The organism is Rahnella sp. BIGb0236 (genome assembly GCF_004364755.1).
Lineage (GTDB): Bacteria > Pseudomonadota > Gammaproteobacteria > Enterobacterales > Enterobacteriaceae > Rahnella > Rahnella victoriana.
Genome location: NZ_SOAO01000001.1, coordinates 457,807 through 573,149, shown reverse-complemented (window position 1 = coordinate 573,149; position 115,343 = coordinate 457,807). Strand labels below are relative to the sequence as shown.

Genomic DNA, 115,343 nt, shown 5'->3' with positions numbered 1-115,343 from the left:
CGCCCGGCCATGTCGTAGTCAAAGGCTAACGTCAGGCCACGGAACGCCCGCGACAGCGGCCGGTCGCTGCGCGTGTCCCGCTGATGCGTCACCGCCTCGCCGTTCAGCCGCTCACACACCAGATGACCCGCGTCGTCAAACTCAAACTCCACCCGCGCGTCATCGTTCTGCGCCCGTATCATCCGCCCCTGACGGTCATACCCGTAATGCGTGACGGCAAGCAGCGCCGGCTGCGTCCCGCCGCCCTGCCACACTTCCTGACGTATCAGCTCGTCACGCAGGGAATAATGCCAGCGGACAATCCGGTCGTCCGCATGCCGCGCCCCCGTGCGCCGCCCCGCGGCATCGTACTCATACTGCACGCTGCGGCCGGTAAAATCCGTCTCGCGGATAACCTGCCCCGCGGCGTCCCGCTCAAGGCTATAGGTTTCACCGCCCGCACGGGTGACCTGTTTCAGCCGCGTGAGGGAGTCGTACTGAAAGCCCAGCGTCTGACCGTCCGGACGGGTCAGCCCCAGCTGCAGGTCACACGCCCCGTACACATAACGGGTGGTTTTGCCCCCGCCGTCCGTCGTCGTCGCCCGCCGCTTTTCGCCGTCGTAGCTGACTTCCTGCCTCACGCCGTCCGGCAGCTCGATGGCCGTCACGCTGCCCGCCGCACTGGCGTGCGCCTCAGAATGGGTGTACCGCGTCAGATGGCCCAGCGGGTCGGTGACGCTCTGCACGCGGCCAAACGGGTCCTGCTCCAGCCGCGTCGTGGCCCCGTCAGGGGAGATAAGCGTGGTCAGCTGATGCCGGGCGTTGTAACCATAGCGCCACGTTGCGCCGTCAGGCTGGTGCTCACTCACGCACTGCCCGCTGGCGTCATATTCACTGCGGTGCACCCGCCCCTGCGGGTCGGTCCGGCTCAGCAGCCGGCCCTGTTCATTCCATGCAAACTGCCAGCGTCTGCCGCCGGGCTGCGTGAGGGCGATAACCTGACCGGCGTCGTTGTAGTCATAGCGCACCGTATCCCCCGCCGCCCCCGTGACCTCCGTCACCTGGCCAAAACCGTTGTAGCGGTAACGGGTTTCACGTCCGAGCGGGTCGGTCTCGCGCACCCTGTTGCCGTGGTCCCACAGGGTCTGCGTCACGCGCCCCAGCGCGTCGGTCGCCCGGGTGACGCGCCCCGCCGTATTGTATTCAAACACGGCGCGTCCGCCCCCGCCGTCGAGGTAGGTGGTGGTGCGACCTCGAGGCAAACCGCCATAAACCAACCAGCCTAAACTATTCCACTTAACTTAAACTCATCTTGCTGTTATTGAATGAGTGAAGGACAATCTCCAACGCTCGCTTAGTAACGGCCCATTGATAAAAGTACTGTGTTGAAGGAGGAGATATAGATTCAAAATAAAACCAAAGCTCACCAATATTTCCGACATATATCTTTATTTGACTAGTAAGTAGACTATCACTATCAAAAATATCAACTTCTGCCTCCGATAGACTTTCTAGTTCTGCATTAAATATTTTTTCCACTGGCTTAATAACAGGAGATTTTAAAGATATTCCTTTCCGCAAACGATTAAATAACGCATTCATTACAAACTGTGGAGTAACATCATCATCCAATATCATAAAGTAGAAATTCATGGCATTTAATAAATCACCATTGAAGTTAGTGGACATAACATAACGAGAAAGATTACCCGTAGGGTCGTTTGCACGCCGAACAGTCCAAGAGGACGGATAGTAGAAATAGATTTTTGAAGGGTTTTCAATATTAATACTTTTAAGCGTCTCTGTAATTTTCCAATGATAGGCATCTTCAATAGACAACCAAGAAATACTCTGCAACATATCTTCATTTAGTTCTGTATAATTATTTTCATGGCAAGTTGCTTTAATCAGCAAGTAAACCCCTCTTTTTTCTTCTACATCATAATTTTTTTGAACCCTAAAACGCGAGATCATTATTTCATTGTTATATATTTTTTTCGTCAAAACATCACTATAACCACCTGACTCATCAACCCACTCCCTTTTATCGATAACCTCCTCACCCATTAAATCTAATTTGTAATAAAGCCAGTCACTGCAATTAATCTCATTACTTAAATTTTCATATGCCACAACCACTTCCAGATAAGGTTTTTCTTCGGTTGTTCTGTATAAACCAATCATGGTTAGCCCCAAACCCTGAATTGCAGTTGGTTTAAGCAAAACGGGTTTTACGTACAAAGGAAGTACTATTTTATAATGTTGCGCCTTGGAAATAGAAGAAGTGTAACTACAGCGCCAAAAGTGGTCTCTTTGATATTCTAACGAGTAAGAAACGCTCTTCGGATAAGGGTATATATGTTGCTGGCTCAAAATACTATTATTTTCCACAAAACCTCTCCACTTGCAAACTTAGTTACACCATATCAACAAAATACCGATGGAAATACTTATGATAAACGACCACTTAAAATAAAGATAAATCACTTTTCTATACTTGAATGCAAATTTAATGGGGTTTTTATCTAAATTATCTGAATTGTGTTCCTCATGAAAAGAATAGACCCTATCTGTCATTTGGTTGACTAACGACAACATAATAAGATTCAAAAATAAAATAGCCCCAATAGTTAAAAATATCTTCCCTAAAACATCATGCCCATCAGAAGTAAATACACTAGATATTTTCAGCGCTAAAATAGTTAATGGGAAACCCATTACAAACCTAAAAATCAAATTATTTAACAATGGCTTAAACGCCAATATGCAATTTCTAATCTTAGACATATTAATCACCCTCCAATTATAACACTAGGCAAGCCTGATAATATTGTACCGGCTAAGGATGCCGTAGCAACATCAACCTTATTTCTTAAAGGCCCAATCTTAATTTCCGCATCACCTTTAAGACCTAATAGGAAGGCAATTTCTCCTGAAGCTCTTCCTTCAAAAGTCAAATCATCAATATCAAGTATTATACTACTACCTCCCCCCGCCCCTAAACTACCTGCCGACCCACCAAGAGTTCCTTTCGCAGCAAAATATTTTGTTTCTACTCCCCCCTCGATTTCACCATGTGCGACGGAAGCCTCTGCACTGGCCTCAAAACTGTACCCATACTTTTGGTGAGCAGGGTCAGTAATAATTTGGCCACTTGCTTTCGCATCAGCGTATCCTACCGAACCCTCAACTTTTACATTGCTATAATCTCCAGATCCTTCTTTACCACTACTTATCCCTGCATTTCCTGATATACCTGTGGCTCTTCCTTTAGCCGATACACTATATACTTCGTCCTCATCAATGTAATTTGTAGTCCCTTCTGCTTTTGCTACAGATGTTCCCCACGTTGTATCGATTCCATCTTTAGTAATACCCCAATGATTTTTTATCTGAAACTCCATGAGAACAAGCCCCGCGCGGATTTGATCAAAGGAACCATCAGAATCTTCGTCGGATTGTGTTGAATATGCGCTCAGTATTCGCAAGGACAGGTTATCGGGTAAACTGTTTTTAATACTGCCGTCTTTATTAGCTTTTTTAGCTGGAGTCAGATAATGGTATTGAGGTGGTTTTCGACCTTTTGTCGGTGGTAGTGCTTTTATATTACAGCTTGTTTTATCCCCCATTCGAGCCGCAGGCACACCATTAATTGTTACACTTTGAGAACCTTTAGTGATAATTCCAGGCCCATGAAGATGACAAATAAAAGTATCCCCTTCTCTGGCAGCAGGGAATCCCCCAATAGTTACGTCGTGACTTCCTGTTTTTAGCGGCCCGGTATGTGCCGCCATATCTATAGTTTGTCTAGCCGCGGGTTTACCCATTAAAATAAATATCCTTTTATAAAAAAATTCCAATTCCCAATCCATAAAATACTTTTTATGGATTGATTTTTACTATTGCACCTGTCAAAACATGTTCGATGCTACCATCGGAAGTGAGAGTTTTCGTCTCTACTGCGTAATCTGTATCAGCAATATTTTTTATAGAGATACCTTTCAATACAATGTTGCCATCCTTGGTAAGGGTGATACTTGCTTTGCCGCAAATGAGCTCAATTTTTTCTCCTGCGGTTTCAATAATATTTTTACAGGCATTGACAGTCATGCTTTCCTCAAGCACTTCGATATTCATTTCTTTTTTTACGGTAACATGCTGATCCCCTCCCACTGTTTCCACATGGTTGACCTTGACTGTCGTACTCCGGTTGTTCAGCACCTCGGTACGCATATCCTTCTGCGCGTGCATGTACAGTTCTTCTGCGCCGGTCGCGTCTTCGAACCGCAGTTCGTTAAATCCCTGACTTTTATAGGACTTCGATTTGATCGACATCTGGGTTTTCTTACCCGGCAGGCCATTGGGCACGATGTTACTGGCGTGATAGGTACGACCGGTCACTATCGGCTGATCGGGGTCGCCACCCAGAAAATCCACAATGACTTCCTGACCGATGCGGGGAATGGCGATGGCCCCCCATCCGTGCCCAGCCCAGGCCTGGGAGACACGTACCCAGCACGAGCTGGTGTCATCCCCTTTGGCCTCGCGGTCCCACGGAAACTGCAAACGCACGCGTCCGTGGTTATCGGTATAGATTTCTTCCCCGGCAGGGCCGACGACTTTGGCTATCTGCGGGCCGTCCATGACCGGTTTATTGCGCGGCGACGGCCGCCAGGTCTGTTTTCCCGGCACAAAATTGAACTGACAGGTGAGCGTGGTGCCCTGTCCCCCTGAAGAAGTCAGCCGGGCCTGCGGCTGCGAACCGGTATGAACAGTACTTACCGGCTGCCAGCGGGTGTTCAAATCAGGGCGCGGATGTGCCATCAGCGTAAAGCGAACGCCGGGCTGAAGCGCAAATGCGTTGCTCTGCCCCTGCCCCTGCTGGGCATCATTGCGCAGCCCCTCGAGACGGTACTGAGTAAAGTTTTTACCGCTGTTATCCTTGTAACGCCCCGGGTAGTCATAGTGTTCATACGTTTCCTGCTGGTTCTGCAGGTCTTTACCCATCTGGTTAAATCTGGCGTCCCATGCGGGCGTTTTGAAGGTGTAATCCTTGAGTGTCACCGACGCCGTGCGGACGCGACTGCCGCAGCGGAATGAACTGATGCAGATGACCGGAGAGGTGGAGGCGTCCGTTGCGTTGTACGGCAATACCGGCCCCGCTCCCAGAGCGGCCACGTCGTCAGCGAATACCAGCGTATGACCGCCTTCATCAAATTCGAAGAAGTAAAAAATCCCTTCTTCCGCCGTGAGTCTCTGAATGAAATTCAAATCCGATTCGGCGAACTGAACACAAAACTCACGCTGCGGATGGGGATTTTTAAAGGCATAGGCGACTTTGCTGATGCCATTCTCTTTCATCAGTATGCTGAGGATGGTCTGAATATCCTGGAGTTGAAAAATCCGCGAATTATGTCGCAACGTGGCCCGCCACAGCGCGGGGCGTATCACCATATCGTACCGGGTCTGACCTTTACCGGTATCGCCCTGCTCAAATGAAGACACAACGCCGCTGATACAACGTTGCAAAATGCCGGTATCCATCACGGTGAGCTTTGCAGTGGTGTCCAGGACTGCAGCGAAATCCACCGCCGGATCGGTGCTCACCACGCTGACCTGCAGACTAAAAGGCGTAGAAAATGATTCCGTCAGCGTAAAATTCGCGACAGCGAAGGTAGCGGGCGGTAAACCGCCTGCAGTCAGGGAGAAATTAAGTCCGGTTAATGAAGAGAGCATATATTACCTTCCTGGCCCGATGGGCATTCCATATATTTAGGTGGGTTTCTATAAAAATATGATAATAATTTGTTAAAGAGGTAGCGGTTCACGTTATAATTTTTGCAAATTCAGCATTATTTTCTTTATGTGTCTTCAGGCTAAATAAGGAGTGGCATTCTTGATGCTTATAATGCATATAATACCTCCTCAAAATAGACACAAGGACGCATACTAAAATGGCTAATATGATTTATTTAACTGTAAACGGAAAGAAGCAAGGCCTCATATCAGGTGGGTGCGGATCAATTGATTCCATTGGAAATAAAGGCCAGACTGGACATCTTGATCAAATATTCGTTTACAGTTTATCCCACTCAATGACACGAGAGCAGAATGTCAATCACCATCCAATCATGATAAAGAAACCTATAGACAAGGCTTCTCCTTTACTGGCTGTATCTGTTTCAGAAAACGAGATGTTAGAACTTCTCTTTTCATGTTACAGAACTAATCAATCAGGTGCTGAAGAGTTATACTTCACTGTAAAAGTCACTGGCGCAACAATATCTGATCTGGCATCCATGCACCCACACAGTATTACGCATACAGGTTCACAACCAGAGGAAACGATCTCTTTCAAATATCAGAGCATCACCTGGGAACATAAAATTGCCGGGACCAGTGGTTACAGCATCTGGGATGAACGCGTTTACTGATAAATCAACATCCATCGGCGGATATTCGGCTGATGGATGTTAAATTAAATGCCAGCCTGTTAAATAAAGAGTATTCCTTCTGCGCTGCTGCCAGCGAGGTGTCATACAATAAAGAATGTAATGCGTTGCAACCTCAATTTTATCGTACACGCCTGCTATCTTTTTTGTAGTACTTAACATAAGCACGACCGAATGAAAATACGTATAAAAACCAGAAGGCCAGAGGAAATATGGCATAGATGGCTGATTCACCGAGCACAATCACATTTGAGAAAGGGAAGATTCCACTTCTGCCAATATCTATTTGTAACTTTGAACCGCCTGTTAAAAGCAAAAAAGCCACAAGATTCAGAAATACCTTATCTGAATACAGAAAATGACAAAAGACATAGTAAAGCAAAAATACTGTAGATATTGAAAAAACACAGTAAAATAATAACGGAGTTATATCTTCCATAGCACAGCCTCTTTTATTAAATTTAGAGTTCACCGCCTCCGGCATCACAATCACTCAGGTAGTGAATCATCATTATGAAATGAAAAATGTCAATTTTTCTTCCTGAAATATTTACCATAAGCCCTGCCGAAGGTAAACACAGATAAAAACCAAAATGCAAGGGGAAACACTGCATACGTTATGGAGTGACAGTCATGGATAAGATAATCAGTGAAAGGTAAAACCCCGCTCCTTCCGATGTCAATATGCATTTTAGAGGCACCAATCAAAAGAAGATAAGAGAAAACATTTAACAACAGATTTTGTGAGTAAAGTAAATGGCTAAATATTGAGTACAATACAGGAACTGAAAGCAGTGAGACAATGCAATAGAGTACAAAAGACGTCGTGAATATCATATTTAATAAGCCCTGTATTGGCCATAAGCAGTGTTTGCATCTCCCAGTAGTTCTGCAGTCTTTTCATATATCGTTATAGAATTAATCGTAGTAAACGTAAAAATTATTAAATAACCCCTGAATCTTATTACTGTCAGATTCTCCATACAGACAGTGGCGATTTTCATCAAAAGGGTCGTAAGAGTTTCCAGGCATAGCGATAAGTCCTTTTTATGTTCTTAATATGCAGACCCTGCCTGCATCGTTAACTGATAATACTGGTTCAAAAATGAATTTAGTTGTTCATCGATCTGTCTGAGCAGTACCGGTGAAGGTTGTTGATTTTGCCCAACCACAACATTGAGTTGGCGCAACAACTCTTCTAACGGCGTCTGGCGGGTCAACTCTGTCTGCATATCGTATATGGCTGTTTTTAGATATGAAATAGAAACACCACCCCGTATTTTTTCCTGCTGAAGCAGTTTATCGGAGAGTGCCTGTAGCTGCCCCTGCAACATGAAGTAACTGTGGGTAGTACTACCTGTTGCCTGCGTCTGTAATGACTTTTCCCAGCGAGAACTTTCAGCAATCTGGCGAGGGTCAGCAGGCCAAAGTTGGCGAGCCATCAAAACTGAAAGATGTGCATTACGCAGATTTTCCAAAGGAGGAAGAGCCGCCAGTTGTTTCATCTGTTCGTCATAAGTCGTAATGTCGGGTCGGGCTAACCATAATAAAACACTTCCTGCGGGTTTATCTTGCAAGGCAATCAGTTGCTGTTGTATTGGTCTGAAATAGAAAAAATATGCAGCGGCCATAATCAGCAGACACAGACTGATACCACTTATAAATCCCCGGATTGCTGATGACTGTTTTACCGGCAACGCTGTTGGTGCGAACCTTACTTCAATTTTTGGCTCAGAGGATTCATCTTCCTGATAAGTGTGGGAAGAGTTCGTTATGTGAGGCTCTGTCTCCGGTTCAGGAATTGATAAATACACCATCGGGGGCATTTTTACATTGGCAGGTGAGGGAGATTTGGCTGTCTTGCCAGAAGAATCCAGCCTTTTCACGGTGTTCTGCATCAGATACAACAAATTTTCAATTCGCGGAACCCGCTTCAATTCCACCTGTTGTAGTTTGTCAGCAAGTAATTGCAATGCGCGCTCTGCGCGGTACACCATACGCAAATCATCATTGCCCAATTCATACTGCCGCAACAGGCCTCCTACTCGCGCGTTATACCATTCAAGAATTTCACAACGGGCCTGAGGTGTTTCAGGCCATAGATGCTCCCATTGGCTCACCACAATGCCAGCCAGGAGTTCAGTTCCTTCCGTGAAACCGGTTAATCCGTTGAGTTGCGTACGGGCAAAGGTGTAATAAACCGCCGTTTGAAGATCCACACCGTTATTACGGAATAAGGTAAGCGCCAGTGATTCGATCAGTCGCCAGTTTATCTCCGGGCGCGACGGACGATTGACCTTATTAATTTCATCCCGGATGGCATTAAACTCAGGCAGGGCGCGTGGGTCGCCCCCTGTTTTGATAAAGGTATTTTGGGAAATATCACTCATAACATCTCATCCATAAGACAACCCTGACCGAATGGCCAGGGTTGTGAAACCACAATCAATATAACGTTTCAGGCAGGCTAAATTCGCTGAATAAACCACCTGCAAATGGATTATCAGATTCATCAACGGAAATACGATAAGTCATTTCGCCACCATCAACTTTGAAACGAACATCGAAAGAACCGGCGCCTACGTTAGTCAGCTCCCCTGAGTTGATCAGGCGAAGTTGTCCCCACGGGCCACTGAAACTAAGGGTACGCGGTGATTTTCCGGTCTGGTCAGGTACCAGCGTGACTGAACTTTCTATCCCAGATCTCATAGAGTTTGGCCACACGAGATGTACCGTGTTGTTGCGCCCATGCGAGTAATCGAGCAACTGGCCATCCAGATTCAGTACACTGCGGCGTTTGTTGCCACTCAGTTGCACAGGCTCAACGGCAAATTGCGTGCCCAGCCCTGTTTGTGCGGAGAAGAAGGTATCGCGGATTTTCTGCGCCTGTTCAAGTTGTTCTAAAACATCAGGGCGTATCAATAACTGTCCGTCGCTGCCACTTGTTAAACTGTTCTCAATAAAGGGTTTAAGGTTTTCCTGATAGAAAGTATCAAGGGTTCCTTTAGGGCCAAAGAAGCGTTCAAATTCACTTAATGGAACATCTTCTTTTGATTGCGGATCAAAAGGATAACGTCCTTCCAGATAGGTTTGATACTGCTTAACCACTGTCTCTCCCCATTCGACTTCAAGTGACTTTATCGCTTCCATCATCACAACACGCCATGCCTGTTCTGCCAAAGCCCCCACCCAACGATTCAGAGGTTCGGGCAAATTTTTGGCCTGCTGCTGAACTTCAAAAATAGGGTCACTGCTATTTTTCTCCAGTCGCATCTGCACTGCTTTCAGCGCCGCTTTACCCGGCGAGGGTGAGTTGTGGATCACCAGCAGGTAGCGATGCAGTTCAGTGAGCTTTTGATAAACACTCTGCAGCTCGCTGCCTTTATCACCATGTTCGACCAACACCGATGTCTCTGGTGCGAATTCACGATTGATACGCGCCAATAACAGGTAGTCAGGTTTTTGCAGCAAATTCTGACGTTCCTTACCGACAATCGCATCCTGAATGGCAGGTAAGCGGGTGTTATCGTTCAGGGTTTGTAACGCCCGGCGGAAAGGCTGATCACCACTGATGACCTGCTCTATGGCCTTGATTGCCTGCGACATATCCTCAAATTCAGTAACAGACAAATTGCTTAACGCCGCATGCCACGTGGCATTGTAATCACCAAAATACTGTTCGGTGACCTGTCGCTGGATCTCTTTGCGGTCAGCTTCACTGTATTCCACATTCTTACTGAGATTAAGCACCCAGCTATCCATGACAGTCAGATCGATTAGCTGATCATTTTGTTTAACAAAATAATTTTGTAATCCGTTACGTGTGAGGACCTGCGGGATCTCCAGTAAATTATCATTCGCGGAAACAAATACATCGTCGAAACTGGTTCCGATTTGGTCGCGAAGGTTAAGTGAAGAAGGCAATGTGTCTCTGGCCTTGACCAGCAAATTTTGATAAACACGCTGATAAATGGAGAGTTTGCTCAGCTCTTGTTGTGCAGAACTGATCGGCTTCAGATAAGGGGCGAAACTTCTGATTGCATACTGGTCGTTCTTTTCCCGCGCAGCATGCCAGTCAGTATGCCTGAGGGCATAATCAAGATGGTTCATCAGTTGCTGTTGTAGTTCGCGCTGACCATTAAACTGCCGGCTCCAGATTTTCGCCATATACTGCTCAACCAAAGGAATATTGCGGCCACTGCCATCGTCCAGCATGCGCATTACCCGTAAGATTTCGAGTTTCTGTTCACTTTCCTTCGGTGCGGCATTCATCTGTTGAAGTAAGCCGCTCATTAAAGAGGGAATAAATCGTCGCTGCAGCAGTTGCAGATAGGTACTTTCGACGTAGGGACCAATATCATCCCCCTGATATAACCCCATATCAGCGTAGAAAGTCTTCTTCTCGTGATAATCTCCATAAGCCAGAGTGGCATCACGGATCGGGTTGAGAAGTGGCAACTCAAGATTACCGTAAATGTCATTCCCTTCCGGTGCCGGAATTGAAAGGAATTTTTTTGCCTGCGCCAGGACTTCCTCTCCGGCACGATAATTAACCTTATGATAATAATGCCAATAGCCCCACAACGTTGCTGCAATGGCAGCACCGGCGAAGGAGCAAATAATCATCCGCTTTCTGGTACTTCTCAGCCAAATGCTGTTTTCACCAGCCAGATTAGGCTCTGCGAGCAGCACCCCACCAAAAAGTTCTTTTGTAAAATAAGGCATGGTGTCAGTGACAGGCCAGGTTGGAAATGCCTGAGGGGACAGATGATATTGCACAGCGGCTGACTGGGTGAAAACATCATCCATCTGACCGCGTTGTTGCGCTGAAGTAAGGTATACGCCGCGGAGTGTGGGCTGTATTTGATCTCCGCTATGCAGAATTCCTTCCAGCATCTGCCCGATATATTCCTGCAGCCCCTGAATTTGGCGGGTAAAACTAAATAACCGGCTTCGCTGTCCTGCATCGACGCTATTCAGCATCATTTCAGGCATGGCACCATTAAGTTGAATCATCCATTGCTGCCAGAATTTTTGTAATTCCTGCCGCCATGCATCGGGTTCAGAGGTCAATGTGAAAGTGACACCGAGAACCGCCTCGCGGGCCACTTTATCCAACGTCTGATACATTGCTTCAAACCCGTAGAGCAGGTCCATTTTCGTTAACACGACATAGAGAGGCAGTTGGCAATTCAAACTCAGACGTACGTCCTGCATACGTTGCTGCATAGTTGAAATATAGTTTTCACGTTGCGATTTATTTGCTGTCAGTAACTGATGAAGATCGACAACGAGTATCAGCCCGTTGACGGGCTGGCGCTTACGCTGCTCGACCAGCCAGGACAATAAGCTTTCCCATAACCGGGGATTGAGAGATGACTTGCCCGCGACAGACACAGGAGGCTGTTCAATGAGTTCACCCGCCGGATCGATAATGACGGCCTGCTCTCCCAGCCAGCAGTGAACGCGTAATGCCTCCGCATCTTCTATATGACTGCTCTCAAGCCCTGCTATCTCCATCAATTTGTATCCCTCTTTTATAAGGGTCGTTTTTCCACTCTTTTGCGCTCCAATCACCATGTACCAGGGCAGACGATACACATAATTTGATACCCCGAAGTGGTTCTGCAAACGCTGTTTCCATGTGTTCAGATAAAGATTCTGTTGCTCAATATCGGCGAAAACAGGGTCATCACTTTGCTTTCTGACCTGCAACTGAAGCTTTTCTAAGTGTTGCAGGCGATTGAACACCTTTATAGCCAGCCAGCAAACACCCATGAGAACCAGAATTGCCGTTACCAGCCAGCGGCTCAATAAGGGTTCAAACGGGTGGCTATCTTTCAGCTTCCACTGAGGTCCATAAACCCAGAGCCAGATAAGCACAATACAAGCCATCAGCACCAAAACGACGGGTACTGACGCTTTAAAACGAGGAATCGCAGGTTTTACGATTCGAATAAAGGACGGCAATTTCATGCGTGTTGACTCCTGTTCCTTTCCCTGGTGATTACGAGTTGAATTGCCGCTGTTTTTCGGACAAAAGATCCATCAGGGCGGGTTCCCATTCCCGGAGCTGTAATTGCAATCCCATCTGCAATAAGCTGTGATATTGCTGCTGAGCGAGTGCCGTTAATCCTGCTTTTTCCAATAATTGCGCACTCAGCAACTGATGGTAGAAACGTCCCCTTGGTTCGGCTTGCTGCGATTGTTTGTCCATCATCAATAACGCCGCCTCCAGTCCTTGTTGTTGATAGCATTGCCAGATTCCTTCCTGTTCAAGAGCGGCATCCCTTTCCTGTTGTGATCCTGAGGCCTGAAGCAACCACTGGGCGGACTCTGGTGACAGAAAAGGAGTTTTATCGGTAAATAAGAGTGTCTTTAACGCCGGGAGCCGCGTCAGGAAAGCATTAAGTTCATCACGTATTGCGCAGGTGACGTTCTCATAACCCAGACGGGTTGCAATCTGGGCGGAAATCACATGCCCCTCAAACCAGTAAGGTGCAAGCGTCAGGCTTTGTTCCACCTGTTTCCACAAAACCGGATCGGCATTCGCTATCTTTCCCTGATAATCGGCGACCATGTCTGCAGAGACAGCTGCCAATGGGGTTTTGCCGTCACTTTGCGCCACTGGTGCCACCGTTAAGGTATGCCAGATGGCATGTCGGCGAAGACGAAAACCTATATCAAGTTCCGGATGGTTCTCACAAAGCAAATCCGCCATTTTCAGCAATGTTTGCCGCCAGGCTTTATCACTTGAATCATCAATCGACAGAGCGGGTGATGCCGCCCCCGTCGCCACAGCTGGAGTCGTTACCACCGGTGATGCCGGCAGTTCGCCGGCAACGGCATGTTCGGTGATACGGGAAGGCTGACGTGCGTAGCAAATTCGTAAGCTGTCCACGTCTTTCGCCAGAACGGCTTCATCGCTATGCCAGACTTGCGCCAGATGTGCCAGCAGGCCCTGAACGTTCTCACGTTGTGCCTCGGTTGCTTTTTGACAAAAACTTCCGCTGGCAACATCAAATCGTTTAAGGATCTGCTGTGCAAAGCGGCGTTTATGCAGCGCATTTTGAGGCCATGCGATATTCCAGAAATGCTGCACATAATCTGTCAGCAATGTAATCGCCAGCATCAGTTCATCCGGTTGTCCCGCATGTTGCAACGTCCGCAACAAATGCACCAGTAAGCGAAAATCTTTGCTTTTCTGTGCCAGAAGCGACAGTGCGACTTGTTGCAATGCCGGGATATCTAACGTGTTATGCGTCAGCGAGCCGAGCCTGACCATCTGTCCATCAATCCGTTCCCACTCAGGATCATTATCAGCCAGTCGTTGCTCTGTTTGTTCCGTCGTCAGCGGTGTGAGCAACAATGCCTGCCAGGGGTGTTGTGAAATGGAGGTGTCCATAAGTGTTACCAATGACAAGCATTACGCAGGGGTTTAATCACCTGTGTAAGCTGTGAAATATTGAAAGTGAAATGCGGTTCAGCGTTATTCCTACCCTCAATGGTGAGAGTATCTGCAGGCATCAGGCGTTTGATTTCATCAATACCTGCAAGCCCCCTACTGGACTCCAGCAAGTAGCCGTTTTCCCGCAGAAACCATTGCACATCAAACCGCATCTGATCGACGTTAAGTGTGATATTGCCGTCTTTCACACGGTTAACTGACGCAATTTGAAGCCGTGTAATATTGTCGATGCAACTCAGCATCAAAACCGGTCTCGGAGGAGGGACGCCAATTGCGGGGGTGGTAATAATCACGGAAGGATTATCTCCCGTTCCCACATTCACCAAAAAGGTTGTCGCATGGTCGGGACGCGCTTTTTCCTGCTCCATCGCGCGATGCCATGCAGGCCCCGTGTTGTCCTGGCGATGGGTTTCACCTCCCTGAATGTTTAACGCGTTGTCATAACAATCCAGTCGCACTAAGGGTGAAGCTTCATTTCTGCAACGTTTCATCGATACCAGCGCACGGGCCTCCTCTCCTTCATCATACTGGCGGGTGGGTAAGGTGAGAAAATCAGCAGTGGAGTGGCTGGCGGACAACAGCAATGCACTGATTAACAGAAACACGCTCATGGCTGACACCCGTATTTCGACATTTTATATGACAGCGTCCGTGGCGCGATCCGCAGACTTTTCGCAATACGTTGTTTATCGCAATCCAATAATCGCAGGCGCTGAGTGATCACTGCACATTCAAACTTTTCCACAGCTTCATTCAAATCATCAATTTTGCTGTAGTCCTGCGCCATGCCTGGAAGGGTATGCGTATCGGCATTACTCATTGTTGCCAACAAATCATCCATTTGTTTTTCGCGTTGTTTGAACACGGTGCGGATTTGTCGTAGTTGCGTTCTCAGGGTGTCCATTTCCTGTAATTTATTGAATCGGTGCTGAAAAACCTGACAATAGATACCAAACATGCCAAGCGGATCGGCAAAGCGGCCAATCCCCGCAGCAAATACGGCAATGACACCACAAACCTGACCGTGAACATCGAAAAGGGGTAAAGCATAGAGCCCACAACTCACCGGCAGTTCCTGCACAAAACGACGAAAAACCTTATTTTCTATCCGCACGCCCTGATGTAACGAATCCCATATTCCGGGGGTTCCGTTACGCAGAACCTGCACTAAGGGATGGTTGGTGTCTTCAATATCCACATCCATTTTCAGTTCAACATTTTGGTTAAGCGCAGGCATACAACTGCAATCGAGACGCCCTTCTCCCGCGTTAAATTTGGCAATAATCAGAGAGTTATAACGCTGTCGGTGATGATGCACTGTCAAAAAACGGTGAATCAATTGTTCAACAGAGTCGGATTCCAGAAGTGCTAATAAGCTCTTCAGACGCTGTCTCATACAGCCTCCTCAACTTGCGCACTAAATACATTCTCCTCTGCTGCAATTCTGATTTTGCTGATCGCCCGGCCCGTTGCCATTTTTTGCAGCAGCAGCAATGAGACAGGCGGTAAAAGGGCACCATCGATGATGGACTCAAGCATACGGGCACCATTTTCAGCGCGGGTAGCCCGGAGCAGGATTTCATCCACGACCTCAGGTTCAATGACAACATCCGCATTAAAACGCTGACGTAGTAAATTATCGAGACGCGTTAATTTGCTATGAATAATTGTGCTGAGGGTATCTTTATCCAGAGGCAGGTAAGGCACGACTTCCATTCGGGCTAAAAGGGCAGGCTTAAAGAATCCGGCGAGTTCAGGATACAGCAACTCATTGAGCAACCCCGGTTGAGCCGTATTATCGACGATCGTCTGATAGCCAAGGTTCGAGGTCAGGAAGAAAACGACATTTTTACAGTCAATTACGCGACCTTCACCATCTGCCATTTCCCCTTTGTCAAACACCTGATAGAACAAATTCAGAACATCAGGGTGTGCCTTTTCAACTTCGTCCAATAACACAACAGAATAAGGCTTCTGACGAATGGCTTCCGTTAGCACACCACCTTCGCCATAACCTACATAGCCGGGAGGTGAGCCAATCAGGCGGGAAACCGTATGCTTCTCCTGAAATTCTGACATGTTGATTGTCGTCAGATACTGGCGTCCGCCATAAAGGAGTTCGGCAATCTGAAGAACAGTTTCTGTTTTGCCGACCCCGCTTGGCCCGACAAGCAAAAACGCCCCCATCGGCCGGCCCGGGCGACGTAAATCAGCACGCGCAGTCAGTAAATGTTGATGCAGGCAATAAATTGCGGCTTCCTGACCTTTGATCTCTTTACTCAGGTAAACGGGTAATTCTGTCACGACAGACAGCTCACTTTGTGAAAGGCGGTTTAATGGCACTCCCGTCCATTCAGCGATAACTGCGGCGATCTGTTTCTTATCTACATGCGGAGAAACTAAAGACTGATGGCTTTGAAGTTCTTCCAGTTCGATACCCAGAACCTTAAGTGCTTCTGAATCTTCACAGGAACTGTCATCTTCTTTTGCCAGCAACGCCGTACGCAGATCGATTATTTGGCGTACAAGATGCTGTTGTTTTTCCCACCCGCTCGTTAAATCTGTCAGTTGTGATTGAATTTCTTCACGTTTATTTTTTAGCGCGAGCAGACGCTTATCCGGATCGCTCAGGCTGAGACGCTGTTCACGTTCAAGCATCTCAATTTCCATCGCTTGCTGATGTAACTGCGTTTTCAGCGCAGATACCCGCCGCGGGGCCGATGTTAAGTTAATAGCCACCCGCGCAGCAGCCGTGTCCAGCACATCGATGGCTTTGTCCGGCAATTGTCGGCCTGAAATATAGCGATCGCTCATGATCGCTGCAGCCTGTAATGCCTCATCATCTATGAGAACACCATGTGCTTGCTCATAGACAGTACGCAGACCACGCATAATCACAGTGGCTTCCTCTGCACTCGGTTCAGAGACTTTGACCAGTTGGAAACGGCGCGACAACGCCGCGTCTTTTTCAAAGTATTTCTTGTATTCGCTCCATGTGGTAGCCGCTATTGTTTTGAGCTCGCCACGAGCCAACGCAGGTTTAAGCAGATTGGAAATATCCAATCCCCCCTGCTGGTTGCCGGCACCAATCAACGTGTGGGCTTCATCAATGAACAGAATCACTGGCGTCGCTGACTGGGCAATTTCAGTCATAATGCCTTTGAAACGTTTTTCAAATTCCCCTTTCACTGCGGCCCCGGCCTGAAGTGCTCCGAGATCAAGCGTCATCAGATCGCAGTTACGCAATTTTTCTGGTACCTGATTATCAATGATGCGTAAGGCCAAACCTTCTATCAGCGCACTTTTCCCCACACCAGCCTCTCCCACGACAATGGGATTATTTTTACGGCGGCGGCAGAGAATATCGATCATCAGGTCAATCTCTTCATCGCGACATAGCACAGGATCGAGTGCGCCGTTACGTGCCTGTTCGGTCATATTGGAGGCATAACGGGCGAGTAAGCTTTCTGAATGGGTCGGGAAAGTGTGCCCTGTGTTTTTCTCCACCACCGGCGTTTCAGATGAATCGGCCGTCCAGTCGGCAAAATTTTGGCGAAGTAATTCACGGTTCACTGGCAACAACAATTGGCTGGCGGCCGGGTGCAAATAACGCGACGTGCTGAGCAATAGCGTCATTAACATCACTCCGCTGCGCAGCTGGTTATGCTCCATCTCTGTTGATGCCAGTAACCAACTGTCCTGTAGCCATTCAACCAGAAGGGGGGAAAAACTAGGGTACGTCGGATTCAGTGATTGATAATTCGTAACAGGGTGAGCGAGCGATTCCCGCAACTGCTCGCTCTCAACACCCGCACGATTCAGGATAATCCGGACATCGCTGAGTGGCGTCGAGATCATCTGGCATAACACCTGGGAAACGGTAATCTCAGCATCACCCTGACTGACACAATGTGCGGCCGCAGCTTCCAGAGCATGACGGGCAATAGGGTTAAGGCGTTTTACCAAAGTGGGCAAGTCAACGTAAATCATTTGTGCCTTCCTGGCTCAATAGGTTGTTTAGCTGCTGCAAAATATCCTGGGTTTGGCTGTGCAAATTAATAGCGTAAAACAGATATATCGCCATCAGCAGGACCAAACCACCCCATAAAATATGTTTAATTGTCAAACGCTTAGTCAATAAGTAGTGACCCCTGAAGCCCGTTTTATTGTGATGCAATACGGTCGGTAATATTTCGCCACGTAACTGAGTAAGCTGCTGATGTAATCGCCGGAATAGTCGCTCAAAATCATCCCCATGCTGGGTGGTGACTTTGTATCGCCCCCGATATCCCAGGCAAAAGCAGAGGTAGATGAATTCCAGAAGATCCTGATAACGTTTTGGTTCCCCCATCAGCCGCTCCAAAAGGACATAGACTTTTTCACCTCCCCAGGTTTCATTATGGAAATGCACTAACAAAGACTGTTGTAGCCAATCGTTTTGCGTATTCCAGCCATGACCTAATGCGGTTTCATCAATAAAAGTGCATAACATGTAGCGGAACGAGACAATGGCGCCGGGCTCATATCCTTTCGTCTGCAACAGCTGCTCAATAGCCCGAACATCTGCCACAACCTGCTGATATAGCTGCGTGGGCAAAGGCTGGTTTTCCATGTCTTTCAGTCGCAGAACCATTCCGAGTAAGGGCGTCGCCGCATCGACCATAGGGTTCAGACTTTCCCCACGTAGCGAGAGCTGATATTGCCGATAGGCGGAGGCAGCTTCAGGAGTTGTGAAGAGCGCGCTATCCGTAACGATATCGTTTTTCATTAGTTACTCCTGATGGCCCAGAACTGCATATCCAACTCAGGGAACTCGCCGGCAACGTGGAAAGCGATGGCATTGCTTTGCTGGATTTCCTTCCATGCCGCACTTTGTTGATCCAGCATGAAGTAGGTATAACCAGAGTGGTATGGCAACTGACGGGGCGCAGCAGACAGGGCCAGCAAAGGCACCCCGGGCAGTTGCACACTGACAAGATCGCGAATTTTTTCCAGGGACGTTATTTTGGTTTGCTGAACGAACTGACGCCGCAATTGCTCTTGAGGGATCTGGGCGTGAACCGCCAATATGAAATCTGCGTTTCGTAACAAATCACGTTCATTAATAGTGGCAACGCGGATCCCATGCGCCTGCATCTGCAGCTGAATAGAAATGGCACGTGGTGTCAGCACTGTACACAGGGCCTCGCGCATGGCAGAAAATAGCGGTTGAAAACTGCTGGTCAGGTCGTGATGGTTATAGACGGGAAACACCCCAGCCAGTCGGGATTCATCCGTAAACGTGCGCAATTCACCGCAGCTTTGTACCAGCAAGGTATAGAAAGCCTGCGGATGCATGACTGACTGATTAGACAGGTGGGTAAAAACAGGCTGTATCCGGTTAAAAACTTGCAGCATCATGAATTCAGCCACATCGGCGATGCCCTGCTGCCCCGGAGAACCAATACGTTTCGCCAACAACCTCGCCCTTTCCACCAGCATCCCTTCAATCTCATTCATGAAACTTTTCAACGGATTGGCAACGTTGAGATTGGTACAGGTCGTGATGAATTCGTCATCCAGAATTAATGAACCGTCCTGCCGCTTTTCTTTAATTCGGCACAGGGGTAATACAGACCAGGCGCTGAGATCCTCGGAGCCCTGCATCAGTCGCGGAGATAACTGGGCCAGTAATAGCTGGCTGACATCTCCGCCGTCCGTATGCAGATCCCGAATGTCATCGATTTTTTCACAATACCGCACCGCACCGGGCATCTGGCTTTGTTCACTGGTGATTTCGTTCAGCGTGTCATTTTGCATCGGCAACGCCAGATAAATATCACGACTGGCGGCGTCGTTGCAGCTCAAAACATCCAGTGGTTTTGGCACGTTATCCTGATAGGGAATATCAAAAACTGTGCCGTCGGCCATATTCCCGCTGGCAGTGCTCAGCCCAATGCGTCCCAGTTTTAACAGCTCCTGATTAATCGCCAGTGTGCTGAATCCGAAACTATAAGCCTGCACATTTGTGATGCGATGCTGCAGTTGATAATCATTATGTCTTTGCTGTTGTTGAAAGTGCTGCGGCTTGATAAATAGGCCTTCGCGCCAAATCACTCGATTTTTACTTGGCATGGCTATTCTTCCTCTTCCTTTAAGTCAACCTCGTTCGATCGCAAATGGATCAGAACGTGATAGTTATGCCCTATCCCTTTGATCTTGATTATTTTTTTCCACTCACTCCGATTGTCATCGGAGTAATAGGCCACCACACCGATATAGCTGTTTTTTTCCTCCAGTTTGATGACGGGTAATGGCTTAAACTGATCCGGTAACAACGTATAGTCCTGATGGTCGATATAATTCTTGCCTAAGGTTTTATCTAACAGGTCGCCGGCTAGCTGGTCGTAATCTGCCGCCAGCATTTTGGAATCTTCACTGAGATACACCACGGAAATAGCAACAGGTGCCGCCTCGCCCTGTATGTTCGGATTGGTATCAGGGTCTGCCAGCAAGATCATTTGAATTGTTGAAGGCTGATCGTTGGCTTCTCCGACAGGGGTGTCAGGATCCAGGATGACCTTGCCGATTTTTTTGGTGGTCTGGCATCCAGATAAAATCCACATCAGACCCAGTATCAAAAACAGATACCTTCCTCTGCTGAATTTCATTGTTCACTGTCCTTCATCCCCTGACGGAGCGCATGGTCATAGGCCTGTTCATAAACTTCACCAAACAACTTTTCGAAGCCTTGCTGTCGGCTGGAAGACAATTCCTGATAGTAGTTTTTATACATTTCCCATGCCCAGGCGGAGTCTTTTTCCTGACGTTCATTACTGCGCTGATACTGTGTAAAACGCATCCACAAACGTTCCGGTGAGAATGCTTCCAGCATCGTATTCAGCGCTTGCGTGATAGCCTGTTGGTTAGCCTGATGGTGAAGGCGTAAATTATGCAGGCTCTCAGCTACCGCTGCGGGCGCAGAAAGATGCACCGGGCTTTTTTGATCGGCAAACATCAGGCTTAGTGTGGTGTTGTAATCCATCCCCAGACGCAAAGGGTTATCTTCAATCGGCCGTAAATGTTTATCGCGCAGTCCGTGTTGGCTGCGTTGTAACGCCAGCAAACCATCAATGGTAGCCTTAAGGGTTTTACCCGCTTCTTCAAGAAAATCATTCGCCTCCTGACTATTATGGATAGGCAGCTGTGCCTCGAAACCACGCATTAAAGGAGTAATCGCAACATGTTGGAGTTCCATGTTGTGTTTGTTCTTGTCGTCCGAAACGTCAGTATGAAAAGCGGTTATTTTTGGCAAATCGAGAAAGTCCCGGTCCATGGAATTGCCCCGGTCTGTATCTGAAAGTGGGGAAGTGAAAAGAGGATCACGATAGCGATCTTGTTGAAGAGAATGTTCGGCCGCCGACTCATGAGTCAGCAAATCATGGGTTGTCAGGCTTTCTGTTTCTAAAACACGTAAAGGGTCATGGCTGAATCTGTTGGCAACAGTTGTGGCCAGGTGACTTTCCTGCGAGTAGCCCCCGGCCCCCTGCGATGACATCCCCTCTAACATCGCATCCATAGGATTGCTGTGGCTCGAGACCAACGACTCAGGTGATACCATTAACGGGTCTGCCACCTCGGATGCAGAAAGGGCGATTCGCACTTTTATCAGCAAATTTCCGACATTGAGTTCATCAGCCTGCTGGAGGCGAACAAAGCCCGAACTGGCTGTCAGCACAGACTGATTTATGGTGACGGAGTCATTCAGCACACGCAGGCAGAAAGCGCCATCACGCCATTCAATGGCAAACTGTGAACCTTTAATGTTGCCATGTTGATCCTGAACGGACCAATGATGACTGGTGTCACTCCCCACATTCCCACCCGGCAGCGTAAACGTACAATTAGCCTGTTTACCACTTTCAAGCTTGTCGCTATTCACGACCCGGAGTAAAAGCGTTGGTTGTTGTTTATCCATCTTTTTTATCCCTAAATATTGGTTGTTATTCCATAACGCTGATGGTTACGTGGGGTTTTTCTTCCGGCTGCCCGAGAAAACTTGTCCAGCCCAGTAGGTTATTTTGCTCCGTTCCCAGGATCATGCCGTCAACCTGGTGCTCAGCCAGTCCCAATCTTAAATCCCAGGCAAACTGGTCGCGCATTACGAAAGCAACAAACATAACGAGTGGTGAATAATTAGGGCCGTTTGGTAAGAAAGATAAGAACTGTTCACGTGTGAGCTGGTTAATACTGAGCAAAAACTTACCGCTTCGATCAGCGACCTTCGCACCGAGAGAAAAGTTAACGCCGAGAACAGATTTTTCGGGATACTTCTTGCCACGTTCTTTGGTTCGTTCACCTAAGCGGTTTTGCTGGTTAACGGGGATAGCAACCTTTCTCAATTGCCAGCTATTTAGCGTGACATCGGCCAGATTAAAACAATGTGATACGAGGCTGCATATCACTTCTGAAGCCCGTCCCGGGCTCGCTAATAACCCGGCATAAGCCAGCATTTTTCCATGATTAATTTGCAGCTTTTCACGTATGACGTCGCTTCCTAGCCCCACCAGCGCATACATCCGTTGTGAAAATGGATCCATACCTCCATTATCGAAAGACACGTAATAGCGGTACTTTCTCCAGATTTGATGCAAAAGGGTGAGCAGTCTGTGATTGAAAACATTGAGAAAATCAGTCAACCGGTTTTCATTCTGCGCATCTTCCCAGGCCAAAGAATCGAGGTAATAACCCGGCAGCGGCGACTGGCTGCCATGTAAACCCAGAAAAGAGACTTCAAGTTCAAATTTGCACTCTCCGATACGCTTCAGGCCAACCACGTCCCTTGTAGGGAAAGCCAGACTGGCTGTAGATTTGAAACGTATGATTTCACTGGCGAGTTCATTGCCTTGTTTCGGCTTTTGCCACGCTACCGCCCATTGATTGATCAACTCAACCAATTGGAAAAAGTTATAACGTGTAACATCCGGCACCGGCACTTCCAGTGATCCTGCAATAGTCTTTACATCAACGCGTGTTGACCCATTTGTACCGGCCATTCGTAACATTCCTGGTTATCAAGATTGATGACTCTCAACAGATGAAACGCATTAACGCTGGCATACAGTGAAAAGAAATTTGCGAGTACGGTACTGAAGAGATACAACTCACCTTCCGAGCTGAAAGCACTTTGTTCCAGCCACAGCGTGCTCTGGAGCCCTCTTACAGGTAATCCACGGAATAATCTGTCGACAGGTTGTGTTTCGATACGCTGAATGGCATCGAGTTTCTTTTGGGATGAACGGGCTGCCTGACGGTCGTGCAGGCTTGGAAAATCATAGGTGTGTAGAATTTGTTTCAGCGCATCTTTATCGAGTAAAGATAAATAATTCAGAGACATATTGGAGAGCAGTGACCAATGCAGGCTGCCATCTAATACCGGGTATAAGGGAACCGAAGGCCGGGTAATATTGCGGAAAGAAGCAAACGACGGACTTCCTTTTGTTGGCTGGTTGATATCACCAACCCGCAATGTGAGCGGGAGCTCGCGGTTAGTGCAGGTAAGCCCGACAGCCACCGTTTCTTCCGACAGAATCACCTCTGACTCATCGCTTCGCACAAAAGAAATATAATGCTCAAAGCCTTTTCTGAAGAAAGACTCCCTTACGCGCAGACGGTAATAAAGCGTGTCATGCTCTTGCGCATTTTCAATCTGATGATGAAAACTCTCGAAAGAATCATATTGACGACCATGACCGCGCGAACGGCCTGAAACAGCGTGCTTCTCATTAAGCCAGCTTTCGACGTGGTCTACGGAAAAAATGTCATAGCGTTCGGGATGATGATAACTGGCGCATAAAGGATATTCTGCCTGAGTGCCATCAAGCTCGATGGCTTCACTTTCGTGCGGAAACAAATTCACCGCCGGGGTGCAATTAAGACGTAAACTTGTCGATCTGATCTTCGCGTCAGGTGGCAATGCATGAGAAAAATGGAAATTCAGCGTGAACTCACTGGCGTGCAGTTGAGGCGGGAAATCAATAAAACCGGATACATCGAAAAAGAGAAAACCTTCAGAAAAACAAAAGTATTCCTGCAAGATCCGGTATCCCATGTACGCATTTTTTGGATAAGGCAAGAGCGCGTCTTCACGCTCAAATCCAACAGGATGAAAATCAAAATCAGGCATAGGGATTGTCATCCCATTAACGACCAGCTCTGCCCGTTCAAAATAATGGCTTATCCAGAAATAGAGCTGTGTACTGGTGTAATTGTCCTCGCCCAGATAAAAACGTAGTTTACCCAGTTGCATTTCCCGCATATTAAGTTCGTTTTTTGCAGCGAAATGAACGCTAAGTATTCCCTTTTCATTACTGTTATTAACCGAAATGTCTTGTATTGGCATAGGGAAAAGCCAGATATCCCGACATAAGGTGAAAACACATTGAGGCCCGACTGAAGGTTCATCACTGCTATAAGTAGGAGGTTCAGATTTTTGTGCTACCGGCACGCTGAGCACCTGGCTACCTCTTTTGATAAGAGTTGCCTGTGTGACACTTACCTCATCCGGCTTATATTCAATAATTGTCATGCTGGGTATAGGCCGCAAGTAATTTGGCCACAGCATATTCAGCAAACCATGCGTGAGCTCTGGGAATTGATCGTCAATTTTTTCACGCAGATTACCGGTAAGAAAAGCAAAGCCTTCAAGCAAACGCTCTACGTCAGGATCCGAGCCCTGTTCGGACAAAAACGAGGCCAGATGCGGTCGCTCAATTGCAGCATCCCGCCCCAATTGCCGCAGGTAGTCGAGCTCATCCCTGAAATATTTCTCAAATGACATTATGCTTCCCTGTTCAGACAGTAACGACGGTTACTGTCTAACTGAATGTTGAACTCGATGGCATCGCCGATATTGTCAAAATTAACCCGGGCACTGATATGGAAGCTCAATAGCAGCGGATCGCCCTGATCAAGCAGAGACTGAACAACCACATCTGAAATTCGTGGTTCATAACGTTCAATGCAATTTTTGATTGCCAACTCAATGCTCTTTCTGAAATCAGAAGTGGTTGCCGTGGCATCATTGAGGTCTATCACCCCTAATTCCACTGCGCTCTGACAACCTCCCGGACGAGAATTAAGCACGGCATTTAAATGCTTTTTGATCGACCCCAAAAGTTCGCGGACACGACTTTGTGAAGAAGGGCCGGGGCCCTCCTTCTGGATACGCTCAAACAAGCTGGCCGAACTTCCACGCTCCCAATTGAGAAGTGCTGCCATGCCCTGCTACTCCTTATCCAAACGGCCAACCAATGACAATTCGAAACTGGCACCCATATATTTGAAGTGGGGACGCACTTGCATCGCAACCTGATACCAACCCGGATCCCCTTCGACATCCAGTACCTGAATTTGAGCCGAGCGAAGCGGACGACGGCTGCGTACATCTGTCGGCGGGTTTTCCTGATCGGCAATATATTGCTTCAGCCACATATTCAGTTCACGTTCAAGGTCCTGACGTTCTTTCCAGGAGCCAATTTGTTCACGCTGTAATACTTTGATGTAGTGGGCTAAGCGGTTGATGATGAACATGTAAGGAAGCTGAGTACCCAACTTGTAGTTGGTTTCTGCCATCTTGCCTTCACGGGTATTAGGGAAGACCTTTGGTTTCTGAACTGAATTCGCGGAGAAGAAAGCAGCATTGTCACTGCCTTTGCGCATTGTGAGGGTGATGAAGCCTTCTTCCGCAAGCTCAAATTCCCGACGGTCTGTAATAAGAACCTCTGTAGGGATTTTTGCCTGGATTTGCCCCATTGCTTCATAAAGATGAACCGGAAGGTCATGAACCGCGCCACCGCTTTGCGGGCCGATAATGTTCGGGCACCAGCGGTATTTAGCGAAGCTGTCTGTCAGACATGACGCCAGCAGATAGGCGGTATTACCCCATAAGAAATGCTCATGATTTTTGCTGACATCCTCGTAATAGTTGAAATTCTTTATAGGGTTCTCAACCGTCGAATACGGTAAACGCAGCAGGAAACGCGGGGTCGTCAAACCAAGATAACGGGAGTCTTCAGATTCACGTAAGGCCCGCCATTTAGTATGTGCAGGACCTTCAAACACAGATTTCAAATCTTTTATCGCGGGCAACTCAGTAAAGCTGCTGATGCCGAAGAAATCGGGCGCCACGCTGGAAAGGAAAGGAGAATGAGCCATCGCACCCACAGCACTGACGTACTGCAGCAACTTCATGTCTGGCGTGTTGTTACTGAATGCGTAATTGCCAATGATAGCGGCAGTTGGCTCACCACCAAACTGGCCATAACCGGCTGAGTAAACATGCTTGTAGAAGCCGGACTGGATTATCTCTGGAGAGAACTCGAAGTCCTCAAGCAACTCGGCTTTTGTTGCATGGATAATATTGATTTTAATATTTTCGCGAAAATCAGTACGGTCAACCAGCAGCTTCAGGGAACGCCATGATGATTCAATTTCACGAAATTTCTCAGCGTGGAGAATTTCATCCATCTGAACGCTGAGTTTTTTGTCCAGTTCAATGATCATTTTGTCGACTAACAATTTGTTAATCGGCTCTTCATTGGTACCCGTATCCAAAATGCTGCTAATGAAAGCCGCTACGCCTTGCTTTGCAACATCGTAGCCATCATTGCCGGGCAACATGCGTGTTTGCGACATAATTTCATCGAGTAAAAAAGTCGCACCGCCAACCACAGTGGCTGCAGCTGCATTTTCTTCATATAAAGCCATTCTTAAAATTCCCTCTTTTCAGCTCAATTACTTCTGATTAAGAACATCCAATTCTTTGAGCAGTTGCTCACGCATTTCTTCGTTACTCAGCAACTCCTGTAAGCGAGATCGGAAGGCGGGGATATTTCCTAATGGCCCCTTTAATGCCACCAGGGCTTCGCGCAATTCGAGAAGTTTTTTGAGTTCAGGGACTTTTCTGGCGACATTGTCAGGCGAAAAATCATCCAGCGAATTGATACCTATTGTGACCGCCATATCCTCTTTCCCCTCTCCTTCCAGGCGATTGGGAACGCTAAATGTCAGGTCAATGCTGGCTTCACTCATCACTGCGTTGAAGTTATTTTTATTGATTGAAACAATCTGCCGCTCTTCAATCGGAGTCTCTTCGCGAACCCCTTTCAGATCCCCAACGACCAACAAATTGAGTGGCAATTCGATTTCAGCAACCTGGTCCCCTGTGTTGGGAACGTACTTGATGTTTATTCTTTCCTTGGGTGCCACGCTGCTTTGATTACTTTTACTCATAACATGTCCTTTTAGTTACTGAGATAGAGCCGCTAAATACTGTATTTTCCTGCGTCAGAAATAAGTGGGATATTGAAAACAAGACGTTCGCTTAAACCTGAGGAATCCCTACATCCATAAATCACAGGAATGGTTTATTCCAAAACATATGGCTCAGGTATAACAGGCTTTGCCGGAAACGATAGTAGCTCAATATCATATATTATTTTTAACCGCATGCACCACTTTAAACAAAATATAAAAAACCTCACCTGATTTTTAAGGAAACGACTTACTTATATTTCTAAAAACAGTTTAAAAATATTATTTGCGATCATGTGAAAAATCATTAAAAAATAAAATACTGTTATAAAACAAATGATTAATTCATACAACATATGAATACTTCTTTGCTTTGTTATCCATCACCTCTGGCCATAGAATTTACCCAGCATTTAATGCTGATTTTGCAAAAATTATAACCGTACCTGCTAACCAAATTTGAATGCTTTCTGCCTCGCCTTGGTTATGGGTCATTTCCGATTTATAGTGCATCCGGAAATTGATGTGTCGATTTTCGCTGTATTAAGGCTCGCGTAAAGCGATCCCCTTAATATTCTAATATCACTAATCATGTGTTTTTAACTATCAAGGAAACTAAAGATGCCAACTCCAGCTTATATTGCTATCAAGGGGAAAACACAGGGCAATATTACCGCAGGTGCTTTCACCGCCGAGTCAGTCGGGAATATTTATGTTCAGGGTCACGAAGACCAGATGCTGGTTCAGGAGTTTGAACACATCGTCACTGTACCCACTGACCCGCAGTCAGGTCAGCCTTCCGGCCAGCGTGCACATAAACCATTCCGTTTTACCGTAGCCTATAACAAAGCCGTCCCGTTACTTTATAACGCACTGGCTTCGGGCGAAATGTTGCCGGAAGTAGAGTTGAAGTGGTACCGCACTTCTGTCGAGGGGAAACAAGAGCACTTCTTCACGACGAAACTTGAAGACGCCACAATTATCGACATCGACTGCAAAATGCCACACTGCCAGGATTTGACGAAAGCAGAATTTACTCAACTTGTGCGTGTATCTCTGGCTTACCGCAAAATCAACTGGGAACACACAACAGCGGGTACTTCTGGTGCCGATGACTGGCGTGCACCAATCGAAGCCTAAATTTGCGTCAAAGCAGCAGCCGAAGTATAGGCTGCTGCCCCCCTCTCTGGCCCGTGTTCGCGGGCCATTGATGAGTAATGCTTAACTGTTTCAATAATATCCGGTCGGGTTTAATACTTTCCGCCAGATGGATATTAAACATCGTGCGCAGGTGGCCGTCGTAATATTGCGTTAAAAATCCTCCGGACGGTAATGCATCATTCTTAATCGTTCAGGTATGTACGCCCCTTTTACAGGACGCCGCTTTAATCCCGCGGGTATCGCGCAGCCTCCTAAAACAAACACCCGCGAGTGATTGTAATTTACGCAGGGGAATATCAGGGTTGTACAGACGTTCCGGTAAACGAAGTGATGTTGATCTTACTTGTAGAGACTCAAATTCACATTAAGAGACATTATTGAATGGGCGGAAAGGACAAAGAGGAGAGAAGGCGATCTTTAACGTCAATGAATAACAGGGAAAAGAATAGTGTTAACAAATAGCTTATCTGCCCTGTAATAAACAGAGCAGACAAGATCCAAACACATCAGCGGTTCGGTTAACGCGCGATCAGGAAGCTTTCCAGTGTCGCGCCGCCATCCAGAGCGGCTTTAATAGCAGAAGGAGTACGACCCTGGCCGGTCCAGGTTTTCTTCTCACCATCGGTGTCGGTGTAGGCATAAATCGCCGGGCGCGGTTTACGTTTTGCTTTGGTGCTTTCTTTCACTGGCTGGTGGCCCAGCAGGTCATCAATGGCGATGCCATCGTTAGCCAGCATTTCACGGTATTTCAGTAATTTTTCGTCACGTTCTTGTTGCTGTGCGCTGAGTGCTTTTGCATTATCGCGCGATTCTTCAACAACTGCGGTCAGCTTCTCAAGAATTTCTTCGAGAGTACTCAGTGGCATTTCACGAGCCTGAGCCCGAAGTGTACGGATATTATTCAAAACGTTTAACGCGTTGTCCATGATGTGCTCACTTTAGAGGGGTATCATTAAATTAGTGACCCTGATTCTACACAAACAAATAATGATATCAATTGCGCAAGGATAATATTACACGCTATTACACAATTCCTGTGGCAGCGTTTTACTTGTTGCCGGGCAGCATTCGTGTTTTTTTATAAGGACTTGTTGTGTCTGAATAAATTAAATTTTAACGAACAAACGACTTCGCAGACTTCAAAATAAGCAAAAAAATATTATTAACGCAAATTTGCGCGCCTTTATAATAGTCTCGCTGCGTGAATAAATCATGTTGCTATTATGTACAAAACGTACACATTCTTTATCTTCCGGTGCGATTTTTTGATGTTCAATTACACATCCCGATAAAAATAATCCTAAAATGCCGCGCAAAAGGCATTAACGGCACAAAATTTTAGAAGCGATTTAACAGTGATGGCTTTAAACTGTGATTCGAATCACAGTAAATATCAGGGTAAACCATGTTCAAAACCATTTTTGTCGTCTGTGCCGCCTGTGTGATGTTAAAGCTTGCGCTGGACTGGCAGATTATTTTGCAGGTTGCGGAAGGCTGACCGTCACTTCTGAAGCCATCCTGGTAAACTCTGACAAGTTTCGTGTTAACACTCCCCGCCGCCACATCAGCCAGGTAGTCAGATAACGGTAGTTATCCGCCAGCGGCCAGAGACTTACCGTGCCGCTCCCTGGCATACTTTCCAGCATACTGCGCGGCATCAGCGCCAGTCCGCCTCCGGCAATCACGCACGCCAGCATGCCATGGTAGGATTCCATTTCGTAGATTTTTCCGGGCGCGGCCCCGTCATCCGCAAACCAGCTTTCGAAATGCCGCCGGTATGAACAATTTGAGCGGAACGCATACACAATTTCGCCATTGACGTCCTGCCCGCGTGTCACCGGCGCGTGATGCCGCGGTGCAACGATAACCATCTCTTCCTGAAATACCGGCATGCCATCCAGCACCGGATGCAGCACCGGCCCGTCAACAAAGGTCGCTTCCAGTTCGCCTTCCAGCAATTTATCCAGCAGTTCGCCGGACGGGCCGGTGCTCAGCGCCAGTTCAACTTTGCTGAACTGCTGATGATAACGCGCCAGCAGCGCCGGAATGCGCACCGCCGCCGCGCTTTCCAGCGCACCCAGCGTGAATACGCCCTGCGGTTCCGTTCCCGCCACCGAGACTCTTGCCTCTTCGACCAGATCCAGAATGCGGTTGTTGTAGTTGAGAAAGTTACGTCCGGCCGGAGAAAGGCGCAGCCGCTGGTTCTCGCGGATAAACAGTTCCACGCCCAGCTCTGCTTCCAGCTGCTTAATCCTTGTGGTCAGGTTTGACGGCACACGATGAACACGTTGCGCGGCGGCGCTGATACTGCCGGTTTCGGCAACGGCACGGAACATCTCCAGTTGTGACAGATTCATAGTCTTTCTCAAAAAGTGAACGGTTTACTTATTTTTATTCATTTTTATTCATCCCTGCAAGCCTCTATTCTTCACAGACCGGATTAATGAGGAATAAAAAATGACCACTGCCAGCACACAAACACACGCCATTTCACTGAACCCGTTCAACGGCGAACGCCTCGGTGAATACCCTTACGATACGCCGCTGGCACTTGAAGCGACTGTTGCGCAGGGCAGCAACGCATTTAAACACTGGCGCAAAACTGATGTCGCGCAACGGGCCGCACTTCTGGTGCATCTGGCCGCTGAACTGCGTGAAGCCAGCGAAGATATTGCCCGCATGATCAGCCGTGAAATGGGTAAACCCGTGAAACAGGCGCGTGCGGAAGTCGAAAAATCAGCCAACCTGTGTGAATGGTATGCCCAGAATGGCCCGGCCATGCTGGCACCGGAACCGACTCAGATCGATAACGGTGAAGCGCACATCCATTATCGCCCTTCCGGCATGATCCTGGCGGTGATGCCGTGGAACTTCCCGGTCTGGCAAATTCTGCGCGGTGCGGTGCCTGCATTACTGGCGGGAAATACATTCCTTCTCAAGCCCGCCCCGAACGTCATGGGCACCACTTATCTGGTGAAACAGGCGGCACTGAAAGCCGGTTTCCCGGCGGGTGCGTTTGGTGTGATTAACGTCGGGAATGCGGCCGTAGCCGATCTGATTGCTGATCCGCGCGTGGTCGCTGTGACGGTCACCGGCAGCGTGCGCGCCGGTGCTGCGATTGCTGAACTGGCCGGTAAAGCCGTGAAGAAATGCGTGCTGGAACTGGGCGGTTCTGATCCGTTTATCGTGCTCAATGATGCCGATATAGATGCCGCCGTGAAAGCCGCCGTTGCCGGTCGCTACCAGAACACCGGGCAGGTTTGCGCTGCGGCAAAGCGTCTGATCATTGAAGAAGGCGTGCTGGAAACCTTTACTGAGAAATTTGTTGCCGCCACTCAGGCGCTGGTGACGGGCGATCCGCTGGATGACGCGACCTATATCGGCCCGATGGCACGTTTCGATCTGCGTGATGAGCTGGATAAGCAGGTTCAGGACAGCCTGCGTGGAGGCGCAACCCTGTTACTGGGCGGCGAAAAAATGGCCGGTAATGGTAACTTCTACGCACCGACCATCCTGAGCAACGTCACGCCGGAAATGACCGCGTTCCGTCAGGAGCTGTTCGGGCCGGTGGCGGCGATCAGTGTCGCGCGTAACGCTGAACATGCCGTTGAACTGGCGAATGACAGCGATTTTGGTCTGACTGCGACCATTTTCACTGCTGACCTTGATCTGGCAGAACAGATGACCGGCGAGCTGGAAACCGGCGGTGTCTTTATCAACGGTTACAGTGCGTCCGATCCGCGCGTGGCATTTGGGGGTGTGAAGAAAAGTGGCTATGGCCGCGAATTGTCGCACTTCGGTTTACGCGAATTCTGTAACGTGCAGACCGTGTGGAGCAACCGCCAGTAGTCAGGATCCACAATGACAATCACAGGATTCCATAATCCTGTGATTGTCTTCTTATCCCGCTCATTCCCTCATTTCCCCCAGCTGTCAGCCCTGTCTTTTCATAAAAAAGATAAAAACTTCTCCCTTGCCCTGTCCAGAATTGTGCTTTGCGCAAATCAAAAGGCACAATTTAATGATTGATAATTCATCAGGTTATCATCTTTACAAAATCACACCGTGACAGACGCTTATTCCCTGCATTCCTTTTATTGCCTGTTCTTTCCGAAGGTAATGAGACATTTCAGAGCTTTACTATACTCAATTTGACTTAATCCCAGCCCTCAATGAACGGAGTGACCAATATGGTTAACAAAGTATCTTTCAGGCGGACGATGGTTGCCAGCATGCTCGCCCTGATGTCTGGCACCGCAGCAGCGGCAGATCCCACGCCCGCTGCGGGTTCACCTGAAAATGCCCCCAAGCAGGACACGTCAAAACCTAACATCGTGGTTATTTTTGGCGATGATATCGGTTACTGGAATTTAAGTACTTATAACCAGGGAATGATGGGATATAAAACGCCCAACATTGACAGTATTGCCAGTGAAGGTGCGAAATTTACTTCCTATTATGCTGAGCAGAGTTCCACCGCGGGGCGATCTTCCTTTATTACCGGACAAATGCCGTTCCGTACCGGGATGAGTAAAGTCGGTATGCCGGGTGCACCGCAAGGCCTGCAAAAAGAAGACCCGACCATCGCCAATATTCTCAAACAACTGGGTTACGCCACCGGTCAGTTTGGTAAAAACCATCTCGGTGACCGCGATGAGTTTCTGCCCACTGCGCACGGGTTTGATGAGTTCCTCGGTAACCTTTATCACCTGAATGCCGAAGAAGAACCTGAAAATCCGGATTACCCGAAAGATCCGGAATTCCGTAAACAGTTCGGCCCGCGTGGCGTCATTAAAAGCTCGGCGGATGGCAAAATCGAAGATACCGGCCCGCTTACCGTCAAACGTATGGGGACGGTGGATGAAGAAACCCTTGCCGCCAACAATGACTTTATGGAACGCCAGACCCATGCCGGTAAGCCGTTCTTCACCTGGTTTAACACCACCCGCATGCACAACAAAACGCACCTGAAAGACGGCAGTATCGGTGTGACGGGGCTGGGCACTTACGCAGACGGCATGGTCGAGCATGACAAGATGGTCGGCGAGGTGTTGCAGAAGATTAAAGATCTCGGCATCGAAGATAACACTATCGTGCTGTACACCACCGATAACGGTCCGATGACGGCCACCTGGCCGGATGCGGGGATTACGCCGTTCCGTGGGGAGAAAAACACCGGCTGGGAAGGCGGTTTCCGCGTTCCGGCGATGATCCGATGGCCGGGCCACATCAAACCAGGCACGCTGATCAATGATATTTTCGGCAGTAACGACTGGTTCCCGACGCTGGTGGCAGCAGCCGGTGTGCCGGATATCAAAGAGCAACTCCTCAAAGGCTATAAAACGCCATCCATCACCTACAAAGTTCATCTCGACGGCTATAACCAGCTCGATTTCCTGCAGGGCAAAGGCGAAGATCCGCGTAAGGAATTCTTCTACTGGAGCGATGACGGCGACCTGCTGGCTATCCGTTATGGCCGCTGGAAAGCCCACTTCATGATCCAGGAACACACCGGTCTGGATCTGTGGCGCTATCCGTTCACCAAACTCCGCGCACCGATGATTTTCGATCTGGACGTCGATCCGCTGGAGAAAGGCTCTGACGGTATGGGCTACAACACCTGGTACTACGACCGCCTGTTCCTGCTGGGTGGCGCGCAGAAATATGTGAAAGAGATGCTGGATACCTTCAAAGAGTTCCCGCCACGTCAGAAACCCGGTTCGTTCACGGTTTCCGATGCGTCGGCGATGCTTGAAGAAGGTGCAAACGCGAACAACTAACTTGTCACCCACCGGGCAGACCCCTGCCCGGTACTTCCCTCAGGAGGCGCGATGAAGTACAGCACCACATTGCCTGTTAAAGCATTACCGTCAGCAGAAAAGTATGACGGTACAGGCCCGGAATATACGCGACGCTTCCACGTAATGGCCAAGCCCAGCGGCTCAACCTGTAACCTCGATTGCTCCTACTGTTTTTACCTGAGTAAAGAAGATCTGCTGCATCAGGACCGGCACACCGGCATGAGTGATGAGGTGCTGGAGAATTTTATCCGCCAGTACATTGACGGTCAGGACGGCGAACAGGTGGTGTTCTCCTGGCAGGGCGGTGAGCCGACATTAATGGGACTGCCGTTTTTTGAGAAAGTGGTGAAATTTCAGAAACAGTATCAGAAGCCCGGTCAGCGCATCGAAAACGATTTACAGACCAACGGCGTGCTGATTAACGACAAGTGGGCCGAGTTTCTGAAAGAACACCATTTTCTGGTGGGCATCTCCATCGATGGCCCGCGGGAACTTCATGACCGCTACCGCGTCACGCGCAGCGGCAAGCCGACTTTCGACAAAGTCATGCAAGGCGTTGCGGCGCTGAAAAAATACAAGGTGCCTTTCAACGCACTGGTGACGGTCAACCGGACCAATGCCCGCTTTCCGCTGGAAGTGTATCGCTTTATGACGCGGGAACTGGGGGCAACCTATGTGCAGTTTAACCCGTGCGTCGAACCCGTTGATTTCAAAGTCACCGCGCCCCAGTTCTGGCGTGATGACACCATCCCGGTGACCGGCTCCCGCCGCGCCAGACCAGGCGATCTGGACTCTGTCGTCACCGACTGGTCGGTCGATCCCAACGACTGGGGCACGTTTCTGATCGCGGTGTTTGAAGAATGGGTGAACAACGATTTAGGCCGCGTTCAGGTCAATCTGTTCGAAACCGCCGTCGCCCAGACCATGGGGATGCCCGCGCAGATTTGTACCGCCTCTGAATTTTGCGGCAAAGGGCTGGCGGTAGAGAAAAACGGCGATATTTATTCCTGCGACCACTACGTCTACCCGGAATACCAGCTGGGAAATATTGCCGATACGCAACTGGCGCACATGGCGTTTTCCGAACGTCAGAAAGCCTTCGGCATGGGGAAAAAAGACACCCTGCCCGCCTACTGCAAATCCTGCCCGTACCTGAAACTTTGCTGGGGAGAATGCCCGAAAAACCGCATCGTCCGCGCTCCGGACGGCGAAACGGGCCTTAACTATCTCTGTCCCGGCATCAAAGCTTTCTTTAACTACGCCGAGCCGATACTGGTGGGGATCGCCACGCTGGTGAAACGTGACTTTTCAGGATTAAAGCGATGACAAACAGAGAAAAGCTGTTGCAGCTTGAACAGCGGATGAATGAACAGGTGATCGGCCAGCAATCGCTGGTGCGCATGTTACTGATCGCCCTGCTGTGTGATGGTCATGTGTTGCTGGAAGGGCTGCCCGGACTGGCAAAAACCCGCGCCGTGCGCGAGCTTGCCCGCCATGTGGAAGGCGAATTCAGCCGCATTCAGTTCACGCCGGATCTCCTGCCCTCTGACATTACCGGCAGTGAAATCTACCAGCAGCACGCCACCCGCGAAGAGGAACAGTTTCGCTTCCGCCCCGGTCCGGTGTTCGGCAACATTATTCTCGCCGATGAAATCAACCGTGCCTCGGCGCGGGTGCAGTCCGCCTTGCTGGAAGCCATGGAAGAACGCCATGTGACCGTGGCCGGAAAAACCTGGCCGTTGCCCGGTGTGTTTATGGTGCTGGCGACGCAAAACCCGGTGGATCAGGAAGGCACCTGGCCGCTGCCGGAAGCACAGCTTGACCGTTTTCTGATGAAAGTGCTGGTGGATTATCCGTCGCGGGAAAACGAACAAAAAGTGATGCAACTGGTGCGCGCCGAACAGCAGCAAAAATACCAGCAGACAGAGGTAGGATCCCCTGCGGAACAGGCGGAAACCCTGATGCTGACGCAACAGGATATCGCCACCTGCTGGCAGGAAATCTCTGCCATTTATGTCGCGCCGGTGGTGGAAAACTACATTGTGAATCTGGTCGAAATGACCCGCCATCCGCAGGGCGCCAGCGATACGCTGGCCAGCTACATTACTTTTGGCGCCAGTCCGCGCGGCACGCTGGCGCTCGATCGCTGCGGGCGTGCGCTGGCATGGCTGGAAGGCCGCGACGCGGTGTTGCCGGAAGATATCCGCCAGATTGCCCCTGCCGTATTGCGTCACCGCCTGATGCTCAGCTATCAGGCCAATGCCGATAACTGTTCGCCGGATGAGGTCATCCGCATGTTGCTCGACGCGGTGGTGGCCTGATGGAAAACCCGCTGGCGATTGACCGTGACACGCTGATGGCACTGGCCGGAGAGGCGAAACTGTTGTCGAATCCGCCGGGGCAAATCCCGCCCGGTGCGCTGGCCGGTGAACGGGTGTCGCGCCAGCAGGGGCGCGGATTAAATTTTGACAGTCTGCGGCGTTATCAGGCCGGTGATGATGTCCGGCTGATCGACTGGCAGGCCACCGCACGCCTGCGGACGCCGTGGATACGCCTGTATAACGAAGAGCGCGAGCGCCCGGTTTTTCTGATTGTCGATCAGCGGCTCGACATGTTCTTTGCCACGCGCGGGCAGACAAAATCGGTGGTGGCGGCAAAAATTGCCGGATTACTGGCCTGGCGCAGCTGGCACGACGGTGATCGTCTGGGGAGCGCCGTGTTCGGCGATGCCGGGTATGCCCTGCAAAAATGCCGGGCGCCCTCTGCAAATCTCAATCATGTGCTGGATGATTTACTCCACTATAATCAGGCGCTGCCGCCGCGTTATCCGGCAGAACCGGCCACGTCGTTGTCACTTTCCGCCGTCTTGCAACATGCCCGCCGGCTGATCCCGGCCGGTTCATGGGTGGCGCTGCTCAGTGATTTTCATGATCTGGATGCGGAATGCGAAGCCCTGCTGGCGGCCCTGCGCCGCCGCTGTGAAGTCAGCGCGTTTGTTATTCTCGACGATCTGCACCTTCGTCTGCCTGCCTCGGGCAATCTGGCGGCCAATTATCGCGGGCATGAAGCCGAGTTCTCCCTGTCAGGCGTGCTGCGCGATGAGATACAAAACAGCATCACCGCCCGCCTCAGCGGGCAGGAGAAAAAACTGACCCGGCTTGGGATCCGCGTCAATCAGATCGTGGTGACACAGGATTTACTCCGGCAACTGCAAAGGGGGCTTTGAATGCTGGAAAAAGGATTTAGCGTTCCGGATTTGTTTCAGCCCGCCCTGCCCGGCCGGTTCTCGTGGTTTCCCCTTCCTCCCGGCTGGTTTGTTCTGGCGGGCGTGCTTATCGCGCTGCTGCTGATTTTTCTGCTGTATCGTCTGGCCCGCTGGCGGCGAAATCTCTGGCGACGTCAGGCGCTGGCCGCGTTGCGTCATGCGCACGATGCCGACGGCTGGCTCTCACTGATCAAACGTATTCTGTTAATGCATCAGCCCCGCGCGGCGGTCAGCCAGTGGCTGACACCGGAACACGTCCTGCAACAGGTCGATATTGATGCGGATCTGCGTCAGCAGCTCAGCGCGCGCTACTGCCAGCCGGATAACGCACTGGACAGTGAGCAAAATGCCCGTCTGCAATCCCAACTGAAAACCTGGCTGGAGAAACTGCCGCATGTCTGAGTTTCTGAGCCGCCTCGATTTCGCCTGGCCGTGGGCCGGTTTACTGATTTTCCTGCCGCTGATCAGCCGCTACTTCCTGCCTCGGGACAATGAGGTGAAAGAACGGGTGCGCGTGCCTTTCCTGCCCGAACTGATCGACGAAGTGAAACTCAACAGCCAGCCGGTGCGCAGCAGTAAACTGAGCAACATTCTGTTCTGGGTTATCTGGATGTTGCTGGTGGTGGCGCTTTCCCGACCGGAATACCTGACGCCACCGCAGCATATTCAGAAACCGATGCGTGACGTGGTGCTGATCCTCGATGTCTCCGGGTCGATGGCAAAAAACGATGTGGCGGGCGGCGAGACCCGTTTGCAGGCCGTGCAGGCGTCGGTGAGAAAGTTTGTCGCACAGCGTAAATCTGACCGCATCGGGCTGGTGATTTTTGCCAGCCACGCCTGGCCTTTCGCGCCAGTCAGTGAAGATAAACAGGCGTTGCAGACGCGGATCAATCAGCTGTCGCCCGGCATGATCGGACAACAGACGGCGATCGGCGACGCGCTGGGCGTCGGGGTGAAACTGCTGGATACCACCGCCAACAAAGACGCCAGCAAACTGGCGATTTTACTGACCGACGGCAATGACACCGCCTCGCAGCTCGCCCCGCCGCTCGCGGCGCAACTGGCGGTCTCTCATCACGTTCAGGTGCATACCATTGCCTTTGGCGATGTCACCAGCACCGGTGATGACAAAGTCGATCTGCCGTTGTTGCAGGATATCGCCCGGATCACCGGCGGCAAATCCTGGACCGCCAGCAACTCCGGCGCGTCACTCGACAGCGTCTGGCAGGAAATCGATGCCATCACGCCGGTTCAGGTGAAATCCATCGGCTGGTCATGGCATCTCCCGCTGTTCCAGTGGCCGTTACTGCTGGCGCTGGCGCTCCTGTTGCTGCTCAGTCTTGGGCGTTATTTCCGGGAGAAAACCGCATGAGCGATTTCCATTTCATCTACCCGTGGCGGTTGTCCGGTCTGCTGCTGTGCATTCTGCTGGGGTTTATCACCACCCGCGAGCGCAGCGCCTGGCACCGGATTATGGATAAACCTTTCGCGAAGGCGCTGATTATCGGGCAGCAAAAACGCCTGACCCGCGCCCTGCCGTGGGTGATGGCGCTGGGCGTGATTGCCCTTTCCGGCCCCACCTGGCAGCGGGAATTACCGGCCGCGCTGACACCACAAAGTGACATGATGGTCATTCTGCAACAGGACCCGGCGATGATGGCGCAGGATCTGGCCCCGAGCCGTCATCAGCGTATGCAAAGCAAAATCATGGATCTGATGGCCCGCACGCCGGGCACCCGTTTCGGGCTGGTGGTGTATCACGCGCAGGCGTGGCTGACCACGCCGCTGACGCAGGATCCGGCGTTTTATTCGTTGTTTCTTCATGCACAGACGCCGTCACTTTTGCCGGAAGGCGAAGGCTCCGGTCTGCGGCAGGCTGTCGCGCTGGCGCAAAAAAACATGCCCGCGACACAGGATGCGCCGCGTAATTTGCTGCTGATCGCCGATTCCCTGACGGCTGAAGATGCCCGCTGGCTGACAGAGTCCGGGCTGCCGATCCAGATCTGGGTGCCGGGTACGGCGCGCGGCGGTGCGCTGCCGCAGGCGTATGACGGGCGCGGTATCGATACCCGTCTCAATGTTCAGCGGTTCAGCGAGACCCGCGACGGCGGCGTGCCGGTGACGCTGGTCACCAGCGACGACAGCGATATTTCGGTGATCGCCAGCCATATCCGGCAATCCGTTGCCGCCCAAAACAATGCCCGCGCCGACCTGCACTGGAAAAACAGCGGCTATCTGCTGGTGATACCGGTGCTGCTGTTGCTGCTGTTCTGCCGACGTCAGCTGATGTGCTGGCTGGTGGTGGCGCTGCCGTTGATGCTGTATCTGCCGCAGGGACAGGCGGCGTGGCGCGATGCGTGGATCAGCCCTGATATGCAGGGACAACGGGCCTTTGATAAAGGGCAGTATTCACAGGCGGCAGAACGTTTTCAGGATCCGCTGTGGCAGGGTATTGCCTGGTATCGCGCCGGTAATTTTGTCGCCGCCACGTCATCATTTCGTCAGGCTCCGCAGACCGCCGATGTGCTGCTGTGGACCGGCAACAGCTACGCGCAGCAAAGGCTGTGGCAACCGGCCATCAACAGTTACGATCAGGCACTGAGCCTGCGCCCCGGCTGGAAAATGGCGCAGGATAACCGGGCAAAAATTGCCAAAATCATCATGACACTTCGCCAGCAGGAGCGTGACCGGCAGTCTGCACAGGGTAAGGAAAAGGACTACAAACCCGACGACATCAAATACGATCTGAAGAAAAATCAGGGCGTGAACCAGAAGGATATTCAGCCGGTCGCCAGCGCGAATCCACAGGTCAGTCAGTGGTATGACAATCTGGACGTATCCCCTTCCGGCCTGCTGGAAAATCTCTACCGTTCAAATCAGGAGGTCGCCCCATGAGAGGCCTGTTGCTGATATTGCTGCTGGCCGTGTTACCGGCACGCGCCGCCATGGACATTACCCGCGAACTGGTCGCGCCCGATAACGTGGTGCCCGGACAACCGCTGCGCGTGGCCATGACCTTCTGGACTGACACCTGGTTTAATCCGCCACCGCAATGGCCGGCCTTTGTGATTGAAAACGGATCACTGCTGACCACGCCGTTACCGAATCAGTTACTGAGCCGCCATAAAGACGGCACCAACTGGAGCGGGATCCGCCTCGAACGGCAGGTGATGGCCTGGGATCAGGGCGTGCTGCGGCTTCCTGCGACCGAAGTGACGCTGACCTCCCCCGGTCAGCCGCCGGTCACCGTGCCGCTTCCGGCACTGGAAAAACCGGTGAACTGGCCGCAGGACACCCGGCAACCGGACCGGTTTTTACCCGCCAGCCACCTGACCCTGAGCCAGAAAATCACCCAGTTTCACGCCGCCGATGATCAGCAACTTCACGCCGGGGATGTGATTGAACGGGCGGTGACGGTGCAGGCCGGAGGCATTGTGGCGAACCAGATCCCCCGCCTGCTTTACGCCATTCCGGGCACGGAAACGCAGGGGCTGCCTGCGGAGAATCAGTTGCTGACCCGCGGACGCGGGGATGTGGAAGGCGCACAGCGGACGGAACGCCTGCGTTATCTGCCGTCACAGGCGGGTACCGTGACCCTGCCGCCGGTTCAGCTCAGATGGTGGGACACCGGCCATCAGCAATGGCAACTGGCCGACCTGCCCGGCGCATCCTTTCAGGTAGCGGCGGCACGGGGTGCAGGCAGCGAAGCCGCGTTGCGCGGCACCACTGGCGAACAAAAATGGCGCCCTTACCTGCTGGCAGGCGCGGCGGTGATCCTGGTGATTTTCCTGTGGTTCAGCCGACGCCTGATCGCACGCAGTTGCCGCTATCTGGCTCGCCGCTGGCATCGCTTCTGGCATCCTGTGCCGCTGCCGGATCTCAGCCCCGTCAGCCAGCAGAAGAATCCGCGACAATTACCGCCCTTTTGACAGGTTATTTGCGCGATTGACTTCGGACTATTCTTATAACATCCCTGAAACAAACTAACAAAACGACGCCTGCACGTCAGTCAATCTCAGGGATCCTTAATGACTCGCCTTCGCCGCGCAGCCGGGCACAGCGCCCGTTTTATCTGCGCTTTTATTCTGTTGTCTTTCGTTACTGTCTCACCGGCCATCGCACAGTCTGCCGGATGCCTCGCGCTGAACAACCAGACCTTCAGCACCGCGTCATTTACTGCTCAGGCTTATCCCGCCAGTCAGTTTGAGGCAACGGATACCCTGACGCTGACTTTTACTGATTACGGCACGGGAAGCACAAGCAATACGGTTGATACCGACAGTTTTGGTAAGACAAATTACGCGCAGAGCGTCTATATGAGCTACTACGCCAATAACGGGAGCGCAGGAACGCATACCTATACCTACACGGGTTCTCAGCTTTCGACGGAGGGGATCCGCTTTCGTCTGACCTCCAGCCACGGCTACCTGAGTCCTGTCACGGCGTCCTGTACCTCAGCGGCAAGCGTATCGACGGACGCCACCCTCTCGGCACTGTCACTTTCTGCGGGTTCGCTTTCCCCGACCTTCTCCAGCGGGACAACCTCTTACAACGCAAGCGTTGCTAACAGCGTGACCAGCATTACGCTGACACCAGTGACCACCGACAGCACGGCAACCGTAAAAGTGAACGGGACCTCCGTCATTTCCGGCAGTGCATCAGGCGCTATACCGTTAAGTGAAGGTAGTAACACCCTCACCGTCACCGTGACGGCCGCCGACGGCACCACCACGTCCGGCTATTCCGTTCAGGTTCAACGCAACGGACTGGCGCCAGTCGCCGGCTCAACCAGCGCCAGCGTGGCATTTAACAGCAGCAATAATACAATTACCCTGCCGCTTTCCGGCGGCGCAACCACATTAGTGGCGCAGGGATCGGCACCTGCTCACGGTTCGGTGGTGTTCTCAGGATCAGCCGCCCTTTATACACCGCAGCAAAATTATTTCGGCGCGGACAGTTTCACTTATACCGCGGGCAACAACTGGGGCACATCAGCCCCTGCGACCGTCACCGTGAATATCGCCGCGCCGGTGATCTCCCTGTCGCCGGTCACTTTGCCTTCTGCCACATCCGGCACCCCCTACAGCCAGACACTGACCGCAACGGGCGGGTCGGGCAGCTATCAGTTTACTACTGCGGATGCGTTACCTGCCGGATTAGCACTGGCAGTGAATGGCGAAATTTCGGGCACGCCGACCGCAACGGGCAGTTTTAACATTACCGTTGTGGCACAGGATACGGCGAACGCGGCAACGGGCAGTCAGCGCTACACCCTTGCCGTTACCGGGCAGGCACCGGTCGCGGGCGCAGTCAGCACCACCGTAGCCGGGAACAGCAGCATTAACGCCATCGTTCCGGCCCTTTCAGGCGGCGTCGCAGCGTCAGTCACCGTCACCACCGCACCGCTTCATGGTACGGCGACAGCTTCAGGAACCTCACTGAGTTACACGCCTGCGCCCGGATTTTCAGGTGCCGACAGTTTCACGTACATCGCCAGCAATAACTGGGGGTCTTCAGCGCCTGCCACTGTGAATGTGAACGTTGCCAGTGTCACGCTTGGCTTCTCACCGGCAGGCGGTGCATTGCCCGCCGCCACCTCAGGTTTGCCGTGGTCACAGACCATAACGGCCAGCAGCGGCACCGCCCCTTACACCTACAGCGCATCCGGATTGCCTTCGGGGCTGTCCGTCAATGCCAGCAACGGCGAGATTTCAGGTACGCCCGCGGCCTCCGGCAGTTATGCCATTCAGGTCAGCGCAGCGGACAGCAACGGGATCACCGGCACGGTGAATTATCAGCTGACCGTTGCCGGACAGGCACCGGTGGTCAGCGCGGTATCCTCGACCGTGGCGGCCAATACCACTGAGAACCTGATTGAGCCGGTGTTATCCGGTGGCGCGGTCACCTCGCTGGCGATTGTGCAACAACCCGCGCATGGCACCGCGCGGATCCAGAACCTGAAAATCCGCTATACCCCGGTAGCGGGCTATTCCGGCAGCGACAGTTTCATATACAGCGCCGCCAATAATTTCGGCAGCGCGCAGGCCAGGGTCACACTGAATGTCACCACGGCGACGCTGTCCGTCACACCCGCCAGCGGCGCATTACCCGAAGGGCGCGAAGGTACGGCTTACCGCCAGACGTTCAGTGCAACAGGCGGCACCGCGCCTTATCAGTTCCGCATTGCCGGGGCGTTGCCCGCCGGATTAACGCTCAGTGGCGATACCCTGAGCGGCACGCCCTCCGCCGCAGGTCACAGCAGTTTCACGCTGACCGCCACCGACGCCAGCGGCGTGACTACGCAGGTCGCGTATTCACTCAACATGACCCGCGCGCAACCTGTCGGCGTCAGCCATACGGCATCCGTACTGGCGGGGAAATCAGTGCGGGTAAACCTGACTGAAAACGCTACCGGTGGACCGTTTACCGCAGCCCGTCTGCTCGATTCGCCGGAAAAAACACTGGGCAGTGCGACACTGGAACACAGCGGCAACGGTGTGTATCTGGATTTTCAGGCAACGGCTCAGGCTTCCGGGACGGTGGCCCTGCGCTATGTATTGCTGACCGCCGGTTCACAATCAGCCCCTGCGACAGTGATGCTGACCATCACCGGGCGCCCTGACCCGTCCAAAGACCCTGACGTGCTCGGGCTGGTCAGTGCGCAGGTTCAGTCAGCACAAAATTTCGCGCGGGCGCAGATCCGCAATTTCAGCGACCGTCTCGAGACCCTGCATAATCCGGCCAGCACACAGAGCGATATGAACGGCATCCGCTTCAACATGCCGACCTCTAAAAAGGAGCGCAGCCCTGATGATACGCTGTGGAATGCCGCGTGGAAGAACACCCGCCCGTTGCCGGAACTGCCGCAACTGACCGATAAAACCTCCGCGCAGACCACGCTTAACCGCGGCAACTCCCGCATCAATTACTGGACTGGCGGCTTTGTCGATTTTGGTCATTCCGGTAAAGACGGCGTAAGTTTCAGCCATACGCTGGTGGGGATCAGCACCGGCGCGGATTACCAGTTCACGCCGACATTTACCGCCGGCATGGGAATGGGCTTTGGCAGGGACGTCAGCGATATCGGCGACAGCGGCTCGCGCAGCAACGGACGTTCCCTCAGCTCGGCGCTTTACGGCAGTTATCATCCGGGCAGTTTCTTTATCGATGGCCTGCTCGGCTACAGCCGTCTGGACTATGACAGCCGCCGTTACGTCACTGAAATGGACCACTTCGCCCGCGGCGATCGTGGCGGTTATCAGGTGTTTGGCGCGGTGACATCCGGTTATGACTATCGCCTGCCCGCCCTGCTGGTCTCGCCTTACGGACGCCTGCAACTGTCGCGCACCCGGCTGGACAGCTACACCGAATCCAACGCCGGGGGCTACGATCTGGCGTATGCCTCACAGACGCTGAATGACGTGACCGGTGCGCTGGGCGTTCGTACTCAATATGCCCTGCCCCTGACGTGGTCAACGCTGCGCTGGCAAAGCCGGGTCGAATACACTCAGGCTTTCAGCGATCGCGGCCGCGCCCGTCTGGGTTATGCGGATGCCGGCAATGACAGCTTTAGCGCCGATGTTTACGGCGACAGTCAGGAAAATCTGGTGTTCGGCCTGGGGCTGGATTTCCTGCTGCCCCATGACATGACTCCGGGCATCGCCTATCAGGGCACACTCGGACTGGATGAGGAACGCAGCCGCTCGCAGATGATCATGCTGCGCATGAATATCGGCTTCTGATTAAAAAAGGCGTCCTGCGGATATCGGGACGCCTTTCATCATCGTGCGTGATGTAACTCACTGCAACGCCTGAAATTTCTCTGGAAAGCACCCCTCATTTTCGCCGTCAGGCCATTGGTTTACTTCCCTCAGTTACGCTATAGTGCACCCGTTGCGGCAAAATCCGCAGCCGGGTTTCGCAGCCTGAATATCACGTTAGAAACACATATGTAATAATGATGTGTTGGGCTTCCTTGTACCTGTCAAACGCGGATACCGTGTTTGCACATTCAATGGTGGCTCAGGCGGGGCAACCTTCGGGTTGGCCGGGTTTCTAACGTTCGCCGGTACTGCGAACCCTGTCTGAGCTACCACCAATGTGAGTTTCGCAGCTCTGTCGGTGGTTTATACCCACACGTTAGAGATTTCAAAAATGAAACTATCCCACAGCCCGACCTTTCTGCCTTTCTGCATCGCCGTTCCTGCACAGTCAAAAACAGGAGCGCACTATTATGAATAATCACGACTGGCATCAGGCCGATATCATCGCCGCATTACGTAAAAAAGGCACAACGCTGGCGGCTGTTTCCCGCGCTGCCGGATTGAAATCCTCGACGCTTTCTAATGCGCTGGCAAGGCCCTGGCCAAAGGGTGAAATGCTTATCGCGCAGGCGCTGGAAATACATCCGGGCGTGATCTGGCCAAGCCGGTATTTTGATCCCCGAACGCATGAAATTATTCAGCGGACGGTAAGAACGTCTGACAGAAAGTAGAAACGGATATCAGGGCGCGGAATGCGCCCTTTTTGCATTCATGTCAAAAATAACGAACCTGTAACCAGATGAAAATATCCTCTTTCACTCTCGCGTTAATTGTGGCGGAAGATTGCTTAACAATGAATTAGCAATTAAAGCTAAAGGTGTTTACATGGAAAGGTGTTTATTAGCCTTGTCCCCGCTAAATAATTCAGGTGCGCAATCACCCGTTTTCATTTACAGCGCGACTGACTATCCGATTTAGAAAATGACCTGATGAGGGGTAAATCCATGAAAGGCTTAGTGAATGATGTTTTATCTATATTCTATCCAAAAGCGGTTAAGCCTGTTTTGGTCCGCGCAGGGTTATCGCATCGTGAGATCGCCTCCCTGCAAGCCGTCGGCGTGACCACGGTATCCTGGGCCACCTCCATGGAAGAACTCAACAACGCATTTGTTAAAAAAGCGCTGGATGCAGGTGCCGTCGGCTACCACATCACCAATGTGGAATCGCACAAACCGGGCAAAGAACAGCAACACGTCATGGCCGCCACCGCGACCTTTTACCATATCAATCACAAAGTGGCTTATGGGTGATGTTTCTGGAAAGTAATGCTGGAATACACAAAGCCGCACACCTGAAAAGACTGCGGCTTTTTTATTGAGCCCGGTGGTCATAACCCCACACTGTGCTTATATCTCTTACAATTGTTCAACTAATGATTTTCATCAATAACTTCGGTCGGCTTGTCGGTTTTAGGGGATAAATAGTCTTCTGAAAATATCACCCTCACCTTTGTGCTGCATCTGGCAATATTTTTTGCAGGCGGTGCCGCTGCGTGCTCTGACTATCATCATCGGGCTGATTGAGGGTTGGTAAGACGCGTCTTACGGCGATTCGGCGCAAGCCATGAGTCCGGGCTGTTTATCACCAAGCCAGGCGTATGTTCGGCACCAGCCTGACAGCAACGGGATTGTTTTAGCGGGCGTTGCCAATTTTTCTTGTACCAGAATATGTTTTTTACCAACGGCGGCAGGGATTGGGCTGGCAGTATGCATGACGGGCGGATCTTTCAAAAAATACCTCTGAAGTAATCATTTCCAGCCCAACTGAAACAAGCATTTCGGAATTTACCCGTACGCTATCTGCCACTGATGGTATTTAGTCATCCGGCATGGGCTCTTTCCACTGACGCCCCCCGGATAGCGATCCAATGACAGAGACAGGTTTCGCTGATACCACTCTCGCTGGAAACGTTTATGCACGACAGACACCATACATTGACTTTTCACTCACTAAGTAGTTTACTTTTTTTATTATAGTTACACCCTAAGTGAATCTATGACATCAAAAATAAACTGGCTATTGCAAAACACCTCTCCGGGAAGCTTGGTTTTGCAGTCCTGGCTGACCAGGAACAACATATCGCCTTCTCTGGCCTTCAAATACGCGCAAAATGGCTGGTTAATAAAACTGCGGGCTGGCGTTTACGCGCGCGCAGGACGAGAACCAGACTGGAGTGATGCACTATGGTGTCTGCAACGCCAGCTTGAAGCGCCGGTGCATCTGGCAGGACTGAGTAGTCTCTCCTGGCAGGGCCGTTCCCATTACCTACAGCTTAAGCAGAGTCAATGCTGGCTTAGCGCTGAAAACAAAGCGATATTGCCCAAATGGTTTAAAGAATTTCCCGGCGTTGAGTGGTTGGTGGTCTCAGCTCTGAAGCTCCCTGAATTGGATGAAAAATACCGAACAGAGCTTGAGGTTAAAGGGAAAAAAATAACCGCCAGTACGCCAGAACTCGCAGCCTATGAAATGTTAAGTGCAGTGCCTCAGGAATTCTCATTTGAGCACGCTGCCGAGCTTTTTCAGGGGCTGGTCAATCTCAACCCACGTAAAGTGGAGAAGCTGCTTACGCTCAGCCAGTCCGTACAAACCAAGCGTCTCTATCTGTTTTTCGCCAGTTTCTATGAACATGCATGGTTCAAACGGGTGGATACCACCAAAATCGACCTGGGATCGGGCAAAAGACAAGTCGTTGTTAATGGCAAACTGAACACGCAATATCAGATTACTGTGCCCGAGAATTTTACTAAAAAGGTAATAAGCCATGGATAAAACGTCCCCATACTACCGTCAGGTCGCCCTGCTGATGCGAGCGTTACCCTATGTTGCTAACGAGACCTGTTTTGCGCTGAAAGGGGGAACAGCGATCAACTTATTCATCCGTGATTTTCCCCGATTATCCGTGGACATCGATCTGGCCTACATCCCGCTGGAAAGCAGAGAGGTCGCGTTGCCCAACGTGCGGGAAGCGCTGACCCGCATCGCCGCTAAACTGGAAACACAAGCCGGACTCAGCGCAGTGCTGCAAACCAATAATCCCGATGAGATGCGTATTATTGCCACTACGGACGACGCACAAATTAAAATCGAAGTTTCACCCGTTGCCCGGGGAACATTGTATCCACCGCAAGAACGAGACGTCGTGGAAGCCGTGGAGGAAGAATTTGGTTTTGCAACGACCCCGGTTGTTTCGCTGCCTGACTTATACGGCGGCAAGCTATGTGCTGCGTTAGATCGCCAGCATCCCAGAGATTTCTACGACGTCAAAATGCTCCTTGATACACACGGAATCGACCGCGCAATATTCAATGGTTTCATCGCTTATTTGCTTAGCCATAATCGCCCATTGTCCGAAGTGCTTAGCCCACGCTGGAAGGATATTACTGGGCCCTTTCAAAATGAATTCAGCGGCATGACCTTTGAGAAGGTCTCACTGGAAGCGCTAAGAGAGGTCCCGGAAAGAATGCTCAGAGCGTTGAAAGCGCATTTCACTCAACGGGATTTCGATTTCCTGATGTCATTTAAACGCGGTGAACCAAACTGGAATTTAGCACCAGAAGCCCACATTCAGAATTTGCCAGCAGTTCAATGGAAGCTGCGCAATATTGAACGGATGTCGGAGGAAAAGCGCGCGCAGTCACTGGAGAAACTCGAAAAGGTCATGACAGAATGGCTGAGTTAGTTTATAAATTTCGATATAGTTACACTAAAAGTAAATCTATATTATTTTTTATAAACGAGTGAAGCCCTCGTAGAAATCCTTTCTTCCAGCACTTAAAAATAGGATTGTTATGGGCCTCGTAGGCGATCTGATTTGTCAGGATTAGTTTATCACCACGCCAGGCGTAAATGGCATCAACACGGATAGCGACGGGATTGATGTGGCTGGTAGAGTCGGTTTTCTTGAGTCAGAGTAAAAGTAGAAGATTTTCGTCATGACAATGGCTTTCGCTAGCGAGTTCAACAAAGTTTAAAATGCCCTCTTTATTGCTTTAAGCTACATAAAAACCTTGTCCGGTTTAAAGTTTTCGGGTGACCTGTACGATTCACTCAGAAAAGAGTGATAAAAATTAAAAAAAACAGAGCCCTGATATAGTTTTTGGGCAGCGAATGGCGATAAAATTCCCACGTTGCAGCAAAACTGCAGCCGGAATTGGCGTTCCGAATATCACGAGTGTCGGTAGCAATAATGCTGTGCTGCTATTTGCATTCTAATGATTAAGCGGAGCGCTGACCTCAATGTCCACTGTCCAACCTTCTCACGTCAGCCTCCTCTGGAGGTATCTATGAAATTCACTATTGAACACCCCTCTGCCAGAAAACTGGTCGATCGCTCTCGTGTTTTGGTAAATGTGATGCTTGAAAATCCGGATGACAATAACCCAAATTATGTGTTGTTACTGATTTTGGCTGAGCAATTGCAACGACTCAATGATGATCTTGAAGAAGAGGAAGTCCGGCAACTTAAAGCAGTGAATTGACCTCAGCAGTCTTTCTTCCCCTGCAGCATCAGGAAATGGTGCTGTAGGGGATTAGCTGTAATTACGGCTAATGAAAGCTCAATTTTGTCGAAGCTGTTTGAAAATTCACCGATGGGGAATTAATACTTCGGGACAGAATATTAAGTAGAGGCGGTAGATTCTTTTGTGATTATCGCGCCAGCCTTCCCGCCTGAGCATCACGTGTACCCGGCGGTACCCGTAATGAACCCGGGTTTCGGTTATCTCACGGATGCGTAGCCGCAGTGCGCTGTCGTCGGCGGCCACAGAACGATATCAAAACGAGCGCGGCTGACCCGCAGCGCAAAACAGACCTGTCTCTCACTGGCACCGTAGCGGGCTTGCAAATCCCTGCCCCATTCGCGCAGGCGTGCCAGCGTCAGCTCTTTTTTGCCAGCACGTCCTGCAGCATCGCCTTGTCGAGGCTCAGATCGGCAATCAGCCTCTTCAGACGCTGATTTTCCTCTTCCAGTTGCCGCATATGCTTCAGCTCAGAAGGAGAAATGCCGCCATATTTTTTACGCCATGTATAGAAAGTGGCATCCGAAATGCCCAGTTTGCGACAGACGTCCGGCACGGACGTACCCAGTTCAGCCTGCTTCAGGGCAAAAACAATCTGCTCTTCGGTGAATCGTGACTTTTTAATCGGCACATCCTCCGTTCAGGGGAGTCATTATCATGCCGGAATTCTGTTTCTGAATGGAGCAGGATTTTGGGGCAGGGTCAATCGTCACTACGACCTTCTCCCTTATCAATCACAAAGAGGTTTATGTATGGAGAAGGTAGTGAGGAAATGAAAGATGCCGCATAATTTGACGGTGCGGCATTTTTTTGTTGCTCTACGCTAAATAATTTCCCATAGCACTTCAACTAGACCCACGAAATTTAAAATATATTTAATTCATATTAATATGACTATATTCCAATGGGAGGTTCCATACCTTTGCTAATAGTATAGCAAACTTATGAATATCGAGATCGGATTTGTGATGTTCATTTAATAAATCATCAAGAAAAATACGATCTTCACAAGTTTCTAAAGTGAGCTCATACCATTCGCTACCACGACAAGTATATTCTATTATGCGAATCGCTGTAAGATCGTGCTCTTCAAATACTATGCTGAATTCACCGCTTTGAAGCCCTTTAATTTTCATTTTGTTGTCAAAAAAAGCATAAAGGCTATCCGCTGATAGATGACTCACATCTTTTTTATGGATCACCTGCCCAGCCAACCGGCTTAAAACTTTCGTTTCTTGATGGAGACTTTTGAGTAGTAATTGATTCCCGAAAGGACAGTCATCTTTTCGGAAAGCTGAAATCTCTGAGACACAATGGAAATATCCATTTTTATACTTATATTCATCATATATAAATGCTATGTTAGTATTTAAATCATTGACTCGAATTTTCAACTCAACATCATGCTCTGCAAATTTCGGCGCAGATGGCAGCATCTTGTTAGTCACTTTAATTCCCCCTTTATCCTCATGGATTAAAGGGGCCGTAAGCAAAACAAAAAACACGCATATAAAGAGACTAAAGATACAGATGAAAAAATTATATTGCTGATACGTTTTGACAACAACCGCTATTGAACAAGCGAACTGAATTATAAATATCCAGCGATGAGTTTTCATTCCCCGCGATTTCGTTATCAATGAGAAAACGATTAACACAAGGAGGAGGTATATAATTTTTTCTGGCGACATCGGGAAAAACAAAAACAATGACAGTGCTAAAGTAGAAAAATACAGGACAGGCATCACACCCCCTAGATTTTGTGAAGAGCCAGCGTAATTAAGGCATGCTATAAGATCCCGCCCAAACCTCCCGAATTACTTATATTTAACAAAAAAATAACCAATGACATAACAAAAAGAAAAAAACCTGCGAGCAGGATAATGAATACTTTAAAAATTTTGCTCATATCAATCCCTCTGATTATTTAGTTGTGGCTATGTTGCAGAAAACTTCTTTCCAGGTTTTTTTATGTTTTAACTTCCATGACCCATCTGACGCATCACAGGCAACTAACATTCCAGACAACAAGACCATACTCAAAATCGCTACCAATCCCTTAACTTCCATGACAATAAAATCCTTTTAAATAAAATAGCGGTGATTATCACCCTGTTTTCGTTGTGAGACAAGGTTTATCAATAAAATATATTCCTTTTAAATCAATAACTAAAAACACTTCTCATGTGAAATTTCATATCATAATATATTGAGTGAAATTTCTTATTTTTGTGGGGAAAATTCATGCAGAACTTTACCAAAAACTGTAATACAGATTCCCAACACCAAAACATAAAATAATTTTTCCGGCAAAGTATCGAAATGGAAAATAAAATAAAATGACAACCAGACAGCAGCAGCAGCTGCTGCTGCTGCTGCTGCTGCTGCAATAATCGCGCCGAACACACCTTTAAGCCAACGCATAACAGCGACCCACGTGCATATTTAGCACTTTGGGTTTTGTTATTAAATATTGAAATCTCTTGCGATCAGCCATACTAAATTCCTTTTATCTGCCTGTTTCCTCAATGAGGGTATACCTTATTTATAACGAGAACAATGTGATTAACTGAATACTCAATGCAGTGTGGCAGGATATTTTTAATATAAAAAACCCACACCCACCTTTCGGCGGATGTGGGTTCTCAGCAATCTTTGGCGTTAAATCAGATTACATCTGGATCAGATGTTTGATTTTTACGTCCGGATTGGTGTCGGCTGCGTAATCCACACCGTTCAGGCCAAAGCCGAACAGACGCATGAACTCGCTTTTGTAGCCCGCAAAATCAGTCAGCTCAGGGATGTTATCGTTGGTAACTTCATTCCACAGTTTACCGACTTCTTCCTGCACTTCTGGCGCGATCTCTTTCAGGTCAGCGCGCAGACGGCCTTCGTTATCGACCAGTGGCTCAGCGCCGTACAGGCTGTCTTTGTACAGACCGTAAACCTGCTCGATACACCCTTCGTGGGTGCCTTTCTCTTTCATCACTTTGAACAGCAGGGAAAGGTACAGCGGCATCACAGGGATAGCAGAACTCGCCTGCGTCACAACCGCTTTCAGTACGGAAACACGCGCGTCGCCGCCCTGCTCTGCCAGTGTGCTTCGGATATCAAGAACACGTTTGTCCAGATCCTTCTTCGCTTCACCGATAGAACCGTTCCAGTAGATGTCCTGCGTCACTTCTTCACCCAGATAGGTGAACGCGGTGGTTTTCGCGCCTTCAGCCAGCACACTGGCGGCTTTCAGGTCGTCGATCCACATCTGCCAGTCTTCGCCACCCATAACGGCAACGGTGCCCGCGATTTCTTCAGGCGTTGCCGGTTCCAGCGTGGTTTCGTTGATGGTTTCTTTGTCGGTATTGATGCCACGGATCGTGACTTGCTTACCGATTGGTTTCAGGGTGGAGTTGAACACTTCACCGGTTTTCGGATGGGTACGGCGCGGCGCAGCCAGGCTGTAAACCACCAGATCGACCTGACCCAAATCTTGTTTGATCAGCTCAATGGTCTTTTGCTTCACTTCATCAGAGAACGCATCGCCGTTGATGCTTTTTGCATACAGACCTTTCGCATCGGCAAACTCTTCGAATGCGGCGGAGTTGTACCAGCCCGCAGTCGCGGTTTTGGACTCATCGCCCGGACGTTCGAAGAAGATGCCCAGCGTGGCAGCGTCAGAACCGAAAGCAGCAGAGATGCGGGCAGCGAGGCCGTAGCCGGTAGACGCGCCAATCACCAGGACTTTTTTCGGACCGCCAGCGATTTTGCCTTGCGCGGTCACGTAGTCGATTTGTTCTTTAACGTTCGCCTTGCAACCTTCCGGATGGGCAGTAACACAGATAAAGCCACGGATGCGTGGTTTGATAATCATATAGACCTCATTGCAACTGTCTCAGTAAATTGGCCGATAGAATATAGGTTTGCGCCGTTTCAGGCAAAACCTGACGCTTCTACGCCACGTAAACAGACTTCTCTGACCCTAATTCGGGGGCAGTTTGCTCAGAAAGCGGAAAAAACAGACAAAAATTCGTTCTGCTGAGTGTAATTCAGTTATGACGCGGTGCCTGCGGCAGGTGACGTATTTTCCGAAAAATCAGCGCCAGCGGCTGTCCGTTTCCCTTCATTTCGCCACTTCCCTTTCAAAATTCTCATTTTGGGTTAGGGTTATACGGTGTGATCTGCATCACACAATAACCATAATAATAGCCATATTTAGGGAGCGTCTGTGACTGAGAAAATAAACAGCGGCGATCGGAATGAGACGGTGAAAGCCTCGCAACCGACCGAACCGCTGGTAAAAGTAATCGCCTTTATTGCCACCCTCGGTGGCTTACTGTTTGGCTACGATACCGGGGTGATAGCAGGTGCTTTGCTGTTTATGAAGCACGATTTGCATCTGACATCGTTAACCACAGGGATGGTGACCAGCTTCCTGATCCTGGGTTCTGCCGTGGGTGCAATCTGCGCCGGGCGTGTGGCGGACCGTTTCGGGCGTAAGAAAATCATCCTGGTGATGGCGGTGATCTTTATGGCCGGTTCACTCGGCTGTGCCACCGCGCCCAACGTGGTGATAATGATTATTTGCCGGTTTATTCTGGGTCTGGCGGTAGGCGGTGCGGCGGCGATTGTGCCCATTTATATCGCCGAAATCGTGCCTTCCCATCGCCGCTGGCAGTTCGTCACCTTACAGGAACTGATGATCGTCTCCGGTCAGCTGATCGCCTATACCAGTAACGCGGCGATCAACGAAGTCTGGGGCGGTGAGACCACCTGGCGCTGGATGCTGGGTGTCGCCTGTGTTCCGGCGGTGATTTTGTGGGTCGGGATGCTGTTCCTGCCGGATACGCCGCGCTGGTACGCCATGCACGGCCGCTATCGCGAAGCGCGTGACGTGCTGGAACGTACCCGTAAAGCAGGGAAAGTAGAGAAAGAGCTGAGCGAAATCCGCAGTTCCATGAGTTCCAAAAGCGAGAAACATTCCCGCCGCCAGAAAACCATTTCTGTCTGGATGAAACGCCTGGTGTTTCTGGGGATTGGTATCGCCATGCTGCAACAACTTTCCGGCGTGAACACCATTATGTTCTACGCGCCGACTATGTTGCAGGCCACCGGGCTGAGCACCAATGCGTCTCTGATGGCAACTATCGCCAACGGGGTGATCTCGGTGATCATGACCTTTGTCGGCATCATGCTGCTGAGCCGCTTTGGTCGCCGTCCGTTGCTGCTGACGGGTCAGATTGGCTGCACCCTGACGCTGCTTGCCATCGGGTTGGTGACCTGGCTGATGCCGGAAACCGTCAACGGGCATCCGGATGCGGTGCGCAGTTATCTGGTATTAGGCGGTATGCTGATTTTCCTGTGTTTCCAGCAGGGCGCGCTTTCGCCGGTCACCTGGCTGCTGCTGTCGGAAATGTTCCCGATGCGTATCCGCGGGATGGCGAACGGTGTGTCGGTCTTTGCCATGCAGATGACCAACTTCTCCATCGCCTTTATGTTCCCGATCATGCTGAGTTCCATCGGCCTGACCCTGTCCTTCTTCTGCTTCGCGGCCATCGGCGTCGCAGGCGGCCTATTCGCCGTGATATTCGCGCCGGAGACGCAGGGCAAAACCTTAGAGCAGATTGAGAAACACTTTAAGAAACAGTTGCAGGATGACCCCGTTCCGCAGGAAGCGGGCAGTTAAGTTCCCGATAGTTTCACCTTTACCGGCCAGCGTGAGATCTGGCCGGTAAAGGCTCATGAAAGCCGATAAAAGCCTGTCCCCGCCACCCTCACATCTGATGCATCATGTTGTATAATCGGTTTCCACGCCCTTATCCCAACTCCGGGTGCGCGCACATTATTGCTACGGTGAACCTTTGAATTATCCCATCAGTTCGATTAATCACGCTTATCTGGGCAGCAGCGTTTACGCCACCTTGCGCGAAGCACTGATCACCGGTCGTCTGAAACCCAATGATCGTCTGCGTATCCGTGAACTGGCGGAGCAGGTTGGCACCAGCGTCACGCCCGTGCGGGATGCTATTTTGCAGCTGGCAAAAGAACAGGCGCTGGAGATGCGCACACCGAAAGATATCCGTGTGCCGCAGCTCGATGAGCAGCAATATCAGGAAATCCGTACCTTACGGCTGGAGCTGGAGGGGCTGGGCGCAGAAAAAGCCGCGCAGTCGGTGACGGAATACGAATTACAGCGGATTGCACAAAACATCGATAACAACCGTCAGGCCATCAGCAACGAAGATTTACCCGAAGCCCTGCGCCTGAACAGTGAGTTTCACCTGATGCTGGCGCAAAGCGCGCGCATGCCGTTACTGAGCAACTTTATCGACAGTTTATGGATGCGCACCGGCCCGCTGATTGCGCAGGCATATGCCCATTTTTCCGAACGCATGGCGATTGAGCATCACGAAGAGATTTTGATCGCGCTGCGTAAAGGCGACAGCGCGGCTGCCCGACGGGCCATTCAGGAAGATATTCTCGACGGCAGCCAGAAGATGGTGGAATTTCTGGCCGTGGGACGTGAAAAAGCCTGAGGCGAAAGTGTCAAATATGACCCTTTAATGCCGATTTTTACTGCCAGAATGCGCAAATAGCGTCGTGAACGGCATAAAGGTTCAAAAATGACACTTTCAGGGCTTAAATGGTTCGACGTGACGAATCTCTCACCCCATTTCCCCCAGCACATCCGCCAGTGTGTCCAGTAGCAGCGCGGCGTGTTCCGGTTTAAAGACCAGTGGCGGACGGATTTTCAGGACGTTCGCTGCCGGACCGGTGGCGCTGATCAGGACCTGTTTCCGGCGCATGGCATTGACCACACTGGCGGCGCGTTCAGGCGCAGGCGTATTGCGCTGATCGCTCACCAGTTCGACGCCGATAAACAAGCCATCACCGCGCACATCGCCGATGACCGGATAACGCGCCGCCAGTTTTTGTAATCCCTCCCGCAGAAGTGCCCCGGTCAGTTGCGCGTTCTGCTGTAACGCCTCGCGACGTAATACCTGCAACACGGCATGTGCCGCACGGCACGAGACCGGATTGCCACCGAAAGTGTTGAAATAACGCTGACGGCGGCCGAATTCGGCGAACAGTTCCGGTCTGCCCACCAGTCCCGCGACCGGATGGCCGTTGCCCATCGGTTTGCCGAGACTGACCAGATCCGGCATCACGCCGTAACGGGCGAATCCCCAGCGCTGGCTGCCGGTACGGCCAAAGCCGGGCTGGACTTCGTCAGCAATAAACAATCCGCCCGCCGCCCGTACCCATGCCACGGCGCGTTGCATCTCCGCCGGTTCGGGGCTGAAAACGCCGTCGCTGGAGAAAATTGTGTCCAGCAGCAGCGCCGCCGGTTTTACGCCTGCCTGTTTCATCGCGTCCAGCGCCCGCTCCACGCCTGCCGCGAATTCACCGGGATGGCGAAATGTGTCCGGCGCGTCAATCAGCCAGACATTTTTGCCCTGCTCAACACCTTCGCCGAGCGAGGGCGAGAGTTCCGCCAGCGCACTGGTCACACCGTGATAGGCCCAGCGCGTCACCAGCACGCCCTGCCCGCCGGTAATCTGCCGCGCCACACGTAATGCCAGATCGTTGGCTTCGCTGCCGGTACAGGTCATGGTCAGGTTGCGCAGTTCCGGCGGAAACTCCGTCAGAAAATCTTCTGCAAACTCGACAATCGCATCGTTCAGATAGCGGGTATGGGTATTGAGCTGCGATGCCTGCGTGGCAATGGCGTCCACCACCGCCGGATGGCAATGGCCGACGGACGCGACATTGTTGTAAGCATCAAGATAGCGGCGCCCTTCGTTGTCATACAGCCAGACGCCTTCGCCGCGCACCACGTGCAGCGGCTCCTGATAAAACAGCCGGTAGCCGCCACCGAGAAATTCCCGGCGGCCTTCTGATACCTGTTGCGTTGTGAGCATGGTCATCCTCTTTACTTCAGTTCAGATGCACAGCACTGCCGGAATATCTCGCCAGTCTGCGAAAAGGGCAACGTCATCAGCCGCGATAAACTTCCCCAGGCATGCGCCTGATTACGCAGGATATAGTCGCGGTTCTGCGGATAGAGTACGGCGCGGTGCTGGGCGATCAGTAAACTCAGCGCCAGCCGCGACGCGACCAGTTCCGGCAACAGCTCCAGCTCTGCTTCCGTCAGCGGCTGACGGGCGGTATAAGCGGCGATCATCGGGTGGCAAAAGTGGAATAAATCGCTGCCTTCGCCGTCCAGCTGATAAGCCAGCGCCGTCGCCAGTTCGTTAATCAGGGGCGCCATCAGGGCATCGCCGAAATCAATAATGCCCGCCAGACGCTGCGGGTCCGCGCTGCTGACCAGCACATTGTGGGCGTTGAGGTCATTGTGGATCACCTGACGGCGAAGTTGTGGACTGGCGGGCATGACTTTTTGCTGATGCGAATCCAGCACGCGGGCAATCGTGCGTCGCTGTTCAGGGTCAGTAAGATGCGGTAGCAAGCCGTGCAACCGCGACATGTCGCTGATATCCCACAGCAAATCACGCGCCGCCCCCGGATGTTCAAAATCGCTCAGTGCGATATCAAGACGGGCCAGCGTCTCGCCGAGAGCCCGCATCAGCGTTTTGCTGCGCGGCACCTGATATTGCGCGGTACCCGGCAGATAACTCACGGCGCGCAGCGTCAGCGTTTGTCCGGCCACATCCACCTGCGGCGTAAGTTCCCCGCTGCGGCTTTGCTGTAAACGCGGCACCGGTAACGCGCTGTCCCGCCGGGCGAGATGGCTGAGAATGGCGGTTTGAAAATCCACTTCGGCGGGGACTTCAGCGGGATTCACAAAGCGCAGCATATAGGCGCGACCGGAAAGAGTGGTCAGGCAAAAATTGCTGTCACGCTCGCCGCCCAGCACCTGCGCCACGCCGTCCAGTCCGTAAATCTGCGCGGCAATCTGTTCGGCCTGCGATGTGCTGACGCGAGGCACGTCAGTGGTGAGCAGGCCCGCCGTCAACCGAGAAGGGGCTTCAGACATGCTGACCGCCGTTGACGTGAATTTCCGCGCCATTGACGTAGGACGCCCCTGAAGTACAGAGAAAATGGATCAGCGAGGCGACTTCTTCGGCTTTGCCGAGACGCTGCAACGGCACGCTGCGCTCGACGATCTCCTGCGTACCCGGCGAGAGTATGGCGGTGTCGATTTCTCCCGGCGCAATGGCGTTGACGCGGATGCCATGCGGGCCGAACTCATGCGCCATTTCGCGGGTCAGGGTGGAAAGTGCTGCTTTGGAACAGGCGTAGGCCACACCGGCAAACGGATGCACTTTGCTGCCCGCAATCGACGTCACATTGATAATGCTGCCCTGCGCCGCTTTCAGCTCATCAAACAAGCCGGTGGCCAGCATGGCGGTTGAAAACAGGTTGACGTTAAACACCTGTAACCAGGTGGCATAATCGCTGTCGAGCACACCCAGACGCCCGCCGGTCGGCGTTTTTGGCGAAATACCGGCGTTATCCACCAGCGCGTCAAGCCGTCCGCCGAGGCGTTCTTTAATCATCGGTAAAGCTTTCTGCACGCTGTCGATATCTTCCAGATCAAGATGAATATGGTTGAGGAACCCTTCGGCCCACGGGCATTCATCCACCCAGTTCTGACGCGATGCGGTGAAAATCCGCCACCCTGCGGCGTAGAAATGTTTGACGGTCGCGTGACCGATGCCACGGCTTGCCCCGGTCAGTAAAAGTGTTTTTTTCTGAGTTGTATCGGTCATGAAGATGGCTCCCGTTATTTTTGATATTTGATGCATCAGGAATAATCAAAAAAAGAGGACCTGTAAAGTCCTCTGATGAATGTGACGTCAGTGTGTTACCGGTGAATGACGCAGGCGTTCGCCACGGCGGCGCAGCAGTTCCATCACCAGCAACAAAATCAGCGATGCGCCGACCATCAGCGATGCCGCTGCCGCAATGGTCGGATCGAGGTTTTCGCGGATACCGGCAAACATCTGAATAGGCAACGTGCGCTGGCGCGGACTGGCGAGGAATAAGGTCACCACCACTTCGTCGAAAGAGGCCGCAAAGGCAAACAGCGCACCGGAAAACACACCGGGCGCAATCAGCGGCAGCGTGACCTTACGGAATACGGTCCACGGCGAGGCGCCGAGACTGGCCGCCGCGCGCGACAGATTGCGGTCATAATTTTTCAGTATCGCCACGACCGTGATCACCACGAACGGCACGCCGAGCAACGCATGCGCCAGCACCAGCCCGAGATAGCTGTTGAGCAACGACACGCGGGCAAAGAAGAAGAACATGCCCACGGCGATAATCACTACCGGCGCGATCATCGGCGATATCAGGATCGCCATCACCAGCGATTTGCCACGAAACTCGCCGCGCACCAGCCCGACCGACGCCAGCACACCCAGCACGGTCGCCAGCAAAGTGGCCAGCGGCGCAATCAGCAGGCTGTTGCCCAGCGAGCTCAGCCATTCATCCGAATGGAAAAATGTCTGATACCAGCGCAGCGAAAAACCGGTCAGCGGATAACTGAGAAACGACCCGGCGTTGAACGACAGCGGGACAATGATCAGCACCGGCACAATCAGAAACAGCAGGATTGCCGCGCTGTAGAAATTAAAACACCAGCGCCACAACCGCAGTATTAACGCCCCTTTTTGCTTCATCGTGTGTTTCATCTTCCGGCTCCTTAATGGACGGCAATTTCAGCTTTGGTGCGCGTGACGCGGATATAAACGATGTACAGCAGCACCACAATCACCAGCAGCTGACTGCCCAGCGCGGCGGCCATTCCCCAGTTCATGGTCGTGTTGGTGAAGAAGGCCACGAAGTAACTGACCATCTGATCACCCGGCCCGCCCAGCAGCGCAGGCGTGATGTAGTAGCCGATCGCCATCATAAATACCAGCAAGGCACCGGCGGTGACACCGGCATACGTTTGCGGCACGTACACCCGCCAGAAGGCAGAGAAAGGATGCGCACCGAGTGAAATCGCAGCGCGGACGTAGTTGGGTGAAATGCCCTTCATCACGGCATATAAAGGAAGCACGATAAACGGCAGCATAATGTGGGTCATCGAGATGTACACGCCGAGACGGTTAAACACCATCACCAGCGGGTGATCAATGATGCCGGTGGCAAGCAGCGCACGGTTAATCAGACCGCCTGACTGCAACAGCACAATCCAGCTCGCGGTGCGGACAATCAGCGAGGTCCAGAACGGCAGCAGCACCAGAATCATCAGCAGGTTAGCGCGCCCGACCGGTTGTTTCGCCAGCCAGTACGCCAGCGGATAACCCAGCGCGACGCAACATAGCGTGACCACCAGCGCCATCCACAACGTTCGCAGCAGAACATTGACGTACAGCGCCTGATCCGGCGGCAGTGCGACGATGTGGCCGCTCTCCACGTCCACCTTGCGGTCAAACGCCGACAGTAAATAGAGGGACGTCACCGGACGTGCAGCGCGTTGCAGCGTCTGCCAGGTGCTGAGTTCGCCCCACAGCGGCATGCTCCGGATCAGCGGTTCACGGATCGCCCCGCCGTCTTGCGGTACGTGACGCAACGTGCCGGTGATCAGGCTGCGGTAACGGTTATCTTCGTAGCTTAAACGTTTGGCGACGGTCGCCATCTGGCCGCTGTTGCGGGCATTGCGCAAATCAGTGACCAGCGCGGAAAACGTGGCTTCATCCGGCACGGTTTTGCCATCCCAGCGGGCAAGCTGCGCCACCGTTTCCGGCAGGGTTGCGTCCAGCTCCGGATTGGTCACACTCTTGCCGAGAATGGACGCAATCGGGAACAAAAAACTGACGATAACAAACAACAACAGCGGCGCAATCAGCAACAATGAACGGCGCGTATATGCCGCTTCCACTTTGCGCAAACGCTGACGAAGCGTCGGCCCTTGCGCAGATCCTTCCGCCACCGGTGTGGTCAACATTTCGGTTTGGCTCATGTTTTTCTCCCGCTGCGGGCTCCGGTTTCATTTTTCACCAATATTCAGCACAAAATCATTCAGTCTGAATCTAGGCGGCAACTGAGACAGATCCCCGGGAACATACAAAAGTATGTGGCCGGGGTCTGCGAAGGCGGCCAGCGCAGAGTCAGACCGAAGGATGAAGTGCTTACTTCGCGGCCCAGGCGTTGAACCTCTGTTCTAAGTCTTCACCATGCTCAATCCAGAAGTGAGTATCTACCTGCAATGCGCCTGCCAGGTTTTTCTCTGCGGTCGGCAGATTCTGTGCATATTTCGGGTCAATCATGCCGGTAACCGATTTTTCGGTCGGGCCGTAAGGGATGGTTTCAGCGAAGACTTTCTGGTTTTCAGGCTTATTAGCGAAAGCGATAAACTGTTCTGCCAGATCTTTGTGTCTGGAGCCTTTAACGATCGCCCAGCTGTCGAGGTCGTAGAGGCTGTTATCCCAGACCATTTTGAAATCATGGCCTTCGCCCTGCGCGGCGCTGACGCGACCGTTATAGGCAGACGTCATGACCACGTCGCCGGAGACCAGCCATTGCAGGGGTTGTGCGCCGGATTCCCACCACTGAATATTCGGTTTGATCTGATCGAGTTTTTTGAAGGCGCGTTCAACACCCGCTGGCGTCGCCAGCACTTTATAGATGTCTTCACGTTTCACGCCGTCAGCCAGCAGGGCAATTTCCAGCGTGAATTTGGCGCTTTTGCGCAGGGCGCGTTTGCCCGGAAAATCTTTCACATCCCAGAAGTCTGCCCAGCTGGTGGGTGCTTTTTTCAGTTTGCTGGCGTCATAGGTCAGCACGGTAGACCACAGAAAAATCCCCGCGCCGCATTCGGTGACCGCGCCCGGCACGTACTGCGTTTTGTCGCCCAGTTTGCTCCAGTCCAGCGGTTCAAACAGCCCTTCGTCACAGCCGCGGATCAGTTCCGGGCTTTCTACTTCAACCACATCCCAGCCGACCTGTTTGGTTTCCACCATGGCACGGATACGCGCCATTTCGCCGTTGTACTCCCCCGGCTCGATCGTACCTTTTCCTGTGGCGGCAAAGGGTTTGTAAAAGGCTTTGTCCTGAGCGTCCTTATTCAGGCCGCCGAAAGAGATCACGGTCAGGGATTCTGCCTGAGCCTGAAACACTAACCCTGCAAGAAGAGTGGTAAGGGCAATTTTCTTAAACATGCTGTGACTCCTGGGTTAACAAAAAAAGTCGAAAAGCGCGAAGAGAACGGCATTGTTAAAAATATGATGCATCATATTTTATGATAAAGCATAAACCATGCCATTCCTGTTGGTTCTGTCCGCCACGCACAACACGGCGGGCGGACAGGGATGAAAGAGGCGTTATGTGATTTTTTTATGCCTCATGACCCTTCAGTTTCTGATTATCAGCACTGCTTTCGTGCATCACTGCACTGTATAGGTTTCCTCAGTCAGCCAGTACGTCGGACAAAATAGCCAGCGCGTCCCGGAACTGCGCGTCAGGAATGGTCAGCGGATAGAGGAAACGGATAACGTTGCCGTGTACCCCGCAGCTCAGCATCAGCAATCCGGCATCAAGTGCCTTACGCAGATACTGTCTGGTCAGATCGGCAGAAGGTTTGCCGGTGGCCGGATCGTTAAATTCCGCCGCCACCATCGATCCCCGACCGCGAACATCCACCAGCGCCGGACAGGTCGCTTTGGCTTTTTCCAGCACTTCCACCAGCTCAGCGCCCAGGCGGCTGGCGCGGTCGCAGAGTTTTTCTTCACGGATGATATCCAGCACGGCCAGCGCGGAAGCCACCGCCAGTGGGTTACCGGCGTACGTGCCGCCGAGGCCACCCGGCTCCGGTGCATCCATCAGTTCAGCGCGCCCTGTTACGCCGGAAATCGGCAACCCGCCGCCCAGACTTTTCGCCATCGTGACAATGTCCGGTTTCGCATCCGGATAATATTCCGACGCAAACATTTTGCCGGTACGCGCAAAACCGCTTTGGACTTCGTCGGCGATCATGACGATGCCGTGACGGTCACAGATTTCACGCAGCCCTTTTACAAAATCGTCCGGGGCGATATTAAAACCCCCCTCGCCCTGCACCGGCTCATACAAAATGGCCGCGACTTGCTGCGGGCTGATATCACTGCGGAAAATACGTTCGATACTGTCGAGCGCCATTTCCGTGGTGACGCCGTAAACCGCATTCGGATACTGGGCGTGAAAAACGGAAGCAGGGAACGGGCCGAATCCCACTTTGTAAGGCACGACTTTGCCGGTCAGCGCCATGGTCAGCAACGTGCGGCCATGAAATGCGCCGGAGAACGTGATAATGCCAGGGCGGCCGGTGGCTGAGCGGGCAATCTTCACCGCATTTTCGACCGCTTCCGCTCCGGTACTGAAGAACGTGGTTTTCGCTGTTCCGCTCACCGGAGAGATTTCGTTGATGCGTTCCGCCAGTTCAACAAAGCTGGCGTAAGGCACAATCTGGTAGGAGGTATGGGTGAATAAATCGAGCTGCCGGCGGATTGCCTCAACGATTTTAGGGTGACGATGCCCGGTATTCAGCACCGCAATCCCGGCAGTAAAGTCGATGTATTCCCTTCCCTGCTCATCCCACAACGTGGCGTTTTCTGCCTTCGCCGCATAGAAATCACACATGACGCCAACACCACGCGGTGTCGCGGCTTTACGGCGTTTTTCCAGTTCACTGTGACTCATCTTTCGCTCCTGCCCTGAAGGTTGATGTTTTTGGACTGCCGGTTGCGAGGTGAACAATTTGTCGAATAAGCAATCCGTTCTTGTTTTTTATCCCGCCAGCGGCTCTATAATCCAGAACCAGTTTGAATTATTTTGAGGATCCACTTTTGCGCTCATTGCTTTCTGACCTCATTTTGCAGCGCCTGACAGGACTTTCAGAAGCCGTAACAGGCACACTGAATAAGCGGGTTTATCAGGCATTACAACAGGCTATCTTTGACGGCAGTATCACGCCCGGCAGCCGGTTACCCGCCTCCCGCGACCTGGCCAAAGAACTGGATATTTCGCGCAATACCGTGCTCGCCGCTTACGAACAATTGCAGGCCGAAGGGTACATTCAGACCCGCACCGGAAGTGGTACCTTCGTCACCGCTGATTTACCCAAAGACGGTGTGATTGCCGATAAAACCACCCCGCGTTGTGCGCCGCTTCGCAGCCACGTATCGCTGTCCAAACGGGGGTCGCAACTGCTGACGCGCACCGGCGTGGCGTCGCACCAGTGGGGCGCGTTTATGCCCGGCGTGCCGGATGTGACAAAATTTCCTCACGATATCTGGCGCAAACTGCAAAATCGTCTGAGCCGGCGGCTGCATCCCGAATACCTCACCTACTCCCGCCACGGCGGCTGCCCGCAACTGCAACAGGCGCTGGCTGATTATCTGCGGATTGCCCGCTCGGTAGACTGCACCGCAGATCAAATCCTGATCACCGCCGGAACCCATCAGGCGCTGGATTTACTGGCAAAAATGCTGTGCGACCCCGGTGACGTCGCGTGGATTGAAGAACCGAGTTACTGGGGGATCCGCAATGTGCTGACCATCAACGGCGTAGAAATTCAGCCGGTACCGGTGGATGAAAACGGCATGGATCCACCCGACAACCCGCCGCAGGACCGTGCGCCGAAGCTGATATGCGTGACACCGTCACATCACTACCCGCTCGGGTCCGTGATGAGCCTGGCGAGACGACAAAAAATCCTGACGATGGCCAGCCAGCAAGGCAGTTGGGTGGTGGAAGATGATTACGACAGTGAGTTCCGTTATTCGGGGAATCCGATCCCCGCATTGCAGGGGCTGAGCAGCGATGCGCCGGTGATTTATATCGGTACGTTCAGCAAGACATTGTATCCGGCGATGCGGATAAGCTACGTCGTGCTCCCGCGTCCGCTGGCGTCGCGCCTGAAAATTGCGCATTCCGAACTCTATCGCGCAGGTAACGGACTGACGCAACTTACACTGGCAGAGTTTATCCGTGAAGGCCATTACGCTGCCCATATCCGCCGCATGCGTCTGCTTTATGGCAAACGCCGTAACGCCCTGACGCGGCTGATTGAACAGGAATTAGGGACAGAATTTTTATGTGAGAACAGCAACGCAGGGCTGCATCTGATTTTATCCTTGCCGGATTCGATCGATGACGTGGCGCTCAGCGCTGAGCTGGAGCAAAAGAAAATCCTGACGCGCCCGCTTTCTGCGTATTACCTGCGCCCTGCCCCGCGACGCGGGCTGTTGCTCGGTTACGGCTGCGTGCCGGAAGAAGAAATTGAGGCAGCGTTCGGGCATATCGTTGACTGTTTGCGACGCCGGCTGCATCCGGTCAGTGCAGCGCCAGCGCCAGAACGATACATCCCAGATGAACCGGGTGACTAGCCTGATCCTGCGTAACATGCTCAGCAGACTGCTAGCAAAAACCCAAGGTACAATAAAAAATACAATAAAATTCATAAGCCTGTGAGATTTCCCGCAGGCTTATTTTTTACTTCGCTTTGTCAGAAAATGCTTGTTTGCGTCTGAGGCGGGTGGTAAAGATTTTTAATAACACCACACAGACGATCCTTCTCAGGATGTTTTATGCACAAATTGTGCCGGGTCGCGTCCATCCATTTTCGATTATTTTTATCTGCGGAGTGCCGTGATGAGAACGTATGTCAGCTTCAAAAATATCAAGAAGAGTTACGACGGCGACAAACTGGTGGTCAGGAATCTCAATCTTGATGTGCATGAGGGGGAATTTCTGACGCTGCTGGGGCCTTCCGGTTCCGGCAAAACCACCAGCCTGATGATGCTTGCAGGTTTCGAAACGCCGACTCAGGGCGAAATCCTGCTCCGTGACAAACCCTTGCATAATCTGCCACCCCATCAGCGTGATATCGGTATGGTTTTCCAGAACTATGCGCTGTTTCCGCACATGACCGTGGCTGAAAACCTGGCCTTCCCGCTGACCATCCGCCGCCTCAACAAGACGGATATCAAAGAGAAAGTTGATCGCGTGCTGGAAATGGTCAAGCTGAAATCCCTTGCCGATCGCTACCCTGCCCAGATGTCGGGTGGTCAGCAACAGCGTGTTGCCCTTGCACGCGCACTGGTGTTTGAGCCGAAACTGGTCCTGATGGATGAACCGCTTGGTGCACTGGACAAGCAATTGCGCGAGCATATGCAGATGGAAATTAAGCAATTGCACCAGATGCTGGACCTGACGATTGTGTATGTCACACACGATCAAAGTGAAGCCATGACCATGTCTGACCGGGTTGCGGTGTTTAATGATGGCGTGATACAGCAGATGGACAGCCCGAGTGTCATCTATGAAAAACCGGATAATGCGTTTGTCGCACAATTCATCGGCGAGAATAACAGCCTGCTGGCGACCAACAATGCAGCGGAAGGCGATTACTATCGCGCCTCGCTTGATGACGGAACACAACTGCATGCTGTAAAAATCCGGCCAAGTTCACCGGGCAAAAAGATTTTGCTCTCGATTCGTCCTGAACGTATCAGTGTGAATAGCCCTCAGCCGGGGATGGAACATGTTAAAGCCAGAATAAAACAATTTGTTTATCTGGGTGATCATGTGCGCATGATCACTGAGGTCGCTGGTCAGGATAATTTCATGGTCAAACTTTCTGCAGCAGCCATGAAGCCGGAGTGGCAACCGGGCGCTGAAGTGCTTCTTTCCTGGCAACCGGAACATCTGCGAGCACTGGATGTGATCACCCACTGATTTAAATCCTGAAATCCCTGAATTCTGAGATTACCTGCTCTTTGGATTCAGGGATTCTAACATCCTAAAATCATGGCACTACCTCCTGTCATCCCATCATCTTATTATCTTATTATCTTATTATCTTATTATCTTATGATTCTTACATCCTATCATCCTGATATCTTTGTATCTTCTTTCGCTACCCTTCTGGAATCATGTGATTCAATAATCACGAAATCCTTGTACTTAGAATCCTGTAATCACAGGATGAGGTCAGTACAGTACCGCATCTTATCATCCTGTCATCTCAGGATGCCTGCCGGGATTACAGAATCACAGGATAATATCTCAGGATTAAGGAATCATGGTCACCCATCCCTGGATTATGAAATCCTGATCAGAATCCCGTAATCTCAGGATTTTACATCCACAAAAAAACCTATCTGCATGATTATTATAATATAATTACAGGATTACATAATCCCTAAGTGGATACAAAATCCCATAATCCTGAGATTAATTCTGCATCTTATAATCTCAGGATACTTATCATCTGGCAGCCAGCGACTTGTGTACGGGGTTTAGCATACTCATAACTTTAAATCCTGATATCTCCGAATCCTCGAATCAGAGTGGGATTACAGGATTATAAAATCTTTGGATACCTGTGTTATGGAAATCATGAGCCTCCTGTAATTATTAAATCTTGTAAGCTCAGGATTCGGGGATACAGTAATACTCTTCACTGCGTTGCATCAGGATTCCAGGATGATAAGAGTGCTGTAATCCTGATACGTATCCTTATATCTCAGGATTCTGGTAATGGGAGAATCATATAATCACAGAATTACAGGACTAATCTGCACTGGCATCATCGAATCCAAAGAGTCTGGGATTGTAAGATAGAAAGATGGTGAGATGGTGAGATGGTGAGATGGTGAGATGGTGAGATGGTGAGATGGTGAGATGGTGAGATTATAGAATCCGGGGATGAGGACTTACAATGACTCAGCGTTTTTATTTTTCCGCATCTCTTGTGTATGACATAAGCCGATAATGAAAACATCCTGAAATCATAAAATCCCATAATCTTTTCATCCTGCAATCCCTAAATCATGGGAGAAAGAGCGTTCACACTCATAAGATAGAGAAATCACCGAATCGCAGGATTACATAATCATAGGATATTATAATTCAATAATCCTTAAATATTGAAATCCCCGGATGCAAACTTTATAGTAGCACCTCAATCCTGTGATTCATGGATTAGAAAATCTCAGAATCCTGTGATTACACACTTTATGAATCCTGAAATCTTATGATTTTAGAATCCTGTTATCTTCATTGTACACTTCATCAGAGGTTGTCATGGCAGCGAAAATTATTTCTTTCCTGAACGGAAAGGGCGGAGTAGGGAAAACCACGACGTCTATAAACATAGCAACCTGTCTTGCCCGGCAAGGACACAAAGTCGTTATGGTCGACACCGACCCGCAAGGAAGTATCAGTAACTGGTACGACGAAAGCAAATGCCAGTTCGACCTGGCAGAAGCCGCTTCTGAAAAAGAAGTGTATACCGTACGCAAGCAACTGAAAGAATACGATTACGTGGTGATCGATGGGGCAGCCGCAATCTCTGCCATTTCTTCAGCCGCTGTTATGGTCAGTGATTTAGTGCTGATCCCCGTGACACCGTCACCTTTAGATTTCGCGGCCTGTGGCGCTATCCTGGCCGTTGTTGAAGCACGTGAAAACTTACAGCCCGTCATTGCGCGCTTTCTGATCACCAAAAAAGTGGCATCGGCTAAAATGCTTGAAGTATTGAAAGAGTCCATTGCCGATACCGGCGTTCCTGCATTACGTACCGGTACCACCCAGCGCCAGGTGTACATCCGCACAATGATGGATGGGGGAACCGTTTTCGATACAACAGACGGAAACGCGAAGGGCGAGATTGAAATTATGACCAAAGAAATTACGGAGTTGCTGAAATGAAAATGAAACTTGGCCAGCACAGGCAACTGACCACAGCGCTGGAAGCTGTGTCTAAACCGCCAGCATCAGTGAAAAAGTTACAGACCAACATCGATGAAGAGTTACATCGCCGGTTTAAAACCAGCTGCTTCCTGCAGGATCGTGAAATGAAAGACGTCCTGACAGAGTTGATCGAAGCCTGGCTTATCACTAACGAACGCGCCTGATACGTTGATCGCGAGCGGGATCGGGTCTTAACAGACCCGTTTCCGGCGATATCCCGTTAAGATCCCAGCCTGACAAGGCAATCACCCTCGCTTTTCCCTTCCTGAAAAATCTTCTGCGTTGTTAATCAGATCCCAAGATCAAATAGTGTTTTGTTTCTTTTTTAAGTTTAGATCTTTCTCTTTAGAGACGGTTTTTACTTTTTATTATCATAAGGTTACAGCGGGTATTGTGGAGGTTTTTCCTGCGCGAAGTGGAGATCCTTCCTGTTGGATGTGGATCCTTTTCATGTCGTATGTAGAGTCTTTTTCTGTGGATAATTTCTTTACGGATCAATCCATTATCTGCGTGGAGTAATTTCCTGTGGATATCACGATCTCCTCATTGTCTGGCCTCCCGTTTTCGCGATACGACCGCAAATATCATGCCACAACAGGGATTTATCATAAGTGGAATGATTTCCTGATCCTGCCAGTCAGGCCAATATGTGGAACAATTTCCTGTGACAGCGTCACGTCATGTCACTTGTCTCCGATAACGGATCTGGAATCCGTACGGGCAGGGCAGATCCGCATGATTTAGGGTGGCCTGCAAAAGCCTATGTGGAAACTTTTCCTGATCCCGGAAACCCATATGTGGAAACATTATCTGATCCTATTTCGGTCTGATCACTCCCTGTGCTTTTAATTATTATCTATAAATCAATGCATTAAAAATAATGTGACATTGTCACGCACTGATATGTGGAGTGATTTCCTGATCAAAAGAGTTGATATTCAGGGTATCCGGCAGGATGAAAACAGCGATATGGCGTTAAGGTGGAGACATTTCCTGATCCCAGATCCGTATATATGTGGAAAGATTTTCTGAAAGAACGATTGCGGTACATATGTGGAATGATTTCCTGTTTATTTGATCGCCTGCTTCTAAACGTGGAGACATTTTCTGATCCCCGCAGGCGTGATACGTGGAAAGTTTTCCTGTAGATCCGCTCTGGCAGGAAAAACACCGTCCCGGACGAAGTGAGAAGGGGATCACAAAGTGGATTTCGGGCGTTTTTTCACCGGTAGCGATTATATGTGGAGAGATTTTCTGATCCGGGAACGCTGTTGAAGAGAAACTCAGGGGGAATACGGCGCAACGATCCTCCGGCTTTAAAGTGGAGTAATTTCCTGTAAAAAGTCTGACGATCCAGTGTGTTAAAAAAAGGATCCCTGATGGCGCGGAAAACCTTATGTGGAGATTTTTCCTGATCAGACTTTTCGGATCCTTATTTAATTGACTGATTTTAAAGGAGTAAATAACCCTTGTTTTTGCTTTACGACAGCATTTTTTATGTGGAATAATTTACCTACTTTCCACTTATGGATCCTGCTACATGGAACTGAATAAACTCACCGTAGTTCAGGGGAATGATCTTCTTGAAGGCGCTTACAGCGTCACTCTGGACGAAATGCGCCTGCTTAACCTGGCGCTGGCGCAAATTGATAGCAGGAAACCTCAGCCAGATACGCTTTATCGACTTTTCCCTCAGGATTATCAGCGGATCTACGGGGTAAACCCGACAAGCAGCCATCGCCAGTTACGCGAAGCAGCTGAAAGCCTGATGAAAAAGCCGGTCACCATTTACAAACCGGACATCAAAACCGGCAAGGTTCGTACCGTCCAGCTTTCCTGGTTCTCGCGTCTCGAATACGTAAGCAGTGACGATCACAGCGCGGTGGTGCTGCGGTTCGGACAGGACGTTGCGCCGTATCTCTATGAACTTAAAGAGTCTTTTACCAAGCTGAATTTTGCGAACATTGCGAAACTCGACACCCCGTTCTCTGTGCGTCTGTATGGCTGGCTCATCAAAGCTAAGAACCTCTACGGGCGTCGCAGCGGTAAAGCCATAGAAGTGACGCTGGATCTCAACTGGATGCGCGAGAAGGCCGGTCTGGCGGGTAAATACGAGGACTATCGTGACTTCCGCCAGAAACTGCTTGAGCCGACGATCAACCGGATCAACGCCAATACCGATATCTCCGTCGTCTGGGAGCCGGTGAAGCAGGGCAGGACTGTGGTATCCATCAAGTTTGCCTATGTGGATGAATCCGCACCGGAAGCCAGCAAACCGCTGCGTCCGCGCTTACCACGTCGCCCGCGTGCGGTGGCCGGTTCAGCACTGGAAGGCGAGTGGGCGCGCCGCTGTATCACCATCTTCGAAGAGTATCGTGAAAAATTAAGCGCTTACGATGTCGAAGAGAAAGCCACGCTGCCGGATCTGCGTAAGCTTTCTGGCTGGTACAAGATGATTGGTGAGAAGAATAAACAAAAAGAGATCCTCGCCGAAGTCAGTTCACGTAGCAAAAAGACCGCAGCCTGATCGTACGTCATCCCCTTTTAAACGAACGGCGTATCTTCACAGAGATACGCCGTTTTTAATTGGCACGAATCGGAGGGAAGCAGAGGAGGCTGTGACGTTATCTCTTTTACAGTAGGTCCTGCGTGGTTAGTGAGTGCTTACTGGGTGTGATCAGGAAATTATTCCACATTAGCCGTTTTGGCGGCTTTTCCACCTTACTGTTTAAAAGCTATAAGCCATACATTCTGAAAAAGGATCTTTTAAGGCACAAAACCCAGTGCGGAAGCCTGTTTATACCGTATATGCAGGCTTACAATGTAAGTGAGTACTGACACCACCAGCCACTCTTAATCTTTAAATGCCACTATGCACCATCTGCACCGCCATTTAAGCCAGAGGGTTTATCGCAATCATGTCGCGCCTGGTTAATCCGGACTGGTGGTTACGCCAGTTGAAAGGTCAGCGCACCCGCTGGCGTGAATCGTTGCTGATCGCCATCGGCAAGGTTAACCGCGATGCCTCCCCCTATGCCAGTAAGCAGGCCATCCGTGAAGTACGTGCGCGACGCCTGTCGAATCTCGACTACCTGAAAAGCTGCGATCTGGAAAACATCGAAACCGGCGAGCGTTTCAGTCTGATCGACAAAGTGATGGCAAGTATTTCAAACCCTGAAATCCGCCGCATGGAGTTAATGAGCACGATCGCCGGCACCGAAAAATATGCCGCTGCAAATGGCGACGTCGGGATGTTCCTGACCATCACCACGCCTTCTAAATATCACCCGACCCGCATGGTGGGTAAGGGCGATAAAAAGCGCGTTCAGCGAAATCACGCCTGGGACAAAGAAGCTTTTACCCCGAAAGATGCGCAGCGTTATCTGTGCGGGATCTGGAGCAAAATGCGCACCGCGTTCAAGGATAGCGGTCTGTCTGTTTACGGGATGCGCGTTGTCGAGCCTCACCACGATGCGACACCGCACTGGCACATGATGTTATTCACTAAGCCCGCCATGCGTCAGCGGGTGATCGATATCATGCGCAAATACGCCATGAAAGAAGACGGTGACGAGCGCGGGGCGGCAAAGAACCGCTTTGACTGTAAGCACATGAACCGTGGCGGCGCGGCTGGCTATATTGCCAAATACATTGCAAAGAACATCGACGGTTATGCACTGGAAGGCGAGCGCGACCACGAAACCGGCGAGCTGCTGACAGATTCCGCTGCCGCTGTCACCGCCTGGGCTGCTACCTGGCGGATCCCCCAGTTCCATCCTATCGGCCTGCCAACCATGGGTTCATACCGTGAGTGCCGCCGCATCCGTTCCATCAGTCTGACTGAAACCTTTGACGAAGAAGTGGAAGCCGTTCGCGCTGCTGCTGATGCCGGTGATTTTATGGCGTACATGTCAGCCCAGGGCGGGGCAAATGTTTCCCGTGACGACCAGACGGTGCGTGTTGCCCGCCGTGTTGCTAATGAGCTGAACGCATACGATGAGGAAGTGAAAAAGGTTGTGGGTATTTTCGCGCCTCACCTCGGCGACTCCCGTGTTTATGAAACCCGTACAACACAATGGCGGATCGTTTCTTCTGCCGTTGACGTTGAGGTTTTGACCTTAAAAAGCGCCTCCGGCGCGCCTCGGAGTCCTGTCAATAACTGTGGGTTAGGTGGAAAAAAAGAGTACACAAATTTGCGTGATAGCCGCGCTGGGAGCACTACTACGGCGTCCAATTCTGACAACCTGCGAGTTATTGACTGGACAGACACAGCCGCCGTGAGGGCGATTGTGGCGCGTATAAGGGAGGAAACTCCGAGAGTCAGCAAGGCACAGCGAACTTTTGACCCAACAAAAGCCCGGGATGTTGCTCCATCGGCAAGACTGACTGCTGAAGAACGGGCGCGCTTGCCTGAAATTGAGCGAGAATTGATGAAAAGCAACATCACTGCTGTGCGCTGGGAGCTGGAGGCATTAAGCCGCGGAGCTACGTTGAAAGTAGGTGATACAGAAATACATTTCGGAATGGTTGAGGATTGGCCGGAGTTTAGCTAAAGAAACGCCCTGGTGGGCGTAATATGCCAATCGCTGAGTATTTCAGTCTGATGATCCTAAATATCGCCGGATATAAATGCGACACAACAGGATCACCAGAACAGATACTAAGCCTGAGATAATTAGCGATGCATCGACATAAAGGTCTAGCGTTCCCTCTATGTCATGTATTCCCCAAAATTGAGCGAAACCTTCTATCTGTTCACCTGTAACAAAGCTGTCAATCACTTGAGTACTGATGGTCATCAGTACGCAGAACGCCGCAAGGTAGCCCAATGCGGCAAAAAAATACTTAACCCACTTCATCCGAGTGTAACCCTGATCGTACCGTGTGCCTTGAGCGAAGACCCAGGTACACCGATCATTGAGGTACCCAGCAATGCAGTCCGAAGATAATCAAAATCGGATTGTGATGTCATGGTAATACAGCCCTCACTGAGTCCCTGTGGTCCGATTGGATGAAGCCGGAAACTTCCACGTTTAACTCCTTCAATAAAAGTTTCATCGTTTATCTTTCCGTCATCGCGATAGAGTCCAAACCATGTTTCTCTGTCAGTGCCGTAACCATATTTAAGGACAGCATTTCGTATGCCGCCTAAGCGCCCCCCAGATACGCGACTGACAATAAAGTAACGCCCTGTAGGAAGTGGTCCCAGATCAGCGATATTAGTTAATGTCGGGTTATTTCGCCCCACTAACTGGCCGGAGAAGGCAGGGAAATTGCCGACACCAGCACAACTCAGAATTGATGTTTCCATCCCATTTAATACATAGCTACAGGTGATAGCCATTTAAGCTGTCACTCTCTCATTCCAGGCGTCGGCAAAAATTACGTTACCGTCACAATATTTCCATGTGATTTTTTCATAGCGAAGCTCAACACTTTCGTTGTGGTTATGCTTTTCGAAGGCTGGGTTTTTGATATGGTGCATTGTTGGGCAGATTGATACAATTTTGACGCCTTCGAGATACATGTTGAAGTACTCAACTTCCTGACCTGCATCGTTGATTCTGTACCATTTGAATTCGGCAGATTGGAGGGTTTGACCGGTGGCGGTCGCTTTGTAGAGATAAGGGCTGGAACTGTCGAATTCTTTCTCAAAACCTAATGCCGCATGTATACGTGTGCCAGTGATCTTGCCTGTAGCCCCGTCAGTTGGAAGATGAAGAGAGTGGCCGAAACCTTGAATCTCAATTGAACCTTCACGTCCATTAACATCGACAGAACCTTTGATATCTGCTCCGCCGTCATCCTTCAACCATAAATACGCTGGTATAGCCATTGTTAACAACTCCTTATGTTTTGTAGGGAAAACATACACCCAAAAAACCACTTGAACAATATGGACTTATACCGCAAAGCGGGGATTGTCTATTTTGCAGGCAAAGCATTCGGGTGATTGATAATTGCTATTCATAACATTCAGAAATTTATGGAAATCATATCAGAAAAACCTACTATACTGTATAAATACACAGTTAAATGAGGTGGAATGGAAGGATTACAAACGGCAGCATTGTTGGAGAGGATCGCGTTAATTGCCAAGTTAGCCACATCTACAGATTGCGATCATGATGAACGTGAGATGGTTGCCATTTGGATTGCGGAAATGGCGGTAACCGCAAAAGAGGAGTTACTTGCCGTTAACTTTGATGTAAACGGTGCGGGCAAAATCCATTGATTTCGGTGCATAGCTCTCTCAGGAGCTATGCATGCATCACCTGCATGTTTTTGCATGATCCAGAAAGGATCACAAAATGCCTGTTCGCCCCTACTGCTGGGCTTAGGGGCGCTCTTAGTCATGCATTAAAAACAGTGAACCAAGTCCGAAGCGGGCAGGCGGGTAACATTGCGCGCGCCAAGCTGTGATCTGTTAAAAACGGCGCAATCAGTTGCATGTACGCACGTTCTTCCTTTTCTTCAGATTTTGACGCGATTTCATACGAATACAGACTATGCGAGGATTAGGTGATTTTTAATGATAATAGATGAGATATCAGGACGTTCGCTCAGCTTCGTATACAGCGATAACGTCTGCCAATAGGGATTGAATTCTGTAATGGAACGAAGCTACTCTTAGCTTCATTAGCTCATATCGAAGCTGGGCCTTGGAATATTCAGATATTACAGTAAACTCAGTTCCGGAAGAGGTGAGACAACATCGTAAAGCATGCGCTCAAAAGGTTAAAATAAATGGAGTTAACAATGGTAAAACCAGATTGGGATATATTTAAGGCAAAATTCAGCGACAACCCTCAATATCATTTTGAATGGCTTTGCTATTTACTATTTTGTAAAACCTATGAAAGGTCTTACGGAGTATTTAGATATAAAAATCAATCAGCAATTGAAACCAATCCTATTACTCATGAAAATAAACGTATTGGTTTTCAAGCAAAATTCTATGACTCGAGTTTGACAAGGCATAAGCAAGATATTTTAGATACTTTAAAAAAAGCTAAAAGAGACTATCCTGACATTGATGTAATCATTTTTTATTCAAATCAAGAGTGGGGACAAGTTCATTTAAAAGGAAAATCAGCCACTAAAAGTAAAGCATTAATGGATATAGAAAAGGAAGCGCTTAGGCTTAACATTGAACTGCAATGGTGTACTGCTAGTTTCTTTGAGTCCCATTTTGTATGTGTTGACTGCAAAAAAATATCTAAATACTTCTTTCAGATTGAATCAAATTTAATTAATTTTATTAGTTATCTAGATAATCACACAAGCTTAATTTTATCATCAATACAAGAAAAAATAATATATAAAGAGAATGAAATAATATTTAACCGCGGAAGTATTCTCAGTCAACTTGAAAATACTTCTTCATATAAAGTTTCCATCTTAAGCGGCGTAGGTGGAATAGGTAAAACTGTTGAAATAAAAAATCTTTATAATAAAGTAAAAAACACAATTCCAATTTTTGTTTTTAAAGCTTCAGAGTTCGAGATTAATAGGTTAGACGAACTAAGCTACGACGGTGGTAGTATATACGATTTTGCCGAATATTTCGAAGAGAATGAAAATAAGATAATAGTCATTGACTCTGCTGAAAAACTACTAGATTTATCAAATCAGGATCCAATAAAAGAATTTATTTCCCTAATCTCAAATAACGACTGGAAAATAATATTTACCACACGATTAACCTACCTTGATGACTTAAATTTCCTTTGTATTGAAGTATTAGATTCGGAGCCACTAACAATATATATTCCATCAATAGAAATTGATGAGCTAAAATATTTAGCAACTTCGAATTGTTTTCCCTTGCCAAAGGATGATAAATTAATCGACCTGTTGCAGATACCCCTGTATCTTAATGAATACCTGAAGCTATTTAATAGTCACGAATCATTTGATTATGCTAATTTCAAAAATAAACTTTGGAGTACTAAGATAAAGTGCAGAAATATTAAAAGAGAACAAGTTTTCTTGAAATTAGCTTTTGAACGCGCAAGTAAAGGCGTGTTTTTTCTAAAAGCTGATAATGACAGCATTGATGTCATCAATGAATTGGTAGCAGATGGTATTCTCGGTAGCGAGAAAAATACCTATTTCATCGCTCATGACTTATACGAAGAGTGGGCATTAGAAATAAAAATCAATCAAGAGTATAATGTTAAAGTATCAACTTCTAGCTTCTTTATGAATATTGGATCTTCTCTTCCCATAAGAAGGGCATTTAGAAATTGGATGTCAGATCAATTGTCTTCAGATACTAATAGTATAGAAAAGTTTATTGAAGATCTCATTGACGATGAGATGCTCGATTCTTTCTGGAAAGACGAAGTTATTGTTTCTGTATTGCTTTCAAAATATTCTAAAAATTTCTTTGATCTTTTTGATGAGGAGCTTATCACCACTAAACTCGAATTATTCAAAAGAATATGTTTTATGCTGAGAATCGCATGTAAGGAATTTGACAGTCGAGCATTTGAAAATTTAGGGTTGAAGCCTATAGCTAAAACAATTTTACCCTATGGATCGTTATTTACAATGCCTAAAGGAGATGGTTGGAATTCATTGATTGAGTTCTTGTATAGAAAAGTTAATCAACTAAATAAAACTCATGCTAACTATATCCTTCCTATCTTATATGATTGGAACAATAAGCACAAAGAAGGCTATACCACAAGGCTAAGTGCTTTAATTGCATTGAAGTTTTATCAATCGGAAGGATATCGTCGAATATCAAAACCTGACGATGCTCATCATCTTCTATCTACAATTTCATATGGTGCTAAAGAAATAAAAGATGAATTATCAACCATTCTGAATGAGATTGTTACGAAGAAATACGTAAATCATGATTCTCCATATATTGGACTCTCTTATCTAATTCTAACAGAAATGACCGGCTTACATATTGTAAACAACCTGCCAGAGAAGACGCTTTTGCTTGCCAAACTATTTTGGTTGAAAGACTATAGTAACAAGGATGATTCTGTATTCCATGGTCGAGATTCAGAAGAAGAACCTTATGGTGTTACTGACGATTACAAACTAAAATATTATCCTGAAAGTCCTTATCAAACACCTATTATTTTTCTATTAGCCTCAAGCCAAAAAGAAACTATAGATTTCATTATCGAATTTATTAATTCAGTGGCTAACAGCTTTGTCAAATATTATGGCGAGAGCAATTTTTTACAACTCGATGTTCATAACTCGCATTTCAAACGTAAAATTTTTTCAAATGAAATATTTTGGTGCATGTATCGTGGATCTGCTGGGAATGTTCCAAATTTAGTTACCTCTATACTTATGGCACTCGAGAAATATTGCACTGACAGAGGGGAGACTACTTCAGGGAAGACTCTAGAATATTGGTTGTTATATTTACTGGAAAAATCCAATAGTGTTATAATTTATGGATTAGTCAATAGTGTAGTCCTTGCCTTTCCTAATAAGACATACAACATCGCTAAAATATTATTTTCTATAAAGGATTTCATCCTTTACGATAATAGAAGATTTCTTTTAGATCAATCTCTAAAAGGGCAAATTAATAGTACCAATCAACTTATTGGAAAACCTGAAAGTACGGATTTACATGAAATCACAAGGCTACAAGCTTGTGATGATAAACATAGAAAATTGTCGCTTGAGAGCTTGTTTTTTAACTATCAAATCACAAATGTATGTGATCTTACAGAAGAAAAATATCTGTTGCAGCGCGAAGGGTTATGGAAAACACTCGACAATTATTATGCCGAACTTCCAAATCTACAAGATTCAGAAGAAAAAAAACTATGGCGGCTTTGTCTTGCTAGAATTGATATTAGGAAAATGGATCTTTCCACTCAAAGTATTGATGGTCAGACCGTAGTAACTTTTAGTCCTAATCTAGATGATGATATTATGCAGTATTCCCAAACATCATTAAAAAGGGTTAGTGAGGAACTCAAATTTATTCATTTGAATCATTGGGCTAAAGGAAAACTACAAAAAAATGAAATATCAAAAGAGTGCAAGAAATATGATGACAATCCTGGATTGGCTTTCGCCGAAGCAAAAGAGATACTTCGATTATCATCCCATCGAATGGATGATTTTGAGACGAATTTAGATACGTTCAATATTTTAAATATTCATACGCCAATTTATGTTTTCACAACGCTTGTAAAATATTATAAAGATACATTGTCTTCAGAAGATATTGAGTACTGCATATCAAAAATTTTAGAAACCCTTAGCTTGACCTTGCAATCATCATATCAATTTCAGCATGGTTCAGGGGTGGACTACTGTTTTTATGTACTCCCTGATATCATCTCATTTAATCCTACATATTCAGATCAAATAAAAATTATTGTCTTATATTCTCTTTTTAACACTCATCCAATTGGTTTTATGGGAGGGGATTATTTCTATAGTTTCGCTACTAACTACGTGATGCAGTTGTGGACAGAGAATATACAGGATGCACAATCTATACTGTTTTCATACATTAGACTAGTTAGAAAGCGCGCTAATTTAGTTATAGAGATACGAGCAACGGCTTTACATAACCGAATATATCAGCCCGATTTCACGCAAGTTCTAACTCGTTTTTTAAATGAAAATGAAGATGAGATCAACTCTTTTATTAATAATGAAATTCCTTATCCTTTACCAGAGCATATCAAGGATCTTGATCTAGTTGCTATGAATGTTGCATTATCAATGATCCCATCTGGGGCTATGATTAGTTATAAAAATCTTTTTATTGACATTATTAGTTCAGCATTTTCATATTTAGATAAAAAAGATAGTGGTACTGAGTATATAATTAAGGTTAAAATTCTTAGGTGTTACGCTCATTTTATCTTATCTGCTAATGAGAATGACTTAGACGAACTATTACAACCTTTCATAGATGCATTAACACCCTCACAATTTACTGTTGATTGTTTGAATGAAATTGTCCTGACTCAGGATAGATTAGCGAAGCACGATAATTTTTGGTATATATGGAAAAAGTTATTACCTTCATTGGAAATTTTAATTAATGATTTTCACTATAATTATCGTATAGGGGAAATCATAAAAGCTTATTTATTCGTTCAACGCTGGAAAGACAGTGCTAAATCATGGCATACCTTCGAACCTAGAGATAAACGATTTTTTAAAATTGTCAGTGACAAATTTGGACAACATCCCGCTACTTTATTAGCTCTCGCTAAATTATTCAGCGACATAGGTAGTGAATACCTAGATGATGGTTTATATTGGCTAGCAACAATTATTGACAGCAACCCTTCTTTGCAGGAGTTGAATATAGAAAACAATACTTTATTTTATCTAGATAAAAATATTAAATTCTATCTTTATGAAAATAAGGAAAAAGTCAAGAAATCAGCGGAATTAAAAAAATGCACATTAACGATTTTAAAATTCTTAATTGATAAAGGTGAAGTTTCTGCATATATGTTAAGGGAAAGTATCATCTAAGAAGATTACTCGTCTGGTTACTGGTAATTCTAAGTAATAAAAATCATTATATAAGGGCTGCTGCCGCAGCCCTACGAACTAAGCTCATAGAAATTGGCAAGGTAGACCTGCGCTGAAATAAGTAGAACTTGTATTCCTAACTCCCTGTTTTTGCTATTTATTTGTTGCTGGGTTACTAGTTGAATAATGACTAAATTTCCCGTTCGTAGCTGATTTGGACAGCTAAGATGGTGAGTTTAGCTCAATATCGCAGTGTTAAAAGTCCTAATCCGGCGTAAGTTCATAAGAAGTAAACCTAATCACCTCCTCCCCAAACCACGCATTCAGCTCCTTAAACCGCTCCTGCAATGGCGTCAGTTCGTTCCGGACAAATACCTGTGACGCCTTCACTGAATCGCCAAACCCGCCACTGTTCTCTGGAATGATCCCCATCATCTGCGGCGGCACACGATGCGCACAAAGTAAATCGTTCTGGCTGGCTTTCTTGATATTGAAGAAATCGTCTTTCGTCGCGACTTCACTCAGCGGCAAAATTTTGATCCCGTCCGGTTTACCGTTCGGCGCGTACATAAACAGGTTGCGGAAATTCCCCAGCCCTTTTGTGTCCCGCATCGCTTTGCGCATCTGATCGATGTCTGAGCTGCTTTGCGCCGCGTCGGTCATATACAGGATATATCCGGCGTGCGCGCCGTTCTGGTAGTACTTACGGCGGAACAGGGTCGCGGCCTCATTAAGCCAGGCTGAGTTCAGCGCGCTGAGATATTCCGGCAGGCCGTATAGCTCCTGATTAATGTCCGGTTCAATAAGATGAAACACGCTGCCGGTTTCGAACTGATGCGCTTCTTTCCATTGCTGCACAAACCAGTAGGTGTCTGGCTCAACCCCGCGTCGTGCATATTTGGCGGGGACGGTTTTCATGACCACGGCGTCGCCGAGTTGGTTGCGGATCACTTCTAAAAACGCAGTCCCGAACACCAGATAATCCAGGGCGAACCGGCTGAATTCCTGCTGTGATAACAGCGGGTGCGGGACAAAGGTCGAGGCCAGAATGTTACGTTTCACATACAGTGATGAGCTGTGATGCACCGCTGCCCGCAGCGTGCGAGCCAGCCCGTCAAAGCTGACCGGCGGCTCATACCACTGGCCGTTTCCCGTGCATTCGATGTAATCCAGAATTTCACGGCGGTCTAATACCGGCGTCGGGTCGCCAAAGCTGAACGCCTCCGCGCCGCCGTTCTGCTGCGTAGTGGCGGTGACTGTGCTTTGTGCCGCTTTGCGGAATTTGCGCTTACTCATATTAGTAAAACTCCAGAATGTTAGGGCTTTGGCCGCCGCTGGCGGCGGTCACCCTTGCCAGGCGTTCCATTAACCGGCCTAACGCCTCCATTTCCTTGTAATCCGCATTCCCTTTGACGTCTTTGACCGTGAGCTGGATCAGCCGCGCTTCCAGGCTGGATTCAACGCGGGAAATCGGCGCGGCGTTCTCCCACGCATCGCGCGTTTTCCAGCTCTGCACCGTCGGTATTTTTTGGGTCAGCGTCTCTGCAATCTGGCGAACGGAAAAACCCTGCCAGTAAAGCAGTGCCGCCTGTCGCCGTGGGTCGCTGATGAGGATTGAGTTTGTCATTTTCATGACTGCCACGTTAACGAGCGGACTGCTGATTTTCCTGCTGTCCACGTTGTGCCATGGAGCATCAACCCGCATCGGCTGGCGGTGTCGGGCGTGTGTCTGGAAACTTGGATTTCTCAGAAGCACACACCGACTGGAGTCATAAACATGGCAACAAAAGCGAAGCGTTTTCGCATCTGTACCGAAGGGGCGACCACCGACGGCCGCGAAATTACCCGCGACTGGATTGAACAGATGGCCGCGACCTATGACCCGAAGGTCTATGGCGCACGCATCAACATGGAGCACATCAAGGGCTATTTCCCTGACAGTGCGTTTCGTATGTACGGCGATGTCACCGGCGTTTACGCCGAAGAAGTGGCTGACGGTGCGCTGAAAGGCAAGCTGGCACTGTATGCCGATATCGACCCGACGCCGGATTTAGTCTCAATGGTGAATGCCCGCCAGAAGGTTTACACCTCCATCGAAGTGAACCCCTCGTTTTCCGACACCGGCAAAGCCTATCTGATCGGCCTGGCCGTGACCGACAGCCCCGCAAGCCTCGGCACCGAGTACCTGCAATTCAGCGCGCAGGCACAGCAGAACCCACTGGCAAGCCGTAAGCAAAGTGCAGAAAACCTCTTTACCGCCGCCGAAGAAACGGCGTTCGAGTTTGTGGAAGAAACACCGGCTGCGCCGTCGCTGTTCTCCCGCGTGAAACAACTGCTTTCCAGCAAATCGGCCTCGGATGATGCCCGCTTTAAAGACGTCCATGACGCCGTGGAAGTGGTGGTAGAACACGTCGAAACCGGCCTGCAAGCCACTGATGAAAAGCTGTCCGCGCTGGAGGGCACCGTGACGGAACGTCTGAACGCGCTGGAGAAATCGGCGAAAGACGATCGCGAACAGTTCAGCACGCTGAAAGGCAAGCTGGAGAAATCCGCGCCGCAGAACTACACGCAGCGTCCCGTTTCAAGCGGCGGCGGCAAGGGTGATGCAGCCAATTTCACCGACTGCTAAGCACGATATCCGCTATTAACCCGTTAACCAATTTGGAAAAAAACGCATGAAACAAACTACACGTTTTCAATTTAACGCCTTCCTGTCCCGTATTGCTGAGCTGAACTCGGTGGACACCGGCGACCTGAATAAAAAATTCAGCGTGGAGCCGTCGGTGACGCAGACGCTGATGACCCGCGTGCAGGGAGCCTATACCGGCGTATCGGCAAGCTGGTTGCATACCAAAGACCCGAAGCCGAAAAAGGTGAAGGTTCAGCGGAAAAAGAAAGTACAGTACCTGCGCGCCCTGCAACATCCGAAGGCAAAGAAGACCAGCGCGAAGGTGCAGAAAACGCCGGAGGCTAAAGAAGGAGATTATCTGGCGGGCAGCGATGAAAACGTGTTTAACCTAACCACCATCTACGCCACGCAAAAGGCCGCCATGCGGGCAGCTCAGGCGAAGTGGGACAAACTCCAGCGCGGTGTCGCGGAGTTCTCGATCTCCCTGGCTCGCGGACGGGCTGACTTATTCCCGGAGACGCCGGTGGCGGTGTCCGGATTCAAATCCGTGATCGACGCGCAGCCCTGGATAATCAGCAAGGTGACACACAGCCTGGGCGGCAGCGGCTTTGTGACGACGTTGAATCTTGAGGTGTTGCTGTCGGATGTGAGTTATGAGGCGACGGAAAGCGACGGTGCTGAATAAGCTGAATGTGTAAATCACTGTAATGTCAGATGTATGTTTACAATGATTGCATCTGATTAAAATGATTACATGGTGATTATTATGATGCACTGCCCGAAATGCCAACACGCAGCACACGCCCGTTCCAGCCGTTATCTGAGCCTTAACACCAAAGAACGTTATCACCAGTGTCAGAATATCAATTGCAGTTGCACGTTTAAAACCCATGAGTCTATTGCTGACATTATTGTTGAACCCGGAACGGTACATGCTGTTCTGTTGCATCCTGACAAGCATCAGCAGCAATCTCTTCAAATGCATTAAACAAGAAACCCGCCGACGATGGCGGGTTTTTTTATCCTGTTGCAAAGTCCCAGCACTTCATCAATGATCACCGGCTGTGATTGCGCGGTCAGGGTAAAAGGTGAGGGGGAGGCAAAATACATCGCCATTCCATCGCCACCTTCAAAAGTGAGCTTTGAGGCCAGTTACACATAAATCGAATAAGCATATGATTTTTATGTATTTAATTTTATGAATTACAGCTTTAAGAAATAACTAATAACTATAAGCCATATTTTTTCGTTGTTAGACAAGGCCGGATCGCAACCTTACTCTTCGTCATGTTTTGTAAATTCATTGCACACTTACTGATGAGGGATGTCACTTGGCTACGTTACTCACTTCTGCCTCCGGGCGGCTTGCGCATCGCGCCCGTCGCGCGGTCTCTTTTAAGACAGCATTACTGGCCAGCGCCGTGATGTTTTCTGCACATACTTTTGCGGATGACGTGCTGAAAGAAGGCATCACACCTGCGACGGATGCCAGTCAGGTGCCTGCGGCAGCAAAATCACGAACGGATACCGTGATCGCCGGGATCTCCGAACCACAGGGTATTTTTAACCCTTACTTCTTTGTGAATGGCTGGGATGAAAACGTCACTAACGTGATTTTTGCCCGTCTGATCGACTGGGACAGCCAGGGAAAACTGGTGCCAGGACTGGCAGATAGCTGGACCGTCAGCCCGGACGGTAAAACCTATACCATCAAATTACGTTCTGGCCTGAAATTCAGTGACGGCTCACCGCTGACTGCTGAAGACGTCGCTTTTACCCTGACGGTGTTGTATGACCCGAAATACGATGGCGACACCGATATCACGCTGGCACACATTGCTGGTGGTGACGAATACAAACAAGGCAAAGCCGACAGCGTCAGCGGCCTGAAAGTCATCGACCCGCTGACGTTGCAGGTTACCACCACACAACCGGGCGCCACCACGTTGCAGAAAATCGGCGGTCCGGTGCTGTCGAAAGCCTATTACGGCAAAGGCTATCAGCGCGGCAATCTGGATTATTTGCGTACGTTGCATGGCAAACCGCTCGGTAACGGCCCGTATGTCTACGACAAGTACATTCCGGGGCAGGAGATCCGCTTCCACGCCAATCCAAACTATTACCGTGGCGTGCCACCGACTCCGCGTTTTATCTATCGCGTGACCAATCCGTCGACCAACTTCCAGTTATTCCAGACCGGTGATACCGATTATGACGCCTTTACCTCACGTCCGGACGATATCGAACAGCTGAAAATGCTCGGTTTTGCCAACATCAACCTGTACGGATCCAGCGATTACAGCAAGATTGAATTTAACGTCCGGCGTCCGGCTTTGCAGGATGTGAAAGTGCGTCAGGCGCTGATCTACGGTCTGGATCGCCAGAAGCTGATCGACGTGGTGTATCAGGGTTACGGCACTGTGGCGATTGAGCCGATCGCGCCGATCTCCTGGGCTTATAACACCGACGGCGTGAACCCGTACACGTTTGATCCGGCGAAGGCCAATAAATTACTCGATGAAGCGGGCTGGAAAACGGGCGGAGACGGGATCCGTGTGAAAGACGGTAAACGTCTGGAACTGACGCTGCTGGTCAGCAAAAAAGTGCTCAACGACGCGCTGATCCCGATCGCCAAAGAAGACTACCAGAAAATCGGCGTGCTGCTGAAACCGCAGGTTGTGGACTTCAACGCGCTGATGTCGCAACGCAAAGCGGGGAACTACGATCTGGCGTCTTTCAGCACCAGTACGCTTAACGATCCGCATGATGGCGTATGGGATTACTACAGCACAGAGTCTGCGGAATCCGGCTACAACAATCCTGAAGTGGATAAGCTGATCAACGAAGGCAACGCCACGCTGGATATCGAAAAACGTAAGCCGATTTATCATGAGCTGTACAAAGTGCTGGCGAACGATCCTCCGGTGATCCTGCTGGGTAACCGCAAAATTCTTTCGGCCAGCAGCGCCCGCGTGACCGGTTTTAAACCGGATATTTATAACGGCCTGACCGGCAGTCTGCCGGACGTCAAAATCGTAAAATAATCAGAAATCACGTTGCTGCCGGTCTTCACCGGCAGCTTCAATGAGAAAGTCATGAGAAATTTTATTCTGCGTCGTTTACTGCAAACCATCCCGATGTTGTTCCTCGCTTCATTGCTTATCTTCATGCTGTTTGCCAAAACGCCGGGCGATTTTATCGACGGCAATATTACGCTCACTGCACAGCGTGCCGCCGAACTGAAAGCCTTGTACGGTCTGGATCAGCCGCTGCTGAGCCGTTATCTGCGCTGGCTGGGCAACCTGTTGCAGGGTGATCTGGGTTTTTCGCTGCAATATCAGATCCCGGTCAGTCAGTTGCTGAATCAGTACATCTGGAATTCCTTCCTGCTCGCGACCATTGCGATGGTGTTGTACTGGGGGATCGCACTGGCGGTGGGCATTGTCTCGGCGATGAAACCCTATTCCCTGTTCGATCATGTGGTCAGCGTGGTGATCTTCGCCGCCATGTCCTTTCCGACGTTTTTCCTGTGTCTGCTGCTGATCAAATGGTTTGCCGTGGATCTGCACTGGTTGCCGGTGGGCGGGATGACCAATACCGGCAGTGACGCGACCGGCTGGGCCTGGGTGATGCAGGTGGCCGCGCATCTGGTGTTGCCGGTGGTTGCGCTGGTGATGTTACAGGCGGGCAGCCTGACACGATATTTTCGCGCCAGCATGCTGGATGTGGTGCGCATGGATTTCATCCGTACCGCACGGGCGAAGGGCCTGCGGGAACGTACTGTCATCCTCAAACACGCGCTGCGAAATGCCTTGTTGCCGATTATCACGTTGCTGGGGTTTGAGTTGCCGGGGCTGTTCTCCGGGGCGCTGATCACCGAGAAAGTCTTTAACTGGCCGGGTGCGGGGCACATTCATATTGATTCGCTGGCGGCGCGTGATTACCCGGTTCTGATGGGGTTCACCCTGTTTCTGGCGGTATTAACCATTCTTGGCAACCTGATTGCTGATGTGTTGTATGCGTGGGCGGACCCGCGCATTCGGGTGAGGTCGTGATGTTTGGTTCTTTATTTTCAACCAACCGCCGGCTGCGCGAAGCGCAAATACCGGCGATGGCACACGTGACGCCGTCACCTCTACGGCAGGCATGGCGTTCGTTACGCCAGAACCGGCTGGCGATGTTTTGCCTCATTTTGCTGCTGGTGATGGCGGTGTGGTGCATTGTCGGGCCGTTTTATTCGCCGTGGCGCGATGATGCCACCGATGCGCTGATGATCAACAAAGCGCCAAATGCGGAGCACTGGCTGGGTACCGACTTCCTCGGCCGTGATGTCTATACGCGGCTGCTGCTGGCGGGACGCATCTCACTGATTATCGGCATGCTGACCATGTTGTTGTCCGTGACGCTTGGCTATCTGATGGGCGCGGTGTCCGGCTATCTCGGGGGCATCACCGATAAAATCATTATGCGATTTGCCGATCTGGTGATGACCATTCCGAGCCTGCCGCTGCTGATCGTGATGGGGGCAATGTTGTCTGAACTGGATTTCTCACCGGACTCCCGGGTGTACATGGTGATCGTGATGCTCAGTCTGCTGGAGTGGCCGAAACTGGCGCGCCTGGTGCGCGGGCAGATCCTCTCCCTGCGCGAACGTGATTTTATGCTGGCGACCCGGGTTCTCGGGCTGTCCTCGCGGCGTCGCCTGTTCGGACATCTGCTGCCAAATACCGTGCCGATTCTGGTGGTCATGGCCACGATGGCGGTGGCGAACGCCATCCTCAGCGAATCCGCCCTCAGTTATCTCGGGCTGGGCGTGGTGCCACCGACCCCGTCATGGGGAAACATGATGGATGCCGCCAACAGCCTGATCGATTTCCAGCGCCGTCCGTGGTTATGGATGCCACCGGGCGTGGCGATTTTTATTACGGTGATTGCCATTAACGTGCTGGGCGATGGCCTGCGTGACGCGCTCGATCCCAAAATGAAACGGAGCAAAAAATGACGCAACCGTTGATCCGTTTTAATCAGCTTTCCCTTTCCTTCGCCAGCGATCAGGGCCGTGTCCGCGCCGTGCAGGATGTCACCTTTGACGTTCAGGCCGGGCAAACCGTCGGGGTTGTCGGCGAATCTGGCTGTGGCAAAAGTGTCACGGCAATGTCGCTGATGGGATTATTACCCCCGCAGGCCGCCCGTATTGATGGCGGTGAAATCCTGTTTCAGGGACGTGACCTGCTTACACTGCGCCCATCCCGGATGGCGGATTTGCGCGGTAACCAGCTGGCGATGATTTTTCAGGAGCCGATGACGGCGCTCAATCCGGTGCTGACCATTGGCGAACAGCTGGTCGAGCCGCTGATCCGCCACCGCGGTGAATCCGCGAAAGCCGCGTGGTCGCATGCGACGCAGATGATCACGGAAGTCGGGCTGGCGCGCGCAGAAAGCCTGATGACCAGTTATCCGCACCAGCTTTCCGGCGGGATGTTGCAGCGCATCATGATCGCGATGGCGCTGAGCTGTAAGCCGCAGTTACTGATTGCGGACGAGCCGACCACCGCACTGGATGTCACCGTGCAGGCGCAAATCTTGCGTTTACTGCGTGACCAGGCGCAGCAACATCATATGGCGCTGATGCTGATCACCCACGATTTGGGGGTGATCGCACAGATGGCGGACCACGTGGTGGTGATGTACGCCGGTAAGATTGTCGAGCAGGGTGCGACAGCGGAAGTGCTGCGCAACCCGCTGCATCCCTATACTCAGGGGCTTATCGCCTCCAGACCGACCCCCGGAGAACGCCGTCGCCGCTTATATTCCATCCCCGGTCAGGTACCGGATCTGGCCGCGCTGCCGCCGTACTGTGCGTTTACCGAACGTTGTGCCCGCGCCACCGACCGGTGCCGTCAGGGGATCCCGCCGCTGGAAGGGCAATACCGACAGGCGGCGTGTTTTTACAGCGGACTGAGTCCGGCGGGTGAGATCAATGACAGGGAATTACAGCCATGAACGCTGACTATCTGATTGAAGTGGACGGCCTGAAAAAGTATTTCCCGATCCGCGACGGCGTGTTCGGACAGGAAACCGGACAACTGCGTGCCGTGGATGGCGTCAGTTTTAACATCCGCAAAGGCACCATATTCGGGCTGGTGGGCGAATCCGGCAGCGGGAAAACCACCGTCGGGCGCACGCTGCTGGGGCTGTATGACAAAACGGCGGGCAGGGTGATGTTTCGCGGTGAAGACCTGCATGGCCTGAAGCCGAAACAACTGAAAGCATTGCGTCCGAAAATCCAGCTGGTGTTTCAGGATCCGTACAGTTCGCTGAACCCGCGTATCCGCATTGGCGATGCCATCGGCGAAGCGATGCTGGAACACAAGCTGTGTACGCGGGCGCAGCTCCACGGCAAAGTGACGGAAGTGATGAAGATCTGCGGCCTGTCGCCGCTGCATTACAACCGCTTTCCCCATGAGTTTTCCGGCGGACAGCGCCAGCGTATCGGCATTGCCCGTGCGCTGATCCTGCAACCAGATTTTATTATTGCGGACGAACCGATTTCCGCGCTGGATGTGTCGATCCAGGCGCAAATCATCAATTTGTTCTCGGATTTACGTGACGATCATGGCGTGACATTTCTGTTTATCTCGCACGATCTCGGCGTGGTGGAGCATCTTTGTGATGACGTGGCGGTGATGTATCTCGGCCAGTTAGTGGAAACGGCCAGCCGCGATGAGTTATTCCAACGGCCCCTGCATCCGTATACGCAGGCGCTGCTGGCGGCGGTACCCACGCTGGATCCTGACAGTGAACCGGTGGCGATGGTCAGCGGGGAAATCCCGGATCCGTCAAAACCGCCTGCCGGATGCCGGTTCCACACCCGTTGTCCTCAGGCCACGGCGCGCTGTCGGGCGGAAATCCCGTTACTGCGTGATATTGAACCCGGGCACCGCGTCGCCTGTCATCTGGTTTAACCCCTCACCGCCGGATTCAGTCTTCCAGGATCCGGCGGGCTTCCATCTGCATTTTCTGCCCGACGCTTTTGGTCACGTCGATCACTTTCTGCGTGGCCGGAGATAAAAACGCACCTTCCAGCCAGGTGATCCCGACGCGCCGTTCCATCACTAACTGATCGTTATCGATACGGACCAGCCGCGAGATAAACTCCTCTTCGACCAGAATGTTCTCGGATAAAAAGCTCAGTAATCCGCTTTTGGCGATCAGCCCCGGCACAGACGCCAGCGAGCTGATTTCGACTTTGACGTCGGGCGCCGGACAGTGATTCTCATAGAACATCTTGTCCAGCCACTTGCGCATCGACACGGTTTTTGCCGGTAAAATCCAGCCGTAACGGCTGAGTTCGCGCAGGCTGGCCGGTTTGCCCGCCAGCGGATGATCGCTCGACGCGGCAACAATCACCCGGTCGGCGGTCACCGGCAACTGCACCACCGGGCTGTCGTAATTCACCAGCGGCCCGATGATCACATCGATGGCATGGCGCTCCAGCAGGGCGAACAGCACGTCATTCATGCCGATCTGGATTTCCAGTTTCATGTTCGGCACCTGCGATTGCAGCATTTTGCAGATTTCAGGCAGTAAGAACTGCGTCGCAGAACCTGAGACGCCCACGCGAACGATCCCGCCCGCGCCGCTGCTCAGTTCATTCATGATTTCGCCGATTTCAAGATAGGCACTTTGCAGCGACAGACCGCGCTGATAAAGCACGCGTCCCGCTTCGGTCAGCTCAAGCCCGCGACCTGCCCGTTTGAACAGTTTGATGTTCAGTTCTTTCTCAAGACGGGTGATAGATTTCGAAAGTGCAGGCTGAGTTATATTTAAATTTTGTGACGCAAGTCTCAAATTCATCATCTGCGCAGCGGTGACGAAATAGTCTAAGTCTCTGTTATTTAACATTGATTCCTGAAATTCATCGATTAGGTAATAAAATATAGTAGAAGGCATGAAAGGCAGGGTCAATAATCTCGCGATCTTCACGGTGGCCCGGGCGTCATCGCGAAGACAACGCCAGCGAATTCACCTGTTTTAAGTAAAATAAGAAACTAAGTGCATCTATGAAAATTGTTAATTTCACCATCAATAAAGACCAGACCAAAAGCTTCGGCATCTTTCAGGCAGAGGGCATCATCGATGTCGGATACCATGCGGGATGCCGTGACATTAACGAATTCATGGCACGCCATTCGCTTGAGGAACTGCACCGCTATGTCGGGCTTCCGGCGGATCTTCAACTGAACGACATCACTTTCCTGCCGGTGATTGACCGTCCGGGGAAAATTTTCGGTGTGGGCATGAACTACGCGGAAAAACGTAAAGAATTCAATGAAACCAGCGATGCGCCGACATTGTTTGTTCGCTTCGCGGATTCCCAGGTGGGCCACAATGGCACCATTATCAAACCGGCCTCTTCTGAGCAGTTTGATTATGAAGGCGAACTGGCGATTGTGATTGGTCGTACAGGCCGCAATATTTCAGCCGACGATGCGCTGGATTATGTCGCCGGTTACAGCTGCTATATGGATGGCTCGGTGCGCGACTGGCAGCATAAATGGTATACCGCCGGTAAGAACTGGCCTTCCACCGGCGCGTTTGGCCCGTGGATGGTGACGCCGGATGAAGTGGGTGACCCGCAAAATCTGAGCATCAAAACCTGGCTGAACGACCGTCTGGTGCAGGACGATACGACCGCCAGCATGATCCACACTATTCCGCAGATGATCGCTTACATCAGCACCTTTACCCAGCTTTCGCCGGGCGACGTGATCATGACCGGCTCACCGGGCGGCGTAGGTAAAACCCGCGTACCGCCATTGTTCCTGCATGAGAATGACAAGATTGAAGTGGAAATCGAAAATATCGGGCGGCTGACCAACCTTATTCAGAACGCACCGCTGTCTGAGATAACACATTCCAGAACAGCGGCCTGATCCCTTAACGAACCGCATCCACCAAAGGCACCGTTTCTCCGGTGCCTTTATTTTTAACGACCATCAGATAGGTCAGGGTGAATGACAGCCCGAGCGACAGTATCACGCCCATCACAATGTAGATGAAATACGGACCGATGTAGGCGGGCAGGCTGAAAATGCTCGACAGAATATAGCCATACAAGCGCACTCCAAAGAAGGCGATAAATGCCGAGGCCACGGAGCTGCTGAGGGTGGTGGCAATAAACGCTTTTTTGTAGCGCGTCAGTACGCCGAACAGCGCCGGTTCGGTGATCCCCAGCAAACCGGAAATCGCCGCAGACAACACCACAGATTTCTGTTCGCGGGTTTTAACGTGGAAGTAAATCGCAAAGGTCGAACCGGCAATCGCCATGTTGGCCATAAACATCATCGGCATCAGCATATCCCAGCCCTGATCGGTGAAGTTCTGCAAGGCAATCGGCGTCATCGCATGATGCATACCGGTGAGGATCGCCACCGGGCGGATCGCGCCGACAATAAATCCGGCAAAGACCGATGACACGTCGAACAATCCCTGAATGCCGAACGCCAGCAACTTACCGAGATAAATTCCTGCCGGACCAATCAGCGTCAGCGACACCAGCGCCGCAATAAACAAGGTCAGCGTGGGGGTAAACACCGTTTTCAGCACATCCGGCATGATTTTATCCACCCAGCGGTGGATGTAACTCAGCGCCAGCACGGAGAAAATCACCGGGATCACGCTGGCCGAATAGTTGAAGACAGACACCGGCAGTACATCCATAAAATACAGCGCGGTGGGCGCTCCGGCGGTATGACTGGCGAGTGCTTTCGCGGCGTCCATCAGCGTCGGGTACATCAGGCAGGCGGCGACAGCAGCGGCCAGATACTCATTGGTTTTGAAGATCCTCGCTGCGGATACCGCGAGGAAAAACGGCAGGAAGTAAAACACGCCGCTGGCGATCAAATCGATGATCATTACCGTTTCGCTTTTCGACGAAATGACCTTTAAGGCAATCAATCCGGCCAGCAAGCCTTTGATCATCCCCGCGCCGGCAATGGCCGGAACGATCGGGCCGAACACCCCGGAGACGGTATCCATGAACATCGATACCAGGCTTTTTCGTCCTTTTGTGGAAATATTTCCTGTTGCTGTTTCTGAAACACCGGACACCGGATCAAGCTGCGACACGATCGCCTCGTACCAGACATTCACTTTCGGGCCGATGATGATCTGCACCTGTCCACTCTGGCTTTGCGCACCGAGAACGCCGGGCAGATTTTTAATCTCATCCCAGGCCACTTTATTTTCATCGCGCAAATCGAAACGCAGACGGGTCATGCAATGCCAGACTTTATTAATATTTTCCGCACCACCCACCAGTTTTATCACTGATTGCATTATTTCTGTATTCACCCTGAACCCCGCGACGACCCGTTAATTATTCATTGTCAGATGGAAGGGGAGTGTAATGACGCCCATTTTTAAAAACAAACCAATAAAATAGGATCTGCGTCACAAATCTTCACTGACAGGCCGTGTTTAAAGGCGGGGAGGTTAAATTGGTCTGTTTTTTATGAAGAATACGACCTGCTTTTAAACCAAAATAAAGTCATGAAATTAAGGTTTACAAGCAGGATAAAAATACGGTGAAATAACCGCAATACGAATATTCCCGCCGTCTTTTTTTGAAAAGGCATCACGGTTTTTATTAAGGATGAATATGCAGCCTGCGCTGATTACCAATATCGAATGCCAGATAACCCGCCCCGATCGCCATAATTTAGTGGTGGTCAGAATTGAAACCGATCGTGGTGTTTTTGGCCTGGGCTGCGCGACGTTCCAGCAGCGCCCGCTGGCGGTCAAACTGATGGTCGATGAATATCTCAAACCGCTGTTAACGGGGCGCGATGCGAATCACATTGAAGATCTCTGGCAACTGATGATGGTAAACGCCTACTGGCGTAACGGGCCGGTGATCAATAACGCGATTGCGGGCATCGATATGGCGTTGTGGGATATCAAAGGCAAGCTGGCGAATATGCCGCTGTATCATTTGTTTGGCGGTAAATCGAAGGATGCGGTTACTGCCTACAGCCATGCGGCGGGCGAAACGCTGGAAGATCTTTATGGCGAAGTGGATCGTTTGCTGGCCGAAGGTTACCGCCATATCCGCTGCCAGCTGGGTTTTTATGGCGGCAATGCGCGTGATTTTCACAGTACCCGCGAACCGACGGCGGGGGCGTATTACGATCAGGACCAGTACATCGACAACACGCTGGCGATGTTCAAAGCGCTGCGTGAAAAATACGGCAATCAGTTCCATATTTTGCACGACGTTCACGAACGGTTGTTCCCGCAGCAGGCGGTACAGTTTGCCAAAGCCGTCGAACAATACCGGCCCTATTTTATTGAAGACATTCTGCCGCCGGATCAGAACGAATGGCTGGCGCAGATCCGCAGTCAGACCGCCGTGCCGCTGGCGACCGGCGAACTCTTCAATAATCCGGCGGAATGGAAAGATCTGATTATCAACCGTCGGATCGACTTTATCCGCTGCCACGTTTCGCAAATCGGTGGCATCACCCCGGCGCTGAAACTGGCGCATTTCTGCCAGAGTTTCGGTGTACGTCTCGCGTGGCACTGCCCGCCGGACATGACGCCGATTGGTGCGGCAGTGAACACGCACCTGAATATTCATCTGCACAATGCGGCGATCCAGGAATTCGTGGCATATCCCGCCAATACGCAGCAGGTCTTTCCGGGCGCACAGGCACCGGAGAACGGCTATTTTTATCCGGGGGAAGAAGCAGGGATCGGCGTGGGCTTTAACAGCCAGGCCGCCGCAGAATTTCCGGTGGTGTACCGGCCGCACGAATGGACGCAAAGCCGCCTGCCCGACGGCGTGATCCACACGCCTTAAGTCTGGCGAAAGGCCAGATTGTCCTGATTAAACGGGATGATGTAGGTGCAGGAATAATCGATATCGATGATGTCGCTGAACGCATAAACCTTGCCGCCCTGCAAAATGCCTCTGTTGGTAATGTGCATGGCGGCAATGCCTTTTTTACACCCCAGAATTTGCGCCTGTTCCTTGCTGACCGTTACCGCCTGATAACGGGTGAGGGAGTGCGAAATCACATAGCCTTTGCTCAGTACATATTGCTGGATCGAATGCTCAATGGTTTTCTGGCTCAGATCGCCAAACTCCCGTGCCGGCATGCGGGAATATTCAATCTGGACATTGCGCTGGCTGATGCGCCGCAGGCGGGTGAACGCCCAGATAAAATCATCCCCGCTCAGATCGAAAACCTGTTGCTCTTCTTTGTCCGGCCGCCGCTTGTGCAGTTCCAGCATGCGGAAGCTGATGTCCGCGAATTTCTTTTCGGTGATTGAGTTGTACACCAGCGGATTGCTGCTCACGCCGGGATTAATGTAAGTCCCCGATCCCTGCACGATACGCACCGCGCCGATGCTCACCAGTTTTTCCATCGCCTTGCGCACGGTAAACCGCGACACGCCATATTCTTCTGCCAGCTGGCGTTCTGGTGGCAGCTTTTCCGGCAAGGATCCGCTGTTCTGATAAATCTTGCTCAGTAAATCCTGAGCGATAAATTCGCTTTTTTTCATGAGGTTTCATCCGAGCGTGGAACCGGTATTTGAGCATGAGGAGACGGTAGTGGGCAAATTACAGCCTGTAAACTGTATTGTTCGTTAACAGCTTACAGGCTGTATTATCCCCTAAAAGGGATATTCTTATGCTATCCGCTACAGAGGATAAAAGTTGATTTATCCCTTACAAGGGATACACTGAGAATATCCGCCGGGAGGGATAATATGAACATTACTTCTGCAAAAATGCTCGCGAATGCGCTGCGTAATGAGCGAAAAAAGCGCAAACTCAGCCAGAGTAAAACGGCTGAAACCATTGGCCTGAAGCAGTCAACGGTTTCTGAGTTTGAAAATTATCCTGACGGAACCCGTCTGGAAACCCTGTTCAAATTACTGGCAGCGCTGGATTTAGAGCTCCAGATCACGCCAAGAGATAGCAACCCTCAGGAAAAAACGTCCTGGGATCAGGAGTGGTAATACATGGATAAGTTAACGCTCGCATTAAATGGCATAACTGTGGGTACGCTGGAAAAAGGCGGCAGTGGTGAAATGTCATTTGTTTATCATCACAGCTGGCTCAGTCGCCCAGGAGCCCGTGCCATCTCGTTATCATTACCTCTCCAGCAAGATAAATTTCGGGGCGCGGTGGTGTATAACTTTTTCGACAATCTCCTTCCCGATAGTGAACAAATACGCAGCCGTATTCAGGCTCGCTTCCAGATCCCGACCAAACAACCGTTCGATTTGCTCTCGAGAATAGGCAGTGATTGCGTCGGTGCTATCCAGCTTTATCCTGAAGGTGATCCCGTTGCACCTGTCACCCGGATCCACGCACGGCCACTCAGTGATGAAGAAATTGAACAGCTTCTGCAAGGCTATAAAGAAGCGCCCTTAGGCATGGAGGCCGAAATTGACGACTTCCGAATTTCTCTGGCCGGTGCGCAGGAAAAAACAGCATTACTCTGGTATCGCGGGCAGTGGCATCGTCCGCAGGGAAGCACACCCACAAGCCATATTCTTAAACTGCCTATCGGTTACATTGCTAACAATGGTATCGACTTAAGCGACAGTGTTGAGAACGAATGGCTGTGTCTGAAGATAGCGGAACAATTCGGATTTCCGGTCGCGCAGTGCGACATGACCCGTTTCGGCAGGCAAAAAGTATTAGTCGTAGAACGTTTTGATCGTCGCTGGTCGCAGGATGGATCCTGGCTGATGCGTTTACCTCAGGAAGATTTTTGTCAGGCGCTGGGTGTTGCTCCTGCATTGAAATATGAATCAGATGGCGGTCCCGGGATTGCGCGTTCAATGACGCTTTTGCTGGGTTCCCAGCGAGCCAGCGCAGACCGGGAGATGTTTTTTAAAAGCCAGATCCTTTTTTGGATGCTGGCCGCCATTGACGGTCATGCGAAGAATTTCAGTGTTTATATTGAGCCGGGGAGTGCATACCGTATGACGCCACTTTATGACGTGATGTCGGCATTTCCTCTGATGCATCCAACAGGTATTCCGGCGAAGAAAGCCAAAATGGCGATGGCGGTACTCGGTAATAACCGGCATTTCCACTGGGACAGGATCCTGCCCCGTCATTTTGTTTCAACGGCGCAACGGGTCAGTTACTCGCAAGAAAACGTGTCAGCCATGATGACAGAAATGAAAGAAAAAACAGAACAGGTGATTGCAGAAGTGGAAGCCAGGCTGCCGGTTGATTTTCCGGCAAAAATCAGCCATGCAATTTTTGAAGGACTCCGGCGTCAGGCGGCGCGGTTGCCTTAACAGCTAAAACTCCTCCAACAAAAAAGCCCGCCGGTCTGCACCGGCGGGCTTTGTCATTTACTGCTAAATCTTACTTCTCGTCAGGCAGTGCGTAGGCAATCACGTAGTCGCCGCGTTCTGCGGACTGACGTGCGCCACCGGCGCTGATGATGATGTACTGTTTACCGGTTTTCGGTGAAACGTAGGTCATCGGGCCAGACTGGCTGCCGACCGGCAGACGGGATTTCCAGATTTCTTTACCGGTTGCGGTATCGAACGCACGCAGATAGAAATCCTGCGTACCGGCGAAGAACAGCAGGCCGGATTGCGTTGACAGGCTCGCGCCCAGCGTTGGCATACCGACTTCCATTGGCATGCGCATTTTGATGCCCAGCGGACCGGTGTCTTTCACCGTTCCGACCGGCACCTGCCAGACGATTTTACCGGTTTTCAGGTTAACCGCAGACATGGTACCGAACGGGGGTTTCTGGCACGGAATGCCCAGCGGAGACAGGAAACGCTCGCGGACTGCGCCGTAAGGCGTACCGTCCATCGGCACCATCCCCATCTCGATACCGCTTGCGCCGGTCGGAACCTGTGCACGCGGCACCATGTAGTTCGCCAGACCCAGACGCATATCATTCACGAACATGATGGCGTTGTTCGGGTCAACCGAGACGCTGCCCCAGTTCATGCCGCCCAGAGAACCCGGGAATTGCAGGGAACGATCCAGACCCGGAGGCGTGTAAACGCCTTGGTGACGCATGCCTTTAAACTCGATGCGGCACAGCAGCTGATCCATTGGTGTCGCGCCCCACATATCAGACTCTTTCAGCGTCTGGTTGCCGATGTTTGGCATACCGACAGAGAAAGGCTGCGTTTTGGAGTAGCGTTCACCAGGGACGTTACCCTGCGGTACTTCACGGTTTTCGACTTTCGCGACCGGCTGGCCGGTTTCGCGGTTCAGCATGAAGATCATGCCTTGTTTGGAGGTCTGCACCAGAACCGGCGTGCTGCCACCTTTACCGTCCGGCAGGTCATACAGCAGCGGCTGAGACGGCAGGTCGAAGTCCCACAGGTCGTGATGCGTGGTCTGGAAGGTCCAGCGGACTTTACCGGTGGTCACGTCTACCGCAACAACAGAAGAACTGTATTTGTCATCCAGCTCGGTACGTGTGCCGCCGAAGAAGTCCGGCGTCGCGTTACCGGTTGGCATGTAAATCAGACCCAGTTTTGGATCGTATGACATGGCCGACCAGACGTTCGGCGTACCACGGGTGTAGGTCTGACCTTCCGGTGGCAGTTTGGTGATGTTCGGGTTACCCGGATCCCATGCCCACATCAGTTCGCCGGTGTGCACGTCAAATGCACGTACCACGCCCGGAGGTTCGCCGGTGGAGAAGTTATCCGCTACGCGACCGCCAACGACAACCACGTTACCCGCGACCAGCGGGGTAGAGGTTTGCTGGTAGTAGCCAGGTTTCACTTCGCCCATACCGACTTTCAGGTCAACCACGCCGTTGTCACCGAAATCAGCACAAGGCTTGCCGGTGTCAGCGTTGATGGCGATCAGACGCGCATCTATGGTTGGCAGGAACAGACGACGTTCGCAGGTGCCGCTGACGGTGCCGCCGGTCGCAGCAGGCGTTTGCGGGGCGTTAGTGGCTGGCGCGGCAGCTTCTGAGGCTGCGTTCGGGCTTGCCGGCTCAGCAGCAGGCACGGCGGCAGGTTGTGCCGCGGGTGCCTGTGGTGCGGCGCTGTTCTCGTAATAGCCCAGACCACGGCAACGCTGCCAGTTAGGCGCGGTGGAGTTGGAATCGTAAGACCACAGCTTTTTGCCGTCATCAACGTTCAGGGCGATCACTTTGCTGTATGCGGTACACACAAACAGCTTGTCACCGATTTGCAGCGGGGTGTTCTGGTCTTCAGCGCCGGAGCCGTTGCTCTGTGGGATATCGCCGGTATGGGCAGTCCACGCAACCTGAAGTTTATCCACGTTGGATTTGTTGATCTGATCCAGTGCAGCAAAACGGTCGCCTGCGGTGGTGTTACCCCAGTTTTCCCAGTTCTTCTGCTCTGCACCTTTGTCTACCGGTTTCACCGGCACCTGATCGTTGTCGGCGCTGATGATTGGCGTTGGCACGAAGGTGTTACCGAAAGCAGCAATCAGCGCGACAGCCAGGACAGCCGCCAGCGAGAAGCTTGGCCCTTTACGCGCCACCAGACCCGCACGTGCTTTCAGCAGCGGATAAGCCAGAGCGACCAGGAAAGCCAGCACGCCGAAGGTGAACAGGCGGGAGAACAGCGGCCAGAACGTGAAGCCCGCGTCCCAGACAGCCCAGATAACAGAAAGCACAAAGGCCACGGCATACAGCCAGGCACCTGAAGGCTTACCTTTGAAAATTAAAACGGCGGAAACGATGAGCGCCAGACCCATCAGCAGGAAGTAAACACTTCCTCCCAATGTCGCCAGATACGCGCCACCGATACCGAGTGTCAGACCGATGACGACCATCAGCGCACTCAGCAGCCAGAGGAGCCAGGTCCACTTGCTATTTGTTGTTGGCATGATTTATCTCACTGCATAGTTGTAGAGAACTGTTGATGAAAAGCTGGTAACACTTAATGACCACCCGTTATTAAATGAACCAAATAGAACAATTTCGCGCAAATAGTAATACTTCTCATCGAGGTTGTGAATGTGTAACGAAGAGTTTGAAATTAGGTAAATTATTATAGATTAGATTAATCTTTATGCAGGGAATTTTTATGCGTTGATTTTAAAGAATAAAATAAAGTGTGTTATTCAATATATTAATGATTTTTAGATTATATATACGTTTTTTATCTAATAAGTCGCACTTAACATCCACGCCCTTTTTTGCATAAAAGCAGGAATGTCACATTTTGGACTCACTGGTACGATTTGCGCGAACCTGACGGGGCGTTTTACAGATAGCCTTCGATTAATGTCTTCATTTCACGGGTGATATGTTCCACCAGACGGCTTTTGGGGATCTGCGGCGGGAAGACGGCGAGATAGGCAATACTTATGTCTGGCGTAAAAGGTTTGAGCACGATGTCGCTTTTGTGGCTGCGTGCGGTGATGAAATCGACCACGCCGATCCCCAGATTATTGCCCGCCATCACACAGCAATTGTGCAGCGAGGTTTCGATCGGGTTGTTCATATAAAGGTCGAGACGGCTCATCACCTGGTCGAGTTGTTCACGCAGCGGCGTTTTGCGTCCGGGAATAATCGGCCGGTAACGTGTCAGATCCATCGCCGTGACCACGTCTTGTTTTGCCAGCGGATGACGCGGCGACATCACGGCCACGGCATTCGCCCGCGCCAGCATCTCGGCTTCCAGCCCTTTCACATCCGGCTTGCCGAAAATAAAACCCACGTCGTACTGATTGCCGGTCACCACATCGGTGATGTGCGTGGTGCTTTCGATATCCAGAAACAGCGAAATATCGCCAATACTCTCGATCAGCGGCGGCAGAATGTGTTCGACGCACAACGCGGAGAGCGCCGCCACGGTGCCAATACGCAATACGCTGCCTTTGGAATGGCGGATTTCATCGGCGATACGTGAAATATGTTCAAGTCCGAGGTACAAACGCTCGACTTCACGGTACAACTTGATGGCATCATCACGCGGGATCAGCCCGCGTCCGTCACGGTCAAACAGCTTCAGATCGACGGCATATTCGAAGTCACGGATCAGCCGGCTGACCGCGGGCTGCGTGATGTTCATCATATTTGCCGCTGCGGTGATACCGCCGGTGAGGATCACCTTATGAAAGGCTTCGACCTGTCTTGGATTAATTTTCATAATATATCCTCAAAATCCATAACATTTGTTTATGGATGTAACACAAAATACAATTTTCAATTCAGAAGTCCACCCCCTAGACTCGAATTCACGATCTGACACACATTGCCTGAAAATCTAAAAAAATTAAGGGTTAAATGCATGAGAAAGTCCGTTCTGGCAGGAGTGCTTTCACCGGCACTGGCCACATTTTTCGTTTTATCTTCCCCCTCTGTGCAGGCCGCTGATCTGAATATCGGCCTGGCTGCCTCAACGACGTCAATGGATCCGCAGTTTTACGTCGGCGGTGCCAACAGCGCGATGGCGCGTAACATCTTCGACGGACTGGTGAATCAGGATGAAAAACAACATATTACGCCTGCCCTCGCCGTGTCATGGAAAGTCATTAATGACACCACCTGGGAATTCGCCCTGCGCCCCGGTGTGAAATTCCACGACGGCAGCGATTTCACCGCCAAAGACGTGATTGCCAGCGTGAAGCGCGTGGCGCTGGCCTCGAAAAACAGCCCGAGTGCTTATACGCCGTACGTTAACGATATTGCTGACGTCACCGAAGTGAACCCGCTGACGGTGAGAATTGTCACCAAAGCGCCCACACCTTTATTGCTGAACAACTTAAGCCGCGTCGCGATATTACCGGCGCGTCTGGAAACGGTAGGATCGCCAACCCTTAATGAAGGGAAAGATGTCATCGGCACCGGCCCGTTCAAATTTGTCAGCTGGACGCCCGACGATAATGTGGTGCTGGCGCGCAACGACCAGTACTGGGGCGGGAAAGCGCAATGGGATAAGGTCACGCTGCGTGTGTTCAAAAACCCGAGTGCCCGCGTGGCCGCCATGCGTTCCGGCGACGTGGATATGATTGAAAGCGTGCCGACGGCAGACGGACGGGATCTGGGCAAACAAACCAGCCTGCATCTGGAATCCGTGGCCGGTAACCGCATTTTGTATTTACACCCGGATCAGGACCGCGATGCGTCGCCGTTCGCCAAAGGGCCGGACGGCAGCAATCCGCTGAAAAAACGTGAAGTGCGTGAGGCGATGTCGCTGGCGATAAACCGTCAGGCGATTGTGGATCGCATCATGGACGGGCAGGGCGTACCGGCGTCGCAGCTGGTGCCGAAAGGCTACTTTGGTTACACGCCGTCGATTGCCGCACCGGTGTACGATCCGGCGAAAGCCAGACAGTTGCTGGCGCAGGCCGGTTATCCGGACGGTTTTACGCTGACCTTCCATGCGTCGAACGACCGTTATCCGAACGATTCGAAAATTGCGCAGGCGCTCGGCCAGATGTTCAGCCGTGTCGGCATCAAAACGGATGTCGTGACCATGCCGGGCAGCGTGTATTTCTCACGGGCGTCTAAACGCGATTTCAGCCTGATCATGGGCGGCGCGGCGATTGAAACCGGGGAAGCCTCCGGCGTGCTGGGACCGTTGCTCGAAACCTTCGGGCCGAATGGCGGACAGGGCAATCGCGGGCGTTACTCGAACCCTGAATTTGATAAAACGCTGGCACAGGCGCGGGAAACCCTCGACGACGGCCAGCGTGAGAAGTTGCTGCAACACGCCACAGAGATTGCGATGAAAGACGAAGGCACGATCCCGTTGCTGTTCCTTTCCTACACCTGGGCGATGAAGACACCTTATACCTACGTTGGCCGCTCCGACGGCTACACGTTGCCGTACTTTGTGCATGAGAAACAATAAGTCGCGCAGAGTGCATACCGAACCAAGGCGGGAATAGAGCACCAACACCAGGGTTGTTCTAAGAAAAGAGAGAGAAGCTATGACTTCTTTTAGCGGTGTGTATCCCTATCTGGTTTCGCCGGTCACCCCCGGCGGCCAGATAGACAAACCGGTGCTAACCGCACTGGTTGAACATCTGATTAACAGCGGCGTGCAGGGTCTGACGCCACTCGGCAGTACAGGTGAATTTGCATACCTCAGTGCAGAACAGCGCACAGAGGTGGTCAGAACTGTCGTCGAAGCCGCACGGGGGCGCGTTCCGGTTATTGCCGGAGTGGCGGCCACCACCATTCAGGACGCTGTGGCGCAAACCGCTCGCTACGTCGCTCTGGGTGTCGACGGTATTCTGGCGATACTTGAGGCCTACTTCCCGGTGCCCGAACAGGGCGTCGAGGATTATTTCCGTGCCATCGCGACCGCCGCAGGCAAACTGCCGGTCGTGCTGTACACCAATCCGCAGTTCCAGCGTTCGGATCTCAGCCTGCCGGTCATCGAGCGGCTGAGCCACGTGGAAAATATTAACTATATTAAAGATGCCTCGACCAATACCGGCCGGTTGCTGTCGATCATTGAACGCACGCAGGGACGGATGCAGGTGTTTGCCGCATCGGCGCATATCCCGGCCTGCGTGATGCTGATTGGCGGCGTGGGCTGGATGGCCGGTCCGGCCTGTATTGTGCCGAAGCAAAGTCTGGCGCTGTATGAAGCCGCAAAACAAGGCGACTGGAAGAAAGCGATGGAGTTGCAGCGTCCGCTGTGGCGCATCAACGAAATCTTCGCCAAATACTCCATCGCCGGTTGCATCAAGGCGGCGCTGCAATTACAGGGCTTTGAGGTTGGCGATCCGCTGCCGCCGCAGGTACCGCTCAACGATGCCGCGCGTCAGGAAATCGCTGACGTTTTACGATCTGTGGGGGCGCTGTGAAAACCATACCGGTGATCATTGACTGCGATCCGGGCATTGACGATGCCATCGCGCTGCTCAGCGCGTTCGTCGCACCGCAACTGAATATCCTCGGCATCTGCACCGTATGCGGTAATCAGCCGCTGGCGAATACCACCCGCAATGCGCTGCAAATCACCGAGCTGGGTTACCGGCTGGATATCCCGGTGTTTGCCGGTTGCCACCAGCCGCTGTTGCGCGCGCCGATCCACGGCCAGTTCCACGGCGAGAACGGTCTGGGCAATACGGCCTTTCCCGCGCCGCAAAAACAGGCCGAATCCCTTCACGCCGTTAACTTTCTGATCCGAAGTTGCGAACAGGCCGCAGAGAATAATCAGCCCCTGACGTTGTGCGTGCTCGGACCGCTGACCAATCTGGCGACGGCGCTGCGCATGAAACCGGGCATTGCCGCCGGTATCGGTCGCGTGGTGCTGATGGGCGGCGCATACCGTGAAGCGGGCAACCGCACCATGACCTCCGAATTCAACATGCTGGCCGATCCGCACGCTGCGCATGTGGTGTTTTCTTCAGATCTGAACATTACCGTGTTGCCGCTCGATGCCACGCATCAGGTGATCCTGACGCCGGAACATGTGGCGAAATTCATCAAAGTCTCAGGACGGATTTCCGCGCCGCTGGGCGAGCTAATGGCGTTCTGGGATCGCAACGACGTCCGCCGTTACGGTTCTCGCGGCGGGCCACTGCACGATCCGCTGGTGATGGCTTACGTGCTGGCACCGGAACTGTTTGGCAGCGAAAAAGCGCGGGTGTTTGTCGAACATGACAGCGAGTTGTGTATGGGACAAACCGTCGCCGACTGGTACGGCAAGTCTGGGCAGACGCCCAATGTCGATATCGTTACGCGCGTGGATGCCACTAAAGTCTTCACGCTGTTTTACGAACTGCTTTCACGTTATGCCGGGAAATGATCTTATGAGCCAGCGCATCATTATTGATACCGATCCCGGCGTGGATGACGCCATCGCCCTGTGGCTGGCGCTGGCCTCGCCGGAACTGGACGTCCTCGGCGTCACCGTGGTGGCCGGCAATGTGGCGCTGAAAGATACAGTGCGAAACGCCTGCAAAATTGTCGCGTTATCCGGCAAGACCGGCACGCCGGTGTTTGCCGGTGCGCCGGGACCGCTGGTGCGTGAACAGGTTTACGGCAAATACGCCCACATCGGCGCGTTTAACGATGAACTGGTGCCGGACAGCCATCTGCAACCCCAGGCGGAACACGCGGTGGATTTTCTGGTGCGCACCTTACGACAGGCCGCAGAAGACAACGATCCGGTCACGGTCTGCGTGATTGGCCCGATGACCAATATCGCGCTGGCGCTGGGTATGCATCCTGACGTGGCCCGCGGCATTAAACACATCGTGACCATGAGCTGCGCGTTTACTGCCCTCGGACACCGCGTCCCCTGGGCGGAATTCAACGTCTATGCCGATCCGCACGCGGCGGAAAAAGTGTTTAACAGCGGCGTGCCGCTGGTGATCATGCCGCTGGATCTGACCTTTCAGGCGCTGATTGGCGCGGATGATATCGAGGCACTGAAACAGGACGGCGGCCTGCCGGGCAAGGCCATAGCCGCCTTACTGAACGCGTTTGACCGCAGTGATCTCAACCGTTTTGGCCGTGAAGGCGGGCCGGTTCATGATGCGGCGACCATTGCGTGGCTGTTGCAGCCGGGATTGTTCTCCGGTCAGCCCGCCCGCGTCGGGGTGGCGGTGTCCGGTAACACTGCTGGATACACCTACGCAGATTTCTGGCACAAACTGGCGACGCCGCCCAATGCGATGGTCATGCAGACCGTCGATGAATACGGCTTCTTCAGCCTGCTGCGCCGCGTGCTGTCCCGTTATGGCGATGCGCAGGCATGAGCCGTTACCTGCTGGGACGTTGCGGACAGACACTGCTGACGCTGTTCGTGATGTCGCTGCTGGTGTTTGGCGGCGTGTATCTGGTCGGCAATCCGGTGGATTTGCTGCTCAGTACCACCGCGACGCCCGCTGAGCGCCTGAGCGTGATCCAGTCTTTTGGCCTCGATAAACCGGTGTGGGAGCAATACGGCCTGTTTGTGGTCAACGCGCTGCACGGCGATATGGGCAACTCCTTTATCTACAATCAGCCCGCGCTGCACCTGATTTTTCAGCGAATGCCCGCGACGCTCGAACTGGCGCTGGTGGCCTTTGTCCTGGCGCTGGTGATTGGCATTCCGCTTGGCGTCTATGCCGGTCTGCGTCCTGACGGCGTGTTATCGAAGTCGATCATGACCGTCTCGATTTTAGGCTTCAGCCTGCCGACATTCTGGATTGGGCTGATGATGATCATGCTGTTCAGTGTGAAACTCGGTGTGCTTCCGGCGTCCGGACGCGGCGCGACGGTGGAGGTTTTCGGCGTCCCGCTCAGCCTGTTTACCGCCGACGGCCTCGCGCATCTCATTCTCCCCGCTTTCAATCTGGCGCTGTTTAAAATCTCGCTGATCATCCGCCTGACCCGCGCCGGTGTGCTCGAATGTCTGCAACAGGATTTCATTCGTTTTGCCCGCGCCAAAGGCTTATCCGAAAGCCGCATCGTGCTGGTTCACGTATTGAAAAATACCCTGATCCCGCTGATTACCGTTATCGGCCTGGAACTCGGCTCGCTGATCGCCTTCGCCGTGGTGACCGAAACCATTTACGCCTGGCCGGGGATGGGCAAACTGATCATTGATTCCATCGCCGTGCTCGACCGCCCGGTGATCCTGGCGTATCTGATGATCACCGTGGTGATGTTCAGCCTGATTAACCTGCTGGTGGATGTGCTGTATGTGCTGGTCGATCCGCGTGTGCGGCTGGGGGACGAAAACTGATGGCGTCTGATTCCGTTCACTCGCGTACCGCCGTGCAGGGCAAACCGCACTCCGCGTTTTACCAGACCGTGCGGGCGTTGCTGCGTAACAAATTCTCACTGTGCGGCCTGATCATGTTAGGCATCGCCATTGTGCTGGCAGTACTCGCGCCGTGGATTTCGCCGCAAAACCCTTACGATTTATCACAGCTCGATATCATGGATGGCCGCCTGACACCGGGCACCGCCAGTATGAGCGGCATGACCTATTGGCTCGGCACCGACGATCAGGGGCGCGACTTGCTGAGCGCCATTTTGTACGGCACCCGCACCAGCCTGCTGGTCGGCGTCTCCAGCGCGCTGATCGCGCTGACGATTGGCGCGGCAGCCGGGCTTATCAGCGCCTACGCGGGCGGCAAAACCGATGCACTGATCATGCGTATTGTTGATATCCAGCTGAGCTTCCCGCCGATCCTGATTGCGCTGATTTTGCTGGCAGTTCTCGGGCAGGGCGTCGACAAAATCATTCTGGCGCTGGTGGTGACGCAATGGGCGTATTATGCGCGCACCATTCGCGGCTCGGCGCTGCTCGAACGCCGCCGCAGCTACGTGGACGCCGCGCGCAGCATGGCGCTGTCGAACCCGCGCATTCTGTTCCGTCATATTCTGCCCAACTGCCTGCCGCCGCTGATTGTGGTGGCGACCATGCGCATTGCCTACGCCATCATGCTGGAAGCCACGCTGTCGTTTCTCGGCATCGGTTTGCCGGTCACCGAACCGTCGCTCGGCCTGCTGATCGCCAACGGCTTTGATTACCTGATGTCCGGCGACTACTGGATCAGCGTCTTCCCCGGCATCACGCTGCTGGTGCTGATTGTGGCAATTAACTTAGTCGGTGACGCCCTGCGCGACATCCTCAACCCGCGCAATAAGGATTGATGATGCAAAATCCGGTGTTACAGGTCGATAAACTCAATACCGCGTTTTCCGTGGAAGGCGAATGGCTGAACGTGGTGCGGGATCTTTCCTTCTCGATTGGCCCGAAAGAGACGCTGGCGCTGGTGGGTGAATCCGGTTCCGGCAAAAGTGTCACGGCGATGTCTGTCATGCGTTTGCTGGATGAAAAGCACACCCGCTATTCCGGCCGCATTCAGTTTGACGGTCAGGATCTACTCAGTCTCAACCGTTCGCAGATGCAAAGCATTCGCGGCAACCGCATCGGCATGATTTTTCAGGAGCCGATGACCAGCCTGAATCCGGTGCTGAAAATCGGTGTACAAATCACCGAAGTGCTGAAACGTCATCGCGGCATGGATGACGCCACCGCCCGCGCCGAAGCGGTGCGTTTGCTGGAAAAGGTCCGCATTCCGGCGGCTGCCTCGCGACTCAATGAATATCCGCTGAGCTTTTCCGGCGGTATGCGTCAGCGCGTGGTGATTGCCATCGCGCTGGCCTGTAATCCGCGCCTGCTGATTGCCGATGAGCCGACGACCGCGCTGGATGTCACCATTCAGGCGCAGATCCTGGCGCTGATCAAATCGTTGCAGGAAGAAGAGGGGATGTCCGTTCTGTTTATCACGCACGATATGGGCGTGGTGGCGGAAGTGGCGGACCGCACGCTGGTGATGCACCGGGGCGAAGCGATTGAACAGGCGACCACGCGGGAAATCTTCCATCTGCCAAAACAGCCTTACACGCGGGCGCTGTTATCAGCCGTGCCACGGCTCGGCGCGATGAACGGCGTGGCGTTGCCAAAGCGTTTCCCGCTGACTGACATGCAAACCGGACAACCGCAACCGGTCGCAGAATCGGTCGATACCCTGCGCCCCGGTCAGCCGGTGCTGGAGGTGAAAAACCTGATCACCCGTTTCGATGTGAGATCCGGCCTGCTGCGCCGGGTGTCCGCCCGCGTGCATGCCGTCGAAGATCTGTCATTCAGCCTGCAGCCGGGCGAAACCCTGTCGCTGGTGGGCGAATCCGGCTGCGGTAAATCCACCACCGGACGCACCATTTTGCGTCTGACCGAAGCGACCTCCGGCGAGGTGCTGATCCGCGGGCAAGATATCCGCCGCGCAGACAGCGCGCGGCTGGCGGAAATCCGCACGCAGGCGCAGATGATTTTTCAGGATCCCTACGAAAGCCTGAACCCGAGAATGCGTATCGGACAGGCGATTGCCGAACCGATGGTCAGCCTCGGATTGCACAACGCGGAAAGCGCGAAACGCCGTGTGGCGCAACTGCTGGAACAGGTGGGATTGCAAAGCAATATGGCGACACGGTTCCCGCATCAGTTTTCCGGCGGCCAGCGGCAGCGCATCTGCATTGCCCGCGCACTGGCGCTGGAACCGAAAATGATCATCGCCGATGAAGCCGTGTCGGCGCTGGATGTGTCTGTAAAAGCGCAGGTGATCAATCTGATGCTCGATCTGCAACAGCAACTCGGGCTGGCGTATCTGTTTATCTCGCATGACATGGCGGTGGTGGAACGCATCAGCCACCGTGTGGCGGTGATGTATCTGGGAGAAATCGTCGAAATCGGTTCGCGGGCGGATATTTTCGAAAACCCGCAGCACGCCTACACCCGCAAACTGCTGGCTGCCGTGCCGGTGCCCGATCCGGATGTTCACCGTAAACGCACCGTGGTACCGGAAGAACTCGCCAGCCCGCTGCGCGCAGCGAATTATCAGCCGCCAGCCCGCCATTACCGTGAAGTCAGTGACGGGCATTTCGTGCAGGTTTAGCGGGGGCATTTATTGGGTGTTCTTGCGGTACTTTATACTGAAATCGCTTTTACATTCCATTTTTGGGATTCAAAAATGGGAATTCATGCCCTTTAAGCAATTGCAGGCAAAAAAAACGTTTTTTTTCTGGGATTATGGACTGCGTTTATAATAACTCTAAAATAATTCCCTGTGAGAAAATATGTTGCCACTTAATGAATTATGCTGGTTGCCTGGTCGTATTTCTTTAAGGCCATTAAGTACGCTTGAATCATCTCATAATTTAAAAACAGGCGCACGAAAGGTACTTGAACGTTATTACTCTCTGAGCACAGTAGGAATGTTTTCGGGTAACCATACACAGATGTTACAGGAAACCCTATCAACGCTGATGGCGGGCAATCTAAATATCGCTAAAGGCCAGGGGTATTTGGTCTATGCAAAAACACAAACCCATAATACTTTCTTTGATGCCCGCTGGCTTGATGAGATAGCGACCGGTTGCGGAATAGGACACTGGGAACAATTAACCGTGAGTCTGAATCATTGTGCCTCCGCTTTGTCGGCGATTCATTTGTTGAAGAGCAGGGTAATAAAAAGTCAGCTGCCAATGATCCTCATTACCGGTGAAAAGGCTTTCCACAGTGATATTAATAAGCTTGATAATAGTGTTATGGCGGAAATTCCTGCTGCCATGCTGCTCAATGCGGGACATTCACAGTGGCAAATCAACAACACTGCCGTGCGGCATCTGCCTTCATTTTATAATAATCACAGAGAGTTTCCGGCTGCCCGACGGCGGGAGCTTTTCTCATCACTGGAACAAGATTATTATGACTTTTATCTTTACGTCCTGAAAAAGTTTAACCTTACCATTGACCATATAGATGCCATTGTTCCGGGTAATATAGATATGCCAATGCTCAGGCGTATTGCCGGTAAATTGAACTTTAAGGGTGAGCTTTTTACTGAGCATATATCAGGTTATGGGCATGCTTATTGTTCTGATATTTTATTTAACGTGTCGTCGTTATTAAAGCGTTTCGAAGGAAAAAGAATACTCTGTGTTGCTATGGGGATGGGGATAACGATGTCCTGTATCCTGATTGAAAAAAACGAAAATAATGAGGTAAATCATGTCACAACTTCTGTTAGCCGTTAATGATGCTTTAAACGATGTCATGTCTGCAAAAATCAACATAACGTCGGAAACTGATTTCAATGAAGATCTGGACCTCGATTCAGTATTATTTGTTCAGTTCTTATTAACCCTGGAAGAAAAAATCCCCGGCCTCATGTTTGAACCTGATCAAATCAATCAGGATGCATTCACCACGGTCGGAAAACTTATTCAATGGATTGAGCAGCACCTGCAACTGGAGAGCTCTGATGTCTGAAGAAGAGTTTACCCGACTTTACTTTCTGTTCAGGGACTATGAGCCGTCAGAAGCTTTCCGGCAGATGCGCCGGAAATGGGCCGACACGGCAAGCGGCGTGTTTTGCGGCGGGTATCAGTTGCTGGCTGCGGAAGGTGAAACCTGCGCGGAACAGCATGCTGAATCTGATCGTATTCTGGCGTCACTGGGCATGTCTTTGCAGCACACAGGCACAGAAAACATCACCGACGATCCGATCCCGCTTATGGCATCTTTTGCGGCACGCCTGGGGCTACTGAGCCAGATCCTGGCCGTGAGCTGGAAGCATTTATCCGGGAGGAAAAGCTTTGGCGTAAAAACGACCCGACATCAGTTGGTGAAGGCGGATTTCGCCGATCTGAGCAGTCAAACAGAGGTGTTATTGCTCCAGTGGCAGATGCGTTTTGCGATGCAGGACTTTGCTGATCCGGAGACGGATCACTGGCAGCTCACGATGCTGACCAACCGGGCAGAAAAGCTGATGGGCGGACATGGCTATTTATCCGGCTCGACGCACAGCCTTTCTTACCTTTCGATGATGATTTACAGCCTGTATGGGAAAACCGCAGCCGTTGCCATGGCTGCTTTGCCGGAACGTCGGGAGCTCAGAGTATGAATACTTCACCTGAAATGACGTTGCCACAACGTCATAGCCTGAGCAAAGATATCGCCGACCTGCTGAAGTTAGCCTGGCCGATGATCATCGTGGCCATTGCCGTCTCATTTTCGCAAAACATTCAGACCGCGATTCTGGGGCACGGTAAAGAAACCAGTTCAATTTATGTGCTGTCAATGCTCCAGCCTTTCAGCTTTCTATTTCTTGCGATTCTGGAATGTCTGGCTATCACTAATCAGGTTTTCAGTGCCCGTTCACTGAATCTGTGGTCGCGTCAAAAGGTCCTGGCGGCGACTTCACTGCTGGCGACGCTGGGTATCCTGATTGTGGCACTGCTAAGTGGCGTGACGGCGCTTTGTGCGCCTCTGTTGCAGACCCTGCTGCCTGTCGCCGGGAATGCATTTTATTCCTCAGCATTACCGCTCTATTTCCTGTCCATGCTGCCCTTTATTCAGCTTGAGATGTGTAACAGCGCGCTCCGCGGGCAGGGGAAGAGCGCGTTAAGCATGCTGTTAGTCATCGCGTATATCGTGCTGAATGCGCTGATCTGCTACATCGGCTATCAGGTTTACGGATTAGGTTTTAATTCGATTATTGTCTCAAACGCGCTGGCTTCGTCTCTGCTTATCCCTGTCGCGCTTTGGCTGGTATGGCGTACAGGCTGCAATGCGCAAGATGACCGGCCAGGGGCATTTATTCCGCGTCTCAGCGGACTTCTGTTTCAGGTTGGCGTGCCCATTTTTGCCTCGCTGGTGGTGCTGTTTTTCAGTTCCCTGCTGATATTCCCGTTAATTGGCACGCTGGGTGAGCAATATGTTGCCGGTTTTTTGATTGTGACCAAGATCCGAATGTTTATCGTCATCCCCGCTGTGGCTTGTGGATCCGCGCTGGCGATATTAATTAACCAGCGGCTGGCGATCAGTAGCGGTGAAGAATTAAAACGGTTGCTGCACCGGGGGTTGGCCTTTATTTGTATTATTTATCTTCTGCTGACATCGGGTGTTTATTTCACCGAGGCCAGCCTGATAAAAATTCTGTCCGGTGACAAAGTGATTCAGGACGTCAGCAGCCAGATTATACTGATTCTGTTACCGACGTTTTTCCTGACTTCTTTCGTCGCCTCGCTTCAGGCATTACTGGAACAATTAGAACAGGCCCGACGGGTACTGGTATTAACCGTAATCATTGAATTACTGACTGTTATCACTTTACTGGTGGGCTGGGATAAATTTTCGCAACTGCACACTATCATGAATCTGATTATTGTCTTTAATGTGGTGTACTTTATTGCGTTCGGCAGGGAGTACTGGCGACTGGCCAATAAAATAGGGAGTGAAAATGTTTTATAGCTTCTTTTATCCCGTCCTTTTATTTCTATCGCTGGTGCACCAAAATTACCTGCGGATTTTGGTCATTATGCGATTCCGTCCGACGTTACTGATGAAAGCGAAAATAAGACCCGCAACACATTATACGAGGGCATGCAAACTCATCAGTTTAGTCGATTTATATTCCCTGCATGTCATGTCTTCCTATCTTTCAGCATTATACGCATTACGTCTTTTCGAAAAGACCCGGCCTTTACCCTATAAGCAGGGGGAAATCATGCTGCTCAGCCGCTGCGTGCAGCAGGAGATTTTTTGGCGTAAATCTTTTGTTAAGGTCTTCATTTATCCTCAGGCGGATCCGCAGGCCGAAAAAGTCTTGCTCCTTCACGGGTGGGATGGCCGGAGTATTATGTTACGGCAGATGGCGCAGCGGTTGCAGGAAAAAGGCTATGCTGTTTTTGCGCCTGACCTTCCCGCACATGGTATTTCTCCCGGAAAAAAAGTGTCTTTCTATGATTTGTCTCGGGCCGTCATGGAAATGGAAAACCACTATGGCCATTTTTCGGTGATTATTGGTCATTCGACCGGCGGCTTAATTGGCTGCATGGCCGCCCTGCAAGGGCTGCTTTTTAAACGGATGATTTTAATCGGCAGTCCGTGCAGCTACGGAAAAATGATGGACAGATATGTCAGCAATAATAAATTGCCAAAGCGTATTGCCGGATCAATGAAAAAACTTTACAAGCACCGCTATGGTGTTCATCCTGATGTTATTGGACCGGAGCTTATCGGGTCAATAACACAACCGGTCATGATATTACATGATAAAAACGATCTCAGTATTGAATTGGATGAAGCGGTAATACTGAGCCATTCTTTGAAAAAAAGTGAATTAATCGTTACAGAAGGAAAGGGCCACAACGGCGCATTACGTGACCCAGCTGTATTTAATTATATTTCAGATTTCCTGAGAGATACCTTGCATGAAGACTTTTCATCTTTCCGTGAGCCTAAACTGATATTGCGTGCAGTGAATAATAAAAAGTGGCATAAGAAATCTTTTTGATAATTATAAGCAATGCAGGTTACTGATTAACATGCTTCTTGAAAAGTTGTTTCTTTGAACCCCGAAAATGAAATCATAATCTGACGACTCTTTTTTAATTTCCGGACGCATTGTCCTGATGACATTCTGCTTAAATTTGAGCGGAGACTCGCTATAAGTCTTACTGAAACTTCGGGAAAAATGCGGCAATGACGAAAATCCGCAAGCATAACTGATATCCGTTAATGACCATTCAGGGGCTAAATGGATAAATTCTCTGGCCAGCGCCAGCCTGACTTTCCACATCCACTTTATGGGAGTGACATCATAGAAATGTTTGAATATGCGGCAAATATCAAAACGGGTTTTACCACATATTTTTTCCAGATCTTCCAGTGTGATCTCGTCAGAAATGTTCTCCAGCATATAATTAATAATCTTAACAATGCATAAGGCTTTTTCTGTATGAGCGTGTTTCCCATAGACAGTCAAATGACGATTATCCAGATCCTCGGTTATTTTTTGTGTAAAAAGCGTTTTTTCAGCGTTCGATAGTTTGCGTTCCCACATACACACCCCTTCTGCGTAATTAATGAGTGATGAACATTTTTTTGAAAAGTGGAATACCGTACCCGTAAGGATTAAAGCAATTACTATGCCATGTTTTTATTTGTTTCAACTTGTTGTTTAAAATGGATATTATTATTCATCCCTGTTATGGGAACCGTAAAATCCCATTTTCGACACGCGTTAATAAATTGAACTGATCTAATATCCCACTATTGGGAATACCTGATATGAGTGGGACGACACAGGGAAAAACAGACAATCAGGCCACGCCGTCCCATTTTTCGTTCCATTAATGAGATAGAAAATAATGATGGGAAAAGGTCTTTTTTGTGGTTTCCTGAAAAAACAATAAAAATCAGCATGTTAATGAGATTTAAAAGATTGGCACGATTTGTGCT

The 115,343-nt window shown here is 50.8% G+C and carries 95 protein-coding genes and 4 pseudogenes (1 of these 99 running past the window's edge); 53 read left to right on the top strand and 46 right to left on the bottom strand.

Annotation, left to right across the window (positions count from 1 at the left end; translation table 11 throughout):
• The 5 genes in view from EDF78_RS02495 to EDF78_RS02475 are tightly spaced (at most 34 nt apart) and all read right to left on the bottom strand, a layout consistent with a single transcriptional unit that may run on beyond the window.
• Positions 1–1,241, bottom strand: partial view of an RHS repeat-associated core domain-containing protein gene (locus EDF78_RS02495; protein ID WP_279586770.1) — the 5' end (the start) only. It extends 1,429 nt beyond the left edge of the window; 1,241 of the gene's 2,670 nt are visible here — the first part of the coding sequence; it begins with the start codon at positions 1,239–1,241; its stop codon lies beyond the left edge, outside the window.
• 34 nt (positions 1,242–1,275) lie between these two features.
• Positions 1,276–2,370 (bottom strand): hypothetical protein, encoded by a 1,095-nt coding sequence (locus EDF78_RS02490; RefSeq protein ID WP_133822456.1) that lies wholly within the window; start codon positions 2,368–2,370, stop codon positions 1,276–1,278.
• 21 nt (positions 2,371–2,391) lie between these two features.
• On the bottom strand, positions 2,392–2,766 hold the full coding sequence (locus EDF78_RS02485; protein ID WP_133822455.1) for a hypothetical protein: 375 nt from the start codon (positions 2,764–2,766) through the stop codon (positions 2,392–2,394).
• Between the two features lie 5 nt (positions 2,767–2,771).
• Positions 2,772–3,851: a PAAR domain-containing protein gene (locus tag EDF78_RS02480; protein ID WP_243839409.1), complete on the bottom strand. Its 1,080-nt coding sequence runs from the start codon at positions 3,849–3,851 to the stop codon at positions 2,772–2,774.
• 10 nt (positions 3,852–3,861) lie between these two features.
• Positions 3,862–5,715, bottom strand: coding sequence for a type VI secretion system tip protein VgrG (locus EDF78_RS02475; protein ID WP_133822454.1), 1,854 nt, complete (start codon positions 5,713–5,715; stop codon positions 3,862–3,864).
• Positions 5,716–5,933: 218 nt separating this feature from the next.
• Between EDF78_RS02475 and EDF78_RS02470 the strand changes: the two genes are divergently transcribed.
• Complete coding sequence (locus EDF78_RS02470) at positions 5,934–6,413, top strand: Hcp family type VI secretion system effector (protein WP_133822453.1); 480 nt, start codon at positions 5,934–5,936, stop codon at positions 6,411–6,413.
• Positions 6,414–6,552: 139 nt separating this feature from the next.
• Here the strand turns inward: EDF78_RS02470 and EDF78_RS02465 are convergent, their stop codons facing one another.
• The 16 genes from EDF78_RS02465 to tssB form a co-directional block, all read right to left on the bottom strand.
• On the bottom strand, positions 6,553–6,870 hold the full coding sequence (locus EDF78_RS02465) for a hypothetical protein (RefSeq protein ID WP_133822452.1): 318 nt from the start codon (positions 6,868–6,870) through the stop codon (positions 6,553–6,555).
• Between the two features lie 616 nt (positions 6,871–7,486).
• Complete coding sequence (locus EDF78_RS02460) at positions 7,487–8,821, bottom strand: VasL domain-containing protein (RefSeq protein WP_133822451.1); 1,335 nt, start codon at positions 8,819–8,821, stop codon at positions 7,487–7,489.
• A gap of 55 nt (positions 8,822–8,876) precedes the next feature.
• Positions 8,877–12,407 (bottom strand): type VI secretion system membrane subunit TssM, encoded by a 3,531-nt coding sequence (gene tssM, locus EDF78_RS02455; protein WP_133822450.1) that lies wholly within the window; start codon positions 12,405–12,407, stop codon positions 8,877–8,879.
• Positions 12,408–12,438: 31 nt separating this feature from the next.
• A complete protein-coding gene (gene tssA, locus EDF78_RS02450) occupies positions 12,439–13,836 on the bottom strand; it encodes a type VI secretion system protein TssA (protein WP_133822449.1) in 1,398 nt (465 codons plus the stop codon).
• Positions 13,837–13,841: 5 nt separating this feature from the next.
• A complete protein-coding gene (gene vasI / locus EDF78_RS02445; RefSeq protein WP_133822448.1) occupies positions 13,842–14,510 on the bottom strand; it encodes a type VI secretion system-associated protein VasI in 669 nt (222 codons plus the stop codon).
• Positions 14,507–15,295 (bottom strand): helix-turn-helix domain-containing protein, encoded by a 789-nt coding sequence (locus EDF78_RS02440; protein WP_133822447.1) that lies wholly within the window; start codon positions 15,293–15,295, stop codon positions 14,507–14,509. The genes vasI and EDF78_RS02440 overlap by 4 nt, the downstream gene beginning before the upstream one ends.
• Positions 15,292–17,889: a type VI secretion system ATPase TssH gene (gene tssH / locus EDF78_RS02435; protein WP_133822446.1), complete on the bottom strand. Its 2,598-nt coding sequence runs from the start codon at positions 17,887–17,889 to the stop codon at positions 15,292–15,294. Before tssH ends, EDF78_RS02440 begins: the two co-directional genes overlap by 4 nt.
• On the bottom strand, positions 17,876–18,667 hold the full coding sequence (gene icmH, locus EDF78_RS02430) for a type IVB secretion system protein IcmH/DotU (RefSeq protein WP_133822445.1): 792 nt from the start codon (positions 18,665–18,667) through the stop codon (positions 17,876–17,878). The genes tssH and icmH overlap by 14 nt, the downstream gene beginning before the upstream one ends.
• Positions 18,667–20,013 carry a type VI secretion system baseplate subunit TssK gene (gene tssK / locus EDF78_RS02425; protein WP_133822444.1) on the bottom strand — a complete coding sequence of 449 codons (1,347 nt, stop codon included), beginning with the start codon at positions 20,011–20,013 and terminating at the stop codon, positions 18,667–18,669. The genes icmH and tssK overlap by 1 nt, the downstream gene beginning before the upstream one ends.
• Before the next feature lie 2 nt (positions 20,014–20,015).
• Positions 20,016–20,549 (bottom strand): type VI secretion system lipoprotein TssJ, encoded by a 534-nt coding sequence (gene tssJ / locus EDF78_RS02420; RefSeq protein WP_133822443.1) that lies wholly within the window; start codon positions 20,547–20,549, stop codon positions 20,016–20,018.
• Entirely contained in the window at positions 20,546–21,856 is a 1,311-nt protein-coding gene (tagH, locus tag EDF78_RS02415; protein WP_133822442.1) for a type VI secretion system-associated FHA domain protein TagH, read from the bottom strand. The genes tssJ and tagH overlap by 4 nt, the downstream gene beginning before the upstream one ends.
• A gap of 25 nt (positions 21,857–21,881) precedes the next feature.
• Positions 21,882–22,934 (bottom strand): type VI secretion system baseplate subunit TssG, encoded by a 1,053-nt coding sequence (gene tssG, locus EDF78_RS02410; RefSeq protein WP_133822441.1) that lies wholly within the window; start codon positions 22,932–22,934, stop codon positions 21,882–21,884.
• Complete coding sequence (gene tssF, locus EDF78_RS02405; protein ID WP_133822440.1) at positions 22,898–24,718, bottom strand: type VI secretion system baseplate subunit TssF; 1,821 nt, start codon at positions 24,716–24,718, stop codon at positions 22,898–22,900. Before tssF ends, tssG begins: the two co-directional genes overlap by 37 nt.
• The gene (tssE, locus tag EDF78_RS02400) at positions 24,718–25,158 is read right to left on the bottom strand and encodes a type VI secretion system baseplate subunit TssE (protein WP_133822439.1); all 441 of its coding nucleotides are present in this window, start codon (positions 25,156–25,158) and stop codon (positions 24,718–24,720) included. The genes tssF and tssE overlap by 1 nt, the downstream gene beginning before the upstream one ends.
• 6 nt (positions 25,159–25,164) lie before the next feature.
• The gene (tssC, locus tag EDF78_RS02395; RefSeq protein WP_133822438.1) at positions 25,165–26,646 is read right to left on the bottom strand and encodes a type VI secretion system contractile sheath large subunit; all 1,482 of its coding nucleotides are present in this window, start codon (positions 26,644–26,646) and stop codon (positions 25,165–25,167) included.
• 27 nt (positions 26,647–26,673) lie between these two features.
• On the bottom strand, positions 26,674–27,171 hold the full coding sequence (tssB, locus tag EDF78_RS02390) for a type VI secretion system contractile sheath small subunit (protein WP_133822437.1): 498 nt from the start codon (positions 27,169–27,171) through the stop codon (positions 26,674–26,676).
• Between the two features lie 642 nt (positions 27,172–27,813).
• On the opposite strand from tssB, the gene EDF78_RS02385 reads away from it, so the two are divergent.
• A complete protein-coding gene (locus EDF78_RS02385) occupies positions 27,814–28,332 on the top strand; it encodes an Hcp family type VI secretion system effector (RefSeq protein WP_133822436.1) in 519 nt (172 codons plus the stop codon).
• A gap of 539 nt (positions 28,333–28,871) precedes the next feature.
• On the opposite strand, the gene EDF78_RS02380 is transcribed toward EDF78_RS02385, so the two are convergent.
• Positions 28,872–29,279, bottom strand: coding sequence for an H-NS family nucleoid-associated regulatory protein (locus EDF78_RS02380; RefSeq protein WP_119824818.1), 408 nt, complete (start codon positions 29,277–29,279; stop codon positions 28,872–28,874).
• A 546-nt stretch (positions 29,280–29,825) separates the two neighbouring features.
• On the bottom strand, positions 29,826–30,710 hold the full coding sequence (locus EDF78_RS02375) for a LysR family transcriptional regulator (protein ID WP_133822435.1): 885 nt from the start codon (positions 30,708–30,710) through the stop codon (positions 29,826–29,828).
• A gap of 100 nt (positions 30,711–30,810) precedes the next feature.
• Here EDF78_RS02375 and EDF78_RS02370 point away from each other — a divergent pair, with 100 nt between their 5' ends.
• The 16 genes from EDF78_RS02370 to EDF78_RS02295 all read left to right on the top strand — a co-directional run bounded on the left by EDF78_RS02370 (position 30,811) and on the right by EDF78_RS02295 (position 49,720).
• Positions 30,811–32,202 carry an aldehyde dehydrogenase family protein gene (locus EDF78_RS02370; protein WP_133822434.1) on the top strand — a complete coding sequence of 464 codons (1,392 nt, stop codon included), beginning with the start codon at positions 30,811–30,813 and terminating at the stop codon, positions 32,200–32,202.
• A gap of 12 nt (positions 32,203–32,214) precedes the next feature.
• A complete protein-coding gene (locus EDF78_RS25525; protein WP_166654438.1) occupies positions 32,215–32,382 on the top strand; it encodes a hypothetical protein in 168 nt (55 codons plus the stop codon).
• 161 nt (positions 32,383–32,543) lie between these two features.
• Positions 32,544–34,133: an arylsulfatase gene (locus EDF78_RS02365; protein ID WP_133822433.1), complete on the top strand. Its 1,590-nt coding sequence runs from the start codon at positions 32,544–32,546 to the stop codon at positions 34,131–34,133.
• Between the two features lie 51 nt (positions 34,134–34,184).
• Positions 34,185–35,480: an anaerobic sulfatase maturase gene (locus EDF78_RS02360; RefSeq protein WP_119824825.1), complete on the top strand. Its 1,296-nt coding sequence runs from the start codon at positions 34,185–34,187 to the stop codon at positions 35,478–35,480.
• Positions 35,477–36,475 (top strand): MoxR family ATPase, encoded by a 999-nt coding sequence (locus EDF78_RS02355; RefSeq protein WP_133822432.1) that lies wholly within the window; start codon positions 35,477–35,479, stop codon positions 36,473–36,475. The genes EDF78_RS02360 and EDF78_RS02355 overlap by 4 nt, the downstream gene beginning before the upstream one ends.
• A complete protein-coding gene (locus EDF78_RS02350; RefSeq protein ID WP_133822431.1) occupies positions 36,475–37,380 on the top strand; it encodes a DUF58 domain-containing protein in 906 nt (301 codons plus the stop codon). The genes EDF78_RS02355 and EDF78_RS02350 overlap by 1 nt, the downstream gene beginning before the upstream one ends.
• Positions 37,381–37,821: a DUF4381 family protein gene (locus EDF78_RS02345; protein WP_133822430.1), complete on the top strand. Its 441-nt coding sequence runs from the start codon at positions 37,381–37,383 to the stop codon at positions 37,819–37,821.
• Complete coding sequence (locus EDF78_RS02340) at positions 37,814–38,791, top strand: VWA domain-containing protein (protein WP_133822429.1); 978 nt, start codon at positions 37,814–37,816, stop codon at positions 38,789–38,791. Before EDF78_RS02345 ends, EDF78_RS02340 begins: the two co-directional genes overlap by 8 nt.
• On the top strand, positions 38,788–40,314 hold the full coding sequence (locus EDF78_RS02335; RefSeq protein ID WP_133822428.1) for a VWA domain-containing protein: 1,527 nt from the start codon (positions 38,788–38,790) through the stop codon (positions 40,312–40,314). The genes EDF78_RS02340 and EDF78_RS02335 overlap by 4 nt, the downstream gene beginning before the upstream one ends.
• Positions 40,311–41,348, top strand: coding sequence for a BatD family protein (locus EDF78_RS02330; RefSeq protein ID WP_133822427.1), 1,038 nt, complete (start codon positions 40,311–40,313; stop codon positions 41,346–41,348). The genes EDF78_RS02335 and EDF78_RS02330 overlap by 4 nt, the downstream gene beginning before the upstream one ends.
• A 99-nt stretch (positions 41,349–41,447) precedes the next feature.
• Positions 41,448–45,161: an autotransporter domain-containing protein gene (locus tag EDF78_RS02325; RefSeq protein WP_133822426.1), complete on the top strand. Its 3,714-nt coding sequence runs from the start codon at positions 41,448–41,450 to the stop codon at positions 45,159–45,161.
• A gap of 491 nt (positions 45,162–45,652) precedes the next feature.
• Positions 45,653–45,913, top strand: a complete 261-nt coding sequence (locus EDF78_RS02320) for a helix-turn-helix transcriptional regulator (protein WP_095925437.1) — start codon at positions 45,653–45,655, stop codon at positions 45,911–45,913.
• A gap of 273 nt (positions 45,914–46,186) precedes the next feature.
• Positions 46,187–46,492 (top strand): DUF1471 domain-containing protein, encoded by a 306-nt coding sequence (locus EDF78_RS02315; RefSeq protein WP_095925436.1) that lies wholly within the window; start codon positions 46,187–46,189, stop codon positions 46,490–46,492.
• A 745-nt stretch (positions 46,493–47,237) separates the two neighbouring features.
• Entirely contained in the window at positions 47,238–48,011 is a 774-nt protein-coding gene (locus EDF78_RS02305) for a type IV toxin-antitoxin system AbiEi family antitoxin (RefSeq protein WP_133822425.1), read from the top strand.
• Complete coding sequence (locus tag EDF78_RS02300) at positions 48,004–48,921, top strand: nucleotidyl transferase AbiEii/AbiGii toxin family protein (protein WP_133822424.1); 918 nt, start codon at positions 48,004–48,006, stop codon at positions 48,919–48,921. The genes EDF78_RS02305 and EDF78_RS02300 overlap by 8 nt, the downstream gene beginning before the upstream one ends.
• Before the next feature lie 604 nt (positions 48,922–49,525).
• Entirely contained in the window at positions 49,526–49,720 is a 195-nt protein-coding gene (locus tag EDF78_RS02295; protein WP_133822423.1) for a hypothetical protein, read from the top strand.
• A 144-nt stretch (positions 49,721–49,864) separates the two neighbouring features.
• Here EDF78_RS02295 and EDF78_RS25690 read toward each other — a convergent pair.
• The 4 genes and pseudogenes from EDF78_RS25690 to fabV form a co-directional block, all read right to left on the bottom strand.
• Positions 49,865–50,384 (bottom strand): annotated as a pseudogene (locus tag EDF78_RS25690) (transposase); the annotation flags it as partial.
• Between the two features lie 250 nt (positions 50,385–50,634).
• Positions 50,635–51,207: a hypothetical protein gene (locus EDF78_RS02280; protein ID WP_133822421.1), complete on the bottom strand. Its 573-nt coding sequence runs from the start codon at positions 51,205–51,207 to the stop codon at positions 50,635–50,637.
• 775 nt (positions 51,208–51,982) lie between these two features.
• Entirely contained in the window at positions 51,983–52,183 is a 201-nt protein-coding gene (locus EDF78_RS02275) for a hypothetical protein (protein WP_133822420.1), read from the bottom strand.
• 247 nt (positions 52,184–52,430) lie between these two features.
• Positions 52,431–53,627, bottom strand: a complete 1,197-nt coding sequence (fabV, locus tag EDF78_RS02270; protein WP_133822419.1) for an enoyl-ACP reductase FabV — start codon at positions 53,625–53,627, stop codon at positions 52,431–52,433.
• A 354-nt stretch (positions 53,628–53,981) separates the two neighbouring features.
• Between fabV and EDF78_RS02265 the strand changes: the two genes are divergently transcribed.
• Together EDF78_RS02265 and EDF78_RS02260 are read left to right on the top strand one after the other, a co-directional pair.
• Positions 53,982–55,439 (top strand): sugar porter family MFS transporter, encoded by a 1,458-nt coding sequence (locus EDF78_RS02265; RefSeq protein WP_131693594.1) that lies wholly within the window; start codon positions 53,982–53,984, stop codon positions 55,437–55,439.
• 175 nt (positions 55,440–55,614) lie between these two features.
• Positions 55,615–56,289 (top strand): GntR family transcriptional regulator, encoded by a 675-nt coding sequence (locus EDF78_RS02260; RefSeq protein ID WP_133822418.1) that lies wholly within the window; start codon positions 55,615–55,617, stop codon positions 56,287–56,289.
• Positions 56,290–56,418: 129 nt separating this feature from the next.
• Here EDF78_RS02260 and EDF78_RS02255 read toward each other — a convergent pair whose 3' ends face one another.
• The 7 genes from EDF78_RS02255 to EDF78_RS02225 all read right to left on the bottom strand — a co-directional run bounded on the left by EDF78_RS02255 (position 56,419) and on the right by EDF78_RS02225 (position 64,405).
• The gene (locus tag EDF78_RS02255; protein ID WP_133822417.1) at positions 56,419–57,675 is read right to left on the bottom strand and encodes an aminotransferase class III-fold pyridoxal phosphate-dependent enzyme; all 1,257 of its coding nucleotides are present in this window, start codon (positions 57,673–57,675) and stop codon (positions 56,419–56,421) included.
• A gap of 11 nt (positions 57,676–57,686) precedes the next feature.
• Complete coding sequence (locus EDF78_RS02250; RefSeq protein WP_133822416.1) at positions 57,687–58,751, bottom strand: phosphotransferase; 1,065 nt, start codon at positions 58,749–58,751, stop codon at positions 57,687–57,689.
• The gene (locus tag EDF78_RS02245; RefSeq protein WP_131693599.1) at positions 58,744–59,487 is read right to left on the bottom strand and encodes an SDR family oxidoreductase; all 744 of its coding nucleotides are present in this window, start codon (positions 59,485–59,487) and stop codon (positions 58,744–58,746) included. Before EDF78_RS02245 ends, EDF78_RS02250 begins: the two co-directional genes overlap by 8 nt.
• An 87-nt stretch (positions 59,488–59,574) precedes the next feature.
• A complete protein-coding gene (locus tag EDF78_RS02240) occupies positions 59,575–60,402 on the bottom strand; it encodes an ABC transporter permease (protein WP_095925835.1) in 828 nt (275 codons plus the stop codon).
• 23 nt (positions 60,403–60,425) lie between these two features.
• Positions 60,426–61,691, bottom strand: a complete 1,266-nt coding sequence (locus EDF78_RS02235) for an ABC transporter permease (protein ID WP_133822415.1) — start codon at positions 61,689–61,691, stop codon at positions 60,426–60,428.
• A 169-nt stretch (positions 61,692–61,860) separates the two neighbouring features.
• Positions 61,861–62,889: an ABC transporter substrate-binding protein gene (locus EDF78_RS02230; RefSeq protein WP_133822414.1), complete on the bottom strand. Its 1,029-nt coding sequence runs from the start codon at positions 62,887–62,889 to the stop codon at positions 61,861–61,863.
• 247 nt (positions 62,890–63,136) lie between these two features.
• Positions 63,137–64,405 (bottom strand): 4-aminobutyrate--2-oxoglutarate transaminase, encoded by a 1,269-nt coding sequence (locus EDF78_RS02225; protein WP_131693601.1) that lies wholly within the window; start codon positions 64,403–64,405, stop codon positions 63,137–63,139.
• A 146-nt stretch (positions 64,406–64,551) separates the two neighbouring features.
• Here EDF78_RS02225 and EDF78_RS02220 point away from each other — a divergent pair, with 146 nt between their 5' ends.
• The 6 genes from EDF78_RS02220 to EDF78_RS02195 all read left to right on the top strand — a co-directional run bounded on the left by EDF78_RS02220 (position 64,552) and on the right by EDF78_RS02195 (position 74,016).
• Positions 64,552–66,093: a PLP-dependent aminotransferase family protein gene (locus tag EDF78_RS02220; protein ID WP_133822413.1), complete on the top strand. Its 1,542-nt coding sequence runs from the start codon at positions 64,552–64,554 to the stop codon at positions 66,091–66,093.
• A gap of 265 nt (positions 66,094–66,358) precedes the next feature.
• Entirely contained in the window at positions 66,359–67,444 is a 1,086-nt protein-coding gene (locus EDF78_RS02215; RefSeq protein WP_095925422.1) for an ABC transporter ATP-binding protein, read from the top strand.
• A gap of 1,350 nt (positions 67,445–68,794) precedes the next feature.
• Positions 68,795–69,421 (top strand): ParA family partition ATPase, encoded by a 627-nt coding sequence (gene parA / locus EDF78_RS02210; protein ID WP_014341720.1) that lies wholly within the window; start codon positions 68,795–68,797, stop codon positions 69,419–69,421.
• Entirely contained in the window at positions 69,418–69,627 is a 210-nt protein-coding gene (locus EDF78_RS02205) for a plasmid partition protein ParG (RefSeq protein WP_047607115.1), read from the top strand. The genes parA and EDF78_RS02205 overlap by 4 nt, the downstream gene beginning before the upstream one ends.
• A gap of 1,376 nt (positions 69,628–71,003) precedes the next feature.
• A complete protein-coding gene (locus EDF78_RS02200) occupies positions 71,004–71,990 on the top strand; it encodes a replication initiation protein (protein ID WP_119825736.1) in 987 nt (328 codons plus the stop codon).
• 391 nt (positions 71,991–72,381) lie between these two features.
• The gene (locus EDF78_RS02195) at positions 72,382–74,016 is read left to right on the top strand and encodes a replication endonuclease (protein WP_243839408.1); all 1,635 of its coding nucleotides are present in this window, start codon (positions 72,382–72,384) and stop codon (positions 74,014–74,016) included.
• A 42-nt stretch (positions 74,017–74,058) separates the two neighbouring features.
• On the opposite strand, the gene EDF78_RS02190 is transcribed toward EDF78_RS02195, so the two are convergent.
• From EDF78_RS02190 to EDF78_RS02180, 3 genes are read right to left on the bottom strand one after another with little or no spacing between them, the layout of a single operon-like run.
• The gene (locus EDF78_RS02190; RefSeq protein WP_133822412.1) at positions 74,059–74,322 is read right to left on the bottom strand and encodes a hypothetical protein; all 264 of its coding nucleotides are present in this window, start codon (positions 74,320–74,322) and stop codon (positions 74,059–74,061) included.
• Positions 74,319–74,807 (bottom strand): DUF2778 domain-containing protein, encoded by a 489-nt coding sequence (locus tag EDF78_RS02185; protein ID WP_120349670.1) that lies wholly within the window; start codon positions 74,805–74,807, stop codon positions 74,319–74,321. Before EDF78_RS02185 ends, EDF78_RS02190 begins: the two co-directional genes overlap by 4 nt.
• Positions 74,808–75,299 carry an Hcp family type VI secretion system effector gene (locus tag EDF78_RS02180; RefSeq protein WP_133822411.1) on the bottom strand — a complete coding sequence of 164 codons (492 nt, stop codon included), beginning with the start codon at positions 75,297–75,299 and terminating at the stop codon, positions 74,808–74,810. It lies immediately after the preceding gene.
• A gap of 210 nt (positions 75,300–75,509) precedes the next feature.
• On the opposite strand from EDF78_RS02180, the gene EDF78_RS02175 reads away from it, so the two are divergent.
• Positions 75,510–75,698 carry a hypothetical protein gene (locus EDF78_RS02175; RefSeq protein WP_133822410.1) on the top strand — a complete coding sequence of 63 codons (189 nt, stop codon included), beginning with the start codon at positions 75,510–75,512 and terminating at the stop codon, positions 75,696–75,698.
• Between the two features lie 524 nt (positions 75,699–76,222).
• Positions 76,223–80,956: an AVAST type 4 anti-phage nuclease Avs4 gene (avs4, locus tag EDF78_RS02170; protein WP_133822409.1), complete on the top strand. Its 4,734-nt coding sequence runs from the start codon at positions 76,223–76,225 to the stop codon at positions 80,954–80,956.
• A gap of 264 nt (positions 80,957–81,220) precedes the next feature.
• Here the strand turns inward: avs4 and EDF78_RS02165 are convergent, their stop codons facing one another.
• Entirely contained in the window at positions 81,221–82,252 is a 1,032-nt protein-coding gene (locus EDF78_RS02165) for a phage portal protein (protein WP_133822408.1), read from the bottom strand.
• Between the two features lie 49 nt (positions 82,253–82,301).
• A pseudogene (locus EDF78_RS02160) lies at positions 82,302–82,589 on the bottom strand (oxidoreductase); the annotation flags it as partial.
• Between the two features lie 144 nt (positions 82,590–82,733).
• Here EDF78_RS02160 and EDF78_RS02155 point away from each other — a divergent pair.
• From EDF78_RS02155 to EDF78_RS02145, 4 genes and pseudogenes are all read left to right on the top strand, one after another.
• Positions 82,734–83,585: a GPO family capsid scaffolding protein gene (locus EDF78_RS02155; RefSeq protein ID WP_133822407.1), complete on the top strand. Its 852-nt coding sequence runs from the start codon at positions 82,734–82,736 to the stop codon at positions 83,583–83,585.
• A gap of 46 nt (positions 83,586–83,631) precedes the next feature.
• Positions 83,632–83,757 (top strand): annotated as a pseudogene (locus EDF78_RS25895) (P2 family phage major capsid protein); the annotation flags it as partial.
• A gap of 9 nt (positions 83,758–83,766) precedes the next feature.
• A pseudogene (locus EDF78_RS02150) lies at positions 83,767–84,270 on the top strand (phage late control D family protein); the annotation flags it as partial.
• An 81-nt stretch (positions 84,271–84,351) separates the two neighbouring features.
• Positions 84,352–84,573: a DNA-binding transcriptional regulator gene (locus EDF78_RS02145; RefSeq protein ID WP_133822406.1), complete on the top strand. Its 222-nt coding sequence runs from the start codon at positions 84,352–84,354 to the stop codon at positions 84,571–84,573.
• Here the strand turns inward: EDF78_RS02145 and EDF78_RS25890 are convergent.
• Positions 84,570–84,701 (bottom strand): hypothetical protein, encoded by a 132-nt coding sequence (locus EDF78_RS25890; RefSeq protein ID WP_279586761.1) that lies wholly within the window; start codon positions 84,699–84,701, stop codon positions 84,570–84,572. The two genes, EDF78_RS02145 and EDF78_RS25890, sit on opposite strands and share 4 nt — an antisense overlap.
• A gap of 308 nt (positions 84,702–85,009) precedes the next feature.
• Here EDF78_RS25890 and EDF78_RS02140 point away from each other — a divergent pair, with 308 nt between their 5' ends.
• The 5 genes from EDF78_RS02140 to EDF78_RS02120 are packed head-to-tail and all read left to right on the top strand — an operon-like array spanning position 85,010 to position 90,550.
• On the top strand, positions 85,010–86,629 hold the full coding sequence (locus EDF78_RS02140; protein ID WP_243839416.1) for an ABC transporter substrate-binding protein: 1,620 nt from the start codon (positions 85,010–85,012) through the stop codon (positions 86,627–86,629).
• Between the two features lie 51 nt (positions 86,630–86,680).
• The gene (locus tag EDF78_RS02135; RefSeq protein WP_095925833.1) at positions 86,681–87,640 is read left to right on the top strand and encodes an ABC transporter permease; all 960 of its coding nucleotides are present in this window, start codon (positions 86,681–86,683) and stop codon (positions 87,638–87,640) included.
• Positions 87,640–88,587, top strand: coding sequence for an oligopeptide ABC transporter permease (gene opp4C, locus EDF78_RS02130; protein ID WP_165772371.1), 948 nt, complete (start codon positions 87,640–87,642; stop codon positions 88,585–88,587). The genes EDF78_RS02135 and opp4C overlap by 1 nt, the downstream gene beginning before the upstream one ends.
• Complete coding sequence (locus tag EDF78_RS02125) at positions 88,584–89,588, top strand: ABC transporter ATP-binding protein (protein ID WP_133822404.1); 1,005 nt, start codon at positions 88,584–88,586, stop codon at positions 89,586–89,588. The genes opp4C and EDF78_RS02125 overlap by 4 nt, the downstream gene beginning before the upstream one ends.
• Positions 89,585–90,550 (top strand): oligopeptide/dipeptide ABC transporter ATP-binding protein, encoded by a 966-nt coding sequence (locus tag EDF78_RS02120; protein ID WP_133822403.1) that lies wholly within the window; start codon positions 89,585–89,587, stop codon positions 90,548–90,550. The genes EDF78_RS02125 and EDF78_RS02120 overlap by 4 nt, the downstream gene beginning before the upstream one ends.
• Positions 90,551–90,566: 16 nt before the next feature.
• On the opposite strand, the gene EDF78_RS02115 is transcribed toward EDF78_RS02120, so the two are convergent.
• Positions 90,567–91,490 carry a LysR family transcriptional regulator gene (locus tag EDF78_RS02115; RefSeq protein WP_133822402.1) on the bottom strand — a complete coding sequence of 308 codons (924 nt, stop codon included), beginning with the start codon at positions 91,488–91,490 and terminating at the stop codon, positions 90,567–90,569.
• Positions 91,491–91,648: 158 nt separating this feature from the next.
• Here EDF78_RS02115 and EDF78_RS02110 point away from each other — a divergent pair, with 158 nt between their 5' ends.
• Positions 91,649–92,521: a fumarylacetoacetate hydrolase family protein gene (locus tag EDF78_RS02110; RefSeq protein ID WP_095925414.1), complete on the top strand. Its 873-nt coding sequence runs from the start codon at positions 91,649–91,651 to the stop codon at positions 92,519–92,521.
• Between the two features lie 4 nt (positions 92,522–92,525).
• On the opposite strand, the gene EDF78_RS02105 is transcribed toward EDF78_RS02110, so the two are convergent.
• Positions 92,526–93,926 (bottom strand): PTS transporter subunit EIIC, encoded by a 1,401-nt coding sequence (locus tag EDF78_RS02105; protein WP_133822401.1) that lies wholly within the window; start codon positions 93,924–93,926, stop codon positions 92,526–92,528.
• A 322-nt stretch (positions 93,927–94,248) separates the two neighbouring features.
• Here EDF78_RS02105 and EDF78_RS02100 point away from each other — a divergent pair, with 322 nt between their 5' ends.
• Positions 94,249–95,448 (top strand): enolase C-terminal domain-like protein, encoded by a 1,200-nt coding sequence (locus EDF78_RS02100; protein ID WP_131694356.1) that lies wholly within the window; start codon positions 94,249–94,251, stop codon positions 95,446–95,448.
• On the opposite strand, the gene EDF78_RS02095 is transcribed toward EDF78_RS02100, so the two are convergent.
• Positions 95,445–96,155 carry a GntR family transcriptional regulator gene (locus EDF78_RS02095; RefSeq protein ID WP_133822400.1) on the bottom strand — a complete coding sequence of 237 codons (711 nt, stop codon included), beginning with the start codon at positions 96,153–96,155 and terminating at the stop codon, positions 95,445–95,447. The genes EDF78_RS02100 and EDF78_RS02095 overlap by 4 nt on opposite strands.
• A 207-nt stretch (positions 96,156–96,362) precedes the next feature.
• Here EDF78_RS02095 and EDF78_RS02090 point away from each other — a divergent pair, with 207 nt between their 5' ends.
• Together EDF78_RS02090 and EDF78_RS02085 are read left to right on the top strand one after the other, a co-directional pair.
• Positions 96,363–96,614 carry a helix-turn-helix domain-containing protein gene (locus tag EDF78_RS02090; RefSeq protein WP_095925410.1) on the top strand — a complete coding sequence of 84 codons (252 nt, stop codon included), beginning with the start codon at positions 96,363–96,365 and terminating at the stop codon, positions 96,612–96,614.
• Positions 96,615–96,617: 3 nt separating this feature from the next.
• Positions 96,618–97,913 (top strand): type II toxin-antitoxin system HipA family toxin, encoded by a 1,296-nt coding sequence (locus EDF78_RS02085; protein ID WP_133822399.1) that lies wholly within the window; start codon positions 96,618–96,620, stop codon positions 97,911–97,913.
• Between the two features lie 70 nt (positions 97,914–97,983).
• Here EDF78_RS02085 and EDF78_RS02080 read toward each other — a convergent pair whose 3' ends face one another.
• Both EDF78_RS02080 and EDF78_RS02075 read right to left on the bottom strand, forming a co-directional pair.
• Positions 97,984–100,461 (bottom strand): membrane-bound PQQ-dependent dehydrogenase, glucose/quinate/shikimate family, encoded by a 2,478-nt coding sequence (locus EDF78_RS02080; RefSeq protein ID WP_133822398.1) that lies wholly within the window; start codon positions 100,459–100,461, stop codon positions 97,984–97,986.
• A gap of 380 nt (positions 100,462–100,841) precedes the next feature.
• Positions 100,842–101,729 carry a LysR family transcriptional regulator gene (locus EDF78_RS02075; RefSeq protein WP_095925407.1) on the bottom strand — a complete coding sequence of 296 codons (888 nt, stop codon included), beginning with the start codon at positions 101,727–101,729 and terminating at the stop codon, positions 100,842–100,844.
• Positions 101,730–101,870: 141 nt separating this feature from the next.
• Here EDF78_RS02075 and EDF78_RS02070 point away from each other — a divergent pair, with 141 nt between their 5' ends.
• The 12 genes from EDF78_RS02070 (at position 101,871) to EDF78_RS02015 (ending at position 114,396) form a co-directional block, all read left to right on the top strand.
• Positions 101,871–103,436, top strand: coding sequence for an ABC transporter substrate-binding protein (locus EDF78_RS02070; RefSeq protein ID WP_133822397.1), 1,566 nt, complete (start codon positions 101,871–101,873; stop codon positions 103,434–103,436).
• 79 nt (positions 103,437–103,515) lie between these two features.
• Positions 103,516–104,400: a dihydrodipicolinate synthase family protein gene (locus tag EDF78_RS02065; RefSeq protein WP_119825760.1), complete on the top strand. Its 885-nt coding sequence runs from the start codon at positions 103,516–103,518 to the stop codon at positions 104,398–104,400.
• On the top strand, positions 104,397–105,347 hold the full coding sequence (locus EDF78_RS02060) for a nucleoside hydrolase (protein WP_119825762.1): 951 nt from the start codon (positions 104,397–104,399) through the stop codon (positions 105,345–105,347). Before EDF78_RS02065 ends, EDF78_RS02060 begins: the two co-directional genes overlap by 4 nt.
• A gap of 4 nt (positions 105,348–105,351) precedes the next feature.
• Complete coding sequence (locus EDF78_RS02055) at positions 105,352–106,302, top strand: nucleoside hydrolase (RefSeq protein WP_095925403.1); 951 nt, start codon at positions 105,352–105,354, stop codon at positions 106,300–106,302.
• The gene (locus EDF78_RS02050) at positions 106,299–107,273 is read left to right on the top strand and encodes an ABC transporter permease (RefSeq protein ID WP_133822396.1); all 975 of its coding nucleotides are present in this window, start codon (positions 106,299–106,301) and stop codon (positions 107,271–107,273) included. The genes EDF78_RS02055 and EDF78_RS02050 overlap by 4 nt, the downstream gene beginning before the upstream one ends.
• The gene (locus EDF78_RS02045) at positions 107,273–108,190 is read left to right on the top strand and encodes an ABC transporter permease (protein ID WP_133822395.1); all 918 of its coding nucleotides are present in this window, start codon (positions 107,273–107,275) and stop codon (positions 108,188–108,190) included. Before EDF78_RS02050 ends, EDF78_RS02045 begins: the two co-directional genes overlap by 1 nt.
• Positions 108,191–108,192: 2 nt before the next feature.
• Positions 108,193–109,992: an ABC transporter ATP-binding protein gene (locus tag EDF78_RS02040; protein ID WP_133822394.1), complete on the top strand. Its 1,800-nt coding sequence runs from the start codon at positions 108,193–108,195 to the stop codon at positions 109,990–109,992.
• A gap of 181 nt (positions 109,993–110,173) precedes the next feature.
• A complete protein-coding gene (locus tag EDF78_RS02035; protein WP_162928657.1) occupies positions 110,174–111,133 on the top strand; it encodes a 3-oxoacyl-[acyl-carrier-protein] synthase III C-terminal domain-containing protein in 960 nt (319 codons plus the stop codon).
• Positions 111,108–111,368, top strand: coding sequence for a phosphopantetheine-binding protein (locus tag EDF78_RS02030; RefSeq protein WP_095925399.1), 261 nt, complete (start codon positions 111,108–111,110; stop codon positions 111,366–111,368). Before EDF78_RS02035 ends, EDF78_RS02030 begins: the two co-directional genes overlap by 26 nt.
• A complete protein-coding gene (locus EDF78_RS02025; protein WP_133822393.1) occupies positions 111,361–112,002 on the top strand; it encodes an acyl-CoA dehydrogenase family protein in 642 nt (213 codons plus the stop codon). Before EDF78_RS02030 ends, EDF78_RS02025 begins: the two co-directional genes overlap by 8 nt.
• Positions 111,999–113,351: an MATE family efflux transporter gene (locus EDF78_RS02020; protein ID WP_095925397.1), complete on the top strand. Its 1,353-nt coding sequence runs from the start codon at positions 111,999–112,001 to the stop codon at positions 113,349–113,351. The genes EDF78_RS02025 and EDF78_RS02020 overlap by 4 nt, the downstream gene beginning before the upstream one ends.
• Positions 113,341–114,396, top strand: a complete 1,056-nt coding sequence (locus EDF78_RS02015; RefSeq protein ID WP_133822392.1) for an alpha/beta hydrolase — start codon at positions 113,341–113,343, stop codon at positions 114,394–114,396. The genes EDF78_RS02020 and EDF78_RS02015 overlap by 11 nt, the downstream gene beginning before the upstream one ends.
• Before the next feature lie 3 nt (positions 114,397–114,399).
• On the opposite strand, the gene EDF78_RS02010 is transcribed toward EDF78_RS02015, so the two are convergent.
• Positions 114,400–114,945 (bottom strand): AraC family transcriptional regulator, encoded by a 546-nt coding sequence (locus tag EDF78_RS02010; protein ID WP_095925395.1) that lies wholly within the window; start codon positions 114,943–114,945, stop codon positions 114,400–114,402.
• Positions 114,946–115,343: the final 398 nt, after the last annotated feature.

Bases quoted from the DNA above. Each gene is read 5' to 3' on its own strand.
- EDF78_RS02485 (WP_133822455.1), bottom strand. From the start codon at position 2,766: ATGTCTAAGATTAGAAATTGCATATTGGCGTTTAAGCCATTGTTAAAT.
- EDF78_RS02480 (WP_243839409.1), bottom strand. From the start codon at position 3,851: ATGGATTGGGAATTGGAATTTTTTTATAAAAGGATATTTATTTTAATG.
- EDF78_RS02475 (WP_133822454.1), bottom strand. From the start codon at position 5,715: ATGCTCTCTTCATTAACCGGACTTAATTTCTCCCTGACTGCAGGCGGT.
- EDF78_RS02470 (WP_133822453.1), top strand. From the start codon at position 5,934: ATGGCTAATATGATTTATTTAACTGTAAACGGAAAGAAGCAAGGCCTC.
- EDF78_RS02465 (WP_133822452.1), bottom strand. From the start codon at position 6,870: ATGGAAGATATAACTCCGTTATTATTTTACTGTGTTTTTTCAATATCT.
- EDF78_RS02460 (WP_133822451.1), bottom strand. From the start codon at position 8,821: ATGAGTGATATTTCCCAAAATACCTTTATCAAAACAGGGGGCGACCCA.
- tssM (WP_133822450.1), bottom strand. From the start codon at position 12,407: ATGAAATTGCCGTCCTTTATTCGAATCGTAAAACCTGCGATTCCTCGT.
- tssA (WP_133822449.1), bottom strand. From the start codon at position 13,836: ATGGACACCTCCATTTCACAACACCCCTGGCAGGCATTGTTGCTCACA.
- vasI (WP_133822448.1), bottom strand. From the start codon at position 14,510: ATGAGCGTGTTTCTGTTAATCAGTGCATTGCTGTTGTCCGCCAGCCAC.
- EDF78_RS02440 (WP_133822447.1), bottom strand. From the start codon at position 15,295: ATGAGACAGCGTCTGAAGAGCTTATTAGCACTTCTGGAATCCGACTCT.
- tssH (WP_133822446.1), bottom strand. From the start codon at position 17,889: ATGATTTACGTTGACTTGCCCACTTTGGTAAAACGCCTTAACCCTATT.
- icmH (WP_133822445.1), bottom strand. From the start codon at position 18,667: ATGAAAAACGATATCGTTACGGATAGCGCGCTCTTCACAACTCCTGAA.
- tssK (WP_133822444.1), bottom strand. From the start codon at position 20,013: ATGCCAAGTAAAAATCGAGTGATTTGGCGCGAAGGCCTATTTATCAAG.
- tssJ (WP_133822443.1), bottom strand. From the start codon at position 20,549: ATGAAATTCAGCAGAGGAAGGTATCTGTTTTTGATACTGGGTCTGATG.
- tagH (WP_133822442.1), bottom strand. From the start codon at position 21,856: ATGGATAAACAACAACCAACGCTTTTACTCCGGGTCGTGAATAGCGAC.
- tssG (WP_133822441.1), bottom strand. From the start codon at position 22,934: ATGGCCGGTACAAATGGGTCAACACGCGTTGATGTAAAGACTATTGCA.
- tssF (WP_133822440.1), bottom strand. From the start codon at position 24,718: ATGTCATTTGAGAAATATTTCAGGGATGAGCTCGACTACCTGCGGCAA.
- tssE (WP_133822439.1), bottom strand. From the start codon at position 25,158: ATGGCAGCACTTCTCAATTGGGAGCGTGGAAGTTCGGCCAGCTTGTTT.
- tssC (WP_133822438.1), bottom strand. From the start codon at position 26,646: ATGGCTTTATATGAAGAAAATGCAGCTGCAGCCACTGTGGTTGGCGGT.
- tssB (WP_133822437.1), bottom strand. From the start codon at position 27,171: ATGAGTAAAAGTAATCAAAGCAGCGTGGCACCCAAGGAAAGAATAAAC.
- EDF78_RS02385 (WP_133822436.1), top strand. From the start codon at position 27,814: ATGCCAACTCCAGCTTATATTGCTATCAAGGGGAAAACACAGGGCAAT.
- EDF78_RS02380 (WP_119824818.1), bottom strand. From the start codon at position 29,279: ATGGACAACGCGTTAAACGTTTTGAATAATATCCGTACACTTCGGGCT.
- EDF78_RS02375 (WP_133822435.1), bottom strand. From the start codon at position 30,710: ATGAATCTGTCACAACTGGAGATGTTCCGTGCCGTTGCCGAAACCGGC.
- EDF78_RS02370 (WP_133822434.1), top strand. From the start codon at position 30,811: ATGACCACTGCCAGCACACAAACACACGCCATTTCACTGAACCCGTTC.
- EDF78_RS25525 (WP_166654438.1), top strand. From the start codon at position 32,215: ATGACAATCACAGGATTCCATAATCCTGTGATTGTCTTCTTATCCCGC.
- EDF78_RS02365 (WP_133822433.1), top strand. From the start codon at position 32,544: ATGGTTAACAAAGTATCTTTCAGGCGGACGATGGTTGCCAGCATGCTC.
- EDF78_RS02360 (WP_119824825.1), top strand. From the start codon at position 34,185: ATGAAGTACAGCACCACATTGCCTGTTAAAGCATTACCGTCAGCAGAA.
- EDF78_RS02355 (WP_133822432.1), top strand. From the start codon at position 35,477: ATGACAAACAGAGAAAAGCTGTTGCAGCTTGAACAGCGGATGAATGAA.
- EDF78_RS02350 (WP_133822431.1), top strand. From the start codon at position 36,475: ATGGAAAACCCGCTGGCGATTGACCGTGACACGCTGATGGCACTGGCC.
- EDF78_RS02345 (WP_133822430.1), top strand. From the start codon at position 37,381: ATGCTGGAAAAAGGATTTAGCGTTCCGGATTTGTTTCAGCCCGCCCTG.
- EDF78_RS02340 (WP_133822429.1), top strand. From the start codon at position 37,814: ATGTCTGAGTTTCTGAGCCGCCTCGATTTCGCCTGGCCGTGGGCCGGT.
- EDF78_RS02335 (WP_133822428.1), top strand. From the start codon at position 38,788: ATGAGCGATTTCCATTTCATCTACCCGTGGCGGTTGTCCGGTCTGCTG.
- EDF78_RS02330 (WP_133822427.1), top strand. From the start codon at position 40,311: ATGAGAGGCCTGTTGCTGATATTGCTGCTGGCCGTGTTACCGGCACGC.
- EDF78_RS02325 (WP_133822426.1), top strand. From the start codon at position 41,448: ATGACTCGCCTTCGCCGCGCAGCCGGGCACAGCGCCCGTTTTATCTGC.
- EDF78_RS02320 (WP_095925437.1), top strand. From the start codon at position 45,653: ATGAATAATCACGACTGGCATCAGGCCGATATCATCGCCGCATTACGT.
- EDF78_RS02315 (WP_095925436.1), top strand. From the start codon at position 46,187: ATGAAAGGCTTAGTGAATGATGTTTTATCTATATTCTATCCAAAAGCG.
- EDF78_RS02305 (WP_133822425.1), top strand. From the start codon at position 47,238: ATGACATCAAAAATAAACTGGCTATTGCAAAACACCTCTCCGGGAAGC.
- EDF78_RS02300 (WP_133822424.1), top strand. From the start codon at position 48,004: ATGGATAAAACGTCCCCATACTACCGTCAGGTCGCCCTGCTGATGCGA.
- EDF78_RS02295 (WP_133822423.1), top strand. From the start codon at position 49,526: ATGAAATTCACTATTGAACACCCCTCTGCCAGAAAACTGGTCGATCGC.
- EDF78_RS02275 (WP_133822420.1), bottom strand. From the start codon at position 52,183: ATGCGTTGGCTTAAAGGTGTGTTCGGCGCGATTATTGCAGCAGCAGCA.
- fabV (WP_133822419.1), bottom strand. From the start codon at position 53,627: ATGATTATCAAACCACGCATCCGTGGCTTTATCTGTGTTACTGCCCAT.
- EDF78_RS02255 (WP_133822417.1), bottom strand. From the start codon at position 57,675: ATGCTCACAACGCAACAGGTATCAGAAGGCCGCCGGGAATTTCTCGGT.
- EDF78_RS02250 (WP_133822416.1), bottom strand. From the start codon at position 58,751: ATGTCTGAAGCCCCTTCTCGGTTGACGGCGGGCCTGCTCACCACTGAC.
- EDF78_RS02245 (WP_131693599.1), bottom strand. From the start codon at position 59,487: ATGACCGATACAACTCAGAAAAAAACACTTTTACTGACCGGGGCAAGC.
- EDF78_RS02240 (WP_095925835.1), bottom strand. From the start codon at position 60,402: ATGAAGCAAAAAGGGGCGTTAATACTGCGGTTGTGGCGCTGGTGTTTT.
- EDF78_RS02235 (WP_133822415.1), bottom strand. From the start codon at position 61,691: ATGAGCCAAACCGAAATGTTGACCACACCGGTGGCGGAAGGATCTGCG.
- EDF78_RS02230 (WP_133822414.1), bottom strand. From the start codon at position 62,889: ATGTTTAAGAAAATTGCCCTTACCACTCTTCTTGCAGGGTTAGTGTTT.
- EDF78_RS02225 (WP_131693601.1), bottom strand. From the start codon at position 64,405: ATGAGTCACAGTGAACTGGAAAAACGCCGTAAAGCCGCGACACCGCGT.
- EDF78_RS02215 (WP_095925422.1), top strand. From the start codon at position 66,359: ATGAGAACGTATGTCAGCTTCAAAAATATCAAGAAGAGTTACGACGGC.
- parA (WP_014341720.1), top strand. From the start codon at position 68,795: ATGGCAGCGAAAATTATTTCTTTCCTGAACGGAAAGGGCGGAGTAGGG.
- EDF78_RS02205 (WP_047607115.1), top strand. From the start codon at position 69,418: ATGAAAATGAAACTTGGCCAGCACAGGCAACTGACCACAGCGCTGGAA.
- EDF78_RS02200 (WP_119825736.1), top strand. From the start codon at position 71,004: ATGGAACTGAATAAACTCACCGTAGTTCAGGGGAATGATCTTCTTGAA.
- EDF78_RS02195 (WP_243839408.1), top strand. From the start codon at position 72,382: ATGTCGCGCCTGGTTAATCCGGACTGGTGGTTACGCCAGTTGAAAGGT.
- EDF78_RS02190 (WP_133822412.1), bottom strand. From the start codon at position 74,322: ATGAAGTGGGTTAAGTATTTTTTTGCCGCATTGGGCTACCTTGCGGCG.
- EDF78_RS02185 (WP_120349670.1), bottom strand. From the start codon at position 74,807: ATGGCTATCACCTGTAGCTATGTATTAAATGGGATGGAAACATCAATT.
- EDF78_RS02180 (WP_133822411.1), bottom strand. From the start codon at position 75,299: ATGGCTATACCAGCGTATTTATGGTTGAAGGATGACGGCGGAGCAGAT.
- EDF78_RS02175 (WP_133822410.1), top strand. From the start codon at position 75,510: ATGGAAGGATTACAAACGGCAGCATTGTTGGAGAGGATCGCGTTAATT.
- avs4 (WP_133822409.1), top strand. From the start codon at position 76,223: ATGGTAAAACCAGATTGGGATATATTTAAGGCAAAATTCAGCGACAAC.
- EDF78_RS02165 (WP_133822408.1), bottom strand. From the start codon at position 82,252: ATGAGTAAGCGCAAATTCCGCAAAGCGGCACAAAGCACAGTCACCGCC.
- EDF78_RS02155 (WP_133822407.1), top strand. From the start codon at position 82,734: ATGGCAACAAAAGCGAAGCGTTTTCGCATCTGTACCGAAGGGGCGACC.
- EDF78_RS02145 (WP_133822406.1), top strand. From the start codon at position 84,352: ATGATGCACTGCCCGAAATGCCAACACGCAGCACACGCCCGTTCCAGC.
- EDF78_RS25890 (WP_279586761.1), bottom strand. From the start codon at position 84,701: ATGGCGATGTATTTTGCCTCCCCCTCACCTTTTACCCTGACCGCGCAA.
- EDF78_RS02140 (WP_243839416.1), top strand. From the start codon at position 85,010: ATGTTTTCTGCACATACTTTTGCGGATGACGTGCTGAAAGAAGGCATC.
- EDF78_RS02135 (WP_095925833.1), top strand. From the start codon at position 86,681: ATGAGAAATTTTATTCTGCGTCGTTTACTGCAAACCATCCCGATGTTG.
- opp4C (WP_165772371.1), top strand. From the start codon at position 87,640: ATGTTTGGTTCTTTATTTTCAACCAACCGCCGGCTGCGCGAAGCGCAA.
- EDF78_RS02125 (WP_133822404.1), top strand. From the start codon at position 88,584: ATGACGCAACCGTTGATCCGTTTTAATCAGCTTTCCCTTTCCTTCGCC.
- EDF78_RS02120 (WP_133822403.1), top strand. From the start codon at position 89,585: ATGAACGCTGACTATCTGATTGAAGTGGACGGCCTGAAAAAGTATTTC.
- EDF78_RS02115 (WP_133822402.1), bottom strand. From the start codon at position 91,490: ATGTTAAATAACAGAGACTTAGACTATTTCGTCACCGCTGCGCAGATG.
- EDF78_RS02110 (WP_095925414.1), top strand. From the start codon at position 91,649: ATGAAAATTGTTAATTTCACCATCAATAAAGACCAGACCAAAAGCTTC.
- EDF78_RS02105 (WP_133822401.1), bottom strand. From the start codon at position 93,926: ATGCAATCAGTGATAAAACTGGTGGGTGGTGCGGAAAATATTAATAAA.
- EDF78_RS02100 (WP_131694356.1), top strand. From the start codon at position 94,249: ATGCAGCCTGCGCTGATTACCAATATCGAATGCCAGATAACCCGCCCC.
- EDF78_RS02095 (WP_133822400.1), bottom strand. From the start codon at position 96,155: ATGAAAAAAAGCGAATTTATCGCTCAGGATTTACTGAGCAAGATTTAT.
- EDF78_RS02090 (WP_095925410.1), top strand. From the start codon at position 96,363: ATGAACATTACTTCTGCAAAAATGCTCGCGAATGCGCTGCGTAATGAG.
- EDF78_RS02085 (WP_133822399.1), top strand. From the start codon at position 96,618: ATGGATAAGTTAACGCTCGCATTAAATGGCATAACTGTGGGTACGCTG.
- EDF78_RS02080 (WP_133822398.1), bottom strand. From the start codon at position 100,461: ATGCCAACAACAAATAGCAAGTGGACCTGGCTCCTCTGGCTGCTGAGT.
- EDF78_RS02075 (WP_095925407.1), bottom strand. From the start codon at position 101,729: ATGAAAATTAATCCAAGACAGGTCGAAGCCTTTCATAAGGTGATCCTC.
- EDF78_RS02070 (WP_133822397.1), top strand. From the start codon at position 101,871: ATGAGAAAGTCCGTTCTGGCAGGAGTGCTTTCACCGGCACTGGCCACA.
- EDF78_RS02065 (WP_119825760.1), top strand. From the start codon at position 103,516: ATGACTTCTTTTAGCGGTGTGTATCCCTATCTGGTTTCGCCGGTCACC.
- EDF78_RS02055 (WP_095925403.1), top strand. From the start codon at position 105,352: ATGAGCCAGCGCATCATTATTGATACCGATCCCGGCGTGGATGACGCC.
- EDF78_RS02050 (WP_133822396.1), top strand. From the start codon at position 106,299: ATGAGCCGTTACCTGCTGGGACGTTGCGGACAGACACTGCTGACGCTG.
- EDF78_RS02045 (WP_133822395.1), top strand. From the start codon at position 107,273: ATGGCGTCTGATTCCGTTCACTCGCGTACCGCCGTGCAGGGCAAACCG.
- EDF78_RS02040 (WP_133822394.1), top strand. From the start codon at position 108,193: ATGCAAAATCCGGTGTTACAGGTCGATAAACTCAATACCGCGTTTTCC.
- EDF78_RS02035 (WP_162928657.1), top strand. From the start codon at position 110,174: ATGTTGCCACTTAATGAATTATGCTGGTTGCCTGGTCGTATTTCTTTA.
- EDF78_RS02030 (WP_095925399.1), top strand. From the start codon at position 111,108: ATGTCACAACTTCTGTTAGCCGTTAATGATGCTTTAAACGATGTCATG.
- EDF78_RS02025 (WP_133822393.1), top strand. From the start codon at position 111,361: ATGTCTGAAGAAGAGTTTACCCGACTTTACTTTCTGTTCAGGGACTAT.
- EDF78_RS02020 (WP_095925397.1), top strand. From the start codon at position 111,999: ATGAATACTTCACCTGAAATGACGTTGCCACAACGTCATAGCCTGAGC.
- EDF78_RS02015 (WP_133822392.1), top strand. From the start codon at position 113,341: ATGTTTTATAGCTTCTTTTATCCCGTCCTTTTATTTCTATCGCTGGTG.
- EDF78_RS02010 (WP_095925395.1), bottom strand. From the start codon at position 114,945: ATGTGGGAACGCAAACTATCGAACGCTGAAAAAACGCTTTTTACACAA.